General features: G+C 57.4%; 94 protein-coding genes, 7 tRNA genes and 2 other RNA genes (1 of these 103 running past the window's edge). 44 read left to right on the forward strand and 59 right to left on the reverse strand.

Annotation, left to right across the window (positions count from 1 at the left end; translation table 11 throughout):
* The 17 genes from FKM52_RS22210 to FKM52_RS09185 all read right to left on the reverse strand — a co-directional run.
* The coding region (locus FKM52_RS22210; protein WP_425462650.1) for a DUF6708 domain-containing protein at window positions 1–246 on the reverse strand (246 nt) is incomplete at its 3' end.
* 514 nt (window positions 247–760) lie between these two features.
* Window positions 761–3,382, reverse strand: coding sequence for a T6SS effector BTH_I2691 family protein (locus tag FKM52_RS09115; protein WP_141175904.1), 2,622 nt, complete (start codon window positions 3,380–3,382; stop codon window positions 761–763).
* Between the two features lie 13 nt (window positions 3,383–3,395).
* Entirely contained in the window at window positions 3,396–4,247 is an 852-nt protein-coding gene (locus FKM52_RS09120) for a DUF4123 domain-containing protein (protein WP_141175905.1), read from the reverse strand.
* Window positions 4,248–4,257: 10 nt separating this feature from the next.
* Window positions 4,258–6,633: a type VI secretion system Vgr family protein gene (locus FKM52_RS09125; RefSeq protein WP_141175906.1), complete on the reverse strand. Its 2,376-nt coding sequence runs from the start codon at window positions 6,631–6,633 to the stop codon at window positions 4,258–4,260.
* Window positions 6,634–6,777: 144 nt separating this feature from the next.
* Window positions 6,778–8,445, reverse strand: a complete 1,668-nt coding sequence (locus FKM52_RS09130) for an OmpA family protein (RefSeq protein WP_141175907.1) — start codon at window positions 8,443–8,445, stop codon at window positions 6,778–6,780.
* A complete protein-coding gene (gene tssL, locus FKM52_RS09135) occupies window positions 8,442–9,131 on the reverse strand; it encodes a type VI secretion system protein TssL, short form (RefSeq protein ID WP_141175908.1) in 690 nt (229 codons plus the stop codon). The genes FKM52_RS09130 and tssL overlap by 4 nt, the downstream gene beginning before the upstream one ends.
* Window positions 9,128–10,468 (reverse strand): type VI secretion system baseplate subunit TssK, encoded by a 1,341-nt coding sequence (gene tssK / locus FKM52_RS09140; protein WP_141175909.1) that lies wholly within the window; start codon window positions 10,466–10,468, stop codon window positions 9,128–9,130. The genes tssL and tssK overlap by 4 nt, the downstream gene beginning before the upstream one ends.
* On the reverse strand, window positions 10,465–10,593 hold the full coding sequence (locus tag FKM52_RS22100) for a hypothetical protein (protein ID WP_281284982.1): 129 nt from the start codon (window positions 10,591–10,593) through the stop codon (window positions 10,465–10,467). The genes tssK and FKM52_RS22100 overlap by 4 nt, the downstream gene beginning before the upstream one ends.
* Window positions 10,594–10,640: 47 nt before the next feature.
* Entirely contained in the window at window positions 10,641–10,928 is a 288-nt protein-coding gene (locus FKM52_RS09145; protein WP_141175910.1) for a hypothetical protein, read from the reverse strand.
* 564 nt (window positions 10,929–11,492) lie between these two features.
* Window positions 11,493–12,836 carry a VasL domain-containing protein gene (locus tag FKM52_RS09150; RefSeq protein WP_281284983.1) on the reverse strand — a complete coding sequence of 448 codons (1,344 nt, stop codon included), beginning with the start codon at window positions 12,834–12,836 and terminating at the stop codon, window positions 11,493–11,495.
* A 31-nt stretch (window positions 12,837–12,867) separates the two neighbouring features.
* Window positions 12,868–13,323: a type VI secretion system baseplate subunit TssE gene (tssE, locus tag FKM52_RS09155; protein WP_141175911.1), complete on the reverse strand. Its 456-nt coding sequence runs from the start codon at window positions 13,321–13,323 to the stop codon at window positions 12,868–12,870.
* 196 nt (window positions 13,324–13,519) lie between these two features.
* Window positions 13,520–15,118, reverse strand: coding sequence for a type VI secretion system protein TssA (gene tssA / locus FKM52_RS09160; RefSeq protein ID WP_141176197.1), 1,599 nt, complete (start codon window positions 15,116–15,118; stop codon window positions 13,520–13,522).
* 223 nt (window positions 15,119–15,341) lie between these two features.
* Window positions 15,342–17,990: a type VI secretion system ATPase TssH gene (gene tssH / locus FKM52_RS09165; protein ID WP_141175912.1), complete on the reverse strand. Its 2,649-nt coding sequence runs from the start codon at window positions 17,988–17,990 to the stop codon at window positions 15,342–15,344.
* 157 nt (window positions 17,991–18,147) lie between these two features.
* Entirely contained in the window at window positions 18,148–18,639 is a 492-nt protein-coding gene (hcp, locus tag FKM52_RS09170; RefSeq protein WP_141175913.1) for a type VI secretion system effector Hcp, read from the reverse strand.
* 183 nt (window positions 18,640–18,822) lie between these two features.
* The gene (tssC, locus tag FKM52_RS09175; RefSeq protein WP_141175914.1) at window positions 18,823–20,370 is read right to left on the reverse strand and encodes a type VI secretion system contractile sheath large subunit; all 1,548 of its coding nucleotides are present in this window, start codon (window positions 20,368–20,370) and stop codon (window positions 18,823–18,825) included.
* Between the two features lie 32 nt (window positions 20,371–20,402).
* On the reverse strand, window positions 20,403–20,900 hold the full coding sequence (gene tssB / locus FKM52_RS09180; RefSeq protein WP_141175915.1) for a type VI secretion system contractile sheath small subunit: 498 nt from the start codon (window positions 20,898–20,900) through the stop codon (window positions 20,403–20,405).
* 870 nt (window positions 20,901–21,770) lie between these two features.
* Window positions 21,771–22,028, reverse strand: coding sequence for a hypothetical protein (locus FKM52_RS09185; protein WP_141175916.1), 258 nt, complete (start codon window positions 22,026–22,028; stop codon window positions 21,771–21,773).
* A 468-nt stretch (window positions 22,029–22,496) separates the two neighbouring features.
* On the opposite strand from FKM52_RS09185, the gene FKM52_RS09190 reads away from it, so the two are divergent.
* Complete coding sequence (locus tag FKM52_RS09190; RefSeq protein WP_377092869.1) at window positions 22,497–23,723, forward strand: L-lactate MFS transporter; 1,227 nt, start codon at window positions 22,497–22,499, stop codon at window positions 23,721–23,723.
* Between the two features lie 45 nt (window positions 23,724–23,768).
* On the opposite strand, the gene FKM52_RS09195 is transcribed toward FKM52_RS09190, so the two are convergent.
* The 4 genes from FKM52_RS09195 to licT all read right to left on the reverse strand — a co-directional run bounded on the left by FKM52_RS09195 (window position 23,769) and on the right by licT (window position 29,117).
* Complete coding sequence (locus FKM52_RS09195; protein ID WP_141175918.1) at window positions 23,769–24,641, reverse strand: SMP-30/gluconolactonase/LRE family protein; 873 nt, start codon at window positions 24,639–24,641, stop codon at window positions 23,769–23,771.
* A gap of 89 nt (window positions 24,642–24,730) precedes the next feature.
* On the reverse strand, window positions 24,731–26,125 hold the full coding sequence (locus FKM52_RS09200) for a glycoside hydrolase family 1 protein (RefSeq protein WP_141175919.1): 1,395 nt from the start codon (window positions 26,123–26,125) through the stop codon (window positions 24,731–24,733).
* Window positions 26,126–26,127: 2 nt separating this feature from the next.
* Entirely contained in the window at window positions 26,128–28,140 is a 2,013-nt protein-coding gene (bglF, locus tag FKM52_RS09205) for a PTS beta-glucoside transporter subunit IIABC (RefSeq protein WP_141175920.1), read from the reverse strand.
* Window positions 28,141–28,283: 143 nt separating this feature from the next.
* Window positions 28,284–29,117, reverse strand: coding sequence for a BglG family transcription antiterminator LicT (licT, locus tag FKM52_RS09210; RefSeq protein ID WP_141175921.1), 834 nt, complete (start codon window positions 29,115–29,117; stop codon window positions 28,284–28,286).
* A 618-nt stretch (window positions 29,118–29,735) separates the two neighbouring features.
* On the opposite strand from licT, the gene FKM52_RS21680 reads away from it, so the two are divergent.
* On the forward strand, window positions 29,736–29,882 hold the full coding sequence (locus FKM52_RS21680; protein WP_181407916.1) for a hypothetical protein: 147 nt from the start codon (window positions 29,736–29,738) through the stop codon (window positions 29,880–29,882).
* Between the two features lie 149 nt (window positions 29,883–30,031).
* Here FKM52_RS21680 and FKM52_RS09215 read toward each other — a convergent pair whose 3' ends face one another.
* The 3 genes from FKM52_RS09215 to FKM52_RS22140 form a co-directional block, all read right to left on the reverse strand.
* The gene (locus tag FKM52_RS09215; protein ID WP_141175922.1) at window positions 30,032–30,313 is read right to left on the reverse strand and encodes a putative periplasmic lipoprotein; all 282 of its coding nucleotides are present in this window, start codon (window positions 30,311–30,313) and stop codon (window positions 30,032–30,034) included.
* 326 nt (window positions 30,314–30,639) lie between these two features.
* Window positions 30,640–31,092 carry a universal stress protein gene (locus FKM52_RS09220; protein WP_141175923.1) on the reverse strand — a complete coding sequence of 151 codons (453 nt, stop codon included), beginning with the start codon at window positions 31,090–31,092 and terminating at the stop codon, window positions 30,640–30,642.
* 64 nt (window positions 31,093–31,156) lie between these two features.
* The gene (locus FKM52_RS22140) at window positions 31,157–31,378 is read right to left on the reverse strand and encodes a hypothetical protein (RefSeq protein WP_181407917.1); all 222 of its coding nucleotides are present in this window, start codon (window positions 31,376–31,378) and stop codon (window positions 31,157–31,159) included.
* A gap of 229 nt (window positions 31,379–31,607) precedes the next feature.
* Between FKM52_RS22140 and ypdK the strand changes: the two genes are divergently transcribed.
* On the forward strand, window positions 31,608–31,679 hold the full coding sequence (ypdK, locus tag FKM52_RS09230; RefSeq protein ID WP_128178783.1) for a membrane protein YpdK: 72 nt from the start codon (window positions 31,608–31,610) through the stop codon (window positions 31,677–31,679).
* A gap of 43 nt (window positions 31,680–31,722) precedes the next feature.
* Here ypdK and alaC read toward each other — a convergent pair whose 3' ends face one another.
* On the reverse strand, window positions 31,723–32,961 hold the full coding sequence (gene alaC, locus FKM52_RS09235) for an alanine transaminase (RefSeq protein ID WP_141175924.1): 1,239 nt from the start codon (window positions 32,959–32,961) through the stop codon (window positions 31,723–31,725).
* A 224-nt stretch (window positions 32,962–33,185) separates the two neighbouring features.
* Between alaC and FKM52_RS09240 the strand changes: the two genes are divergently transcribed.
* Complete coding sequence (locus FKM52_RS09240) at window positions 33,186–34,892, forward strand: sensor histidine kinase (RefSeq protein WP_280115550.1); 1,707 nt, start codon at window positions 33,186–33,188, stop codon at window positions 34,890–34,892.
* Window positions 34,893–34,905: 13 nt separating this feature from the next.
* A complete protein-coding gene (locus FKM52_RS09245; RefSeq protein WP_141175925.1) occupies window positions 34,906–35,643 on the forward strand; it encodes a LytR/AlgR family response regulator transcription factor in 738 nt (245 codons plus the stop codon).
* A gap of 29 nt (window positions 35,644–35,672) precedes the next feature.
* Here the strand turns inward: FKM52_RS09245 and glk are convergent, their stop codons facing one another.
* Together glk and FKM52_RS09255 are read right to left on the reverse strand one after the other, a co-directional pair.
* Window positions 35,673–36,638, reverse strand: coding sequence for a glucokinase (gene glk / locus FKM52_RS09250; protein ID WP_141175926.1), 966 nt, complete (start codon window positions 36,636–36,638; stop codon window positions 35,673–35,675).
* A 160-nt stretch (window positions 36,639–36,798) separates the two neighbouring features.
* Window positions 36,799–38,451, reverse strand: coding sequence for an alpha-keto acid decarboxylase family protein (locus FKM52_RS09255; RefSeq protein WP_141175927.1), 1,653 nt, complete (start codon window positions 38,449–38,451; stop codon window positions 36,799–36,801).
* A 215-nt stretch (window positions 38,452–38,666) separates the two neighbouring features.
* On the opposite strand from FKM52_RS09255, the gene FKM52_RS09260 reads away from it, so the two are divergent.
* Together FKM52_RS09260 and FKM52_RS09265 are read left to right on the forward strand one after the other, a co-directional pair.
* Complete coding sequence (locus FKM52_RS09260; protein WP_141175928.1) at window positions 38,667–39,656, forward strand: aldo/keto reductase; 990 nt, start codon at window positions 38,667–38,669, stop codon at window positions 39,654–39,656.
* Window positions 39,657–39,803: 147 nt separating this feature from the next.
* Window positions 39,804–40,157, forward strand: coding sequence for a DUF2502 domain-containing protein (locus FKM52_RS09265; protein ID WP_141175929.1), 354 nt, complete (start codon window positions 39,804–39,806; stop codon window positions 40,155–40,157).
* A gap of 29 nt (window positions 40,158–40,186) precedes the next feature.
* Here the strand turns inward: FKM52_RS09265 and FKM52_RS09270 are convergent, their stop codons facing one another.
* On the reverse strand, window positions 40,187–41,431 hold the full coding sequence (locus FKM52_RS09270) for an Nramp family divalent metal transporter (protein WP_141175930.1): 1,245 nt from the start codon (window positions 41,429–41,431) through the stop codon (window positions 40,187–40,189).
* Window positions 41,432–41,791: 360 nt separating this feature from the next.
* On the opposite strand from FKM52_RS09270, the gene FKM52_RS09275 reads away from it, so the two are divergent.
* The gene (locus tag FKM52_RS09275; RefSeq protein ID WP_141175931.1) at window positions 41,792–42,979 is read left to right on the forward strand and encodes a NupC/NupG family nucleoside CNT transporter; all 1,188 of its coding nucleotides are present in this window, start codon (window positions 41,792–41,794) and stop codon (window positions 42,977–42,979) included.
* Window positions 42,980–43,193: 214 nt separating this feature from the next.
* On the opposite strand, the gene FKM52_RS09280 is transcribed toward FKM52_RS09275, so the two are convergent.
* The 3 genes from FKM52_RS09280 to FKM52_RS09290 all read right to left on the reverse strand — a co-directional run bounded on the left by FKM52_RS09280 (window position 43,194) and on the right by FKM52_RS09290 (window position 43,517).
* Window positions 43,194–43,269: transfer RNA gene (locus FKM52_RS09280), tRNA-Ala, on the reverse strand.
* Window positions 43,270–43,317: 48 nt separating this feature from the next.
* Window positions 43,318–43,393, reverse strand: a tRNA-Ala gene (locus FKM52_RS09285).
* Window positions 43,394–43,441: 48 nt separating this feature from the next.
* Window positions 43,442–43,517: transfer RNA gene (locus FKM52_RS09290), tRNA-Ala, on the reverse strand.
* 419 nt (window positions 43,518–43,936) lie between these two features.
* Here FKM52_RS09290 and FKM52_RS09295 point away from each other — a divergent pair.
* Together FKM52_RS09295 and FKM52_RS09300 are read left to right on the forward strand one after the other, a co-directional pair.
* A complete protein-coding gene (locus FKM52_RS09295) occupies window positions 43,937–44,725 on the forward strand; it encodes a formate/nitrite transporter family protein (protein ID WP_141175932.1) in 789 nt (262 codons plus the stop codon).
* Window positions 44,726–44,850: 125 nt separating this feature from the next.
* Window positions 44,851–45,204 (forward strand): YfeC-like transcriptional regulator, encoded by a 354-nt coding sequence (locus tag FKM52_RS09300; protein ID WP_141175933.1) that lies wholly within the window; start codon window positions 44,851–44,853, stop codon window positions 45,202–45,204.
* A gap of 51 nt (window positions 45,205–45,255) precedes the next feature.
* On the opposite strand, the gene gltX is transcribed toward FKM52_RS09300, so the two are convergent.
* Window positions 45,256–46,671: a glutamate--tRNA ligase gene (gene gltX, locus FKM52_RS09305; RefSeq protein WP_141175934.1), complete on the reverse strand. Its 1,416-nt coding sequence runs from the start codon at window positions 46,669–46,671 to the stop codon at window positions 45,256–45,258.
* Window positions 46,672–46,942: 271 nt separating this feature from the next.
* On the opposite strand from gltX, the gene FKM52_RS09310 reads away from it, so the two are divergent.
* The 8 genes from FKM52_RS09310 (at window position 46,943) to FKM52_RS09345 (ending at window position 49,812) form a co-directional block, all read left to right on the forward strand.
* A tRNA-Val gene (locus tag FKM52_RS09310) sits at window positions 46,943–47,018 on the forward strand.
* Between the two features lie 38 nt (window positions 47,019–47,056).
* A tRNA-Val gene (locus tag FKM52_RS09315) sits at window positions 47,057–47,132 on the forward strand.
* Between the two features lie 22 nt (window positions 47,133–47,154).
* Window positions 47,155–47,230: transfer RNA gene (locus tag FKM52_RS09320), tRNA-Val, on the forward strand.
* Window positions 47,231–47,232: 2 nt separating this feature from the next.
* Window positions 47,233–47,308 (forward strand) — tRNA-Lys (locus FKM52_RS09325).
* Window positions 47,309–47,337: 29 nt separating this feature from the next.
* A non-coding RNA gene (locus tag FKM52_RS09330) (RtT sRNA) lies at window positions 47,338–47,463 on the forward strand.
* A 29-nt stretch (window positions 47,464–47,492) separates the two neighbouring features.
* Window positions 47,493–47,618, forward strand: a non-coding RNA gene (locus FKM52_RS09335) — RtT sRNA.
* A 235-nt stretch (window positions 47,619–47,853) separates the two neighbouring features.
* Window positions 47,854–49,263 (forward strand): sodium:solute symporter family protein, encoded by a 1,410-nt coding sequence (locus FKM52_RS09340; RefSeq protein ID WP_181407918.1) that lies wholly within the window; start codon window positions 47,854–47,856, stop codon window positions 49,261–49,263.
* Between the two features lie 225 nt (window positions 49,264–49,488).
* Window positions 49,489–49,812, forward strand: a complete 324-nt coding sequence (locus tag FKM52_RS09345) for a FlxA-like family protein (protein WP_141175935.1) — start codon at window positions 49,489–49,491, stop codon at window positions 49,810–49,812.
* Here the strand turns inward: FKM52_RS09345 and FKM52_RS09350 are convergent.
* Window positions 49,809–50,729: a LysR family transcriptional regulator gene (locus tag FKM52_RS09350; RefSeq protein WP_141175936.1), complete on the reverse strand. Its 921-nt coding sequence runs from the start codon at window positions 50,727–50,729 to the stop codon at window positions 49,809–49,811. The genes FKM52_RS09345 and FKM52_RS09350 overlap by 4 nt on opposite strands.
* 94 nt (window positions 50,730–50,823) lie before the next feature.
* Between FKM52_RS09350 and FKM52_RS09355 the strand changes: the two genes are divergently transcribed.
* Window positions 50,824–51,819, forward strand: a complete 996-nt coding sequence (locus FKM52_RS09355; RefSeq protein WP_141175937.1) for a bile acid:sodium symporter family protein — start codon at window positions 50,824–50,826, stop codon at window positions 51,817–51,819.
* Window positions 51,820–51,869: 50 nt separating this feature from the next.
* On the opposite strand, the gene FKM52_RS09360 is transcribed toward FKM52_RS09355, so the two are convergent.
* The 3 genes from FKM52_RS09360 to zipA all read right to left on the reverse strand — a co-directional run bounded on the left by FKM52_RS09360 (window position 51,870) and on the right by zipA (window position 55,183).
* A complete protein-coding gene (locus FKM52_RS09360) occupies window positions 51,870–52,082 on the reverse strand; it encodes a DUF3820 family protein (RefSeq protein ID WP_167519764.1) in 213 nt (70 codons plus the stop codon).
* On the reverse strand, window positions 52,075–54,102 hold the full coding sequence (gene ligA / locus FKM52_RS09365; protein WP_141175939.1) for an NAD-dependent DNA ligase LigA: 2,028 nt from the start codon (window positions 54,100–54,102) through the stop codon (window positions 52,075–52,077). The genes FKM52_RS09360 and ligA overlap by 8 nt, the downstream gene beginning before the upstream one ends.
* Before the next feature lie 67 nt (window positions 54,103–54,169).
* A complete protein-coding gene (zipA, locus tag FKM52_RS09370) occupies window positions 54,170–55,183 on the reverse strand; it encodes a cell division protein ZipA (protein WP_141175940.1) in 1,014 nt (337 codons plus the stop codon).
* A 218-nt stretch (window positions 55,184–55,401) separates the two neighbouring features.
* Between zipA and cysZ the strand changes: the two genes are divergently transcribed.
* The 5 genes from cysZ to crr all read left to right on the forward strand — a co-directional run bounded on the left by cysZ (window position 55,402) and on the right by crr (window position 60,435).
* Window positions 55,402–56,184 (forward strand): sulfate transporter CysZ, encoded by a 783-nt coding sequence (cysZ, locus tag FKM52_RS09375; RefSeq protein ID WP_141175941.1) that lies wholly within the window; start codon window positions 55,402–55,404, stop codon window positions 56,182–56,184.
* Between the two features lie 198 nt (window positions 56,185–56,382).
* Window positions 56,383–57,351, forward strand: coding sequence for a cysteine synthase A (gene cysK / locus FKM52_RS09385; protein WP_141175943.1), 969 nt, complete (start codon window positions 56,383–56,385; stop codon window positions 57,349–57,351).
* A gap of 395 nt (window positions 57,352–57,746) precedes the next feature.
* Window positions 57,747–58,004, forward strand: a complete 258-nt coding sequence (ptsH, locus tag FKM52_RS09390; RefSeq protein WP_038624898.1) for a phosphocarrier protein Hpr — start codon at window positions 57,747–57,749, stop codon at window positions 58,002–58,004.
* Window positions 58,005–58,160: 156 nt separating this feature from the next.
* The gene (ptsI, locus tag FKM52_RS09395; protein ID WP_141175944.1) at window positions 58,161–59,888 is read left to right on the forward strand and encodes a phosphoenolpyruvate-protein phosphotransferase PtsI; all 1,728 of its coding nucleotides are present in this window, start codon (window positions 58,161–58,163) and stop codon (window positions 59,886–59,888) included.
* Between the two features lie 43 nt (window positions 59,889–59,931).
* The gene (gene crr / locus FKM52_RS09400; RefSeq protein ID WP_141175945.1) at window positions 59,932–60,435 is read left to right on the forward strand and encodes a PTS glucose transporter subunit IIA; all 504 of its coding nucleotides are present in this window, start codon (window positions 59,932–59,934) and stop codon (window positions 60,433–60,435) included.
* Between the two features lie 73 nt (window positions 60,436–60,508).
* On the opposite strand, the gene FKM52_RS09405 is transcribed toward crr, so the two are convergent.
* Window positions 60,509–61,861 carry an ATP-binding protein gene (locus tag FKM52_RS09405; RefSeq protein ID WP_141175946.1) on the reverse strand — a complete coding sequence of 451 codons (1,353 nt, stop codon included), beginning with the start codon at window positions 61,859–61,861 and terminating at the stop codon, window positions 60,509–60,511.
* Entirely contained in the window at window positions 61,858–62,538 is a 681-nt protein-coding gene (locus tag FKM52_RS09410; protein ID WP_141175947.1) for a response regulator transcription factor, read from the reverse strand. The genes FKM52_RS09405 and FKM52_RS09410 overlap by 4 nt, the downstream gene beginning before the upstream one ends.
* A gap of 170 nt (window positions 62,539–62,708) precedes the next feature.
* Here FKM52_RS09410 and FKM52_RS09415 point away from each other — a divergent pair, with 170 nt between their 5' ends.
* Together FKM52_RS09415 and FKM52_RS09420 are read left to right on the forward strand one after the other, a co-directional pair.
* Entirely contained in the window at window positions 62,709–63,905 is a 1,197-nt protein-coding gene (locus FKM52_RS09415; RefSeq protein ID WP_141175948.1) for an efflux RND transporter periplasmic adaptor subunit, read from the forward strand.
* The gene (locus FKM52_RS09420) at window positions 63,905–65,845 is read left to right on the forward strand and encodes a MacB family efflux pump subunit (RefSeq protein ID WP_141175949.1); all 1,941 of its coding nucleotides are present in this window, start codon (window positions 63,905–63,907) and stop codon (window positions 65,843–65,845) included. The genes FKM52_RS09415 and FKM52_RS09420 overlap by 1 nt, the downstream gene beginning before the upstream one ends.
* Before the next feature lie 23 nt (window positions 65,846–65,868).
* On the opposite strand, the gene cysM is transcribed toward FKM52_RS09420, so the two are convergent.
* The 9 genes from cysM to FKM52_RS09465 form a co-directional block, all read right to left on the reverse strand.
* Window positions 65,869–66,750, reverse strand: coding sequence for a cysteine synthase CysM (cysM, locus tag FKM52_RS09425; RefSeq protein WP_141175950.1), 882 nt, complete (start codon window positions 66,748–66,750; stop codon window positions 65,869–65,871).
* Between the two features lie 71 nt (window positions 66,751–66,821).
* Entirely contained in the window at window positions 66,822–67,910 is a 1,089-nt protein-coding gene (gene cysA, locus FKM52_RS09430) for a sulfate/thiosulfate ABC transporter ATP-binding protein CysA (protein WP_141175951.1), read from the reverse strand.
* On the reverse strand, window positions 67,900–68,775 hold the full coding sequence (gene cysW / locus FKM52_RS09435) for a sulfate/thiosulfate ABC transporter permease CysW (protein WP_141175952.1): 876 nt from the start codon (window positions 68,773–68,775) through the stop codon (window positions 67,900–67,902). The genes cysA and cysW overlap by 11 nt, the downstream gene beginning before the upstream one ends.
* Entirely contained in the window at window positions 68,775–69,608 is an 834-nt protein-coding gene (gene cysT, locus FKM52_RS09440) for a sulfate/thiosulfate ABC transporter permease CysT (protein ID WP_141175953.1), read from the reverse strand. Before cysT ends, cysW begins: the two co-directional genes overlap by 1 nt.
* Entirely contained in the window at window positions 69,608–70,618 is a 1,011-nt protein-coding gene (locus FKM52_RS09445; protein WP_141175954.1) for a sulfate ABC transporter substrate-binding protein, read from the reverse strand. Before FKM52_RS09445 ends, cysT begins: the two co-directional genes overlap by 1 nt.
* A gap of 223 nt (window positions 70,619–70,841) precedes the next feature.
* Complete coding sequence (locus tag FKM52_RS09450) at window positions 70,842–71,738, reverse strand: Dyp-type peroxidase (RefSeq protein WP_141175955.1); 897 nt, start codon at window positions 71,736–71,738, stop codon at window positions 70,842–70,844.
* Between the two features lie 87 nt (window positions 71,739–71,825).
* Complete coding sequence (locus FKM52_RS09455) at window positions 71,826–72,428, reverse strand: RpoE-regulated lipoprotein (protein ID WP_141175956.1); 603 nt, start codon at window positions 72,426–72,428, stop codon at window positions 71,826–71,828.
* A gap of 65 nt (window positions 72,429–72,493) precedes the next feature.
* Window positions 72,494–72,949, reverse strand: coding sequence for a DUF2919 domain-containing protein (locus FKM52_RS09460; protein ID WP_141175957.1), 456 nt, complete (start codon window positions 72,947–72,949; stop codon window positions 72,494–72,496).
* A gap of 38 nt (window positions 72,950–72,987) precedes the next feature.
* Window positions 72,988–73,413, reverse strand: coding sequence for a GNAT family acetyltransferase (locus tag FKM52_RS09465; protein WP_141175958.1), 426 nt, complete (start codon window positions 73,411–73,413; stop codon window positions 72,988–72,990).
* Window positions 73,414–73,698: 285 nt separating this feature from the next.
* On the opposite strand from FKM52_RS09465, the gene hemF reads away from it, so the two are divergent.
* Complete coding sequence (gene hemF / locus FKM52_RS09470; protein WP_141176200.1) at window positions 73,699–74,619, forward strand: oxygen-dependent coproporphyrinogen oxidase; 921 nt, start codon at window positions 73,699–73,701, stop codon at window positions 74,617–74,619.
* 193 nt (window positions 74,620–74,812) lie between these two features.
* Here the strand turns inward: hemF and maeB are convergent, their stop codons facing one another.
* A complete protein-coding gene (gene maeB, locus FKM52_RS09475) occupies window positions 74,813–77,092 on the reverse strand; it encodes an NADP-dependent oxaloacetate-decarboxylating malate dehydrogenase (RefSeq protein WP_141175959.1) in 2,280 nt (759 codons plus the stop codon).
* A gap of 534 nt (window positions 77,093–77,626) precedes the next feature.
* Here maeB and tal point away from each other — a divergent pair.
* Window positions 77,627–78,577, forward strand: a complete 951-nt coding sequence (gene tal, locus FKM52_RS09480) for a transaldolase (RefSeq protein WP_141175960.1) — start codon at window positions 77,627–77,629, stop codon at window positions 78,575–78,577.
* Window positions 78,578–78,657: 80 nt separating this feature from the next.
* Window positions 78,658–80,658, forward strand: a complete 2,001-nt coding sequence (gene tkt, locus FKM52_RS09485) for a transketolase (protein WP_141175961.1) — start codon at window positions 78,658–78,660, stop codon at window positions 80,656–80,658.
* Window positions 80,659–81,089: 431 nt separating this feature from the next.
* Here the strand turns inward: tkt and FKM52_RS09490 are convergent, their stop codons facing one another.
* Window positions 81,090–81,401, reverse strand: coding sequence for a hypothetical protein (locus FKM52_RS09490; RefSeq protein WP_141175962.1), 312 nt, complete (start codon window positions 81,399–81,401; stop codon window positions 81,090–81,092).
* Between the two features lie 354 nt (window positions 81,402–81,755).
* Here FKM52_RS09490 and ampH point away from each other — a divergent pair, with 354 nt between their 5' ends.
* Window positions 81,756–82,922: a D-alanyl-D-alanine-carboxypeptidase/endopeptidase AmpH gene (gene ampH, locus FKM52_RS09495; protein ID WP_181407925.1), complete on the forward strand. Its 1,167-nt coding sequence runs from the start codon at window positions 81,756–81,758 to the stop codon at window positions 82,920–82,922.
* Window positions 82,923–82,975: 53 nt separating this feature from the next.
* On the opposite strand, the gene FKM52_RS09500 is transcribed toward ampH, so the two are convergent.
* From FKM52_RS09500 to FKM52_RS09525, 6 genes are all read right to left on the reverse strand, one after another.
* A complete protein-coding gene (locus FKM52_RS09500; protein ID WP_141175964.1) occupies window positions 82,976–84,037 on the reverse strand; it encodes a DUF1176 domain-containing protein in 1,062 nt (353 codons plus the stop codon).
* A gap of 693 nt (window positions 84,038–84,730) precedes the next feature.
* Window positions 84,731–85,309 (reverse strand): GDP-mannose pyrophosphatase NudK, encoded by a 579-nt coding sequence (gene nudK, locus FKM52_RS09505; protein ID WP_141175965.1) that lies wholly within the window; start codon window positions 85,307–85,309, stop codon window positions 84,731–84,733.
* A 260-nt stretch (window positions 85,310–85,569) separates the two neighbouring features.
* Window positions 85,570–86,247, reverse strand: coding sequence for a respiratory nitrate reductase subunit gamma (narI, locus tag FKM52_RS09510; protein WP_141175966.1), 678 nt, complete (start codon window positions 86,245–86,247; stop codon window positions 85,570–85,572).
* 2 nt (window positions 86,248–86,249) lie between these two features.
* Entirely contained in the window at window positions 86,250–86,972 is a 723-nt protein-coding gene (narJ, locus tag FKM52_RS09515) for a nitrate reductase molybdenum cofactor assembly chaperone (protein ID WP_141175967.1), read from the reverse strand.
* Window positions 86,969–88,513, reverse strand: a complete 1,545-nt coding sequence (gene narH / locus FKM52_RS09520; protein WP_141175968.1) for a nitrate reductase subunit beta — start codon at window positions 88,511–88,513, stop codon at window positions 86,969–86,971. The genes narJ and narH overlap by 4 nt, the downstream gene beginning before the upstream one ends.
* Entirely contained in the window at window positions 88,510–92,271 is a 3,762-nt protein-coding gene (locus FKM52_RS09525) for a nitrate reductase subunit alpha (protein WP_141175969.1), read from the reverse strand. The genes narH and FKM52_RS09525 overlap by 4 nt, the downstream gene beginning before the upstream one ends.
* 168 nt (window positions 92,272–92,439) lie before the next feature.
* On the opposite strand from FKM52_RS09525, the gene FKM52_RS21690 reads away from it, so the two are divergent.
* The gene (locus tag FKM52_RS21690; protein WP_181407919.1) at window positions 92,440–92,604 is read left to right on the forward strand and encodes a hypothetical protein; all 165 of its coding nucleotides are present in this window, start codon (window positions 92,440–92,442) and stop codon (window positions 92,602–92,604) included.
* Here FKM52_RS21690 and FKM52_RS09530 read toward each other — a convergent pair.
* Entirely contained in the window at window positions 92,601–93,995 is a 1,395-nt protein-coding gene (locus FKM52_RS09530; RefSeq protein ID WP_141175970.1) for a NarK family nitrate/nitrite MFS transporter, read from the reverse strand. The genes FKM52_RS21690 and FKM52_RS09530 overlap by 4 nt on opposite strands.
* A gap of 354 nt (window positions 93,996–94,349) precedes the next feature.
* Between FKM52_RS09530 and narL the strand changes: the two genes are divergently transcribed.
* The gene (narL, locus tag FKM52_RS09535) at window positions 94,350–95,003 is read left to right on the forward strand and encodes a two-component system response regulator NarL (protein WP_141175971.1); all 654 of its coding nucleotides are present in this window, start codon (window positions 94,350–94,352) and stop codon (window positions 95,001–95,003) included.
* 37 nt (window positions 95,004–95,040) lie between these two features.
* Here the strand turns inward: narL and ansP are convergent, their stop codons facing one another.
* Window positions 95,041–96,543 (reverse strand): L-asparagine permease, encoded by a 1,503-nt coding sequence (ansP, locus tag FKM52_RS09540; protein WP_141175972.1) that lies wholly within the window; start codon window positions 96,541–96,543, stop codon window positions 95,041–95,043.
* A 951-nt stretch (window positions 96,544–97,494) separates the two neighbouring features.
* Here ansP and FKM52_RS09545 point away from each other — a divergent pair.
* The 9 genes from FKM52_RS09545 to acrD all read left to right on the forward strand — a co-directional run bounded on the left by FKM52_RS09545 (window position 97,495) and on the right by acrD (window position 112,474).
* Complete coding sequence (locus FKM52_RS09545) at window positions 97,495–98,700, forward strand: glycosyltransferase family protein (protein WP_208852789.1); 1,206 nt, start codon at window positions 97,495–97,497, stop codon at window positions 98,698–98,700.
* Complete coding sequence (locus FKM52_RS09550; protein ID WP_141175973.1) at window positions 98,700–99,947, forward strand: glycosyltransferase family 4 protein; 1,248 nt, start codon at window positions 98,700–98,702, stop codon at window positions 99,945–99,947. Before FKM52_RS09545 ends, FKM52_RS09550 begins: the two co-directional genes overlap by 1 nt.
* A gap of 6 nt (window positions 99,948–99,953) precedes the next feature.
* Window positions 99,954–101,102, forward strand: coding sequence for a glycosyltransferase family 4 protein (locus tag FKM52_RS09555; protein ID WP_141175974.1), 1,149 nt, complete (start codon window positions 99,954–99,956; stop codon window positions 101,100–101,102).
* 11 nt (window positions 101,103–101,113) lie between these two features.
* Window positions 101,114–102,967 (forward strand): ABC transporter ATP-binding protein, encoded by a 1,854-nt coding sequence (locus FKM52_RS09560; protein ID WP_141175975.1) that lies wholly within the window; start codon window positions 101,114–101,116, stop codon window positions 102,965–102,967.
* Window positions 102,954–105,257, forward strand: a complete 2,304-nt coding sequence (locus tag FKM52_RS09565) for a phosphotransferase (protein WP_160249844.1) — start codon at window positions 102,954–102,956, stop codon at window positions 105,255–105,257. The genes FKM52_RS09560 and FKM52_RS09565 overlap by 14 nt, the downstream gene beginning before the upstream one ends.
* 17 nt (window positions 105,258–105,274) lie before the next feature.
* On the forward strand, window positions 105,275–106,612 hold the full coding sequence (locus FKM52_RS09570; RefSeq protein ID WP_141175977.1) for an alginate export family protein: 1,338 nt from the start codon (window positions 105,275–105,277) through the stop codon (window positions 106,610–106,612).
* A 138-nt stretch (window positions 106,613–106,750) separates the two neighbouring features.
* Window positions 106,751–108,442, forward strand: a complete 1,692-nt coding sequence (gene narQ, locus FKM52_RS09575; protein WP_141175978.1) for a nitrate/nitrite two-component system sensor histidine kinase NarQ — start codon at window positions 106,751–106,753, stop codon at window positions 108,440–108,442.
* A gap of 62 nt (window positions 108,443–108,504) precedes the next feature.
* Window positions 108,505–109,137, forward strand: coding sequence for a response regulator (locus FKM52_RS09580; RefSeq protein WP_141175979.1), 633 nt, complete (start codon window positions 108,505–108,507; stop codon window positions 109,135–109,137).
* Window positions 109,138–109,354: 217 nt separating this feature from the next.
* Window positions 109,355–112,474: a multidrug efflux RND transporter permease AcrD gene (gene acrD / locus FKM52_RS09585; RefSeq protein ID WP_141175980.1), complete on the forward strand. Its 3,120-nt coding sequence runs from the start codon at window positions 109,355–109,357 to the stop codon at window positions 112,472–112,474.
* A 132-nt stretch (window positions 112,475–112,606) separates the two neighbouring features.
* Here the strand turns inward: acrD and ypfM are convergent, their stop codons facing one another.
* The gene (ypfM, locus tag FKM52_RS09590) at window positions 112,607–112,666 is read right to left on the reverse strand and encodes a protein YpfM (RefSeq protein ID WP_141176202.1); all 60 of its coding nucleotides are present in this window, start codon (window positions 112,664–112,666) and stop codon (window positions 112,607–112,609) included.
* Between the two features lie 288 nt (window positions 112,667–112,954).
* Between ypfM and FKM52_RS09595 the strand changes: the two genes are divergently transcribed.
* The 3 genes from FKM52_RS09595 to FKM52_RS09605 are packed head-to-tail and all read left to right on the forward strand — an operon-like array spanning window position 112,955 to window position 114,675.
* A complete protein-coding gene (locus FKM52_RS09595) occupies window positions 112,955–113,335 on the forward strand; it encodes an ArsC family reductase (protein WP_141175981.1) in 381 nt (126 codons plus the stop codon).
* Between the two features lies 1 nt (window position 113,336).
* On the forward strand, window positions 113,337–114,464 hold the full coding sequence (gene dapE / locus FKM52_RS09600) for a succinyl-diaminopimelate desuccinylase (protein WP_141175982.1): 1,128 nt from the start codon (window positions 113,337–113,339) through the stop codon (window positions 114,462–114,464).
* 22 nt (window positions 114,465–114,486) lie between these two features.
* Window positions 114,487–114,675, forward strand: a complete 189-nt coding sequence (locus tag FKM52_RS09605; protein WP_141175983.1) for a YpfN family protein — start codon at window positions 114,487–114,489, stop codon at window positions 114,673–114,675.
* 39 nt (window positions 114,676–114,714) lie between these two features.
* Here the strand turns inward: FKM52_RS09605 and ypfH are convergent, their stop codons facing one another.
* Window positions 114,715–115,343, reverse strand: partial view of an esterase gene (gene ypfH / locus FKM52_RS09610; RefSeq protein ID WP_141175984.1) — the 3' portion only. The gene runs 67 nt beyond the window's last position; the window shows 629 of its 696 coding nt (coding positions 68–696); its start codon lies off the right edge, out of view — the gene reads right to left on this strand; its stop codon occupies window positions 114,715–114,717.

The raw sequence follows: 115,343 nt of genomic DNA on the forward strand, positions 1-115,343 counted from the left end.
CGAGGCGGAGACCGGGAGCGTGAAGGTTCTCAGCACCGTTTTACGGTCTTCCGCCAGCACGTGACCGCGGATATCATAATGTTTACGTTTAAATCTTGTTTTTGTATAACAGCCGGTGGTGAAGAAAATCTCATCCCACGGGGCGCTGTAGATATCTCCGTCTGTGCTGAAAACGTGCACCCGCCTGTTTTTACGATCAAAGCGGACGGGATAATGGGTCCAGCGAAAACATTCGACTCTGAGCATGAGTGAGAAAAGCCAGGCCAGTAAAAAGGAAATGATGACGACGCCCGTACCAAACCCCCAGAAAAAGAATTCCCGCTGATGACCAAGCAGGTANAAAGCGAACGGGATAATGGGTCCAGCGAAAACATTCGACTCTGAGCATGAGTGAGAAAAGCCAGGCCAGTAAAAAGGAAATGATGACGACGCCCGTACCAAACCCCCAGAAAAAGAATTCCCGCTGATGACCAAGCAGGTATTCGCGTATCATCGTCGATGAAAAGTCAGTCACACTCCAGCAGCAAAGTACAAAAGCACTAAGAGCGGGACCAGTTAGAAAGCCTTTAACTGAATACCACTTATCCACTATTTCCATATAGCCTGAACTGAAATGGATTACGGCCGTATCATCCATAACGTTTCGATCGCCCAGATCGATCTTTTCACTCTGAATTAAGCGGTGATTTATTTCATCTTCTTTTAATACGGGTGAAGCCCGGTATTTATACTTAATTAGCAATCCATCATAATCCATAAATTACTCCACCTGCATAATATCTTTTAGACTCTGCATTTCTATCTGCATCGTTGGGTGTTTTTCAGGAGAAATACCTTCCGGCGTAATTCCCCACATAGTTTTTTCCAGCCATTTTTGCAAATCATTAGTTTGTTTCCATGAAATATAAAATGCCGCAATTACTAATATACCAGCTGAAATCCAACTCAAAGCAAGGCCAATAGCTGGAGCACAAATTCCAAATCTCACAAGGAATTGTATACCTAAAGCTCTTCCGATATTAATCAGTGCATCACTTATCCACATCCAGTTAATAAATGGTGCAACTGATAAATACAATCCCGATAATGCAGATGCACCATATGCAAAAGCCAGCCCCTTTCGATTATGGTTCCATTCTTCACTTATATGGGCATAATCATAATACGCCGTCACAGCTCCCCCTGCAGCTCCAAGCCAACGTCCCGCTGTAGCAAACCATCCGGCAATTTTTTCTGCAGCAGAACCAGAAAAAGCAGCGCCTAGTTTATTAAAGCGTATAATAGCCGTTTCTATTGTTCCAGCCGTTGTCCCCGTTAATGATAATGTACCTGCCCAGAAGCGATTTCTGGCCTCCTGCTGGCTTGCGGTAAGAGGTTTATGACTAAAATCCATACTTACCCATAGCGCCGCCGTTTGTAAAGCCATGGAAACAACACCAAGCGCCAGCGGCACACTCTGCCTTATCGAGCTAAAGCTGGCGTTAACATGATTTTGCCAGCGAGCGAACAGCAGCCTGTCAACCTCGGCCTCGGTACGCAAAGACTCTTGCAGGCGATAATTACGTTGGCTTTCAGGCAATGCAGCCAGTTTATCAAAAGCTTCCAAATCAATAGCGCCAATATAATTCCGCTCGCCGTTCCCGCTAAGAGGCAGACCATCAATTTTCAGACGACGTACTTCCCAGCGAACATACATACGTAAAACGTCTTCCGTTTTATCACCTGCAATGCCAGCGTTTCGGCCCATTACCCTGACAATATCCTCAACAAATTCAGCTTCTGTCGCCACCCGGGGTATAGGTATAAAGGCGCGCCGAACGCTGGCCGCCATTATACCAAACAAACGATAGCTTAAACGGCTTTTGGCTGCCGTTTGCAAAAGATAAGAAACGCTACCGGTCAGATTACCCAAAAACGCGCCAAGGTAGCCTGCTCCTGCCTCATGCATTTGGCCCAGTGTATCCTTGAACGCATCGGCAAAAGAGCTCCATGGCTTATCCCATAAACTGCTTTTATCCTGAAAATAGGCTTCAAAGCGTTCTGAAAATTTATCCTGATTAAACACCAGCGCACGCATTAGAATATTATCATCATCGTCCGTTCTCTTTTTCAGCTGCTCGGTGAAATAGCGAAACGTCAACGCTTTGTCCTGCATACCAGTAATGCAATAATTAACCGTTTGAATATAGTCGAATCCGCTCTCGATATCTGTTTTATCAAAGTTATATTTAAAGTAACCCGTAGTCAGTTCACTTTTGAACCATGCCAGATACATTTCAGTCGCGGGTATGACAACCGAGTCATCATAGCGCTTTGTTTCCTCGTTAAATTCTTTAACAAACTGCTCAAGCTGTTTTTCATCGTAGTGCGCCGCGTAAGTTTGCCACTTTTCATGCACTATCCTTTGCAGGTTGCTATCCAGATAAGCATTACTTTGTTCTGCAAGTTCTGGTGATGGCAAGAGAGGTATGGCTCCACGTGTGTTAACTCCAAACTTATCCCTCATCGCCCTAAATTCAGTTTCTGAAATGACATCGCGAGCACACTGACGAGTCATTGCCTCCTTCATGCCCGTTATCGTAGAGGCAAGCACATATTTCCACAGGAATTTTTCATTGGCGTAAAGATCACGCACTACCTGATAGGACAGCAATGATGAAATTTCCTGTAAGACAGCAACCGGGTCCTGAAGAACTATTATAGCGCCACCGCCGGGCATTAACTGTTCAGCAGCCTGTAATAAATTGGCGCTGGCAGCAGGAAGCGGCTGAAAAGATGATGCCGAATAAGCTGTCATTTCAGCATAAACGGATAGGGTATTATGTTCAGCGACGACATCGCTTAACCGGGAAATACCGATCAGATTTTCTCCCTGTCTGTTGTTAAGCCAGGCGTCCATATCAAACTTTTGCATCGTTTTCTGACGAACACCAAGATCTTCATGTTTTTTCCTGACCGCTGGCGTCCATTTATTTTCCGACCAGCCAAACCAGAATACACCGTTCTTCATGGGAGGGGGCATTATCGGCAAAGTCACCAGAGAAGCGCGAGCCAGCTCTTCTGGTTTGGTTATGCAGGGCTTCATTTCACCGCTTAACAAGCCTGGTGGTATATAACCAGAGCCAGGTAAAGGATAATAATAGCCCTGTTTCGTTACATAATAATCCTGCCAGCGGTCGATCATCTCATCATAGACATGGAGATAGCCCTCCCTCAGTAAACGCCCCGTATAGGATGTCTTTCCACCAGGAACAATAGACGGATAAACATCTTCCGGCAAGTGAGGGAGTTTATCGTCCTTATCTGCAATGCCGGGACGTATTGGTAAAACAGGTAAACCATAGCGACTGCAAAAACCACAACCCTGATTACTTTTTTCCATCGTCACATTCCTTTCAACGTCCTGACTGAATAACGATCTCCTGCCATTGAATATCACTCAGGTTTCTTACTGTTCGGAAAAATATGCCCGGCTTATTATTTGCATATTTTAGCAAATTCTGGATTACAGGAGCGCGCCAAAAATCAGGCGAACGAGTTAAGGCACTACAGGCGAAAATAATTAAATCATCGTCGTGCTCAAGTCCCAAACCTCTGCCCTGATTTAATAATTTTTCGATCTCCCGACTGCATCGCTGGCGCTCCTGAATATTACTGACAATTTTCATTTCAGTTAATACGCTGTTTATCAAGCCAATATTTTGCAACCGGGAAAATGGCGGAGTATTGCCGCTTTCTGCGTCAGCAGAACCGCTTTGCGAGGAGCGATACTCTAAGCTATGCCATTGTCCTTCAATCCACAGAGTCCAGTGTGTGATTTGATTAACAGGAAGGAAAGCCATTAACTCTTTCCATGTAAACATCCAGAAAAAGTGAATTAATACGCGCGGATCATAGTAACGAATGATATGATTTTGATGTTTTTCATTAGTAAAAAGCATGGCTTTAATCAGCGAACTGCGAATCTCTTGCGCAGAGCAGTCGCTTCGAAATACTAACTTACATAGCGGAGGTACGTCTGAAGACGTCGCCTGTCCCAGCTGCTGCATCAGCGTTTGCCAACCATCCGCCTTCATCTCTTTTAGCGGCAGCAACCACGGATAGAGCGGAGCCTGAGGTTGCAGCATGGGTGAAACCATTTCCAGCACCGGCCACGATTTATCAATATCCGGATGCTGCATTCTGTCAATAATGGCAAAATCATGCTGGCCTAATGGCAGCGGATTTTTCAGGTAGTGTGGTTGCATCTTTGCGTCCTCACTTCAGCGGTACGGTAGCACTGCCCTGAATAAGCGCTTCAGACGCTGCATTTTCACAGGCGGTAAATTTAGGGAACGGAGCCTGCTGCATTGCAGGACCAGCATAATTAAAGTCAGCGCTCTTCACGTTAAACTCACCACCGGTGCCGTTCTCTATTTTTGTCGGGTCAATTGTCAGAAAAGAGCCACCGCATCGCAGCGTAATTTTCTTCTTAGCTGAAATGATAATTTCATCATCGGTACTGGCAACAGAAAGCGCTTTGGCAGCAATGATATCCATACCATCACTCTGTGCCTGAATTTCAACCTTTCCTTTAGCTGCTACCAGTTTCATGCCTAATTCATGCACAAATGCAACAAAGCCTTTTTTAGCTGCCAGAACCATGCGTTTGAGCGCACTGACCTCTGTATTACCACCAGCAGTAAATACTTGGTTATGGTTTGCGCTCAGCTGAATATGCTGAGGCGTGGACAGCGCTATACCTCCGGGCGCTCCGGCAACAATAACCGGCTCTTGAAACTGATCTACGCTTTGCTGCAAAAACTGTTGTTGGCTGTTCTCATCCAATCCATCAATTTTTGCCGTTATCAGTACATCAGACAGGGATTGCACCAACGCTAATGCATCAGCGAGCTGACGCTTAATTTCATCCATACTCAGTTGCTGCGCCATCGCCTTCGGTTGCGCCTGCGTAGTTAGCAGTAACCCTTTGCCGCCGCGAACAGCGATCCAGTCATCAGTTCGGAGTTCGGCCCCCTCGCCCCGCTGCTGCCGCTCGCTGTCCACCAGGTGGCCGAGGTTCAGTTGGCTTTTGCCGCCATATTCTGTGGAGACTTTGATATGTTCCTGGCCGCGGCTGTCGTCCAGACGTATTTTGTTATTACTCGGCGTGCGCAGTACGTTGCGCTTGTAGTTACGGATAGTGACGTGATCCGGGTGGGCCGAATCATGCAGCACGCCGGCAATATAGGGACGATCCGGGTTGCCATCCTCAAAGCCTATCGCTACCTCGGTGCCCGCCAGCAGCGGCAAATGCAGGCCGTAAGTGTCGCCAGCATAGGGGCGCGCCTGGCGCACCCACAGGCTTTCGAAGCCGGTTTCCCAGCTGTCGCGATCGAACAGCATATTGACGCGATAGCGCCCGTCTTTATCGATATGGCCGTAGGTATCATTTTCAGTGGTGCTGGTAACGCGTGCCGGAAGCGTACCCGCCATTAGCGGACGCTCGCCCGGCGCGGGGCGGAAGCCGTAATCGGTGCTGTCCGGGATGGCGTCGAAATGGATTTCGAAACTTCTGTCACGTCGCGCATGGCTGTGCATATGGGTAATCACCACGCCCCTGGCGAAAACTTCCGTAACCTCCTGTCCGCCGCTGACCTGCAATATCTGGCCCGGCGCCAGGGTGGCGCAGCTGGTTATCCCCTTAAGCCGCGTTTGATCGTTCAGGTAGCGCTCATGGCGCAGTCGGGCGTAAAATGCGCCCGTTTCCGGCTGCGGGTAGCGCTCAGCGGCATTGCCCGCCGTCAGATAATTATCGGCGTAGTGATAGGCTTCGCCATAGGTGGTGGCATCGCTGCGGGAGACATCAGCCTGCGCATTCATCTCCGCCGTCGCCTGACGATAGTTATAGTCGCGGGTGCTGACCTGCTTCTCTACCACGCGGTGACGGCTCTCCATGCCCCATACCGATTCCACCCCCTCGTCGTGCTGCCCGGAAGGCGGCACCGAAGGCAGAGTTATCGCCGCTTCGTAACCCTGCCGACTGTCGCTGAACTCCACAACGTCGATGTTGAGGCGCGTATCGGTAGTGAAACGAAACCAGATACCCACCTCGCCCAGCAGGCGAGTAATAAAGTGCAAATCGTCCTCGCCGTACTGCATCACCTGCTCACGACGCGGGTACGTCTGACTCAGCGAAAAGAGAAAATCCTGGCCGCGCAGGCCGTGACGCTCGCGCAGGATTTTTTCCACAATCTGCGGTACTGACATATCCTGATAAATTGCGTTCTGATGCGAGCGATCGAGCAACGCCAGGCGCGGCTGCAGCGTCAGCGCGTAGCGGGTTTCATCCCTTGAGGTGCTGAGGCGCTCAAATCCGGTAACCACGCCCTGCATGACGCGCACCGGCTGCTGGATTTTAAGACCGAAACCCTGCGCTACCGGCGCCTGCAGCGTCAGGGAGGCGGGCTTCATCAGCATCGCCTCCCGGCTAATGGCGTGATCGGAGCTGGTAAATTCAATGCGATAACGAAACGGCTGGCTTAGCCGCTCTTCTCCCTCGAAGGCCAGCACGTCCAGTAGGGCGTGGCAGTCCCGCACCGCCAGCAGATGATGGCTGTGACTGAACCTTATGAAGGTAGGATTAGTATTCATGCGTTGTCTCCTTCCGTTGATGCTTCTCCGCCTGCAGGCAACCTGTGTCCTCTTCCCCTGCGGAGACAATCCTGGATTTTAGCTACGCTACCGCCCATCGCTGTTACCCAAGCGCATCAGGTCTGGTTGCCAATTGTGGCATCGTTATTCAGCGTCCGGCTCCTGACAGGCGTTCGCCTGCGGCACCAGACTGATTTCCACGCGCCGGTTCTTCGCCCTTCCTTCCGGCGTGTCATTGTCGGCAACCGGGCGGCTTTCGCCGTAGCCCTGCACCGCAAAGCAGCTTTCCGGCACGTCCCCGCTGTCGCGCATCCAGTCGCGCACCGCTTCGGCACGTTTCAGGGAGAGCGCCTGGTTTTTCTGCGTATTACCGGTGTTGTCGGTATGGCCCGCCACGACGATCAGCCAGCCGGGTTTCGCCTTAATGCCCAGCAGCGAATTTACCAGCAGCCGTGTTGAACCAGGCTTCAGCGCCGACTTACCGGAATCAAACAGCGACATGCTGTCGAGGCGTATGATAGACGGCGGCGCTTCCGGTTCAGGCTCCGGCGGTGGAGGAGGCGGCGGCGGAAGATAAGAGCGAATGGCCTCCAGCAGCGGCAATCGCAGGCGGCCGCCCTGATAGAGTCCCAACCCCAGCCGCAGCGGTTCGCCGTTGCGCGCCCAGTTATCCAGCTGCGCCGCATCCGCGCGCAACACCTTTACCGCCTCAGCTTTAGGCGCATAATCATCCATTGCGATATGGTTATAGTGCTGAATATCGAAGCTAAGACGGCGCAGCAGCTGACGGTTGTTCCAGCCACTGCTGCACAGGGCGACGATGGCGGCAAGCGTGAAAATAACCAACCCGTAACGCCATGCCCGCTGACGCGGCGTCAGCCCCTGCCCGCTGGGGAGCAGAGGAAAAATAAAGTCAGGCAGCGGCGACGATAAGGCGGCTGTCGTATCAACCGGCTGCCAGCCAGCCACATTTTGTAGCGCGGTATGTTGCTGTAGCCAGACGGTCCAGAGCGATGCGCCTGAGGGCGCGGATAGCATCGGCCCCATTCCCCAGACGACGGCGGCGGGAAGCAGCGGTGGGATATCCGGGTTCTCATCAACAAATACGCTGGAAACATGCTGCTGAAACCAGCTCATCAGAGAATTCATCAACGCCTGCTGCCGCATGGCGCTGGCGCCGCCGCCGGCGACCCAGGATGCTACCGGGCAAGGCGCGGCGCCGGCGCGCCAGAGCGCCGGATCCTCGCCTGATACCGCCGACTGCCAGAGCATCTCACTGATAATGGCGCTGCCCGCCAGGCCGCTCAGCACCAGCGGGACAGCCTGCCCGCTATCCCGACGCAGCTGGCTAATCTGCCAGCGCAGCGCCAGCAGGCGGCTGGTCAGGGTTTCCGTATCGCTGTGCCGCTGGGGAGATACCATCACCATTACCGCCAGCTGGCGTCCCCAGCCGGGGCGCAGCCACAGCAGCTGGCGCGCAACCGGTTCGATATCCAGATAGTTTTCTACTCTGATCCAGCAGCCCTGGGTTACCGTCAGCACCGGCGTCTCATTCGGCCAGCTTTGCGGAACGTCGCCGCAGACCAGCACTATCGGCTGGCGATAGGCGGCGTCCGGCAAATTATCCAGGTTAACGGCGGGTTGATAGCTCTGACGGCGGCTGGCGACATAAGCAATTACCGCGATTAACGCCCAGATCGCCAGCGTCAGCAGCAGAGCGTTTAAGCGCGATAACGGCAGAAAGACCAGACAGACCACGGCTGACAGAAACGCGGCCCACAGCGCCAGCATATGCCGCTGCAGGGGACTCATTTCACCACCTCAGGCAGCAGCGTTAGCAGCATCCGATCGAGCCAGAGATCCAGCCCCCACCACAGCGCCGCCAGTACCAGCACGCTGAGGCCAATACGCGCTGGCCAGGAGGCGAAGCAGCCGCCCATGCCGCGTCCGGCCTGCGCCTGCGCCAGAACAGGCTGCTCCTGGGAATAGCTAAACGGCGGAACCTGCTCGCTAAGCGCCCTTACCAGCTTTTCACGTTCAGGCGCGTGCAGCGATCGATAGCCGCCAAGAAAGCCCAGCAGCATAACCCGGTGGAAACAGGTGACTACCGCCGTTTCCGGCGCCGGCTCGCGCAGCACATCGCGCATACGATCGCACAGCGTGTCTCCAGCCTCGATGGTGCCGAGAAAGTGCCCCTGCAGCGGCAGGTTATACCACTGCACGCAGGCGTCATCCTGTACGCCGCGGCTTTTTACCGCCTCATCCAGCAGCGCGCATTGGGCGATAAGAATATGCTGACAGCCTGCCTCATCCAGCCCGGCTTGCCGCAGCGCTTTCTGTACGCGCTCCACATCGTCAACGCAGCGCTCCCACAGGATGCGGCCTTCGCCATCCTTAAACTCCGGCCCGTGACGCAGGCTGATAACCTGCAGCCAGGTATCCTGCAGCAGCGCATCGATATCTATAGACGCGGCGGTTCCGCGTTTGCTGTCACTCATGTTCTCAGTACCGCATAAAGTTCAAGTTCAGGCTCTCCCAGCGTGCCCGGCGTGTAGAACATGCAGCTGCCGCTTTCCAGCATTTCCTGCGCGGCGGGGTGGGAAAGATCGAGGGAGAAATACTGGTTTTCCAGGCGCAGCGGAATCGCCGCCGGTACATGCCGCAGCGGCCTGAGCGGTATCCCCTGGCGGGAGGCGTTAACCAGGCTGGTAACGTAGTCAGGACTGCCGACTTTACACTGGCGCGGGAACTGCTCCTGCAGCTGCGCCACCGGCAGCGGCGAACGCACCGAGAGATAGTAGTCGGCGCCTTCACGCAGACGCGGATCCTGCAAACGGGCCAGCCACTGACGCATCCGCTTGTCGTGCGTCAGCTCAATCGCCACCACCCGTGACGGCAGGCTGGCCTCCAGCAGATCATTTAACAGCTCAAACAGCGGCGGAAAGACGTCGTTGAGCTGCTGATGCTGATAGACCGGAATCGCGTTAACCTGATGCTCCAGCGAGAAGGTCAGCAGGCTGCCCGCCAGGCGCGCCAGCTCAGGATAGAGCCGCTCCGCCGCGCTCTGTGGAAAATGCTGAAACTGACCAAGCACCGGCTCGGCGCTGTTAAGCGCATTCAGCAGCCAGAACAGCGAAACGTCCGCTACCGCGAAATCCGCCATCCGCTCATTGCTTTCGCGGCGCATCGCCATCAGACGATTCAGACGCGCGCGCAGTTGGGTCATCAGCAGTTCCAGCTGGGTCATCAGCCAGCGGCTGCCGCTCAGGGTAAGCAGCGGCGGCAGAAAGGTTTCATCCAGCGTCCAGCCGCCCTGCGAATCCTGCTGCAGGCGCGCCAGCGGGCAGGTGAGATAATCGCTGTTGTTCTGATGGGCAAAACGCAGCGTCAGCTCCGGCTGTATAACGGCAATCTGCCGATCGTCATCGCCAAACTGATTGCGGACATCATGCCAGCGCTGGCGATAGCGCACCGGACGCTCCGCCCTCTCCTCCGGCTTCAGGCAGTTGCCGCCGTTGGCGCGCAGCAGCGGCAACGCCAGCACCACGATCGCCTGCTGCTGCTCGCGGTCAAGCGCCAGCGCGGGCGGCAGAGGATCGGCGTTATCGGTATCGATCAGCGTACCGTCCTGAAAACGCAGGTGCAGCCGGCGCGCCTGCAGGCGCCCCAGCTTCAGCATATCCGGCTCAAAGCTGGCTTCAATAACCCCCCACGGATGGTTAAGTCCCATTTGCGCGATACATTCTGCGGTCCAGGCGGTCCAGGCGGCCTGCTGTTGGAAATGCTGGGGCGCGATCATTATGCCGCGGCCCCATAAAGGTTGTTCCGTCTTCACCGTTCACCTGCCTTATGCGGCTGCAGGTTGATATTTTTCGACGACGAGACGTACAGGCGCCCCAATCCCGGACGTTCCAGCACCTGGCTCACGCCGTCCGCAGCGTTTTTATGTTGTACAGACATCAGCATCTTCTCTTGTTAATCCGTTAATCCGGTTGCCGTTACGCCTGCTATGACGCCAGCGCAGACGGCTCGCTGTGCGGCCCAACGCCCAGCGTCGGGCTGCGCCATAGCTTTTCCAGAGGGGCGCAGCCAGCAAAAACGCTGTGAGCTTTATTTTTATTAATATTAATTTTTTGACCTTCGGAGGTGGGCGACATGGTTCGGCCATAGCGGTCATCGCCGGCGGGCGGCAAACTCAGGCGCAGGCGCGCTTTTTTCCGGGCCGGGCCGGCAGACAGAGCAAAATTCAGGTGGATACGCGCCTGCGGTAATTTCCGCCGAAAGCGGTCATTCATGAATAATTCCTTTTAGCGCTGCGTGATATTTTCTGCATCACATTTCCCTGCGTGCAATAATAAATTATTAAGCACGAAAGAAGCAATTATTCCTCCCGTTGGCTTAATTGATAAAATTAATAAGATTTTTCCATTAATAATTAGCAAATCTTTCGTATTAAGTTGAGAAAAACCTGCTGTTTTAAAGAACTTTAAAACAGCAGAGGTTTGTTAGCGCGGCCAGCGCCAGAGCCTGACTCAACGACAGGATCTGGACTGTTAACAATCAGGATATCCCTCCGTTTTTTAGCGCAGCTACATTGCGGAAATTAAGCGCGGGCGTAAGTTAATGTGTCGCCTGCACGGCTCCCCGTTAAGGTTTATTGTCACAAGCGCCGGCAGACACAATTAACGCGCCGCCTGCACGGATCTCCGCGAAGGATTATCATCAGCGAGCACGGATATCGGCGCAATTAACGCGCTCGCCATTTCGCCACCTCAAAATAATTAGCCGGCAAGCCGATTATTATTGCGCTCATCAGCAATAATTACGCGTTGCGTGAATAAGCGCGTCCGGGACGCGCGTTAATCGTCGTTGTTTAACGTCTCTTTCTGTCCAATAAGAAAATAACGGTTTTGCAGCAGGTCCAGCGCGGTGGCTGCCTGCCGCTGTTCCGCTCCCGTTTCAGCGCGCTGTTCCTGCGCAGCGACATATCTTCGCAGCCGCTCTTCCGCAGGCACTGCGCGGTTAAACGCTTTCTGGGCTGCATATACCGCCGTTTTCAGCTCGCTGACCGTCATATACTTACCGCGCTTTTCATCCAGCGCGTTCAGGCGATCCGCCAGCTGCTGCAGCTGCTGCATACCCTCATGCCAGCCGCCCAGCGCCTCAACAGGCAGCGCATTAGCTTCGATACTTTGCCGCCAGCGGCGAACCACCTCTTCCGTTTGCGGATTATCCGGCCACAGCGCCTGCGCCTGCAGCGCCAGCTGCTGTCCGTAACGTTGGCGCCAGTCGGGCGACAGCGTCATCATGCGCTCCAGCTGAGCGTAGGTCTGCTCCGCCCACTCTTCGCTTCGCTGCATAATGCTGGTTGAATGCTGCAGCTGCTGTAGCTGCGCATCGGTTAAAAATAGCGGCAGCGGCGTCATCGTCGCGGCCAGCAGTTTTTCCTCATCAACCGGCTGCTGCAGGGTTGTCCAGCCCCACAGCAGCGCCGCGCCAGCCAGCAAAGCGGCGCCGACGCCGGCGATAAAATATCTGAAGCCGCCTTTTCCCGCGGGCCTGGCTATCTCGCTGCCGGGCGCAGGCCGCAGTGAAATAACATTATCCGCAGCGGGCTGCCGTTCCGGCGGCGCCAGCGCCTCAGCAGGCAGCGCCACCGCGGGCGACGCCTCCCCGACGCCGGCCAGATTCTCCAGCCGGACGATCGCCTGCTTAACCTGTCGCAGCAGAATATCCGTTCCGCTCGCCTGCCTCACTTTATGGCGCGCCAGCGTTTCGCCCAGATCGCTTAACCGTTTTTCAGCCTGATACAGCAGCGGCAAATCGTCAGCATCGTTCAGCGCCAGCGTGCGAAACACTTTTTGCAGCCGCTGGCTGAGGCCAGAGATAATTTCTATCCGTCCATGGGTGCTGGCCGGCCACATCACCGCCCAGTGGCGCGCCGTCAGCGTGTCCGTCAGCGCCAGGCCTTCATTTAAGCCGCGCAGACCGTCAATATGCGTGCGGGCAAGGCTGTACCAGGCCGCGGTTTGCAAATCTACGCCGTTCTGCCCGAACAGCGCCAGACTGAGGCTTTCAACGTGCCGCCAGTCAACGTCCGGTCTGGCCGGGTGGGATAACTTGCTGAGTTCATTGCGCAGAGCGGCATAATCCGGCAGCATGCGCGGATCGCCGCCGGTTTTGATATCGTTAGCATTTTTCACACGATTTATTCCGGGAAATCAAACAAGAAAATTAATAAACGGAGCCGTTGTGGATAAACTGCTGCTGTTTCAGATGGCGCAGCAGCACGCGCCCTTCCGGCATAAACTCGGTGCCGTAGCGCACCAGCCCTATCCCCTTCAGCTCGGCGTCAATGGCGTAACGCAGCTCGCCCGGCTGCGTTTGTTCCAGCATCACAACCGCAATTTTTTTCAGCCTGGGCTCATATTTCAACAGCACGCCGGAAAGGGTGGTCATCAGCTGATGGGCGGTGCCGGGCATACCCTGCAGGATCTTCGTCATATCCGGCAGGCCGTAATCGGGCAGGTGCGCCAGCGTACCGGCGCGGGCGTTGAGAATGCGCTGCATATTATCCAGCACCGACAGGATGAGCTGATTCTCCTCGCTGACCTGCTGCAGATCGAGACCGCCGGTAAAGTTGCCGGTCAGCATTTCATAGAGCGAAGGCGAATGATGAATATAGGGCATGGTTACTCCTTAACCGGTAGCAGCAGCCCTGGCCGCTGCAGTTCACTTTAACGCACTTTGTCGGGAGCGGGTTCCGGCGGCGCGCCATCCTTCCGCAATTATTTTTTCACACGTGCGGGCATTGCCATGCGCGCAAACGCCTTACCATCTGAACGGATGAATGCCGACAACCGCGGCGAGCGTTTCGGCGTCGGCATCACGCGCACAGCACCGCCGCCCTTACCGGGTCGAGCTGGATTAAGCCGCTCAGCAGCTTATCCATCTGCGGCTGTAGCCGCTGCCTGTCGCTTTCGCTGCGGCTGGCCTTCAGGCGCAGCAGGCGCAGGGAGCGAGCTTTAACCTCGAACGTCAGATCCGGTTCCCACTGCGCCAGCGTGAGCGCGGCCGCCGCGTCGTCCAGCTCGGTCAGGATATGCGCCGCCAGCTCGTTTTTACCGTACTGCTCGGCGATACGCGCCATCAGCAGGCGCAGCAGCCAGCGATTGCGCGTCCGTTCAGCCTCCGGGCGATGCTGTAGCCAGCCGAGCGCCGCTTCAATACCTTCTTTATCTGCCATCGCCAGCGCTTCCGGCTCCAGCAATAAAATATCATCCTGGACGGGCGCCAGCGCGGCTGCAGTTTCGCCGCTCCAGCCGTCCAGAGTGTCCAGCACCTGCTGGTTTATCCAGTTAAGCGTCGCTTCATCGGCAAAGGGGCTGCCGTCATTCCAGGCCAGGCTTTCCACGCCCGGCAGGCGGCTCAGCAGGCCCTGTAGATCCTGCCGCACGATTTCGGCCCAGGCCTCATATGCGCCGCCTAGCCGACTTAGCGCCTGATGCAGATACCACTGCAGATCGAGCCAGAGATGATTTACCCCCTCGGCAAACATGCGATCGCCCTGTTCCATCAGCTCCAGCCAGCTTTGCTGTAAATAGAGCCGCTTGAGCTGAGCGCGATATTCCGCCTTTGGCGGAGCCAGGCGCGTACGCCCCTGCGCATCCAGCGCCGGCAGCTGATGCAGCGTATCCCAGCGAACGCTTTTCATCAGGCGATGAGCGGAGAGCCATCCCTCCGGCTGGTCGCGCAGATAATTCGCCAGCTGCCTGGCCTGCTCCATCAGCTCGCGTCCGGAAGCGATAGCGGCAGTCTGGGCGTTAAATACCGTCCCGCTGGCTTTTAACTGCTCGTCGCTGCTGCTGTTTTGCGGCACCAGCGTAGTCATGCCGCCAGACTGCGCCATGCGGTTTTCCAGCGCGCGATAGAGTGCGCCCAGCTCAGGCTGCGCCGCGCTGTCCCAGCTTTCCGTTGCCTGCGCAATCAACGCCAGCGCGCCAACTTCCTGAGTAAATTCATCCTTGCTGACCTCCGGGTGCAGCGCCAGCGTATCAAGCATTCGGCTGCTCGCCAGCCAGTCAAGCGCCGCTTTACGCTGCCTTTCTCGTACCGGATAAAGGCTGTGCTGATAACGTTTCAGCAGTGCGGCAAGCAGGCTAAGCCCCTGAATAAAACCCGCTTCGCCATCCAGCTGCAGGCGCGCCCAGACGTAAAAGGCGGCCACACGGATATCTTTACTGCTTTGCACCAGCAGCTTTTCCGCCAGCGCAGCGATCTGTTCGCTGTTGATGCCGGAGAGTTTATTAACCTCTTCGCGGATAAGCAGGAAATCATCGTCGTAGCTGATATCTTCGCCCGCTGGCTGCTGTTCAGAAATAGGCGCCAGCCAGCGCTCCCACCGTTCAAGCGCATCCTGCATCTGCTGCATCAGCGCCTGCGGCTCAGCTCCGCAGAGGTTCAAAAGGGTGTTCAGTGTGGTCATAAAGCGTTCCGCTGCATGTTCAGTCATTCCTGCGCCATTACCTGCGGCAAGGAATTAAATAAGTTGAAACGGCTGGCTTATCAATGCGTCGTCGCTACGTTGCGCGCTTTCCAGCAAGGAAGCGCCGGACCAGCCTGCCGGCGCTTACCGGCGAGCGCAGTTAATAACCAGCAAAGCCAATAGCCTGCACGCGCCATTGCACGGCTGAGGTGACCAGCGATATTTACTTCGACGCGCCGGCCTCAAACGTCAGCTCAATCCCTTCGTCTTCGCTCCAGCCCAGTGAGAGCGCCTGCGGTTTCTGCTTCGCCGCCATATGCATCAGCAGCTGCTGGCTCAGCACCGGCAAAATCTGCTGGTTAAGCAGGCTGTCGACGTTGCGCGCGCCGGTATCCGGCAGCAGACAGGCGGCGGTCAGCGCATCGTACAGATTTTCTGCAATGTGCGTGGCCAGCCCGTAATGACGCTGCAAACGCCTGCTGACCTGCTCCAGCTTCATCTGCACGATAGTACGCATCGCCGCGGCCGCCAGCGGGCGATAGATAACCGTCTGAAAACGGGCCAGCAGCGCGGGCTGGAAATGATCGCGCAGCAGCGGACGCAGCAGCTCATGCAGATCGCCTTCGGTCGCCTCCGGCCGCTCATCCAGCAGCTGCATCAAATGGTCGCTGCCCAGGTTAGAGGTCATCAGAATGACGGTATTGCGGAAATCAATTTCACGCCCTTCGCCGTCGCGCATAAAGCCGCGATCGAATACCTGGTAAAACAGGTTCATTACGTCACGGTGCGCCTTCTCCACCTCATCCAGCAGTACCACGCTGTAAGGGCGCTTGCGCACCGCCTCGGTAAGAATGCCGCCCTGACCATAGCCCACATAGCCCGGCGGCGAGCCTTTAAGCTGAGAAACCGTTTGCGGTTCCTGATATTCGGAGAGGTTAATGGTAATCAACGATTTTTCCCCGCCGTACAGGCAGTCTGCCAGCGCCAGCGCGGTTTCAGTCTTTCCCACGCCGCTTGGCCCTACCAGCAGGAAAACGCCCTGCGGCCCGTTTTCCGATGTCAGACCGGTTTTGGCGGCACGCAGGCGGCGGGCGATCGCCGCCAGCGCCGCATCCTGGCCGACAACGCGTTTGCCGATTTCATCTTCCAGCGTCAGCAGCTCGCTCTGCTCATCCTTCATCAGCGAAGAGAGCGGTACGCCGGTCCAGTCGGCGACTACATTAGCCACGGTGCGGCTGTCGACATCGATCTGCAGCAGCGCGTTATCCTGCTGAATTTGCGCCAGTTCATCCTGCAGCGCATGGATTTCCGCCTGGCGACTGATATCCTGACGGCAGCTCATCAGCTGCTGCGCCAGCGCCTTCTGACGGGCAAAGTGCTCCTCTCCCTGGCTCAGCTCGTGCGCCAGCTCATGGCGCAGCGCTTCAATCGCGGCCAGACGACCGTCATCATGCCTGCCGCCAACGGCAATATCCTCCAGCAGCGCCTGCTGTTCCAGCTCCAGCGCGCCGATTTGCGCTCTGAGGCGGGTAAGAGGTTCCGGAATAGTATCAAGGCTCATGCGAATGCGCGCCGCTGCGGTATCCAGCAGATCGACGGCTTTATCCGGCAGCTGACGCCCGGTGAGGTAGCGGCGGGAGAGCGTGACCGCGGCGCGCACCGCCGCGTCGGTGATATGTACGCCGTGATGCGCGGCGTAGCGCGGCTTCAGCCCGCGCAGCATCAGGCAGGCGGTATCATCATCCGGCTCATCCACCTTGACCATCTGGAAGCGCCGCTCCAGCGCCGCATCGCGCTCAAAATATTGCTTATATTCGCTCCAGGTGGTGGCGGCGATAGTACGCAATTCGCCGCGCGCCAGCGCCGGCTTTAGCAGATTCGCCGCATCCGCGCCGCCCGCCTGGTTACCGGCGCCAATGATGGTATGCGCTTCATCAATAAACAGCAGCACCGGCGTCGGCGACTGCTGCACGGCGTCAATCACGTTTTTCAGCCGTTGCTCGAACTCGCCTTTTACGCCCGCGCCCGCCTGCAGCAGGCCGAGATCCAGCGTACGCAGCGCCACGGACTGCAGGCTTTCCGGCACGTTGCCTTCGGCGATACGCAGCGCCAGCCCTTCAACCAGCGCCGTTTTACCGACGCCCGGCTCGCCGACCAGGATAGGATTGTTTTTGCGGCGGCGAGAAAGGATATCCACCATCTGACGAATTTCATTGTCGCGGCCAAATACCGGATCGATGCTGCCCTCTTTTGCTTTGGCGGTAATATCCAGCGTGAACTTATCCAGCGCATTTTGTAGCGCCGGCGTCAGCTCGCCGCCTTTGAGGGTCGCCGCGTCCGGCGTCGCGGCCAGCCCGACGTCACCGCCGTAGCGCTGCGCCAGCTCAGCTTCCTGCTGGACTTCCGGGCGCTCGTCCGACTGCGCATCCAACAACGGACGCAGGCGCTCAAGCTGGCTCTGCGCCAGGGTCAGCAGCGGCCACAGCGCATCGCAGCGTATCAGACCGGGCTTATCCACCAGCGCCATCATCAAATGAACGCTGCGGATCTGTTCCTCATCGGCCAGCGAAGCGCGCAGCCACGCCTCCTGCATCAACGCCTGAATATTATCCGACAACTGCGGACGTTCACGTACGGAACGCGGCAGCGTATCCAGCCAGCTCAGCAGCTGCTGCCAGAGGGTATCCATATCCCATTCATAGCGGCGCGCCAGCACCATCAAATCGCCTTCGCCCTGCTCCAGCAGTTTCAGCAGCCAGTGCTCCGGCAGAATTTCCGCATGGGCGCGGGTCTGGCACAGGGAAGCCGCCCCTTCGAGCGCGCGCGCGCAATAAGGATTGAGACGACGTAACAAAACGGCTGGATTTTCCATAATTTTCTCTCTTTATCTGGTCCCTGACACGCTACCGCCCTTCGCTGTTTACCCAAGCGCATAAGGTCAGAGTGGTGGAGCGATCGCTTTTTTGCTGAAAATCCGCCCGGCAGACGCTCAGCAAAAAAAGCGGACGGGTTTCCCCGCCCGCGTCGGCTCAGGCGGTTGCCCGCTCGTTCCATGAATCGGAATGGATGATGTTGCCGTCTTTGTAAGTCCAGGTGATTTTTTCGTAGCGCAGCTCTATCTGCTCAAGATGGTTGTGTTTCTCAAATGCCGGATTCTTGATGTCGTGCATTACCGGGTTCACTTTCACCACCTTGACGTTTTCCAGTTTGGTGTTGAAGTACTCCACTTCCTGGCCCGCGTCGCTGATTTTGTACCACCTGAACTCTGCTTCCTTCAGCGTCTGCCCCGTGGTCACCGCTTTGTACAGATACGGACTGGAGGCATCGATTTCTTTGGTGAACAGAAACGGCGTGTGGATGCGCGTTCCCGTTAGCTTGCCGGTGTTGTTATCCGTCGGGATATACAGGTTGTGCTCCTGCGCCACCACCTCGATGCTCCCCTCGCGGTCCTGCACGTCCACCGAACCTTTGATGTCCGCGCCGCCGTCATCCTTCAGCCAGAGATATACGGGTATTGCCATGTGATTTTCTCCATTTATACGCCTTATCCTTCCCGCCGCCGCGTTAACAGCCGCCCGCAGGATTTGACGTATCTGCTTTAAAAGGCGCCGCCCTCCTTCGGCGACGCCGGGGTTTTGCCCGGCCCCGGACAGGCATCCGCCTGCCGCGCCGGACTGATTTCCACGCGCCGGTTTCCGCCAGCCTTATGCTTTGGCCTTCGGCATCTGCGACACCAGCGACAGGTTCACGTCCATTCCCTCAACCTGGAAGTGCGGCACCGCATACAGCTTCACGCGGAAGAACCCAGGGTTGTCTTCGATATCTTCCACCACTACCTTCGCATCGCGCAGCGGGTGCGACGCCTGCAGCTCGTCGCCAGGATCCGTCATTTCCGTCACCAGACCGCGCACCCAGGTATTCAGCTCCAGCTCCAGCAGCCGCCGGTCCTTGGTGGTTCCGATATTTTCCCGTTGAATAAGTTTCAGGTAGTGCGCGATGCGCGACAGCAGGAAAATATAGGGCAGACGCGCGTTAATGCGGCTGTTCGCCGTGGCGTCCGCCGTGTCGTACAGCGCCGGCTTCTGCGTTGAGTTCGCCGAGAAGAAGCACGCGTAGTCGCGGTTCTTGTAGTAGGAGAGCGGAATAAAGCCCAGACTGGCAAACTCAAATTCGCGCGTCTCCGGGATCATTACTTCCGAAGGAATTTTTACCTGATTGCCCGTACCCAGGTCATAGAGGTGTATCGGCAGATCGCGTACCGCGCCGCCCGCCTGCGGGCCGCGAATCTGCACGCACCAGCCGTTGTTGATAAAGCTGCGCACCATGTTCGCCGCAAACGCGAACGAGGCGTTGGTCCACAGATAACGCCCGTGATCCGGCCCTTTTACCTCTTCCACGTAGTTGAAGCTGCGCACCGGCACCGTGTCCGGCCCGTACGGCAGGCGCCCCAGCACCCGCGGCATTACCAGGCCGATGTAGCGCGCGTCGTCCGTCTCACGGAACGATTTCCACTTGATATATTCCGCGCGGTCGAAGTAGTTGCCGATGTCTTTGATGGCCGCAACCTCTTCCATCGTCTCCTTCAGGAAGAACTTCGGCCCCGCCGAGCCGATAAACGGCATGTGCGCCGCCGCCGAGACTTTCGAAATGTTGCGCAGCAGCGCCACGTCCTGCGCCGAGGCGTCAAACTCGTAGGCCGATATCAGCGCGCCTATCGGCTCGCCGCCCGGCGTGTCATACTCCGCGACGTAGGTCTGCAGATAGAGCCCGCTCTGCACGATCTCCGGCGCATCTTCAAAATCCTGACGCAGATCTTCCTTCGACAGATCGAGCAGCTCCAGCTTGACGTTCTGCCGGAAATCCGTCCGGTCCACCAGCGATTTCACGCCGCGCCACAGCGACTCTACCGCCTGAAACTCAGGATGATGCAGCACCGCATCCAGCTGCCGGCTTATCTGCTGGTCCAGCTCGGCGATGTGGTGATCTATCAGCGTTTTGTCCAGCTTCTCTACCCGCGTGCCCGCGCGGCTTAGCCGCTCCAGGAACACCTGCATCGCCGCCGTCAGCCGCTCGTCCGCCGTCGCGTCCGACATCGCCTGCGCGTCCTGCCATACGTCCGGCGCGCTCAGCCGCGTTACCGGGTTCAGGTTGATTTTTTTAAACAGCGAAGCGTACACGCTCCCCGACTCCGGACGTTCCAGCACCTGGCTTTCGCCGCCCGCGGCGTTTTCATTTTGTACAGACATCAGCATCTTCTCTCGTTAATCCGTTAATCCCGTTGCCGTCACGCCTGCTCCGGCACCAGCGCAGACAGTTCGCTGCGCAGCCCGTCGCTCAGCGTCGGGTCCTGCAGTATTTTCTCCAGTTCCCGGCGGAACGCCTGATTGTCCAGCAGGTTCGCCTTCAGATCGCGCAGCAGGCTGCGCATGGCGAGCATCGCCTTCAGCTGCGGTATCTGGCGCGCCACCTGCTCAGGAGTGAAGTCATTCATATCGCGGAAGGAGAGGCGAACATTCTCTTCGCTGCCGTCGCCGGCCAGGGTGTTTTCGACGGTCAGATTGACGTCGGGAGCGTAGTCTGCAAGGACACTGTTGAAATTATTCTTATTAATATTAATTTTATTTCTTTCTGACAGCGGTAACTCTGCTTTCCCGTTACTAAAATCACCTACTGCCAGGAGTTTTAACGGTAGCTCGACTTTTTTCTGCGCTCCGCCAGTGTGGAGATCGAGCCGGATATTTACGCGTGCTTTTGGCACCTCATTCTGAAAGGTATCAGCCATAAAATTCCCTTTATTAAAAATACGATGAACATTCAGTAAGGCAACTTTCGGGTTAATCCTAGAGCAAAATGACAATCCAGATCAACTTAAGGCATCAAAGATCTGATATGGAGTTAATAGTCAGAGTTTTCTTTCAGGCATAAGTTATAAAAGATTGTGTTCTGCGCGCTGGTGCGTAGCGTAAATACTGATTTTAGCGCGTTGAGCAGGGGTTTATGCTGGAGCGAATTTAAATAAAAAAACAAACATCCAGTTAAGATAAACAGTTGATTTTAGTCAACCTATTTTTACAACAAGCAGAAATAAAACATTAAACCGCGCCTCATTCATAAAAACTCGTTTCTGAATAATATTTTTTCTATTGCAATTATCTTTTAGCTGTAAAAATAATAAATCAGAAAAAAATCTGGATAATTCAACCAGAATTAATTATATCTGGCATTATATTGGCCGTTGCAAAATCGACGGCAATAACAGCGAATGGATAAGCAGAGCAGGGAAAATTGCCATACGCAACTGGCGCATCTGCAGACAATAGCTAAGATAAAAAGCATTTTTGTTTCCGACAGAGCATAAATACTGCTCGCGTTTATCGGCGCCCAAACCTTCTTACTCCGCCTTATTTGTGATGGCGATTACAGTTTTGCCATATAGGGCATAAAATCATTTTCCAGCGCTGAGAGAGCGAAAGGCGAGTGCGCTGTTATCTGGTGAAACCAGTCGCTGTTTGCCGGCTCTTTACCGCTGCCCGACGCCGTACCGCATAGTTCAGGCTACGGCAAGGGAATAATAGCAGCGCGGGACGGAGCATTTTCGCACATAAGAGGCGGCGGCGCGGCCGTTTCGGCAGGCTTCCCTGCCCGTTTGCGGTTAGCGCATCAGCGGTCGGCGGGATGTGCCGGAATGAAGGTGAGCGGGTTGATTTATAGCGCGTCTTGCCAGCCAGTAAAGGAGCACTCTGTCGTCGTCCCCTTCATGATCGGCCATCGACAGCAGCTTCAGTGAAAGCGTGGATTTATTGACCGGTTGACTGGCTTCGCTCAGTGCCACAACGGCTCGCCCGATCAGGCAGCAGACCTCATTTTCTTTCTCTGCGGTACCAGTGGATTCATATGTCTGGTCTTTCATATTTCCTCCCGTTGTCTAAATAATTATTCTGGCACAGCAGGTGGTTTCATGCTGTAACCATCTTGCCGGAGAAATATATTGCAACGCTTCCTGAGGTTTGCTTGCGATTTGCCGCCTTTGTTATCGTTGCCTTACGTAGCGGCCAGCCTTTGCCTGCTAACGTAGCCGACGCCCTTTCTTAACGTTGTGCCAGGCGCAGCAGGGCGCCGTCGGTTGCATAGCGCAGTTAATCGCATTAGAATCGCTTACCGTTGCCATACAAAACCCTCTTTTATTTAACCCCTCACCAACAAAAATCAACATCATCTCTAATCTCAATCATAGCGTCGGTCGCCGCGCAATGCCGTTCATACCTGCTCAGCGGCATTTCATTCCCGGTTAGCGGCGCTTCGTGACCTTTTTCCCTGCGTTTACCGGCAGCGCCCTATTATCAGCTTAATTCAGGCATTCCCGTACGGGAGAGAGATGATGAGCAAAACACCGCAAACGCACCCAAAAAAACTTGTTCGCTGGCTGACGCTGGCCGGCACCATCATTACCCAGTTTGCACTGGGATCGGTCTACACCTGGAGCCTGTTCAACGGCCAGCTATCGCAAAAGCTTGACGCGCCGGTCAGCCAGGTCGCCTTCTCATTCGGCCTGTTGAGCCTTGGACTGGCGCTCTCCTCTTCCGTCGCCGGTAACCTGCAGGAACGCTTCGGCGTGCGCAACGTCACTATTGGCGCCGGCATATTAATGGCGCTGGGTTTTTATCTTACCTCGCAGGCCAGCTCGCTGCTGGTACTGTGGCTGAGCGCCGGCGTACTGGTAGGGCTGGCGGATGGCGCAGGCTATCTGATGACCTTATCCAACTGCGTAAAATGGTTCCCGGAGCGTAAAGGGGTGATTTCGGCCTGTGCTATCGGCGCCTATGGCCTGGGCAGCCTCGGCTTTAAGTTTATTTGCAGCAGCCTGCTGCTTCACTTCAGCCTGGAGACCACCTTTCTGATCTGGGGCCTGCTGGCAATGAGCCTGGTAATCCCTGGCGCGCTGCTGATGAAGGATGCGCCGCGTCAGACGCTCGCTTCGCCGCAGGGCCAGCCCGCCGCACGCGATTACAGCCTGGCGGAATCGATGCGTATGCCGCAGTACTGGATGCTGGCGCTGATGTTCCTTACCGCCTGCATGAGCGGCCTGTATGTGATTGGCGTAGCTAAAGATATCGGTGAAGGCATGGTTAACCTCAGCGCGCAAACCGCGGCCAGCGCGGTCACCGTTATCGCCATCGCCAACCTGAGCGGGCGTCTGGTGCTCGGCGTGTTATCCGATAAAATGGCGCGCATTCGGGTTATTACCCTGGCGCAGATCGTTTCCCTGGCGGGGATGGGCATTTTGCTGTTCACCCATATGAATGAAATGACTTTCTTTATCTCCGTCGCCTGCGTTGCCTTTAGCTTTGGCGGCACCATTACCGTTTACCCTTCGCTGGTTAGCGATTTCTTTGGGCTGAATAATCTGACCAGGAACTACGGCGTGATCTATCTCGGCTTCGGTATCGGCAGCGTGCTGGGCTCGCTTATCGCTTCGCTGTTCGGCGGTTTCACTATCACTTTCAGCCTGATTATGACGCTGCTGGTGATTTCGCTGGTGATGTCGGTGATTATTCGCATGCCGCAACGGCAACACAGCCTGTCGCCGCTTTGGCAGCGTAGCTAAATGCCTTAGCGTTGCGGGCGAGTCGCTGACTCGCCCGTTTTCTTATTAACCAAACAGCGGTTCCGCCTGACCGGCGACCGGCATACGCACCGCCAACAGGCTGCCCGACCAGGGATAGCGCGCCAGCTCTTCTGCGCTACGGTTTTCCCGCGAGCTGGTAATATAGAGCGTTTTCAGATCTTCGCCGCCGAAGGCCGCCATCGTTGGCCAGCGCACCGGCAACGGAATCTCATCAACAATCTCAGCGGAGTGCGGATCGATACGCACAATGCGCCCGCCGTCGAACATCGCCGACCAGTAAAACCCTTCCGCATCTACCGCCGCGCCGTCAGGCTGTAGCCCGTCGCCAAAGCGGCGGAACAGTTCACGCCTGCCGATTTGCCCGCTGACCGGATCGAGCGGATAACGCCAGATTACATGGTTAGAGGTATCGCTGTGCCAGGCCCAGCGACCATCGGGCGAAAACGCCAGCCCGTTAGATATTTGCAGATCATCTTCAATAATATGCAGCTGAAGATCGCTATCAAGACGGCACAGCAGCGCGCCGTTGCGATCCTGCGGCTCCCATAAAGTGCCGCACCAGAAGCGGCCGAAGGGATCGACGCGCCCGTCATTGAAGCGGCTTTTACCCGCCTCGCCAGGATGATCCGCCACCTTACGCTGCGGCCTGCCCTGCTCATCCAGAAACCAGATGCCGCTGCGCATCGCCGCCACCAGCCCGCCTTCACGGCGCAGGCCGATACAGCCGATTTCCTCATGCTGCGGGAAAACCTGATGCTCGCCGCTTGCCGGATCGAAGCGGTGCAGCGCCGGAGCCAGGATATCCACAAACCACAGCGCCTGCTCCGCGGTTGACCATAGCGGACATTCGCCCAGCTCCGTTGCAATGGGTAAAACACGCTCCACTTGCCAGTTCATTCCTGCTCCTTTTATCAGCGGATTACTACTGAACTGTAGCGGAAATCGGCGTGGAGCGGTTTATCCGTGCGGTAAAATCGACAAACGCCTTAAGGCTTCAGGTTGGCGCCGCCGGTAGCGATAACCTGCTGATACCACCAGAAGCTCTGCTTGCGGTAGCGCGCCAGCGTGCCTTCGCCCTGCTCGTTACGATCGACATAGATAAAACCGTAGCGTTTTGCGATCTCCGCTTTCGATGCGCTGATCAAATCGATCGGGCCCCAGCTGGTGTAGCCCATCACTTTTACGCCATCCTCCAGCGCCTCGGCAACCTGCAGCAGATGATCGTTCATATAGTCAATGCGATAGCTGTCCTGAATGGTGCCGTCAGCTTCCAGCTTATCTTTCGCGCCCAGCCCGTTTTCAACGATAAACAGCGGTTTCTGATAGCGATCCCACAGCATGTTCAACAGCGTGCGCAGCCCAATCGGATCGATCTGCCAGCCCCATTCAGAACAGGTAAGATGAGGGTTCTGCACCATACTGAGGATATTGCCGCGCGCCTTCTGGTTCAGCTCTTCATCGGTGGTCACGCAGCCGCTCATATAGTAGCTGAACGAGACAAAGTCGACGGTTTCGCGCAGCGCGAGGCGATCTTCTTCGGTAATCTCCAGCTCGATCTGCTGCTCGTGCAGGAAGCGCAGCATATAGCCGGGCCAGGCGCCGCGGCACTGCACATCGCCAAAGAACAGCCAGCTGCGGTTCTCCTGCAGGGTGGCGAACACATCTTCAGGCTTGCAGCTGAGCGGATACATCAGGCCGCCAAGCAGCATGTTGCCGATTTTCGCGTCGGGAATAATTTCATGACAGGCCTTCACCGCCAGCGCGCTGGCGACCAGCTGATGATGGATCGCCTGATAAATCGCCCCTTTACTGCTGTCGCCGGGCAGCCCGACGCCGGTAAAGGGCGCATGCAGCGACATATTGATTTCGTTAAAGGTAAGCCACAGCTTTACCTTATGCTGATAGCGCTGGAAAACGGTGCGCGCGTAGCGCTGGAAGAAGTCGATCAGCTGACGGTTTCCCCAGCCGCCATACTTTTTCACCAGCCCCATCGGCATTTCATAGTGGGAGAGGGTCACCATCGGCTGAATATTATAGCGCGCCAGTTCATCAAACAGCCGATCGTAATAGGCCAGCCCCGCCTCGTTCGGCTGCGCCTCATCGCCCTGCGGGAAAATACGCGTCCAGGCGATAGAGATGCGCAGGCAGCGGAATCCCATTTCCGCAAACAGCGCAACGTCTTCAGGATAACGATGATAGAAATCGATAGCGATATCCTTCAGCGAGCGATCGCCCGGCACGCGTTCCACAACCGGTCCAAAAATACCCTGCGGCTGCACATCCGAGGTGGATAAGCCTTTACCATCCTCCTGCCATGCTCCTTCAACCTGATTGGCGGCAATCGCCCCGCCCCATAAGAAATTGTCCGGAAAGCGTTTCATATTCACTCCTTGTTATCGTGGCGCACGCCAAGAAAAGGCGCGCCTGCATGGATGGCGCTGCTGTCGGCCAGCGTAACCACCTCGGTAAAGTCTTCACTGTTGCTGATGACGATCGGCGTGGTGAGATCGAATCCGGCGTCCAGGATCGCCTGGCGATTGAACTCCAGCAGCAGATCGCCCGGCTGCACGGCATCGCCCGGCTTCACATGGGCGGTAAAATGCTCGCCGTTGAGCTTAACGGTATCAATGCCGATATGAATCAGCAGTTCGATGCCGCTATCGCTAAGCAGGCCAATGGCGTGACGCGTGGAAAACAGGGAGGCGACTTCGCCATAGAAAGGCGAGACGACTACCCCATCCTGCGGCACGATGGCCGCGCCGCTGCCCAGCAGCCCGCTGGCGAAAGTGGCATCGGCAACCTGGTCCAGCGCGACCACGGCGCCGCTTAGCGGCGCCAGCAGCGTCGCGCCGTCAGCCTGGCCGGCGGTAAATAAGGCGCGGCGGGCGGCGGAAGGCGCGGAGGCGGAAGGCGCGGAGGCGGAAGGCGCGGAGGCGGAAGGTGCGGCGGCGGAGGCGGCAGGAGGTGCGGCAGCGGAGGCGGCAGGAGGTGCGGCAGCGGCAGTAGCGGCGCCCGCAGCCGCGGCGGGCATGCCGGCAATCAGCGTCAGTACGGCACTTACCAGCAGCGCCAGCAGGGCTCCGCCAGCCGCGCCCCAGACGCTGGCGTCAATGCCGCCAGCCGGGATAAGCTGCGCCAGAGTGAAGACGCTGACCAGGCCAAACGAATAGGTGTGGCTTGCGCTCAGCGCTACCACCGCGCCGCCCAGCGCGCCGCCGATACAGCCGAAAATAAATGGCCGACGACGCGGCAGCGTCACGCCATAAACTGCCGGTTCGGTAATGCCGAAAATCGCCGCGGTCGTTCCCGATCCCGCCAGCATTTTCAGCTGCGCATCGCGGGTACGCAGCATTACGCCAAGGCTGGCGCCAGCCTGCCCCATCACCGCCGGCAGCACCAGCGGCACCAGCGTATCCTGCCCCAGTACCGCCAGATTATTCATCATCAGCGGAATGAATCCCCAGTGCAGACCGAAGATAACGCAAACCTGCCAGAGTCCGCCCACCACGCAGCCCGCAAGCCAGGGAGCAAAGGCATAAATCGTCTGATAGCCTTCCGCCAGCGCGTGGCTGAGCCAGGTCGCCAGCGGCCCGATCAATAAAAAGGTCAGCGGAACCGTTACCATCAGACAGATCAGCGGCGTAAACAGATTTTTTATTACGCCAGGCAGCGCCTTCGCGCACTGCTTCTCCAGCCAGCAGCTGAGCCAGGCGGCGAAGATGATCGGAATCACCGATCCGCTGTAGTTGAGAAAGGTGACGGGAATGCCCAGAAACAGCTGGGCGGGCGCGCCCGCCTGAGCGCCGGTCTCAAACGCCTCAATCATTAACGGATGCGTTAACGCGCCGCCGATAACCATGGTAAGAAACGGGCTACCGCCGAATTTTTTCCCGGCGGTATAGCCCAGCACCAACGGCAGAAAATAAAACAGCGCATCGCTGGCGACATACCAGATCTTATAAGTGCCGCTTTCAGGCGTCATCCAGTCGCAGGCTACGCACAGCGCCAGCACGCCTTTCAGGATGCCGGCGCCGGCAAGTACGCCGAGAAAAGGGGTAAAAATACCGGAAATGGTATCGATCAGGCGGTCAAACAGCTTCTCCTTGCGTTCCTTTTCCGCGTTTTCCGCAGCGGCAGGCTTCTCCTCGCTGTAGCCCAGCTGCTGGCAGATAGCCTGCCAGACCTCGTGTACGTGATTGCCGATTACCACCTGAAACTGCCCGCCGCTGATCACTACCATGATCACGCCGGGATGCGCCTTTAGCCCCTCGCTGTCAGCCAGCGCCATATCCTTTAATTTAAAGCGTAGTCGGGTAGCGCAATGTATTACGCTGGCAATATTATCGCTTCCGCCTACTCCGCTAATAATATCCCTGGCTATCTGTTGATTCGGCATATTTAATCCTTTTATAACGGCCGCCCGCGGGCAGCATAGAGCTAATAAAAAAAAACCTGACGGCAGAACTTGTTAATAAGTCCGCCTTCAGGTTTTGCCTGCCGAAGCAGTAACAATCCAGAATGTGTTTACCGAGTAAAACGCTAGCTGGTTTCTTTACGCACCCTCTCGATATGGATAGCAAGAAACATTTTTTCTTCGTTGCTTAGCGCGCACTGATATTGCTGGCGTAGATGCTGATCTATCTTGCCGGCGCAGCGCCACGCGCTGGCATATCTTTCCTTAATCGGCAGATAAAGCATGGCGTCATCATCCGCCACCGTGTTTCGTCTCAGCATACGCTGGGCAAAAAATTTCAGATGGGTGACCAGACGCTGATAGCTGAGCGATTGCTGATCGTACTCCAGCCGCAGATGGTATTTGATGATGTGCAGTATCTCCTGCATCACGCGGGTAATGTGCATTACCTCCGGCATTTCACTGTTCAGCTGGGCGTTAACCAGATGCAGCGCGATAAAGCCGGCCTCATCTTCCGGCAGCGTCACGCTAAGCCGCTGCTGCAGAATCTCCAGCGCTTCCAGACCAATGCTGAACTCGCGCGGATAAAGCTGCTTAATTTCCCACAGCAGCGCGTTAGGCAAGAGGATATTGTCGTTATGCCGCACGATAGCGAAATAGCAGTGATCGGCCAGCGCGATACAGAGGTTATCCTGCAGCTTACCCAGCCGCTGACGCGCCAGTTCGGTAATACGATCGCAGGCCGTCAGCACCTCTGGCGGGATCTGGCTCAGCAGCTCCGTTAAGCGCGCCACCAGCGCATCGTTCTGACGGGCAAACACTTTCTCAATTTTGCCGCTGTCAATGGTATCGCCGATTCGTTTCTGGAAACCTAAACCGCGTCCCATGATCACCTGTTCGCACTGGTGCTCATCCAGAACAACCACGACGTTATTATTAAGCACTTTGGTGATCTTCATGCTTCCCTCAAAAACAAAAAACCCGACTCCTGGCACAGGCCAGAAAATCGGGTTTTGCCTGCAGATGCAGTAACAATCCAGCTTCTTTACTCTACCAGCTTTAAGGGCGCGCTCAATATGCCATTGATAAAAACGTGAAGCCGATCGGCAGCGCAACGGCGCCCCGCAGCCGGACAGGGTAAGAGCGGGCGATCCACGGCGGCCGCGTTTGAATAATCAGCGGAACCGGCTGCTTTTCATCGCTTTAGCTGGTTTTCCTGATTCAGCTTATCAGACTACCGGTACGCTTAATTTGTAGCGTCGGGCGTAAAAGAGATCGGGCCAGCAGAACGGATAACAAATCGCCGCAGCCGCTATTTCTCTTCCGCCTTTTTAGCGCCAGAATAACCTGGACGGCAAATGAGAATGAGAATATAAATTTAATCTTATTTAAGAAAATTCCTGCTATACTTCTCCTGCATTCAGCTCATTCCTATATTTTTCGCCGGCCCTTTTCCTCTATTCTGAGCTGAGTGAAACATTTATAAATATTTAACTAATTAACTCTACAATGGAGCCGTTATTCCTTCACTTTTAGCTAGTAAAGTAACCATCATTAAGGCAATGAAGGAATGCAAGATGCGAATAATGATAAAAACCGTTTCTGTTCTGGCGATTGTCAGTATGCTCAGCGGCTGTATAATTGCGCACGACCGCGGCCCAGGGGCGGGATGGCACCACGATCGCGGCAACCATCACGGCTGGCATCATCATCGCGGCAGATAGAATTCTAAACGGGCGCGCCACGGTAGCGCGCCCTGCGGCAAAGCCTGCATACAGCAATATTATAAATATAAAGTAAGAAATAATTGGGCGAGAATATTCTCGCCCATTTCTTTATTACGTTTTGATCAGATAGTTACACCAATAAGGGATTACTTTTTTATTGCGTAATTACACTGATACCAGGCGGTTTGCAACCCCGGAATATAGCTTTCCTGCGGCGGCAGCGGCGCAACCAGATCGAAGCCCTGCGCGCTGCAATAATGCGCCACATCAAGCTCCATGGCCGTTTTATCCACTTTCTGCGGATGAAAACGATACTGAACCGTATGCGAAACGGTATCTTCATCCACGCGTTCAAACGCCCCTGGCTTACTGGTGGTGCAGCCTGCTAATAAAAACAGCGCCAGTGCGCCGTAAATTTTACTTTTCATCTTTGTTCCTTAATGCTGGTGCGGCATCTTAACAGGCGGCAGCGCAGGCGCAATCAGAATGCCCCGCAATACGCAACGCATCATCAACGTTTTTACCGATTGAATTAATTCAGGTTAACGGTTAGCGCTGCTGTCGCTAAGGTGCGATTATCAACCCGGACGCCATGATGTCTGCGCCATACACCAGGTTATATAACGATAAAAAAAACGTACTGACTCTTTAATGCCCGCTGCGAGCGGGCTTTTTTTATGGCTGGCCGGCGTCGGGCATAATACGCAAAATAGCGGCGGGTTATTTGGGAGGAAGTGCGGGCAGCGTCGGCGAATTACTGCGCGCGTACATCAATCAGCACCGGACAGTGCGCTCGTTCAATTACTGCCGCGCTTACCGAGCCCTTCAGCAGGCGGTTAAACGGCGACAGATGGCGTCGCCCCATAATAATCATCTCTGCGTTCAGCGCGCTGGCCTGCGCCACAATGGTTTCCGCCGCTTCGCCCGCCACGACACGTCCGCGCGCTTCAATACCGGCGCCCAGCAGCTGCGCCAGCGCGTGACGAATCACCAGCTCGGCGGTGTTTTGTTCATCCAGCGTTGCGCCAAAATCGGCCGGATCTTCCGCGGCGGTGATATCCAGCGGTTCGCCGCAGGTGGCTCTGGCGGGATCGATACAGCACAGCACCATTACCTGCGCTTTTAGCGCGCGCGCCTGTTCCGCCGCCAGCGCAACGACTTTGCGCGACACATCCGAATTATCTATCGCCACCAGTAGCATTGTCATGTTGTCAGTCCTTAATCGTGCGCCAGATGTTTACCGATCTTACGCATCATCGCTGCTTTACATTTTAGTATTTCATGACGCGCGCCTTATGGTTGTCAAAGCGCGCCGCCGGCGCCCGCCCGCCGGAGCTATGGCCGGCCAGTGTTTTTATGGCCGGGGCGAAAACATCGCGCCCGGCGCGACCTGCTCCGCCGATAACGCCACGGGTAACTTTACTAAAGTAGCGCAGCGTCTGCCGGTAAAAATCACGCTCGACGCGCAGCAGCCAAATCTGGCGCGTCGGCATCGCGGCGGTGCCGGAGATTACGACAGAGTAACCGGTTTTCTTCTCAGGATTGCGCCTGTTTATTTTGTTTATAAATGCGCGTAAATTAGCGCGCGATCCTGTTCTGAGTTACTCAGAACGACCCGGAAACAACGATGCCGCACGTCAGAAAGCGCATCCTGTTGCCATTCTGTTCGCGTTGCGCTGGCCTGGGATCGCCACCGTCGTAACCGCTCAGAGGAGTATTAAGGTGAAATACGCGTTAATGGGAATCTCTTTTTTCCTGTTGATCTGGGTTGGCACTTTCGTGCTGATGCTGTAAACGAGCAAAATGGGGGCGACGCCGGGCGTCGCCCGATTTTACTTCACTCTGCCTGCGGCTCGCTGCTTCTTACTGTCCCCGGCAGAATACCGTCGGCGCGGAACATCGCCTTAATTCCCCGCACCGCCTGACGAATACGATCGCGGTTCTCAATCAGCGCGAAACGCACGTGGGTATCGCCATAGTCGCCGAAGCCGACGCCGGGCGAAACGCATACCTTCGCCTCTTGCAACAGCCGTTTGGCGAACTCCAGCGAGCCGAGATGCGCATAGTGCTCAGGAATTTTCGCCCAGACATACATTGAGGCTTTCGGTATTTCCACCATCCAGCCCGCCTCATGCAGCCCTTTTACCAGCACGTCGCGCCGCCGCTTATACTGTTCGGCGATCTCGCGCACGCACTGCTGATCGCCCTCCAGCGCGGCGATAGCCGCCACCTGCAGCGGCGTAAAGGTACCGTAATCGTGATAGCTTTTGATGCGCGCCAGCGCCGCCACCAGCTCCTTGTTGCCCACCATAAAACCGATGCGCCAGCCCGCCATATTGTAGCTTTTCGACAGGGTAAAGAACTCCACCGCCACGTCGCGCGCGCCCGGCACCTGCATGATCGACGGCGCCTTCCAGCCGTCATAGACGATATCGGCATAGGCGAAATCGTGCACTACCAGTACGTTGTACTGCTTCGCCAGCGCAATCACGCGCTCAAAGAAATCCAGCTCAACGCACTGCGAAGTGGGATTCGAGGGAAAACCGAGGATCATCATTTTCGGCTTGGGATAGCTTTCGCGAATCGCCCTTTCCAGCTCGTTAAAGAAATCGACGCCCGCCACCAGCGGCACCGAGCGCACCTGCGCGCCGGCGATCACCGCGCCGTAAATATGGATCGGGTAGCTGGGATTCGGCACCAGCACGGTATCGCCATGATCGAGCGTCGCCAGCATCAGATGCGCCAGCCCCTCTTTCGAGCCGATGGTCACGATCGCCTCCGATTCGGGATCGATCTCAACCTGATAGCGATCGGCATACCAGCGGGAGATCGCCCGACGCAGGCGGGGAATGCCGCGCGAGGCGGAGTAGCCGTGCGTATCTTCGCGCTGCGCCACCTGGCAGAGCTTTTCCACGATATGCGGCGGCGTCGCGCCATCGGGATTGCCCATGCTGAAATCGATAATATCTTCGCCGCGCCGACGCGCAGCCATTTTCAGCTCAGCGGTGATGTTAAACACATAGGGAGGAAGACGTTCAATACGGGAAAAACGGCGAGACGAGCTGTTATCAGCCATAGCAACCTCTGTGAGTACGTAAGCGCCCGGACCGTCCGAGCGACGCTGACCGCCGATGCGGTCGAAGATTGACCATAGCCTGGCGGCGGTCAGTTTGTCGACAGGGCGATGAAAATAAATTGTTGCCGCCGCCGACTGCCCGACAGCTGGCAAGAAAAGGCGGAAGATCGTGGCGTACGGCGATGACTTTTCTTATTATTACGCCTTATGAATTAAGCCATGAGATGCCCGTGCAATCCATATTCGATATGCTGCTGGCGGTGTTTGACCGCGCCGCCCTGATGCTGATTTGCCTGTTTTTTCTGACGCGCACGCGCCATTTTCGTCAGCTGCTGCAAAAAGATGAACACTCGCGCCAGGAGCTGATGGCGGTAACGGCCATCTTTTCGCTGTTTGCGCTGTTCAGCACCTGGTCGGCGGTCAACGTCGACGGCTCGCTGCTCAACGTGCGTATTATCGCCGTGATGTCCGGCGGCATTCTGTTCGGCCCCTGGGTCGGCATCGCCACCGGCGTCATCGCCGGTCTGCATCGCTTTTTAATCGATATCCACGGCGTTTCTTCCGTTCCCTGTCTGATTACCAGCATTCTTGCCGGCATCGTATCGGGCTGGATCAATCTGAAGGTAGCCAAAGAGCAGCGCTGGCGGCTGGGGATCCTCGGCGGCATGCTGTGCGAATCGCTGACCATGCTGCTGATTATTCTCTGGGCGCGCCCCGCCGCGCTGGGCATTGAAATCGTCTCGGAAATCGCGATTCCGATGATCCTCGGCGCGGTCAGCATCGGCCTGATTGTGCTGCTGGTGCAGAGCGTCGAGGGTGAAAAAGAGGCGATCGCCGCGCGTCACGCCAAGCTGGCGCTGGATATCGCTAATAAAACCCTGCCGCTGTTCCGCCAGGTTAACAGCGATTCGCTGCGCCAGGTGTGCGAGATCATTCGTCACGATATCAACGCCGATGCGGTGGCGATCACCAATAAGCATCAGATCCTCGCCTACGTCGGCTACGGCGAACAGCACTATCATGACGGCGACGATAGCCTCAGCCCTACCACCCGACAGGCGATCGACTACGGCAAAATCATTATTAAAAATAACGATGAGGCGTGGCGCACGCGCGATATCCATTCAATGATCGTCATTCCGCTGTGGGAAAAGAGCGAAGTAACCGGCACGCTGAAAATTTACTATCGACATGCGCACCGCATTACCTGGTCGCTGAAGGAGATGGCGGTGGGCCTGTCGCAGATTATCTCTACCCAGCTGGAGGTGTCGCGCACCGAGCAGCTGCGCGAGATGGCGAACAAGGCGGAGCTGCGCGCCCTGCAAAGCAAGATCAACCCTCATTTTTTATTTAACGCGCTGAACGCCATCTCCTCCTCGATCCGCCTGAATCCCGATACCGCCCGCCAGCTGATCATCAATCTGTCGCGCTATCTGCGCTACAACCTGGAGCTGAACGACGACGAGCCGATCGATATTAAAAAAGAGCTGTATCAGGTGAAGGATTATATCGCCATTGAGCAGGCGCGCTTCGGCGATAAGCTGACGATGATTTACCATATTGATGAAGAGGTAAACTGCACGCTGCCCAGCCTGTTGATTCAGCCGCTGGTGGAAAACGCCATCGTCCACGGCATTCAACCCTGCCGCGGTAAAGGCGTGGTGACGCTGTCGGTGGAGGATCGCGGCGATCGGGTGCGCATCGCGGTACGCGATACCGGCAACGGCATCAGCGACGAGGTAATGGCGCGGGTAGCGCGCAACGAATTGCCGGGCAATAAAATCGGCCTGCTGAACGTACATCACCGAGTGAAGCTGCTGTACGGCGGCGGACTACAGATTACCCAGCTGCATCCGGGCACGGAAATCGCCTTCGATATCAGTAAAAATGGCGAAAAGCTGCCGGAAAAAACGCGCGCGCTGACGGCCTGAGCAGGAGAAGTAAGTGAAAGCGATTATTGTGGAAGATGAGTTTCTGGCGCAGCAGGAGCTGAGCTGGATCATTAAGCAGCACAGCGCCATTGAGATCGTCGCCTGCTTTGACGACGGTCTCGACGTGCTGAAATTTCTTCAGCACAACGAAGTAGACGTGATTTTTCTCGATATTAATATTCCCTCGCTGGATGGCATGCTGCTGGCGCAAAACATCAGCAAGTTCGCCAGTAAACCGCAGATTGTCTTTATTACCGCGTGGAAGGAACATGCGGTGCAGGCCTTTGAGCTGGAAGCCTTCGACTATATTCTCAAGCCCTGGCACGAATCACGCATCGTCGCCATGCTGCACAAACTGGAAGCGCACTGGCAGCAGCAGCGTCAGCCGCTGCCGTCAGAGACGCCGGCGCCGCGTCCGGCGGTGCAAACCGTTAATCTGATCAAGGATGAGCGGATTATCGTCACCGATATTAACGATATTTACTACGTCGAGGCGCATGAAAAACTGACTTTTGTTTATACGCGACGGGAAGAGTATGTGATGTCGGTGGCGATAAGCGAGTTTTGCAGCCGGCTGCCGGAGCCGCAGTTTTTTCGCTGCCATCGCTCGTTCTGCGTCAATCTGAATAAAATCCGCGAAATCGAACCCTGGTTTAACAACACCTATTTACTGCGGCTGCGCGACCTGGATTTTCAGGTGCCGGTAAGCCGCAGCAAGGTGAAAGCCTTTCGCCAGCTGATGCATCTGTAACTACGACGGGCGGGGCTGCCCGCCCGCGTTTACAGCACGCGCCCCAGCGTCTGGCGCAGGTGCGCCCCGGCGCCCAGCAGCCCCGGCTGATCGTGAGTGATCATATAGACCGGAATATTATGCACATAGTCGCGGAAGCGGCCTTTATCTTCAAAAGCGGCGCGGAAGCCGGAAGCCTTAAAGAATTCCAGAAAGCGCGGCACGATGCCGCCGGCGATATAAACGCCGCCAAAGGTGCCGAGGTTAAGCGCCAGATTGCCGCCGAAGCGTCCCATCAGCACGCAGAACAGCGACAGCGCGCGGCGGCAGTCGGTGCAGCTATCGGCCAGCGCCCGCTCGGTGACATCTTTCGGCTTCAGGTTTTCCGGCACGCGCTTATCCGCTTTGACGATGGCGCGATAGAGATTGACCAGGCCGGAGCCGGAGAGCACGCGTTCAGCGGAGACGTGGCCCAGCTCTTCGCGCAGCACCTGCAAAATCATATCTTCTTCAATGCTGTTCGGCGCCAGATCGACATGGCCGCCCTCGCCCGGCAGGCTGACCCAGCGACGATCGACATGGACCAGATGCGCCACGCCCAGCCCGGTGCCCGCGCCGTACACGGCGATCGGCTTATCTTTTACCGCCGCGCCGCCGCCAAACTGCAGCACGTCGTTTTCCGTCAGCATCGGAATCGCCATCGATACCGCAGTGAAATCGTTGATAATTTCCAGATGCCCGAAGCCGAGACTGGTTTTCAGCGCCTGGGTCGAGAACGCCCAGTCGTGGTTGGTCATCTCTACCCAGTCTTCGGTGATCGGGCAGGCGATAGCGATACAGCCATCCTTTACCTCCTGCGCCCGATCCTGCAAAAACAGGCGGATCACCGCCTCCAGGCTGGCATGCTCCGAGGTAGAATAAGTGGTGACCTGAGAAATCAGACCGGTCTCGACTTCGCACAGCGCCAGACGCGCGTTGGTTCCGCCAACGTCGCCCACCAAAGCGTATTTAGACATTATTCTGCTGCTCCGCTTAAAATAATTCTTTACGGGACACTATAAATTTCCCCTGGTAAAACAACAACGCCCACCGCAAAGAAAGGTGGGCGTTTTGCCGAATCGCCCGCTACCATAACCGTGAACGCCGGCGCTGAACAGCGCCAACTTTCTGAAATCGCTATGCCGAATTGCGCCGGTTCAGCGCTGCGGAAACCTGTTGCAGCAGCGGCGGCAGATCGAGCTGCGGCAGCAACACTTCCACCAGCGACAGACGCGGCGCGTCAGCGATCAGTTTCATGACTTCCGTAAGCTGTACCGGCTCCGCCACGCGCCAGCTCTGCGCCGGGCAGTGTTCGCTCAGCGCCTGCGGGATTTGCGTCCAGTTCCAGGCGGCAATATCGTTATAGCGCTGCCCGGCGCCGTTGATGGCGCGCTCCACGGTATAACCCTCATTGTTCAACAGGAAAATCAGCGGCTTCAGATTATCACGCATCATCGAGCCCAGCTCCTGCACCGTCAGCTGCGCCGAACCGTCGCCAATCAGCAGAATGACCCGCCGCTCAGGCTGCGCCGTCTGCGCGCCGAAGGCCGCCGGCAAAGTATAGCCGATAGATCCCCATAGCGGCTGCGTCAGCAGCTGCGCGCCGGCGGGCAGACGCAGCGCCGCCGCGCCAAAGGCGGCGGTGCCCTGCTCCGCCAGGATCAGATCGCCTGGCCGCAGAAAAGTCTGCATCGCCTGCCAGAAAGCGTTTTGCGTCATGCCGGGGCGATCTGCCGGCGCCAGCGGCGCGGGCGAGCCGACGGGCTGCGGCCAGCGGGCGGCGTAGCGTTCACACAGCCGGCGCAGTTCTGTTACCGCCGCGCTCATCGGCAGCGGAGAGAAATGCTCGCCCGCTACCGTCGCGCTAAAGGGCTGGACATCAATATTGCTGGCGGGCGCAATGCGCTGGGTAAAGCCAACGGTGATGGTATCGGTAAAGCGCACTCCGACGGTGATAATCGCCTGCGCCTGCTCGATCGCCCGACGGGTAGCTTCCGCGCTGCCTTCGCCGGCATAGGTGCCGACAAAGCCCGGCCGCTGCTCGTTCAGCACGCCTTTGCCCATCAGCAGCGTGGCATGCGGCAGCGGAACCGCTTCCAGCCAGTGCGCCAGCTGCTGCCGCACGCCAAAGCGATCGGCGAGAAAATCCGCCAGCAGCGAAACGCTGTTCGCCTGCGCCAGTAATTTATCCGCCGCGGCGCGAAAGGCTGCCAGCACCTGCGGATCGGCGACGTTACGCGGCGCCAGCGGCCGCACGGGCGCGCTGACGGCGGCGCCCACCACATCCGCCGGCAGCAGCAGATAGCCGGGGCGCCGCTGGGTTAGCGCTTCGCTAATCACCCGATCGATTTCGGCGCCGGCGTTTTCCGCAGTGAGCACCGCCTGCGCCACGCTTACCTCACGCTGCATACGCAAAAAGTGGCGGAAATCGCCGTCGCCCAGCGAGTGGTGAATAAGATCGCCGCGCCGCTGCGCCGCCAGCGAGGGCGCGCCGACGAGGTGAATAACCGGCAGATATTCCGCATAGCTGCCCGCCGTGCCGTTGATGGCGCTCAGTTCGCCCACGCCAAAGGTAGTCAGCAGCGCCGCCGCGCCGCTGCTGCGGGCGTAACCGTCCGCCGCATAGGCGGCATTCAGTTCGTTGGCGCAGCCTACCCAGGCCAGCCGCGGATGAGCGATCACCCGATCAAGAAAGGCCAGGTTAAAGTCGCCCGGCACGCCAAACAGATGATTGATACCGATTTCATGCAGGCGCTGCAGCAGATAATCACTTACGGTAAAGGCAGACATAGCAGACTCCTTGCGTAATAAGATCGTTTCAGTATCGAATATTCTGTCGTCGCGTCGACATACGATATTGTTATCCGTCTTAGCGCCGTGGCAAGCGGACGTTACGCTAAAAGAAATTTCTGTAATTGCGAGCTATCGCGCGCTTTTTACCGCGTGTAAACGTATACACTACTAAGCTGCTTAATCCTTTTCTCCACGTCTTTCAGGGAACCGCCATGCATTATCAACCGGATACCGCCCGCTATCAGCAGATGGAGTATCGTCGTTCAGGCCGCAGCGGCCTTAAACTGCCCGCCGTTTCGCTTGGCCTGTGGCATAACTTTGGCGACAGCACGCGCGTCGATAACAGCCGCGAGCTGCTGCGTCACGCCTTCGATCGCGGCATTACCCACTTCGATCTGGCCAACAACTATGGTCCGCCGCCGGGATCGGCCGAGGAGAATTTCGGCCGCATTCTGCGCGAAGATTTTCGTCCCTACCGCGATGAGCTGATTATCTCCAGCAAGGCGGGCTATACCATGTGGGATGGCCCCTACGGCGACTGGGGATCGCGTAAATATCTTATCTCCAGCCTCGATCAGAGCCTGAAGCGTATGGGGCTGGAGTACGTGGATATTTTCTATCACCATCGCCCGGACCCGGAAACGCCGCTGGAAGAAACCATGATGGCGCTCGATCAGGTGGTGCGTCAGGGGAAAGCGCTGTATGCCGCTATTTCCAACTATCCCGCGGAGCTTGCGACGCAGGCGATTGAGATTCTGCGCCAGCTGGGCACGCCCTGCCTGATTCACCAGCCGAAGTATTCGCTGTTTGAGCGCCAGCCGGAAGAAGGGCTACTGGAAGTATTGCAGCGTGAAGGCGTCGGCTGTATCGCCTTCTCTCCGCTGGCCGGCGGCGTACTGACCGACCGCTATCTGCACGGCGTGCCGGAGGATTCACGCGCCGCCAGCGGCAGCCGCTTCCTGAACGTCGATCAGCTGACGCCGGAAAAAATGGCGAAGGTGCAGCAGCTGAACGCCATCGCCCAGCGCCGCGGCCAGAAGCTGGCGCAGATGGCGCTGGCCTGGGTGCTGCGTCAGCCGGCAATGACCAGCGTGCTGATCGGCGCCAGCAAAACCAGCCAGATTGACGATGCGGTAGAGATGCTGCAGCAAAGCCCGCTCAGCGCCCAGGAGCTACAGGAGATCGACGCGCTGCTGAGCTAACGCCTCTTTCTGGCTGCCGGCGCGCAGCCAGAAAAATCCCAATTCAGACCGGCCTTATCTTTTTCAGATAGCGATAGCTGCTATTTACGCGCGTTATTTATATGCTGGCGCTACGGTGCCGCTGTTTGCGCACTGATAAGGAGAAATATGAGACGCGCCATTATTATTGCCGCTTTGCTGGCATGTTTATCCCCTTTCACAATACACACAGCACGTGCCGACGGCGCCACGCTTACCCTGCTGCCTGGCGTCACCCTCCAGCTGGGCGATCGCGATCGTCACGGACAATATTGGGATGGCGATCGCTGGCGCGACGGGCGCTGGTGGCGTAACCGCTATGAGTGGCAGCAGGGACGCTGGTGGCGTCATGAGGAGTGGCGACGCCAGCGGGAGTGGCAGCGTCGCGAATGGCGGCGGGAGCGGGAGTGGCGACACTATGAGCGCGCCCGCGAGCGCGAGCACCGCCAGTGGGAGAAACATCACCGCCATCATCACGATTAACCCGGCGCCGCCCGCGCGGCGCCGCTTTCTCAGCCGAGGCCCAGCGCCTCGCCTGCCAGCAGACAGATATTCAACGCAACTACCAATACTACAATAAGCCAGCCTGCGCCCTGCATGATACGCGAGTTAGTCATATCGCCCATCAGCTCCCGCTTGCCGGTAAATACCAGCAGCGGGATCAGCGCCAGCGCAATGCCAAAGCTGAGCAGTACCTGGCTCATGACCAGAATGCGCGTTGGATCCCATCCCGCCATAATCACAATAAAAGAAGGGAGCATGGTGATGGCGCGACGCAGCCAGAGCGGAATATGAAAGTGAATAAAGCCCTGCATCACCACCTGCCCCGCCAGCGTGCCGACGACCGTCGAGGAAAGACCCGCCGCCACCAGGCTCAACCCAAAGACCAGCGCGGCGGCGTCGCTTAACAGCGGCTTCAGCGTCAGATAAGCCTGATCGAGATCCGCCACCCCGGCGTGTCCGTTAAAGTGGAAAGCCGCCGCCGCCGTCGCCATCATCGCCAGGTTCACGAATCCGGCGATAGTCATGGCGATCGCCACGTCCAGCTTGGTGGAAGAGTAGCGCTCGCTACGCGAGCTGTCGCCCCCGCCGTTTTGCGTCAGCGAGGAGTGCAGGTAGATCACGTGCGGCATAATGGTGGCGCCCAGCACGCCCGCCGCCAGAAAGACCGCATCCGCCGTCGGCAGCGACGGCAGCGCCATCCCCTGCACCAGCTCGCTCATTTTCGGCTGTGAGAAGAACAGCTCGACAATATAGGCGGCGGCGACAAACAGCAGCAGTCCGCCGATCACCAGCTCCAGCGGCTTCTGCCCGCGATTTTGCAGCATCAGAATCAGAAAAGTGGCGACGCCGGTCAGTACCGCGCCCTGTAGCAGCGAGATGCCAAGCAGCATTTTGAAACCGAGCGCGGCGCCAATGAACTCCGCCAGGTCGGTAGCCATAGCGATAATTTCCGCCTGCACCCAGTAGAACCACACCGCCGGGCGCGGAAAGCGATCGCGTATATGTTCAGCCAGGTTTTTTCCGGTAGCGATGCCCAGCTTGGCGGACATCAGCTGGATCACCATCGCCATAACATTGGCCCACACTACCACCCACAGCAGCTTGTAGCCGTAGGAGGCGCCGGCCTGGATGTTGGTGGCGAAGTTGCCCGGATCGATATAGCCAATTGCCGCAATAAAAGCCGGCCCCAACAGCGCCAGCTTGATTTTACGGGCTCCGCGTGCTGCTCGTTCCGCGGTGCGGCCTTCTAACATAGTGTTTATCCTGTCTGAGAGTGGTGTCGCCTTTACAGCGTAAAGGGACTTGAACCAGGGTAAAATTCGGTTATCGTTATCGTTGTGATAGCTAACGCTATAAAGTATAGCAACGGCTATACTTTTATTCACAATAGCTGACCGTTTAAAATTCAGCAACACTTTAACTCTATGTCATGCCCGGAATGTTAACAATAAATATGTGGGTTTTTTAATCAGTGTTACAGTTGTGATCGGTAAGACTTTTCTGGTGAGTATGGCGACAAGTAATTGTTATATTGTGGACTTGATCTCGTTTTTACGCTCGCTGTTACATAGAATACGCAGCGAAATATAATCTGCCTCAAAATCGGAGCATACATGTCCCACATTTTGCACTTTGTTCTGGCGCTGGTTGTGGTTGCCGTGCTGGCTTTGCTGGTGAGCCGCGATCGCAAAAGCATCCGCGTCCGTTTTATTGTACAGCTGTTAGTGATTGAGGTGCTGCTTGCGTGGTTTTTCCTCAACTCTGAAGCTGGCCTGGGATTCGTAAAAGGCTTTGCCGGCCTGTTTGACTACCTGCTGAAATACGCGGCTGAAGGGACCAACTTCGTATTCGGCGGTATGAATGACAAAGGAATGGCGTTCTTCTTCCTCAATGTTCTTTGTCCTATCGTGTTTATCTCCGCCCTGATTGGTATTTTGCAGCATCTGCGCATCCTGCCGATCGTTATTCGCGCTATCGGTACGGTGCTGTCGAAAATTAACGGCATGGGCAAACTGGAATCCTTTAACGCGGTCAGTTCACTGATTCTGGGACAGTCAGAAAACTTCATCGCCTATAAAGATATCCTTGGACAGATGTCGCAGCGCCGCATGTACACCATGGCCGCTACCGCAATGTCCACCGTTTCCATGTCGATCGTCGGCGCCTATATGACCATGCTGCAGCCGAAATATGTGGTTGCCGCGCTGGTGCTGAATATGTTCAGTACCTTTATCGTGCTGTCGCTGATCAACCCCTACCGCGTAGAGAAAGAAGAGGATCTGCAGCTTAACGATCTGCATAAGGGCCAGAGCTTCTTTGAAATGCTGGGCGAATATATCCTTGCCGGTTTCCGCGTGGCGATTATCGTTGCGGCGATGCTGATCGGCTTTATCGCCCTGATTAGCTGCATCAACGCGCTGTTTGACGCCATTTTCGGCATCAGCTTCCAGGGCGTGCTGGGCTATATCTTCTTCCCGTTCGCCTGGATCATGGGCGTACCGGCCAATGAAGCGTTGCAGGTAGGCGGCATTATGGCTACCAAGCTGGTTTCCAACGAGTTTGTCGCGATGATGGAACTGCAAAAAATCGCCGCCAACCTTTCGCCGCGCGGCGAAGGCATCCTTTCCGTGTTCCTGGTCTCCTTTGCTAACTTCTCATCGATCGGCATCGTGGCCGGGGCGATTAAAGGTCTGCATGAGGAGCAGGGCAACGTGGTTTCGCGCTTCGGCCTGAAGCTGCTGTACGGCTCTACGCTGGTAAGCGTGCTGTCCGCCTCTATCGCCGGCCTGGTGCTGGGCTGACGGCTTGCCGTTGCTGACAGGAAAAACCGGGCCTCGCCCGGTTTTTTTACGCCCCGCTTTCGGACGGCGTTACGCAGCGACAGAGGCGTGCAGCAAAACCGGCTTAGCGATGCGCAGGCGCAGCAAAAAACGACTGAATGCCGGATCGCAGAGATCAAAACGGGAGCATCAGGACAGGTAACAACAGCAGGATAAACAGGAATAACTGAAATAATGGTGGAGATAAGCGGGATCGAACCGCTGACCTCTTGCATGCCATGCAAGCGCTCTCCCAGCTGAGCTATACCCCCACATCAGAGATAGTGATTAACCGTCGCCAAACCCCTTGGGATAAGATTTGGTGGAGCTAAGCGGGATCGAACCGCTGACCTCTTGCATGCCATGCAAGCGCTCTCCCAGCTGAGCTATACCCCCACATCAGAGATAGTGATTAACCGTCGCCAAACCCCTTGGGATAAGATTTGGTGGAGCTAAGCGGGATCGAACCGCTGACCTCCTGCGTGCAAAGCAGGCGCTCTCCCAGCTGAGCTATAGCCCCGAACCGGATAATCGTGTCGTGTTGACGGAGCGCATGATATGAAACCGCCTTCGGGGTGTCAACGGCAAATTTAAAATCTGTGTCCGATCGCTGAAAAAGGCGTCAAACGGCGGCCTGACGTCGGCAGCAAACAACAAATTTAGTGCCGGACAATCCTCCTGTAGCGCGGGTTTCAGGGCGGGTTGATGATGCAAATTGGCGTTGTGGAAAGATTTCCCGCTGGCAGCGCGCCCGGCGGGTTTTGCTTGTTAATTCATGGTTAATTTAATTATAAAAGCCGCTTGTTATTGTTAATGCGCTATGCAAAACTTCGCGCGCTAATTAATTGAATGGTTAATCGCATCCCTTACCAGCCGCGCCCTGCCGCCGGTGAGCGGCGAAAACCAACCTGATCTTTTGACTAACACACCAGAGCTATTATGTCCTTGCATTCACCTAAAGAAATCGCCGCCATCGCTATTCAGTCGGGGGTAGCGAAAAGCCGCCTGCCGGTTTCCTCTCTGTTAATTCTTGGCTTTATGGCCGGCGCCTTTATCGCCGTCGGCTTTCTGCTCGATCTGCACGTAATTAACAAGCTGCCGGCCGACTGGGGCTCTTTCGGCGGCTTTCTCGGCGCCGCCGTTTTTCCGGTTGGCCTGATTCTGACCATCCTCGCCGGCGGCGAGCTGCTGACCGGTAATATGCTGACGTTGCCCATCGCCTGGTTTGCCCGTCAGGTGAGCGGCTTCAGCGTGCTGCGCAACTGGTTCTGGATCACCGTCGCCAACTTTATCGGCAGCGTGGCGGTAGCCTGGTTCTTCGGCCATATCCTGGGCATGACCGAAGGAGATTACCTGAATAAAACCGTCGCCATCGCCAGCGCCAAGGTAAACGCCGATTTTACCCACGCGTTTATTTCCGGTATCGGCTGTAACTGGCTGGTATGCCTTGCCGTCTGGCTGGCGTTCGCCAGTAAAGATATGGTTGGCAAGATCTTTGGCGCCTGGTTTCCGGTTATGGCCTTTGTCGCTATCGGCTTTCAGCACGTGGTGGCGAATATGTTTATCGTCCCGGCGGCGATTTTTGCCGGCCAGCTGAGCTGGGCGGACTATCTGCCGAACTTTGTCGGCGTCTACCTGGGCAACGCCGTTGGCGGCGCCGTGTTCGTTGGCCTTGCCTACTTCCTCGCATATCGTCCGGCGCCGGAAGCCGCTCCCGCCTCGCGTTAATCTTTTCTGTCCTTCGCCTGTCGGTGGAGGACAGCAGCTTTTCTGTTAGTGATCCACGTTAGTTAATACCATCACGTTTTCATGTAATATATTTGCCTGTGGTTTAAGTTTACAGGGAGGGAAACGTGAAAGAGGAATGGTTAACTCCGGATGAGCTTGCCCAACGGACAGGCTATACGCGCCAGACAATCAATAAATGGATTAAGCGCGAAGGTTGGATCACCAGGCCCAAACCGGGCGTCCAGGGCGGCAAAGCGCGCATCGTAAAGATCGATGAGCGGGTCAACAACTATCTGAACGCCGTACGTCACGCCGCCGAACCTGCGGGCACCTATCTGGCGAAGCAGGGAACCCTGCCCACGCTGCTGATCTCCTGCGTTCAGCAGATGACGCCGCTGGAACAGGAGACGTTGCAAAAGCTCTTGCTGCGCGAGGGCGTGAAAGGGTTGCTGCAGCGACTGAATATTGAGGATAAATAAAAAACCGGAAGCTTGCTTCCGGTTTTGTCGTTAAACGGGCGGGGTTAAACCTCAGCCCTGCGCTTCGCGCTCGCTGATAAACGCCAGCGCCTGTTCGATGCGCGCAACGGTACGGGCTTTGCCGATCGCCTGTACGGTCACGTCCAGCGCGGGCGACTGCCCTGCTCCCGTTACCGCAACACGCAGCGGCATACCAACTTTGCCCATTCCGACTTCCAGCTCGTCCGCCGCCGCCTGAATCGCCTGATGGACATTCTCCGCCGTCCAGTCGCTAATTGCGGCCAGTTTGTCGCGCACTCGCTCCAGCGGCTGGCGCGCTACCGGACGCAGATGTTTTTTCGCGGCATCCGCATCAAAGGCGTCAAAGTCTTCGTAGAAATAGCGGCAGGAGGCTGCTATCTCTTTCAGGGTCTTGCAGCGTTCGCCCAGCAGTTTCACCAGCTGCGCCAGCTCAGGGCCGGTACGGGTATCAATCTGCGCCTGCTCAATATGCCACTGCAGATGGGTGGCGACATATTCCGGCGGCAGCGTGTTGATATAGTGGTGGTTCAACCACAGCAGCTTTTCGGTATTAAAGGCGCTGGCGGATTTGCTTACCGCATCCAGCGAGAAGAACTGTTTCATCTCGTCGATTGAGAAGATCTCCTGATCGCCGTGCGACCAGCCCAGGCGTACCAGATAGTTGAGCAGCGCTTCCGGCAGATAACCATCGTCGCGATACTGCATGACCCCTACCGCGCCGTGACGCTTGGAGAGTTTTTTACCGTCGTCGCCCAGAATCATCGAGACGTGAGCATACACCGGCACCTGCGCGCCGATCGCCTTCAGGATATTGATCTGGCGCGGCGTATTGTTGATGTGGTCCTCGCCGCGGATTACATGGGTGATTTCCATATCCCAGTCATCGATCACCACGCAGAAGTTGTAAGTCGGCGAGCCGTCGGTACGACGGATGATCAGATCGTCCAGCTCCTGATTGCTGAACTCAATCGGACCTCGAATTTGATCGTCAAACACCACTGAGCCTTCCTGCGGGTTGCGGAACCGCACCACATGCGGCTCATCAGCGGCATGATGCTCATGGCTGTCGCGGCAGCGGCCGTCATAGCGCGGCTTCTCGCCGTTCGCCATTTGCGTTTCGCGCAGCTGCTCTAAACGCTCTTTTGAGCAGTAGCATTTATAGGCCGTTCCCGCCTCCAGCATCTCGTCGATCACCGCGTTGTAGCGATCGAAGCGTTTGGTCTGATAGTAAGGGCCTTCATCCCAGTCGAGGTTGAGCCAGTTCATGCCATCCATAATCGCATCGATGGCCTGCTGCGTGGAGCGCTCCAGATCGGTATCCTCAATGCGCAGGACAAATTCGCCTTCGTGGTTACGCGCAAACAGCCAGGAATAAAGTGCGGTGCGGGCGCCGCCGACATGCAGGTAACCGGTCGGACTCGGCGCGAAACGGGTTTTGATTTTCATTGAGCTTGCCTTAGTGCGCAGTTTTTCTGCGGAATGACAGAAAAGGTATTTTTCATGCATGGATTCAGTGCGCATATTCTATCACCTGCCTTTGATTCCTCAACGGCAAACCCGGCGATGATGCGTCAGGTCACTGAATTTTCATCCGCTGCGGCGGCAGTTTCGGCTAAAAGCGCGACAGGATGCCTAATTTTAAGTCGAACAAACATTTTCAATTTAAAAAGCGTTGACTCATTGCCAACTCTCCCTATAATGCGACTCCACACAGCGGGGGTGATTAGCTCAGTTGGTAGAGCATCTCCCTTACAAGGAGGGGGTCGGCGGTTCGAGCCCGTCATCACCCACCATCTTCAGATGGCCCGCAGTGTAAGACAGCTTCAAAGATGGGTGATTAGCTCAGTTGGTAGAGCATCTCCCTTACAAGGAGGGGGTCGGCGGTTCGAGCCCGTCATCACCCACCATCTTTGACTGTCGCACCGAAACGGGTGATTAGCTCAGTTGGTAGAGCACCTCCCTTACAAGGAGGGGGTCGGCGGTTCGAGCCCGTCATCACCCACCATCGGGTCGTTAGCTCAGTTGGTAGAGCAGTTGACTTTTAATCAATTGGTCGCAGGTTCGAATCCTGCACGACCCACCAGTGTAGAAAGGCGCCCTAAAGGCGCCTTTTTGCTATGCCGAATCGGCAGGATGAGAACCTGCAGCAGGTTCGGGTCGAGCGCAGGCGAGACAACGTTGCCTCTGGCAACGGCCCGCAGGGCGAGGCAAAGCCGAGTCATCCTGCACCACCCACCAGTGTAAAAAGGCGCCCTAACGGCGCCTTTTTGCTATGCCGAAGCGGCAGGATGAGAACCTGCAGCAGCTTCGGGGCGAACGCAGGCGAGACAACGTTGCCTCTGGCAACGGCCCGCAGGGCGAGGCAAAGCCGAGTCATCCTGCCGCCCGGTTATTCATCTGATAATTTGCTCTCATTTTGAGATTTTTATCACGCCCGGTCGCATCGCCATTCATGCGAAGTTATCAATTAGCAGGTTAATAAATTCATCAATTAATAATTTACCTATTATCATTTTTTGTCGCCTTCAGCGCCCTCCCTGGCCGCCAGAATCGCTGATCCCCTCGCCTGCCGGCCGCTGGTCTGCTTCTTGCTAAGAAGCTGTCAGGTTAAATCAGGGGGGCCACAGCGTGAGTAACCATTCCATTATTACCGTCATCGTTATTCTGTATATCATTATCATGATTGGCGTATCTCTCTATGCCAGAACGCGAATCAACAACTCGGACGATTATCATCTTGCCGGGCGACGCTTAGGTACGGTTATGCTGGCGGGCACGCTGGCGGCCACGGAAATCGGCGGCGGCAGCACTATTGGCGTAACGGCCAAAGCCTATGGCGAGTGGGGAATCTCCGCCGCCTGGTACGTTATCGCTACCGGCATCGGTATTTTTTTGGTGGCGTTTATTGCGCCCTATATGCGCCGGGCGATGGCGACAACGGTGCCGGAAATTATCGGCAGGCGTTATGGCAAAAGCAGCCATTTAATTACCAGCATCCTGTCGGTTATTTCTTTAATCTCCCTGGCGGCGGCGCAAATTACCGCCTGCGCGACCGTGGTCAGCGTAATGCTGAATATTAACTTCTCGGTAGCGTTGCTGGTCGCCGGTTGCCTGCTGGTTTTTTATACGTGGGTCGGCGGCATGTGGAGCCTGTCGCTTACCGACTTCATCCAGTTTTTTATTATCGTTTTCGGCTTTTCCATTGCAGTGATCTATATTCTGGCCAGCGATCCCGCAGGCTGGACGCACGTTTTCCACGCCCTGCCGCAGGAAAAATTATCCACCACCCGGCTGGGGTGGGGTTCGATTATCGGCCTGATCGTTATGTACTTCATGACGTTTTGTACCGGCCAGGAAGCGGTTCAGCGTTTTTACTCGGCGAAAAATGAAAAAATAGCGATACGCGGCGCCCTGCTGTGCGGCCTGACGATCGCGGCCTATGCGCTGGTGCCGGCCATTTTCGGTCTTATCGCCTCCGTCTATTATCCCGATATCGCCGCCAACGATGCGCTGGCGATCACCGCGGCGGATAAGCTGCCGCCGCTGTTTGCCGGAGTAATACTCTCCGCCGTGCTGTTCGCGACCATGTCGAGCGGCTCTGGCGATTTGCTGGGCGCCTCCAGCATTATGGTCAAGGATATCTATTACGGGTTTATTGATAAAAAGGCGCATACCTCGGCAAGCGAGCTGAAAAACAGCAAAAGAATTGTGATCATTACCGGCGTTATCGCTATTGTTATCGCCTTCTTCAGCCAGCAGATTATTGAGCTGTTGATTTTTGCCTTTACTATTCGCGCCACCGGCCCGTTTGCCGCTTATCTGTACGGCCTGCTGGCGGATTACGTTACGCCGCGCGCCGGCTTACTGTCGATTATTGTCGGCACCCTGGCCGGGATAGTCTGGCAACTTCTTGGTCAGCCCTACGGCATTTACGCCATTATCATCGGCGCGTTAATGAGCTTAATCAGCTTCCTGATTACGCGTCAAATTGATAAGTTCCTCGGCGTAAAAGGCTCGCCATCGTTATACAGCGAATAATTGCTGCCAGGCAGCCCGGCGAACCTATCCCTCTTTTGCCGGAGCTTACGCTGCGGCGGCGGGCATATTCTGTCCGACGCCCGCTTTTTCACGTTGCTTATTACCATTTTATGCAGCCTTTTCGCTTTCTTTTCGTTTTCCTGGCGCAAGATTTACGTTTAGCTGCCTCAAGCCCTGCCCGACGCTGACCGATAGGTATAGCGATCCACCACCAGGGAGACGATCATGATAGCTATCACTACTCCAGGCAGCGCCGGCGCAGCGCAAAGCAGCAGCGACAGCGCGGCCGCAGCTGCACGCCTCACCAGCCGGATTGCTAAGCTACAGCAGCAGCTGAAAGAGGCGAGTAACTCAGATGCCGACAGCGAGGTAAAACAGCAGCAGCTACAGACGCAGATTAAACTGCTACAGGCGCAGCTGGTTCAGCTACAGCGCCAACAGGCGGAGGAAGCGAATCAACAGCAGCAGACGCGCGCAAGCGGCAGCGTCAATATTGCCGATGGCGTTAATCGTCCAACGGAGGAGCACCTGCTCAACGTTTATATCTAAAAAGCGGGCATCCGTTGCCGCTGTTGCGTCAGCAGCATCGCCTGCTGGCGCACCACCTGCCAGATCGCCTCTGCCGCAGGCGACAGCGAGCGGTTTTTACGATGAATCAGCGTTAAGGTTCGATTAATTTCCGGCTGTAGCCGACGCACCGTCAACGGACGTCCCGCCGGTAGCGGCAACGCCAGCGCCGGCAGAATACTGATGCCGATTCCCGCCTCAACCATCGGATAGAGCGTGGTGGGATGCCCGATTTCCTGCACGATTTCCGCCGTCACCTGCTGCTGCTTCAGCGCCTCATCAATCAGCACCCGGCTGCCGGACGCATAATCCTGCAACACCATGGTGCGCCCGTTCAGCAGCGACCAGCAGACCGTTTCCGCCTGCGCCAGCGCGTCATCCTGTCGACAGAGCAGCAGGAAAGGCTCGGCCAGTATCGGCTGGGATGCAAACTCGCCTGCCGCCAGCGGGCCGACAACGATACCAAAATCCACCTCCGCATCGCGCACGCTCTGCACTACCCACTGCTGGGGGCGATCGCGCAGCGTCACCTTAATGTCGGGATAGCGCCGCTGGCTGGCGGCCAGGCACTGCGGCATCAGGTGGGCTGATATTGTCTGGCTGGCCGCAACCCTGACCGTGCCGCTGCGCTGCTGCCCAAAGCTGCGCGTGTCAAGCAGCGTGGTATGCAGCTCTTCCAGCAGATGCTCCAGCCGCGTAGCCAGCTGCTGACCGGCGCTGGTTAGTATGACTTCGCGCGTAGTGCGATCCAGCAGGCGAATACCGATCGCCGCCTCCAGCTCTTTAATGCTGTGGCTGACGGCGGACTGGCTCAGGCCGATCGCCTGTCCCGCCTGGCTGAAACTGCCCTGCTGCGCCACGGCCACAAACACCCGCAGCTGTCGTAAAGAGTAATTCATCGACTATATTCATGAATGGATGCAATAAATCAATTTTATTTCTAAACACCGCTGACGCACAATACGCCTATCCATTTCTAACCAGGTTTTAACAATGGCAATTCTTCGCCTCGATCCGATGATGGTCAAGCTGTTGATTGTGGTGCTGCTGGCTACCTTTTTACCCGCGCAGGGCCTGTTCGTCCCGCTGTTCGACTGGCTGACTACCGCCGCTATCGCCCTACTGTTTTTTATGCACGGCGCCAAGCTGTCGCGTGAAAAAATCATCGCCGGCAGCAGTCACTGGCGGCTGCACCTGTGGATCCTGTTCAGCACCTTTGTGCTGTTTCCGATTTTGGGACTGCTGCTGGTCTGGTGGCATCCGGTTAACCTCAGCGATGATATCTACACCGGCTTTGTCTACCTCTGCATTCTGCCTGCCACGGTGCAGTCCGCCATTGCCTTTACCTCGATGGCGGGCGGCAACGTCGCCGCCGCGGTATGCAGCGCATCCGCTTCCAGCCTGCTTGGCGTGTTTATCTCTCCGCTGCTGGTCAACCTGGTGATGAACATTCACAGCGCAATGCCGGGCAACGGACTGGAGCAGGTAGGCCGCATTATGCTGCAGCTGCTGGTGCCTTTTGTGCTGGGACATCTGGCGCGCCGCTGGATCGGCGGCTGGGTGGAGCGCCATCGCGGCCTGATCGGCAAGACGGATCAGTCGTCGATTTTACTGGTGGTCTACTCCGCCTTTAGCGAAGCGGTAGTGAACGGCATCTGGCACCGCGTCGGCGTGATGACGCTGGTTTGGATCCTCGCAGGCAGCATAGCGCTGTTGGTAATTGTGCTGTTAATTAACCTGCTGGCGGCGCGTCTGTTTGGCTTTAACCGCGCCGATGAGATCACCATTCTGTTTTGCGGCTCAAAGAAAAGCCTGGCGAACGGCGTGCCGATGGCCAATATCCTGTTTCCCGCCGCCTCGGTGGGCATTATCGTGCTGCCGCTGATGATCTTTCATCAGGTCCAGCTGATGGTCTGTTCGTTTATCGCCCAGCGCTACCACAAGGCACAGCAGGCGGCGCAGGCGCCCGCGGCGGAAGTTAGGAAATAGCTACCCCGGAAATAGCTCACGGGCGTCGTTGCCGGCGGCGCCCGTGAGTTTTAGCGTTTCAGCGGCTGCACCAGGCTTTCCAGCCCGTCGATTTTAATCGCCAGCGTCAGCTGCATCAGCTCTCCCAGCTTACCTGGCGGAAATTCGCCCTTGCGGGCGAACCACAGCAGATAAGGCTCCGGCAGATCGATCAGCCGCCGCCCCTGATATTTGCCGAACGGCATCAGGGTATTGGCGATCGCCACCAGCTGCTGCTTATCCATGCGCGGCATCCAACAGGCGAATCATCTCCGCTTCATCAATTACCGCGATCCCCAGCTCCTGCGCTTTCGCCAGCTTGGAGCCGGCGGCCTCGCCGGCGATCACCAGATCGGTTTTCTTCGATACGCTGCCGCTAACCTTCGCCCCCAGCGCGCTAAGACGCTCTTTCGCCTCGTCGCGCGACATAATGCTCAGCGAACCGGTCAGCACCACGGTTTTTCCAGCGAATGGGCTATCCAGCTCTTCGACATTAACCGGGATAATCTCCGGCCAGTGGATGCCGATATCCTCAACCAGCTGGCGGATTACCTCGCGGTTGCTCTCTTCTTCCATAAAGTTACGCAGATGCGCCGCCACAACCTTGCCAACGTCCTGCACGGCAATCAGCGCCTCCAGATCGGCATCCATGATCTTTTCCAGCGAGCCGAAATGGTTCGCCAGATTGACTGCCGTCGCTTCGCCAACTTCACGGATGCCCAGCGCATAAAGGAAGCGCGGCAGCGTGGTGGCCTTCGCCTTCTCCAGCGCGTCCACTACGTTCTGCGCCGATTTAGGCCCCATGCGCTCCAGCCCAATCAGCGTCACGGCGCTGAGGCGGAACAGATCGGCGGGCGTTTTCACATACTCTTTCTCTACCAGCTGGTCGATAATTTTATCGCCCATGCCTTCGACATCCAGCGCGCGCCGTGAAACGAAATGCTTTAACGCCTCTTTACGCTGGGCGCCGCAGATCAGCCCGCCGGTACAACGCGTGACTGCCTCTCCCTCGACGCGCTCTACGTCCGAACCGCATACCGGGCAGCGGCTGGGGAACACCACTTCACGCGTATCGCTGTCGCGCTCTGATTCCACCACGTTGACTACCTGCGGGATGACGTCGCCCGCACGGCGGATTACCACGCGGTCGCCGATGCGCAGCCCCAGACGGGCAATTTCATCCGCGTTGTGCAGCGTCGCGTTGCTGACCATAACGCCCGCCACCTGCACCGGCTCCAGCCGCGCTACCGGCGTAATGGCGCCGGTACGTCCCACCTGAAACTCAACGTCGCGCACCGTGGTGAGCTGCTCCTGCGCCGGAAACTTAAAGGCGACGGCCCAGCGCGGCGCGCGCGCCACGAAGCCCAGCCGATCCTGCAGCTCCTGCGAATCCACCTTGATCACCACGCCATCGATATCAAATCCCAGCGCCGGGCGATCCTTTTCTACCTGATGGTAAAAAGCCAGCACCTCTTCCGCGCTGTGGCTGAGGCGAATGCGATCGCTGACCGGAATTCCCCAGGCTTTAAACTGTTGCAACCGCTCCCAGTGGCTGTGCGGCAGTTCGCCGCCCTCAACCAGCCCGAAGCCGTAACAGAAAAAGGTAAGCGGACGCTTCGCCGTAATGCGCGGATCGAGCTGGCGCAGCGATCCCGCCGCTGCGTTACGCGGGTTGGCGAACACCTTGCCGCCGGTGCGGCGCGCTTCTTCATTCAGCTTTTCGAAGCCGCTTTGGTTCATAAATACTTCGCCGCGCACTTCCAGCCGGGCCGGGATATTGTCGCCATGCAGGCGCAGCGGAATGGCGCGGATGGTACGCACGTTGGCGGTAATATTTTCGCCGGTAGTGCCGTCGCCGCGCGTGGCGGCGCGCACCAGCAGGCCATCCTCATACAGCAGGCTGACCGCCAGCCCATCCAGCTTCAGTTCGCAGCAGAAAGTGATTTCATCGCTGCTTTTCAGGCGATCCTGCACGCGCTTGTTAAACGCCAGGTAGCCCGCCTCATCGAATACGTTGTCAAGCGACAGCATCGGCACTTCATGGCGCACCTGCTCAAACGCCGTCAGCGGCGCGGCGCCGACGCGCTGGGTTGGCGAATCCGCCGTGATCAGATCGGGATGCTGCTCTTCCAGCGCGCGCAGTTCACGCATCAGGCGATCGTACTCCGCATCGGGGATTTCCGGCGCGTCCAGCACGTGATAAAGATATTCATGATGACGAAGCGTGGTTCGCAGCTCGGTAATTTTGTCTTGTACGGATTCCATAACGCACCATCAGAGAAAGAAAACCCCCGCAAGCGGGGGTTCAGGAAAGGGAAAGTAAACCGGTCGCTCAGGCGTTAGCGTCGATAACGTCGCGGATACGCGCCTTATAGGTTTCCAGTTTTTGCGGCGTCATCATGCGACGCTCATCGTCCAGCACCACGCCGCCGACATCATCAGCGATGCGCTGCGCCGACTGCAGCATAAGCTTAAAGTTCTGGTTCGGATCGCCATAGGAGGGCACCATCATAAAGATCGAGACGCCGGGCGTGGTGAAATCGCTCATCGCATCCGGGTTAAACGAACCCGGCTTCACCATATTCGCCAGGCTGAACAGCACCGGCCCGCTTCCCGCCGGGCTGAGATGGCGATGGAAAATATTCATTTCACCAAACTGGAAGCCCGCCTGCAGAATGCCCTGCAACAGGCTTTCGCCGTTCAGCGTACCGCCGGCGTGGGCCGCTACGTGCAGCACCAGCACCGTTTCTTTACGCCGCGCGTCTTCACGCGGCGCGGCGGCAGCCGGCGCGGCGGGTTCAGCTGCGGGCGCAGCGACCGTCGGCTCTGCCTGCTCATCCTGCCGCTGCGGCACATCCGCTTCATCCGGCAGCGTTATCGTTGGCTCTTCAGGCTGGCGCGGCGCCGCTGGCTGCGGCGCGACGGCGGGCTGACGCTCGCTCTGCGGCTGGATGGCCGGCGCTGCGTCATCAGCCTGTGCGGCCGGCTCATCGTCAAACAGCGGATCGCGCTGCGGGCGCGCGGCGACCGGAACGCCGTCGCGTACCGGATGCGGCTTGCGCTCTGGCGAACGTGGCGCGGACTCTTCGTCATCTGCAGCAAAACCATCAAAAGAGGGTTCGTTATGGGAAGGCTTCGCGGGCGCGCGACGCACGCGCACCTCGCCCACGCCGGAATCATCGTCCCCGGTCAGGTTCTCTTCATCATCCTGCTTTAAACGCTTGTGCGGGCGATCGCGAAAAACGGATGAGCGCTCCTTACGGCTGGTCCACAGGCCGTGAAGAAGTAGCGCTATTATGGCAATCGCGCCAACAACGATTAATATCAGACGCAAATCCTGCATCATTGTATTCTCTGTTGTTCCAATACCTTGCCACCACGGCAAACTTTATCCTCTAACTGTATTTGTCCCGCTAAGCAAGTGCAAGTCTGCGCCGTATTTTATGACAAATAAGATAGAAACAGTTCGATTTTTTGCTGCTTTTTCAGCCAATGGACATCTGTTATGCGAAAAAAGTCAGGGTATGATAGCCTCGCCTGACTAATCGAGGAGAAAAACTGTCGATGACTACGCGTCCTCCCGCTGCCGGTAACGGCATCCACTATTTTGCGCAGGGCTGGAAACTGATCCGTCTGCCGGGCATCCGCCGTTTCGTTATTATTCCGCTGCTGGTGAATATTATCCTGCTCGGCGGCGCCTTTGCCTGGCTGTTTCACCGTCTGGGGCGCTGGATACCGCAGCTTATGTCGCACGTGCCGGACTGGCTGCAGTGGCTGAGCTATCTGCTCTGGCCGCTGACCGTGCTTTCCATCGTGCTGGTGTTTAGCTATTTTTTTTCGACTATCGCCAACTGGATCGCCGCGCCATTTTGCGGCCTGCTGGCGGAGCAGCTGGAAGGACGTCTGACGGGCCAGCCGTTGCCCGACAGCGGCTGGCTGGCGATGCTGAAAGATGTGCCGCGCATTATGAAGCGGGAGTGGCAGAAGCTCGCCTGGTATCTGCCGCGCGCGCTGGGTCTGCTGCTGCTCTACTTTATTCCCGGCTTCGGCCAGACGGTCGCGCCGGTGCTGTGGTTTCTGTTCAGCGCCTGGACGCTCGCTATTCAATATTGCGATTATCCTTTCGATAACCATAAGGTGAGTTTTCCGCAGATGCGCAGCGCGCTGCGCCGGCACAAAACCGACAATATGCAGTTCGGCGCGCTGGTCAGCCTGTTCACCATGATTCCCCTGCTGAACCTGGCGATTATGCCGGTTGCAGTCTGCGGCGCGACGGCGATGTGGGTCGATCGCTATCGCCATCAGGCGGGACAGGATGCGCCGCGGCTCAGCCCCGACGCGCGCTGAGCCGCCTGTTGCCGCGTCGCGGCTGGCGGCGCCACCATCACCGGTTTAGCGCCCTCAGCCGCAGCGTTGCGGCTTATGCATTTTCAGCCCGGCTTATTTCGACTAAACATATCCATATACTATTTCCTTCCTTCCTTGCGAAACTGGAAAAGGTATGCTCTCAGGGTTTCCCAAAATTCATACAGTTAAGGACGGGCTATGAGCAAGATTTATGAAGACAACTCTTTGACAATCGGTCATACGCCGCTGGTTCGTCTGAACCGCATCGGCAATGGGCGTATTCTGGCGAAGGTTGAGTCCCGTAATCCCAGCTTCAGCGTCAAATGCCGTATCGGTGCCAATATGATATGGGACGCGGAAAAACGCGGCATCCTGAAACCGGGCATCGAGCTGGTGGAGCCAACCAGCGGCAATACCGGTATCGCGCTGGCCTACGTTGCCGCGGCGCGCGGCTATAAACTGACGCTGACGATGCCGGAAACCATGTCCGTTGAACGACGCAAGCTGCTGAAAGCGCTGGGCGCCAGCCTGGTGCTGACCGAAGGCGCGAAAGGCATGAAAGGCGCCATCGCCAAAGCGGAAGAGATTGTCGCCGGCGATCCTGACAAGTTCCTGATGCTGCAACAGTTCAGCAATCCGGCGAACCCGGAAATCCACGAAAAAACCACTGGCCCGGAGATCTGGGAAGATACCGACGGCGAAGTAGACGTATTTATTTCCGGCGTCGGCACCGGCGGCACTCTGACAGGCGTGACGCGCTATATTAAGAATACCAAAGGGAAGAAAGCGTTAATCAGCGTTGCGGTAGAGCCGACCGACTCGCCGGTGATCGCCCAAACATTGGCCGGCCAGGAAGTGAAGCCCGGCCCGCATAAAATTCAGGGCATCGGCGCTGGCTTTATTCCAGGCAACCTTGATCTAAGCCTGGTGGATCGCGTGGTTGCCGTAACTAATGAAGAAGCGATCGCCACCGCCCGTCGCTTGATGGACGAAGAAGGCATTCTGGCCGGCATCTCTTCCGGCGCCGCCGTGGCTGCCGCGCTCAGGCTGCAGGAAGAAGAATCCTTCGCCAACAAGAATATTGTCGTTATCCTGCCCTCTTCCGGCGAACGCTATTTAAGCACCGCGCTGTTTGCTGACCTGTTCAGCGAAAAAGAGCTGCAATAATAATGCCAGGATATTAAAAATGTAGCAAAAAGCGCCCAAAGGGGCGCTTTTTTGTGGCATACATCAAACTTTACCCCTCATAAGCGTTGATTCAGGGGGGTAGCTCTGGTATTTAAGCATGCAATTATTTCGAAGCACAAAATTAATCGCCGCTTGAACTGGATCAAGCTGAATCGATTTACTGATTTGGCGGAATAGCGTAACAGGCGGCATAATGAGGAGTGGAGCAGCGAAGCGAAAATCCCTGTTTTCGCCCCGCCGGCTCGCATGCCTTAACTGCGCATCTTTTGGTGAGTCCTGTACTCGAACCAGCGCGACCTTCACAGGCTAAAGTTTCGCCGCCAGGCTAGACTTTAGAGACAAAACACCAAACCTAATTAAGTTGGGGAAATATAATGTTCCAGCAAGAAGTTACCATCACCGCACCTAATGGCCTGCATACTCGTCCGGCTGCTCAGTTCGTTAAAGAAGCAAAAGCGTTTGCCTCTGAAATCACCGTGACTTCCAACGGCAAATCCGCCAGTGCGAAAAGCCTGTTCAAACTGCAAACGCTGGGTCTGACTCAGGGTACCGTGGTGACGCTGTCTGCTGAAGGTGAAGATGAGCAGCAGGCCGTTGAGCATCTGGTTAAACTGATGGCTGAACTCGAGTAATCGACCAGTCGCCGAAAAACCGTTTCATCAGGCAACTGAGTGCAAATATATCTATCGCGGACATTAAGTCCGCGTTGTTGCCTCGGTACAATACGGTTCCGCAGGATCCTGGCACCTCGTTTAGCCTGGTAGGCATCGTTATAAAAAGGTAAGGTTATGATTTCAGGCATTTTAGCATCACCGGGTATCGCTTTCGGCAAGGCACTTCTGCTGAAAGAAGATGAAATCGTCATCAACCGGAAGAAAATTTCTGCCGATCAGGTTGATCAAGAAGTTGCGCGTTTTATCGAAGGTCGTCGTAAAGCGGCCGCGCAGCTGGAAGCCATCAAAATTAAAGCAGGCGAAACCTTCGGCGAAGAGAAAGAAGCCATCTTCGAAGGTCATATCATGCTGCTGGAAGATGAAGAGCTTGAGCAGGAAATCATCAGCCTGATTAAAGATGAGCTGGCTTCCGCCGATGCCGCCACCCACAGCGTGATCGAAGGCCAGGCGAAGGCGCTGGAAGAACTCGACGACGAATACCTGAAAGAACGTGCCGCCGACGTACGTGATATCGGTAAGCGCCTGCTGCAAAACATTCTTGGTCTGCATATTGTCGATCTGAGCGCTATCAAAGATGAAGTGGTGCTGGTGGCCAGAGATCTGACGCCGTCCGAAACCGCGCAGCTGAATCTGAAAAAAGTGCTGGGCTTTATCACCGATCTGGGCGGCCGCACTTCGCACACCTCTATTATGGCCCGTTCGCTTGAGCTGCCTGCTATTGTCGGCACCGGTGACGTCACCAGTCGCGTTAAGAACGATGATTATCTGATTCTGGATGGCGTTAACAACAAGGTTTACGTTAACCCGACTGCTGAAGTCATCGAAGAGCTGAAAGCGGTACAGCATCAGTATCTGAGCGAAAAAAATGAGCTGGCCAAGCTGAAAGATCTGCCGGCGATTACGCTGGACGGCCATCAGGTGGAAGTCGGCGCCAACATCGGCACCGTGCGCGATATCCCAGGCGCCGAGCGCAACGGCGCAGAGTGCGTCGGCCTCTATCGTACCGAGTTCCTGTTTATGGATCGCGACGCGCTGCCGACCGAAGAAGAGCAGTTCCAGGCCTATAAAGCCGTAGCGGAAGCGATGGGCTCACAGGCGGTGATCGTCCGCACCATGGATATCGGCGGCGATAAAGACCTGCCCTATATGAACCTGCCGAAAGAAGATAACCCGTTCCTCGGCTGGCGCGCGATCCGTATCGCCATGGATCGCAAAGAAATTCTGCATGCGCAGCTGCGCGCGATCCTGCGTGCTTCCGCGTTCGGCAAACTGCGTATCATGTTCCCGATGATCATCTCGGTGGAAGAAGTTCGCTTCCTGAAAGCAGAGCTGGAGATGCTGAAGGCGCAGCTGCGTGAAGAGGGCAAAGCATTCGACGAAGCCATTGAAGTGGGCATTATGGTTGAAACGCCGGCTTCAGCGGTCATTGCCCGTCATCTTGCAAAAGAAGTTGACTTCTTTAGTATTGGGACAAACGACCTAACGCAGTATACTCTGGCGGTGGATCGTGGTAACGATCTGATTTCCCATCTTTATAACCCAATGACGCCGTCGGTGCTTGGTTTGATTAAGCAGGTGATTGATGCTTCTCATGCCGAAGGTAAGTGGACCGGCATGTGTGGTGAGCTGGCAGGTGATGAACGTGCTACACTACTGTTATTGGGAATGGGGCTGGACGAATTCAGCATGAGTGCCATTTCTATCCCGCGCATCAAGAAGATCATTCGTAATACGAACTTCGAAGATGCTAAGGCATTAGCAGAGCAGGCTCTGGCTCAACCGACGGCGGAAGAGTTGATGAACCTGGTCAACAAGTTCATTAAAGAAAAAACACTCTGCTGATTCCGCGATACGCTGGCCCAACATTACTGCTTAGGAGAAGATCATGGGTTTTTTTTCCAAACTGTTTGGTGATAAAACAGAAAGCGCATCTGGCACTATTGAGATCGTCGCCCCGCTCTCTGGTGAAATCGTAAATATCGAAGACGTGCCGGACGTAGTATTTGCGGAGAAAATTGTCGGCGACGGCATCGCAATTAAACCGGCGGGCAATAAAATGGTTGCCCCGGTTGATGGCACCATCGGCAAAATCTTCGAAACCAACCATGCATTCTCTATCGAATCTGAGAGCGGCATTGAGCTGTTTGTTCACTTTGGTATCGATACCGTAGAGCTGAAAGGCGAAGGCTTCAAACGCATCGCGGAAGAAGGCCAGAAAGTGAAAAAAGGCGATGTTGTTATTGAGTTCGATCTGCCCCTGCTGGAAGAGAAAGCCAAATCTACGCTGACGCCGGTTGTGATCTCCAATATGGATGAAATTAAAGAGCTGACCAAGCTCACCGGTCAGGTCACCGTAGGTGAAACGCCGGTTATCCGTATTAAAAAATAACCGGTAAGGTAATAAAACGAACGGCGCCTGCGGGCGCCGTTTGTTATTTGCTTCAATAGTTAATGCGCGCCGCTTAATTACCCTGCCAGCGCGGCAAACGAATTGTCATTTCCAGCCCGCCGTTGCGCCCGTTCGCCGCCTGTACTTCACCGTGATGCGCCAGCACCACCTTGCGCACGATAGATAATCCCAGCCCGTAGCCCTTGCCCTGCAGCGGCGAATTCACCCGCACGAAAGGATCGAAGATGCTGGAAAGCTTATCGGCGTCCACCCCTGGGCCGCTGTCGCTAACGCAGACGCAGAGCCAGCCGCCGTCAGGCCGTAAGGCAATCACCACCTGCTGGCCCGGTAGCGAATAGCGCAGCGCGTTGCGCACTACATTCTCCAGCGCGCGCCGCACCAGCTCCGCATTGCCCTTCAGGGTATAGTCTGCGCCCTGTTCCGCCTCCAGCGCTATTTCCACGCCGGGCAGCTGCGCCTCATAGCGGGCATCGTTGACTACCGTTTCCAGCAGGCCGTAAAGATCGAAATATTGCTCATCGGGCATATTCTCATGCTCCGCGCGCGACAGCGCCAGCAGCTCGCCAATCATCTTATCAAGCCGCCGCGCCTCTTCATCGATACGATCGAGCGAGGCGTGCGCCGTCTCCGGCGTCTGGCGGGCCAGCCCGGTCGCCAGCTGCAGACGCGCCAGCGGCGAGCGCAGCTCATGTGAGATATCGTGCAGCAGCTCTTCACGCGCTCTGACCAGCACCGCCAGGCGCTCCACCATCGCGTCGAAGTCGCGCGCCACCGCCGACAGCTCGTCATGGCGGCGGCGCATTTGCGGCCAGAGGCGTACAGAGAGATCGCCGTTTGATACGCGCGCGAAGCCCAGCCGCAGCTGACGCATCGGGCGCGTCAGATTCCAGGCCAGCAGCGAACTGAACAACAGCCCCATCAGCCCGGCAAACCAGAAAACCGGCTCCGGAATATTAAGGATCTTCGGCGGCGGGCCGCCCATCTCGCTATCTTCACGCAGCCCTTTTACATCGTAGCGCAGCTGATACTGTTGCCCATCGGCGCCGGTCACCCACTCCACCACCTGGTCGGGATAGCCTTTCCCCTGCAGCGCAACGTTAAGCTGCCGGCGCGGCGTCTCCTGCGGCGGAAAAGGCATCGGCGTCACCGCAAAGAAGCGCCGGTCGCCCGGCGCCCAGTCCGACATCATATTATCCAGCGCCGGCAGGCCGCCATGCTGCAAAACCGACGCCGCCGACGCCATCTGCAAATTGACGATGCGCCGCGTGGCGATATGCTCCGGCGGCTCCCGATGCTTGCCGTAAAGCGTAAAACCCAGCCACAGCAGCTGACTAATCAGAAAAAAGACCAGCCAGAAGCCGAACAGAATTTTCCAGAACAGGCACCCGCGAAAACGAGACCTCATCGAATGCGGTAGCCGATGCTGCGCACGGTTTCGATATTGATCGCATCACCGGTCAGTCCCGCCAGCTTCTGGCGAATATTGCTGATATGCACATCGACGCTGCGATCGTAGGCCTCACGCGGGCGCCCCAGCCCTTGTTCCGACAGCTCATCTTTCGTCACCACGCGATCGGGCGAGCGCAGCAGCAGATCGAGTAAGTTGAATTCTGACGCGGTTAAATCAAACGGCTTGTTTTTCCATTCGCTGATGCGCGTGGCCGGGTTTAACGTCAGATCGCGCCAGCGCGCCACCTCTTTTTTCTCCGGCTGCGCCGGCTGTTCATCAATGCGGCGCAGCACCGCCCGCAGGCGCGCCACCAGCTCGCGGGGATAGCAGGGTTTAGGCACATAGTCGTCAGCGCCCATCTCCAGGCCGATAACCCGATCGATATTATCGCCCTTCGCCGTCAGCATAATAACGGGAATGCGGCTGCCCTGCCGTACCTGACGCAGCACGTCAATGCCGCTCATATCGGGCAACATAATATCCAGGATCACCGCCTGGAATTTCCCCGACAGCGCGCCGTCGATGCCCGCCTGCCCGGTAAGCACCAGCGAGGCTTCAAAGCCTTCGCCCTGCAAATAGTCGCTGAGCATGGCGCCCAGCTCAAGATCGTCGTCGACTAACAGAATTTTCATACGTCTACTCTCAATCACGGTTGGCGCTATTTTGACCTTAAGCCCGGCGTTGCGCAGCAGGTTTTACTGAATCCTTACAGAGAACTTCTCCTGATTGAACGGTCGTTTCGCTTTATTGTGGCAGGCTTTTACGTTATACCAGTGCTTTCTTCGCTTCAGGGATTGTCGACATGGCATTAGGCCGCACCTTATTTAAACGTAAACGGTTATTACTGCTGCTGTTTTTACTGATTGCCGCCGTTATCGCCTGGCTGCTGCTGCGTCCGCAACAGGCGCCGGCGCAATTTTTGACTGCTACCGTTGAACAGCGTCCGCTACAGCAAGAAGTGCTGGCCGACGGCACGCTTTCCGCCAGCAAGCTGGTCAGCGTCGGCGCGCAGGCTTCCGGCCAGATCAAAAGTTTGCTGGTCGATCTGGGCGATCAGGTTAAACAGGGGCAGCTGGTGGCGGAAATCGACAGCATGACGCAGCAAAATGCGCTGCAAAACGCACAGGCGGCGCTAAAAAACATTGAGGCGCAGCGGGCGGCTAAGCTGGCGCAGCTAACCAACTTCCGCGCCGCCTTTGCGCGCCAGAAGGCGATGCTGGCGAAAAACCTGACGCCGAAAGCGGACTATGACAGCGCGCTGGCGACGCTGAGCGCTACCGAAGCGGAAATTCGCGCGCTGGAAGCGCAGATTGCCCAGGCGCAAATCGAGGTAAATACCGCGCAGGTCAATTTGGGCTACACCCGTATCGTATCGCCGATTGACGGCACCGTAGTCTCCGTACCGGTAGAGGCCGGACAGACGGTTAACGCCGTGCAGAGCGCGCCGACGCTGATGAAGGTTGCCAACCTCGACACCATGACGGTAAAAGCGCAAATTTCCGAAGCGGACGTGATTAAAGTCGAACCAGGCATGAAAGTCTGGTTTTCTATCCTCGGCGAGCCGAATAAGCGTTATGAAGCCCGCCTGCGCGCCATTGAGCCCGCGCCGGATTCCATTAACGAAGAGAGCAGCAGCCTGACCGGCTCCTCCAGCAGCTCAAGCGATAAAAAAGCCATCTACTATTACGGCCTGTTTGACGTGCCTAATCCAGAGCATCGCCTGCGTATCTCGATGTCGGCAGAGGTGCATATCGTGCTGGGCGAGCGGCCAAACGCGCTGGTGATCCCCGCCACCGCAATTGATAACGCCGATGGCAAAACCACGGTGCAGGTGGTAGATGCTAACCAGCAGGTAACGCGCCGCGCCGTGCAGGTGGGGCTGAATGATAATATCGAAGCCGAAATTATCTCCGGCCTGCAGGTGGGCGAGAAAGTGGTGCTGGGGCAACGTAACGAGGCGGCGGCCAAAGACGCGCCTCCCGGAGCGGAACCACGCTAATGGCGCTGCTGGAACTTAACAATATCAGCCGTTCCTTCCAGAACGGCGAGCAGCAGGTACAGGTGCTGCACAATATTCATCTTGCTATCGAAGCCGGAGAGTTTGTCGCTATCGTAGGGCAGTCGGGTTCTGGCAAATCAACGCTGATGAATATTCTCGGCTGTCTTGATAAGGCCAGCGCCGGTGACTACCTCGTTGCCGGACGCGCCGTCTCCGCGCTGGACGATGATGCGCTGGCGGCGCTGCGCCGCGAGCACTTCGGCTTTATCTTCCAGCGCTATCATCTGCTGAGCGAGCTGACGGCGCTGGGCAACGCCGAAATGCCCGCTATCTATGCCGGGAAAGCGCCGCAGGCGCGCCGGGAACGCGCCACCGCCCTGTTAACCCGCCTCGGCCTGGGCGAACGCCTGCATTACCGGCCAGGCCAGCTTTCCGGCGGCCAGCAGCAGCGCGTCAGTATTGCGCGCGCGCTAATGAACGGCGGCGAAGTGATCCTGGCCGATGAGCCGACCGGCGCGCTCGACAGCCGCAGCGGCGAAGAGGTAATGCGTATCCTGCACGATCTGCATCAGCAGGGGCACACTATCGTAATCGTTACTCACGATATGAATATTGCGCAGCACGCCCAGCGCATTATTGAAATTCGCGACGGCGAAATCCTCAGCGATACCCGGCGTGACGAGGCGAGCGCCGCGCCGCCGCCGCGCCTGACCACTCGTGACAAAGGCAACGCCTGGCGTGCCGCGCGCGATCGTCTCACCGAAGCCTTTCGCATGGCGCTGGTTTCCATGCTGTCGCAGCGGCTGCGCACCTTCCTCACCATGCTCGGCATTATTATCGGCATCGCCTCGGTGGTGGCGGTGGTGGCGCTCGGCAAAGGCTCACAGCAAAAAATTCTTAATGAAATCAGCTCAATGGGCACCAGCACGCTGGAGATCTATCCGGGGAAAGATTTCGGCGATATGCACGCCTCCTCAATTCAGACGCTGCGCGCCAGCGATGCGGAGGCGCTGGCGCATCAGCCCTATGTTCACAGCGTTACGCCGCTGCTTTCCACCAGCACCACGCTGAAATATCGCAATCAGGCGCTGTCGGTATCGATTAACGGCGTCGGCGAACAGTTTTTTGCCGTGCGCGGCTATCAGATCGCGCAGGGGAAAGCCTTTGACCGCCATAGCGTTGATACGCTGGCGCAGGAGGCGGTGATTGATAAAAATACCCGTAACCGGCTGTTCGCCAACGGTGAAAACCCGCTGGGGCAGGTGCTGATGCTGGGGAATATGCCGGTACGCATCGTTGGCGTCGCGACTCATCAGAGCAGCTTCGTTAACGACAGTAACCTGGATATCTGGGTGCCCTATACCACGGTGATGAAGCGTATGGTGGGGCAAACCTGGCTCAGCGGCATTACCGTGCGGGTGAAGGATAATGTCGATCTGGCGCTGGCGGAACAGGGCGTTACGCGCCTGATGACGCAGCGCCACACCGATAAAGACTTTTTCATCTTTAATGCCGACAGCATTCGTCAGACCATCGAAAACACCACCAATACCATGACTCTGCTGGTGGCGATGATCGCCCTGATTTCGTTGCTGGTGGGCGGTATCGGCGTGATGAATATCATGCTGGTATCGGTAACCGAGCGCACGCGCGAGATTGGCGTACGCATGGCGGTAGGCGCGCGCGCCAGCGATATTATGCAGCAGTTCCTGATTGAGGCGGTGCTGGTCTGCCTGACCGGCGGCATTATCGGCGTGCTGCTGTCGCTGGTGCCGGGCATGATACTCGCCCAGGTAACCAACAGCTTCAGCATGATCTATTCGCCCTTCTCTATCGTGGCGGCCTTTGTCTGCTCCAGCCTGATTGGCGTGATTTTCGGCTTCTTCCCGGCGCGGCGCGCCGCCCGTCTCGATCCGATCCACGCCCTGGAGCGCGAATAAGCGTGGCCCCGGTCGGGGCCGCGTTACTGATAGACGCCGGTAGAGAGATAACGATCGCCGCGATCGCAAATAATCGCCACCACTACGCTGCCGGGATTTTCTGCGGCGATGCGCAGCGCGCCGGCTACCGCGCCGCCGGAGCTGACGCCGCAGAACACGCCCTCGCGCGTCGCCAGCTGACGCATGGTTTCTTCCGCCTCGCTCTGTCCCATATCCACAATACGATCGACCAGATCCGGCCGCCAGATCCCCGGCATCCAGGCGGCGGGCCAGCGGCGAATGCCGGGAATGCTGCTGCCCTCCAGCGGCTGTAAGCCGATAACCTGCACCTGCGGGTTCTGCTCTTTCAGATAGCGCCCTACCCCGGTGATGGTGCCGGTGGTGCCCATGCTGGAAACAAAATGGGTAATGCGCTCGGCGCTCTGCCGCCAGATTTCCGGCCCGGTGGTAGCGTAATGTCCCAGCGGGTTATCGGGGTTGTTAAACTGATCCAGCACCTTGCCTTCACCGCGCGCCGCCATCGCCTGCGCCAGATCGCGCGCGCCCTCCATGCCCAACTCGCGGCTTATCAGCACCAGCTCGGCGCCGTAGGCGCGCATCGCCGCCTGCCGTTCGGCGCTCATATTGTCAGGCATCAACAGCCTCAGCGCATAACCTTTAATCGCTGCGATCATCGCCAGCGCGATGCCGGTATTGCCGCTGGTCGCTTCAATCAGCCGATCGCCGGGGCTGATTTCGCCGCGCCGCTCGGCGCCCTGAATCATTGACAGCGCGGCGCGATCTTTAACCGATCCGGCGGGATTATTGCCCTCAAGCTTCAGCCATATTTCACTGCCGTTGGCAGGCGTCAGGCGCTGCAGTTTAATCAACGGCGTATTGCCGATGGTGCTTTCCAGCGTGGTCACAATATTTATCCCGGCAGGCAAGAGATGGCGGGCAGCAGTCCCGCCCGACATATGAAAGAAGTGAGAAAATATCAGGCGCTTTCGGCAAAGGCAACCGTGCGCAGCGGGGTATTTCCCTGATAGAGGCGCGCCTGTTGCAGGCCGACATAGAGGCGTTCACCGCGCAGCGGCGCGCTATGCCCGCCATCAAACACCAGGCTGAACGGTTCGGCCTGCCAGCCTGCGGGCTGAACCAGCAGCTGCCAGAAGTGGCCGCGCGGGCTGACCTCCAGCACCTGCACCGGCAGCGGCGTCTCCAGGCTGCTATAGCGGTTAACCTCGATCTCCCATGGGCGTAAAAAGAGCTCAACCGCGCCCTGCTGCGCCGGCGTAAAGCCCAGCGGCCAGTGATGCGCGCCAACGTGGAACTGCGAACCGTGAACTTCAGCATCGAAGCGATTAACCTCGCCGAGGAACTCCAGCACGAAACGGCTGGCGGGATCGCGCCAGACATCATCCGGCGTGCCGACCTGCTCGATATTCCCCTGGCTCATTACTACCACCCGATCGGCCACTTCCATCGCCTCTTCCTGATCGTGGGTAACAAAGACGCTGGTAAATTTCAGCTCTTCATGCAGCTGACGCAGCCAGCGACGCAGCTCTTTGCGCACCTGGGCGTCCAGCGCGCCAAACGGCTCATCCAGCAGCAGGATCTGCGGCTCTACCGCCAGCGCGCGCGCCAGCGCCACACGCTGTTTTTGTCCGCCGGAAAGCTGGGCCGGATAACGATTAGCCAGATGCGCCAGCTGTACCATCTCCAGCAGCTGCGTTACCTTTTGCTTAATCGCCTGCGCCGACGGGCGCTCGCGCTTAGGCAATACCGTCAGGCCGAAGGCGATATTGTCAAATACCGTCATATGGCGAAACAGCGCGTAGTGCTGGAAGACAAAACCCACCTGGCGATCGCGCGCGTGCAGGCGGCTGACATCCTTGCCATGAAAGCGAATCTGCCCGCTGTTCTGGTGCTCCAGCCCGGCAATAATGCGCAGCAGCGTAGTTTTACCGGAACCCGATGGGCCAAGCAGCGCCACCATCTGACCAGAAAGAATATCCAGCGAGATGTCGTTCAGCACGCGCGTCCGGCCAAAGGATTTGTTGATCTGGCTAATCTCAATGCTCATGATTTCCCTCCTGCTGTAAGCGCTTCTGCTGGTTCTCTAATCGCCATTGCAGCGCGCTTTTCAGAAATAGCGTCACTATCGCCATCAGGGTCAGCAGCGCGGCGGCGGTAAAGGCGCCGACGCTGTTATAATCCTGATGCAGTAATTCAACCTGTAGCGGCAGCGTATAGGTTTCGCCGCGAATCGATCCCGATACCACCGAGACCGCGCCAAACTCGCCGATGGCGCGCGCGTTGGTCAGCACCACGCCGTACAGCAGCGCCCAGCGAATATTCGGCAGGGTTACGCGGCGGAACATCTGCCAGCCGGAGGCGCCCAGCAGCACCGCCGCCTCGTCCTCATGGCTGCCCTGGCTGAGCATGACCGGCACCAGCTCGCGTACCACGAACGGACAGGTAACGAAAATGGTCGCCATTACAATGCCGGGCCAGGAGAACATCAGCTGAATGCTGTGCGCATCCAGCCAGCCGCCTGCCGGGCCATTAACGCCCCAGAACAGCAGATAAATCAGGCCGGCAACCACCGGCGACACCGCAAAGGGGATATCGAACAGCGTCAGCAGCAGCTGGCGGCCCGGAAAAGTAAAACGCGTCACCAGCCAGGCGAGCAGCGTACCGAACACCAGGTTAACCGGGACGGTAATCAGCGCCACCAGCACCGTCAGCCAGATGGCATGCAGCATATCGGCATCGGCGAGATTGCTCAGCGCCGCAACAGCGCCCTGCGCCAGCGCCTCGGTAAAGATCGCGATCAGCGGCACCACCAGCAGCAGAAATGAAACCAGCGCGCCGACAGCAATCAGCAACCACTTACTCCAGTTAACGGGCTGGCGTTGTACGCCGTTCAGCTGAGTAATATCGGCCATCAGTGACCTCCCAGACGGCGCCCGAAGCGGCTTTGTAAAGTATTAATGGCGAACAGCAACAGCAGCGAGGCGGCAAGGATCACCGAAGCGATAGCGCTGGCGGCCGGATAATCGAACTCCTGCAGACGGATAAAAATCATCAGCGAGGTAACCTCCGTCTTCCAGGCGATGTTACCGGCGATAAAGATTACCGCGCCGAACTCACCCAGGCTGCGGGTAAACGAAAGCGCAGTGCCCGCCAGCAGCGCCGGCGCCACCTCCGGCAGCACCACGCGGCGAAAGCTCTGCCACGGCGTGGCGCCCAGAGTTTGCGCCGCCTCTTCATATTCCGGCCCCAGCTCTTCCAGCACCGGCTGAACGGTGCGCACCACAAAAGGAATGCTGGTAAAGGCCATCGCTACCGCGATGCCGAGCCAGGTATAGGAAACCTTAATATCAAACTGCGCCAGCCACTGACCGTACCAGCCGTTAACCGAAAACAGGCCCGCCAGCGTCAAACCAGCCACCGCCGTCGGCAGCGCAAAAGGCAAATCTATCAGCCCGTCCAGCAGGCTGCGTCCGGGAAAGCGATAGCGCGTCAGGATCCAGGCCATCAGCATGCCGAACACGGCGTTGAAAACAGAGGCGACGCCCGCAGCCAGCAGCGTCACCTTATAGGCCGCCATCACCTGAGGATTAGTAATGACTTGCCAGTATTGCGCCAGCGACATCTGCGCCAGCTGCATCAACAGGGCGCTCAGCGGCAGCAGCAAAATCAGGCAGGTAAAAAACAGGCTGCTGCCGAGGCTGATGCCGAATCCCGGCAGTACGCGCTTACTACTTGCAGCAAACATTAACCGCGCCCCGCCGCCAGCAGCTTATCCAGCTCGCCGCCGCTGGCGAAATGGGTTTTCATCACCTGCTGCCAGCTGCCGAAGCGATCCTCAACGCGAAACAGCTCGGTTTGCGGAAACTTCGCCTGCGCCATCAGCTGCGGATTGTTTACCCGATAATAAAATTGCGTCATGATTTTTTGCGCCGTCGGCGTATAGAGATAGTTGAGATAGGCTTTCGCCGCCGCTTCGCTATGATTGTGCTGCACGTTTTTATCCAGCCACGCCACCGGGAACTCAGCCAGAATATCGACTTCCGGCACTACGACTTCATAGCCCTGGCTGGCGTACTGCTGGCGAATGTTGTTCACTTCCGATTCGAAGCTGATCAGCACATCGCCCAGCCCGCGCTCGACAAAGGTAGTGGTGGCGCCGCGCCCGCCGGTATCGAAAACCTCAACGTTCTTCACAAACTGCTGCATAAACTGCCGGGTTTTGGCGCCATCGCCGTGGTTCGCCTGCTCCGCCGCGCCCCATGCCGCCAGCCAGGTATAACGCCCGTTGCCAGAGGTTTTGGGATTCGGGAATATCAGCTTCACGTCGCTGCGCACCAGATCGTTCCAGCTATGAATCTGCTTTGGATTACCTTTGCGCACCAGGAAAGCCATGGTGGAGTAAAAAGGCGAGCTGTGATTCGGCAGGCGCGTCTGCCAGTTCGCCGGCAGCAATCTGCCGCGCTCGTGCAGGATCTGGACATCGGTAACCTGGTTATAGGTCACCACGTCAGCCTTCAGGCCCTGAAGGATCGCTAATGCCTGCTTTGACGAACCGGCATGAGACTGACGCAGGGTGAGCTTATCGCCGGGATGCGTTTCATCCCACTGTTTAATAAAGGGAGCATTCAGCGCGGTAAAGAGTTCACGCGAGACGTCATAAGAGCTGTTAAGCAGCTCGGTCGCCTGCGCGCTGACGGCTAACAGCAAACTGAGCGCTGTAGCGCTGAAAAACTTTTTCGTCACGGAAAATGTCATTTCACACCCTGAGTCATATGCCGGCCTGTGCACCGTATGCTCAGTGTATTTATAACTCAGCGCAAAGCTGTAACGGTTTTATATATCGTTTGCTGATTTTAAAGTCGAAAAAGGCATAAGAAGGCGGCAAAGGTTAGCGAAAAAACGGCAAAGGGCGCGGCGGGAGTAGCGGCGCCGGGCGGGCGGGAATAGTGACGCCTGCCACGCGGCGCCGCCTGAAGCTTTACAGCGCTAACAGCGTTGCAACGGAAGGCGCGAACCACCACGCGCCGCTAACCGGCTTGGTAAAGCGCAGCATCGCGTCATATTTACCGTCGCGTTCGCCAAACATGCTCAGCAGCTGCTGTTCGATGTTATGCAGCGTCGCGCAGTAGGCGATAAAGTAGAGGCCGTTGGTGCCGCTGGCGGTGCCGTAAGGCAGGCTGTGACGCAAAATTTTCAGCCCCTGGCCGTTCTCTTTCAGATCGACCCGGCTCAGATGCGAGGTATCAGGACGCGCATCGCCCGGCAGCTCTTCGTTGCTCTGCCTGGTACGCCCGATCATCTGCTCCTGCTGCGACAGCGGCAGGCGATTCAGCTGCGACAGATTATGCTCCCAGCGCTGGGTGAATATATAGCTGCCGCCGGCGTCCACGCCGTTGGCGATAACCGCCACCTGCTGACGCATCTCGCCCTGCGGGTTCTCGGTGCCGTCTACGAAACCGGAGAGATCGCGATCTTCCGTCCAGCGGAAGCCGTGCGTCTCCTCTTCAACACGCAGCGCCGCGCCAAAGGCGGCCAGCGCAGCCTGCGCCAGCGAGAAGTTAACGTCATGGCGCTGCGATTGTATATGAATCAACAGATCGCGCTGGGTAGCCGGCGCGATATTATTCCCCAGCGGCTGAAAATCCTTCAGTTCCGGCGCGCTGCCCGTCGGCGCCAGATCGCGCCACAGCGCGTTGCCAAAAGCGACCACCGCGCCCAGACCGGCGTCAGGATAGCGCTGCTGCAGCGTGGTTAACTGTTGATAAAATTCGTTGACGCCCTGGCGCACCTGTTGCAGATCGCCGTGGACGGCGGCTTCCAGCCAGATGGCGAAGCGGCTGTGTTCGGTCAGGATGCCGCTCTGATGCTGAGACATTCGGCATTACTCCAGAAATGAAATAAAACAGGGCCATATCATAACGGAAAGCGGCGGCGAAAAGTGAGGCGCCGCCGCGATTACCGCTTAACGCTGCCAGATAATTTTACTGACGCGCCAGCTCTGCAAGATATCGTCAGGTGGAATCAGCCCCAGCGGACCGGCCCATTGCCCCTGATAGAGATAGCTGATGTGCTGGCTGTTGGGCGCCTGACACAGCACTGACGCCTCGTTAGCAACGGGCTGACAGTGCCCGAAGGCTTTCTGATAGCGTTTGCTGAACGCATCGCCGATATGGGTGCCGTCGGCGCTGGCGATCTCCACATCGCTGACCTCAATGCGGCTGACGCTCTCCTTGCCGCTCAGGGTCAGACTGACCTCATCATCCTTCAGCGCCTGCCAGAAGTTGACCACGCCGCCCTGCTCGCTGCGCATCCCCTGGCGCAGCCGATAATCGCCGTTCAGCGCCTCGTTGATGGCGTTTGCCTGCAGCGGCGTGCTGCCGTTAACCGCGCCAACGCCCTGCTCGGTAACGGTCAGCGCGGAACCGAACCAGTTGCCGGGCCACAGGGTGGACCAGGACCAGTCAAGCGGATTCCACCAGCTGGTTTCGCTGCGGTGCGAGCCGCTGCTGGCGCAGCTTACCAACAATAAGGCCGCGACAATGAATGCCGATCGTACTGATTTCATTTCAACTCCTGAGATGGTGATGCGACTTTTGCCGTGAGGTTGGAGTCGCATAAGCGCAAAAAGTTTTATTCCGGACGGTTCAGCTCCGCCGCGAAGCAGGCTTTCAGCCGCTGGCTAAGCAGCAGCCAGCAGAGCGCCAGCAGATCGAAGCAGGCGGGCAGCCAGAGCGCCGGCGTAGCGAGATCGCCCTCCTGCCAGCTTTGCCATACCGTCAGCGCCAGGCTCAACAGCAAACCGGCGCACAGCACCCAACGCCAGCTTTGCCAGAGGCGCGGCAGGCGCTGGCGATAGCCGGTCAACAGCAGCCCAAGCGCCGCCGGTACGCCGCACCCCAGCCCCAGCCAGAAGGCGCCGCTGTCGGGATAGAAGAGCGCCAGCAGCGCGCTGCCCTGCTGACGCGAGGCGCCGGCCATAATAAACAGCACCCAGGTGCGCGCCTGCAGCAGCAGAATCGCCCAAAAGGCCGGCGGTAAACGCAGCTGGCCTTTACCGTCATAATCATCCGGGGAGAAAGGTAACATAAAGAAAGGGTTAGCCGCGCTGCCGCGGCCGGACAAGATTAATATTCACGATCTTCAATTATACGTTTGCCAAGACAGACCACATCCTGCATATCGTAATCCAGCTTCTCATAAAATCCGATAACCGCATCGTTCTCTTCACGCACGATCAGGTTGATTTTCGGGCAGCCGCGCGCGATCAGCTTTTTCTCCAGACGATTGAGCAGCGCGTTGGCAAAGCCGCGTCCACGATAGTCGGGATGGACGCCCAGATAGTAGACCGAGCCGCGATGGCCGTCGTAGCCGCCCATCAGGGTGCCGACGATTTCGCCGCCGACGACCGCTACCAGAAACAGATCGGGATCGTGATTTAGCTTACGCTCGATATCCATTTCCGGGTCGTTCCACGGGCGTAACAGATCGCAGCGTTCCCAAAGCGTAATAACCTCTTCAAAGTCTTCCTGGCGGAATGCGCGGATTTCCATGAAATTTTCCCAGACGTTACCCACAATTCATTGATTATCACGCATTCTTTCGGCGGCGCAACCCTCGCGGCGCGCCTGCCGGGAAAAAAATTTATGCCGGCTGTTTATTTTGCTGAAATAAGTAGCAAAAGTCTGCGCCGCCTTGCCTGCCGCCGCCCGACCAGCCGCTACGTTATAACCAACTTTTTAGTTACGCACGCCGCAATCAGCGTCCGGCTTAGGTATACTCCGGAGCCTGCTACCAGGGAGCGAACTATGCCCCTTGTTTATTCAACGGTGAAGAATATGAATGCTCCCAATATTGAACAGGTAAAAGCCTTTCTGCTGGCGCTACAGGATGAAATATGTCAGCAGCTGACGCTGGCGGACGGCGGCGGGCAGTTTCAGGAAGATAGCTGGACACGGCCTGCGGGCGGCGGCGGGCGCAGCCGGGTGCTGCGTCAGGGCGCGATCTTTGAGCAGGCCGGGGTCAATTTTTCTCACGTCCACGGCGATCGGATGCCGGCATCCGCCACCGCGCACCGGCCTGAGCTGGCGGGACGCAGCTTCGAAGCCATGGGCGTTTCGCTGGTTATTCATCCGGAGAATCCCTATATCCCTACCAGCCACGCCAACGTGCGTTTCTTTATCGCGGAAAAGCCGGGCGCCGATCCGGTCTGGTGGTTCGGCGGCGGTTTCGATCTCACTCCCTATTACGGTTTTGAGGAGGATGCGGTGCACTGGCACCAGACCGCCTTCGATCTCTGCCAGCCGTTCGGCGCCGATCGCTATCCACGCTACAAGAAGTGGTGCGATGACTACTTCTTTCTGAAACACCGCAACGAACAGCGCGGCATCGGCGGCCTGTTTTTCGACGATCTGAACACGCCCGATTTCGCCACCTGTTTTGCCTTTACGCGCGCGGTTGGCGCCGGTTTTCTCAAAGGCTATCTGCCGATCGTCGCGCGCCGCAAAGATATGCCGTGGGGCGATCGCCAGCGTCAGTTCCAGCTCTATCGCCGCGGGCGCTACGTGGAGTTTAATCTGGTGTGGGATCGCGGCACGCTGTTTGGTCTGCAAACCGGCGGCCGTACCGAATCTATCCTGATGTCAATGCCGCCGCTGGTGCGCTGGGAATATGATTATCAGCCGCAGCCTGATTCGCCGGAGGCGGCGCTCTACCGCGATTTCCTGCCGGTTAAAGAGTGGCTGGGCAATAAAGCCTGACCAGAGCGGATAAGGCGCCCTGGATCAAAGCCGCTATGCCGCTACGTACAGCGCCCCGCGCCGCAAAGCGCGCGGGAGCGGCGGCCGGATGCGGGCTAAAGGCTGCGCGGCGCGAACGGCGCGCGACTCCGGCTGACGCCGCCGCCTGATGTTCGGCCAGCTGCGCCCCGACGTCCGCCTTCGGGCCGCTGAACTACAGCGGCTGGGTCTGCGCCTCCACCACCGCCAGCGCCACCATATTCACGATGCGGCGCACCGACGAAATCGGCGTCAGCACGTGCGCCGGTCTGGCGATCCCCATCAGCACCGGGCCAACGGTTACCCCTTCCGAACTGGAGACGCGCAGCAGGTTGTAGCTGATGCGCGCCGCTTCAACGTTCGGCATTATCAGCACGTTCGCGGCGCCCTTAAGCGGGCTGTCGGGCATCAGATCCCGGCGCACGTTTTCGTCCAGCGCGGCATCGCCGTGCATTTCGCCATCGATCTCCAGCTCCGGCGCCAGCGCCTGCACCCGCGCCAGCGCTTCACGCATCTTGCGCGCCGCCGGCGCATCCGAAGAGCCGAAGCTGGAGTGAGAGAGCAGCGCCACCTTCGGTTCGATACCGAAGCGCCGCACCGTCTCCGCCGCCATCAGCGTCAGCTCCGCCAGCTGCTCCGGCGTCGGATCTTCATTGACGTAGGTATCGGCAATAAAGGTGTTGCCGCTCGGCAGCAGCAGCGCGTTCATTGCGCCCGCCACGTTAATACCCTGGCGGAAGCCAAGCACCCGCTCGATAACCTCGTAGTGCTCCTTATAATTGCCGATAGTGCCGCAAATCATCGCGTCCGCCTCGCCGCGATGCACCATAATAGCGGCGATAAGCGTCGGGTTGCCGATCATCGCGCGCTGCGCCTGCTCCGGCGACACGCCGCGCCGTTTCATAATCTGGTAATATTCGTTCCAGTAGGCCTTAAAGCGCGGATCGGATTCATTATTCACCACCTCAAAATCTTTTCCGGCCTCGATTTTCAGCCCCAGCTTCTGTAAGCGCATGGCGATCACATTAGGGCGCCCGATAAGTATCGGCTGCGCCAGCCCCAGCGTGACCAGTTCCTGGGTAGCGTGCAGCACCCGCGCCTCTTCCCCTTCGGCCAGCACCACCCGCTTCGGCGCTTTGCGCGCCTGGGCGAACACCGGTTTCATAAAGAGGTTGGTTTTATAAACAAATTCGGTCAGCTTCTCGCGATAGGCGTCAAAATCCGCGATGGGCCGGGTCGCCACGCCCGATTCCATCGCCGCTTTCGCTACCGCAGGCGCGATTTTCACGATCAGACGCGGATCGAACGGCCGAGGAATCAGATAGTCGGGACCAAAGGAGAGCTCTTCATCGCCATAGGCCGACGCCACTACCTCGCTTTGCTCCGCCAGCGCCAGCTCTGCAATAGCATGCACCGCCGCCAGCTTCATCTGTTCGTTAATCGCCGTCGCGCCGACATCCAGCGCGCCGCGGAAAATAAACGGAAAGCAGAGTACATTGTTGACCTGGTTGGGGTAGTCGGAGCGGCCGGTGCAGATAATCGCATCGGGACGCACCGCTTTCGCCAGCGGCGGCAGGATTTCCGGCTCCGGATTCGCCAGCGCCAGGATCAGCGGATCGGGCGCCATGCGTTTTACCATCTCCGGCGTCAGTACTCTCGGTCCGGAGCAGCCGAGGAAAATATCCGCGCCGGCAATCGCCTCCTCCAGCCGACGCATGCCGTTATCCTCAATGGCATAGGCGGCTTTGGTTTCCGCCATCGGCGTTTCGCGTCCCTGGAAGATCACCCCTTTTGAATCGCAGACGATGATGTTATGGCGCTGCATCCCCAGCTCAACCAGCAGATTCATGCAGGCGATAGCGGACGCCCCGGCGCCGGAAACCACCAGCCGCACGTCGGAGATATTTTTCTTCACGATACGCAGCCCGTTGATCACCGCCGCCGTACAGATAATCGCGGTGCCGTGCTGATCGTCATGGAACACCGGGATTTTCATGCGCTCGCGCAGCGCTTTTTCAATATAAAAGCATTCCGGCGCCTTAATATCCTCCAGGTTGATGCCGCCGAAGGTCGGCTCCAGCGCGGCAATAACGTTAATCAACCGATCCGGATCCAGCTCATCAATTTCAATATCGAAAACATCAATGCCGGCAAACTTTTTGAACAGCACGCCTTTACCTTCCATCACCGGTTTTCCGGCCAGCGCGCCGATATTGCCCAGCCCCAGCACCGCCGTCCCGTTAGAGATCACCGCGACCAGATTGCCGCGCGCGGTATATTTATGCGCGGCAAGCGGATCCTCTGCTATCTCCAGACAGGGCGCTGCCACGCCCGGCGAGTAGGCCAGCGCCAGATCGCGCTGCGTCGCCAGCGGCTTGGTGGGAGAGACCTGAATTTTCCCCGGCTGGGGAAACTGGTGAAAATCTAACGCGCTCTGCTTGAGTTGATCGTCCATCAGCGGTTCCCTGATTGATAACGTGGATTAAAGTTTCAACTTCGCAGTATAGGAGCGCGACGCGGCAGAAAACTTGAAGCGGACCAAAGAATTGTCTATCCCGCTGTGACGATTCACGCATCACTCAGGCGGCGGATACGCTATTTTGCACATCTGCTATGCTTCTTAATGGTCCGATCGTGACGCAGCGATCGCCCCTGCCGGGCAGAGGCTATGGCGGTTATTTTTCTGGCAGCGGGAAAGTGCGCGCGCTGGCGTAAGAGGCACTGCTCATCAAGTCTGTGTGCTGTTCACGTGGCATCCTGCCTGAAATCGTCGCGGCATCCGCATCAGGTTCAGCTTCGTCAGGCCGCGCCCTGGCGGCGAACGTGCCGCTATTGAAACAGCCCATAGCAACAATCAGAGAAAACGTATTCCCCCTGTCAGGCAGCTGGTGCAATGTGGATCGCCTGTCACCAGCAACAGCGTTCCCCTGGCGCCGTCGGGAACCACGTTTACTTTCGCATTACCCTTTGGGTACCAAGGAGATAACAGATGAATCAGCTAGAGGCATTGAAACAGTTTACTACCGTAGTGGCGGACAGCGGAGATATTGAATCCATTCGCAACTACCATCCTGAAGACGCCACCACCAACCCGTCTCTGATCCTGAAAGCCGCCGGTCTTGAATCCTATAAGCACTTGATTGACGACGCGATCGATTACGCGAAAAAACAGGGCGGCAGCAAAGAAACGCAAATTATCAACGCCAGCGATAAAGTAGCGGTGAACCTCGGCATGGAAATCCTGAAAAGCGTGCCGGGGCGTGTTTCGACCGAAGTGGATGCGCGCCTCTCCTTCGATCGCGGCATGTGCGTGACCAAAGCGGAAAAGCTGGTACGGATGTATGAAGAGCACGGCATCGATCGTTCACGTATTCTGATTAAGCTCGCTTCCACCTGGGAAGGCATCCGCGCAGCGGAAGAGCTGGAGAAAAACGGCATCAACTGTAACCTGACGCTGCTGTTCTCCTTTGCCCAGGCGCGCGCCTGCGCCGAAGCGGGCGTCTTCCTGATCTCGCCGTTTGTCGGCCGCATCTACGACTGGTACAACAGCCGCAAACCGCTCGATCCGTACATCGTCGATGAAGATCCGGGCGTGAAATCGGTGCGCAACATTTACGACTACTACAAATCACACCGTTACAAAACCATCATTATGGGCGCCAGCTTCCGTAAAACCGAGCAGATCCTCGCGCTGGCGGGCTGCGATCGCCTGACCATCTCCCCTAACCTGCTGCAGGAGCTGCAATCCAGCGATGCGCCGGTAGAACGTAAACTGACGCCGTCTACGGAAGGGTTCCACGAACCGGCTTCGCTCTCCGAAGCGGAATTCCGCTGGGAACACAACCAGGATCCGATGGCGGTAGAGAAACTCGCTGAAGGTATCCGCCAGTTCGCCGCTGACCAGATAAAACTGGAAGAGACGCTGGCCGCCCGGCTGTAACGGTCGCTAACCACATTGATTCAGGGGCGGCTTTTCGCCCCGTTTTCATTCCCCTCTTATTTCCTTCAAGGGAGAAAAACATGTCCTCACGTAGAGAACTGGCGAATGCGATTCGTGCGCTGAGCATGGACGCGGTGCAAAAAGCAAAATCAGGCCATCCGGGCGCGCCGATGGGCATGGCGGATATCGCCGAAGTGCTGTGGCGCGATTTTTTGAAACATAACCCGGCCAACCCGGCCTGGGCCGACCGCGACCGGTTTATTCTCTCTAACGGCCACGGCTCTATGCTGCTCTACAGCCTGCTGCATCTGACCGGTTACGATCTGCCGATTGACGAGCTGAAAAACTTCCGTCAGCTGCACTCAAAAACGCCGGGCCACCCGGAAATCGGCTACACCCCAGGGGTGGAAACCACTACCGGCCCGCTGGGCCAGGGGCTGGCGAACGCCGTTGGCCTGGCTATCGCCGAACGCACGCTGGGCGCGCAGTTTAACCGTCCGGACCATAACATCATCGACCATAACACCTGGGTGTTTATGGGCGACGGCTGTCTGATGGAAGGCATTTCTCATGAGGTTTGTTCGCTGGCGGGTACGCTGGGCCTCGGTAAACTGATTGGCTTCTACGATCACAACGGCATCTCCATCGACGGCGAAACCGAAGGCTGGTTTACCGACGACACGGCAAAACGATTTGAAGCCTATAACTGGCATGTGGTCGGTGAAATCGACGGTCACGATGCAGAAGCGATCGCCGCCGCGATTAAAGAAGCGCAGAGCGTAACCGATAAGCCTTCACTGATTATCTGCCGCACCATTATCGGCTTTGGTTCGCCGAACAAGGCGGGTAAAGAGGAGTCGCACGGCGCGCCGCTGGGCGATGACGAAATCGCGCTGACGCGCAAACAGCTGGGCTGGAACCACGCGCCGTTTGAGATCCCGCAGGATATCTATCAGCAGTGGGATGCCAGGCAGGCGGGCGCCGAGCGCGAGAAAGCGTGGAACGAAAAGTTCGCCGCTTATCAAGCCGCCTGGCCGGAGCTGGCGGCGGAATATACGCGCCGCATGACCGGCGGCATGCCGGAAAACTGGCAGCAGGAGACGCAGAAGTTTATTGAACAGCTGCAGGGCAACACCAATAAAATCGCCAGCCGTAAAGCCTCGCAGAATGCGCTGGAAGCTTATGGCAAGCTGCTGCCGGAATTACTGGGCGGCTCGGCTGACCTGGCGCCGAGCAACCTCACCATCTGGTCCGGCTCTAAATCCATTAAGGACGATGCGGCCGGTAACTATATCCACTACGGCGTGCGTGAGTTCGGCATGACCGCTATCGCCAACGGCATCGCTCACCACGGCGGCTTCGTACCCTATACCGCTACCTTCCTGATGTTTGTGGAGTATGCGCGTAACGCCGCACGCATGGCGGCGCTGATGAAGGCGCGGCAGATTATGGTCTATACCCATGACTCCATCGGCCTGGGCGAAGATGGCCCGACGCATCAGCCGGTGGAACAGCTGGCCAGCCTGCGCCTGACGCCGAATATGAGTACCTGGCGCCCCTGCGACCAGGTAGAAACGGCGGTAGCCTGGAAACATGCCATCGAACGTCATAACGGCCCAACCGCGCTGATTCTGTCGCGTCAGAATCTGCTGCAGCCCGATCGTACGCCGCAGCAGCTGGCCGATATTTCCCGCGGCGGCTATATCCTGCGTGACAGCGCGGGCACGCCGGAAGTTATCCTGATCGCCACCGGTTCCGAAGTGGAAATCACCCTCGGCGCCGCGGATAAACTTTCCCGCGCCGGGCACAAAGTGCGTGTGGTTTCTATGCCGTCAACCGATCTGTTTGATAAGCAGGACGCGGCCTATCGTGAATCGGTGCTGCCCTCAACCGTGACCGCGCGCGTGGCGGTGGAAGCGGGCATTGCCGACTACTGGTATAAATATGTCGGCCTGAACGGCGCCATTGTCGGTATGACCACTTTCGGTGAATCCGCCCCGGCAGACAAGCTGTTTGCTGAATTCGGTTTTACGGTAGAAAACATTGTCAGCCATGCCGAAGCGTTGTTAAAACCGCACTGACAGGTAAATCATACCACGCCGCCTCTTCAGGAGGCGGTGCACTCCTTACTATGTCTGCGCCCAGCGGGCTTCAGCGCAGAACAGCCTTAACTGCTGGCGCCGCTCTGTTGAGCGTTTGCGCACGGCAGATACTTATCTACGACGCGGTTTTAGTGGGTTTTTGACCCTGCACAGGCTGCGGGCCGGAGATGAAAAAAGAGGGGAAAATATCAGCGCTGCGCCAGCCGCGGCTGAAAGGCGAAATAAATAATCGGGGCGACATTTAACGCCCCGACCTAAATAACCATTTAACGATAAAGTCAATGTCAGTTTTTTTATCATTATTTTAATCTGACGCCGCTCAAAATATATTGCAGGCGTTAAAGCGGCAAAATGGCAGCTTCCCTGTTTACAGGGGACTAATCAGTAGTTATATAATGTTTTTATAACTATTAGCCAGCGTTGTTAATATTATCCCAAACTTCGTTCAGACGCATAATTGATTCATCCAGGCCAACCGCCGCGCCGCCAATCAGACCAAATACAGCGCCCCAGATGCCATTAATAACGCTACCAATAACGCCCTGAACCGGAGCCAGGATACCGGCCAGCATAGGTGCTTTCGCAGTAATGTTATAAGCGGCCCATACACCGCCCATCGCGCCAGCTGCCGCGCCAACAACAGCCCCAAACAGGCTATCCATCAGACCTTCGCTGGTGCCGCCAGAAACGACATTGATTTGTTCCATTGTTAATTCTTTCATTTTTTCTCCTGAATATGAAATTTAAATATTAATGCTACTATGTGTTAGCGAGATGAAATCTAACATAGCCTCCTGGTCGGAAGTATAGTAATTCATCCAAACATAAAACGTCAGGTGAATATATTTATAACTACTGCTGCAACACTACAAAATATACCTTTAGCAAACAAGACAATACTTGCTTAACAATAAATAACCGCCGGCAAGTAATTATTTCCCGCTGGCTTCAGGTTAAACATAATGTGCTATTACCTCGAACAGATGATGAAAACGCGCTTAACTATGTCTTTATTCTTAAGGAAAAACATTTATTATTATCAGTTATTAACCTGACAGGACGCCATACCGTTGAAAATGCGCTTTTATCTTCTGGCCGCGATCGTTGCTGCGCTGCCGCTATGTAGCCAGGCTCAGCCTCTCTCCTCCCCCGATCCGCTGCTGGCCTCGCAGATCGTCGATCGCTATGCCGAACATATTTTTTACGGCAGCGCCGCCGCCGGGATGGCGCTGGTGGCGATAGATGGCAATCAGCGCGTTTTCGCCAGCTTTGGCGAGACGCGCCCCGGCAACGCCACCCGCCCGCAAAAAGATTCGCTAATCCGCATTGCCTCGCTGAGCAAGCTGATGACCAGCGAAATTATGGTAAAAATGGCGGAGCAGGGAAAAATTCGTCTTGACGATCCGCTGGCTAACTACGCGCCGCCCGGCATGCGCGTACCCAGCTATGGCGGTCAGCCGATTCAGCTGATTCACCTCTCCACCCACACCAGCGGTTTGCCGCGCGAACAGCCCGGCGGGAAGGCGGGACGGCCGGTATTTGTCTGGCCGACCAAAGCGGAACGCTGGCGCTGGCTGCAGCGGGCGCCGCTGACCACCCCGCCGGGCGTACGCGCCGCCTACTCTAATCTTGCCTATGATTTACTGGCCGATGCGCTGGCGCGCGCGGCGGGCAAGCCCTGGCCTGAGCTGTTTCGCCAGTTTATCGCTCGTCCGCTGGGCATGAAGGACACCACCTTTACCCCATCCGCGGATCAGTGCAAACGGCTGATGGTGCCAGAGCGCGGCGCCAGCCCCTGCACCTCCACGCTGGCCGCCATCGGCAGCGGCGGCGTCTATTCCACGCCTGACGATATGGGGCGCTGGATGCAGCAGTTCCTTAATTCCGATGTTAACGTGCGCACGCCGCAAACCGATCGCCTGCAAACGTTAATCTATCAGCGCAGCCAGCTCAGTAAAATCGAAGGAATGGATGTGCCAGGCAAAGCGGAGGCGCTGGGAATGGGCTGGGTCTATATCGCGCCGGCCGACGGACATCCGGGCATTATTCAGAAAACCGGCGGCGGCGGCGGATTTATCACCTATATGGCAATGGTGCCGCAGCATAACGTCGGCGTGTTTGTGGTGGTGACCCGTACCAATCTAACGCGTTTTCGCGCCATGAGCGACGGCGTGCATGATTTGCTGGCCGCGTTGGTGGCGAATAAAACCGGAGCGCCGCTGCTGGCGCAGGCTATGCAGTAATAGTCATCGGCGTGGGGGCGGCGCTTTATTATTGCGTCGCCCGCCCGACACGCTTAAGGCAACGCCGGACGCTGGCTGATCCAGAGCGTCGGCCAGTCATCGCTGCCGTGCCAAGCGTCGCAGGTGCTCTCCTCGGCGTATTCCGCCAGCGCAAACTCCTGGCCGTTAAACTGCCAGCGGCTGGCATTGCCGCAATCGCCCAGCCCGCGCCCTTTGGCAAAGGTATAGAGCTGTCCGGTCGCCGCATCATACTCGGCGTTAATAATTTCTAACTGTTTTTCACTACGCTGCGGCGGTATGAAAGGCAGCGTCAGCGTCAGACCACGCGCCACCCACGGCTGCGAACGGGTAACCTCAAAAGCCAAATCGATCACGTTATACGCTCCCATTTCACAGCTAACCAGCAGCAGCGCGCGCGTATCGGTTAGCGGCGCAACCCTGACCTCGCGGCGCATCGGATCCAGCGAGCACTCATCGGCATTTACGCGCCAGGTGCCAAAATCGATCAGTCCGCTGGTCTCTTCGCGCGTCAGGGGAGCCGGCGGACGATCGGCGCGGCGCAGCGGCGGCGGCGCTGGTTCCGGCGGTACTTCCCAGGCTTTGCGGCTGCCGCGCTTAATCCAGGCGCCAAGGCTGCCGACGCGCCCCTGCATATCATCCATCAACAGCAGCGCCGCTTTTAAGCCATGCAGCGAAATCATCGCCTGCGGGCGCGCGGTAAACTGGATATTATCGGCATTGATTATCTGCGCCAGGAATTCATCAATAGCGATAGGATGGATCGTCACAAGATGGTGCGGCTCTACCGTCCAGTGCTTGAAATCGGGCCGGAGACGCTGCTGATCGAGCAGTAAATTATCCGGCAGCGCCGCCCCTTTTAACTCGCCGGTATAGCGGTTGCCGTAATCGATGCGCAACAGCGGCCGATCGTTAGCTCCGGCATGGCGCGCAATCGTCATCACCAGCCCTTTATCGCCGGGAATATTACGCGCCACACAGTAATTAAGGTTATTACAGGTGATTTGCCAGTCAGTAAATGTTTTTTGCAACGGCGCCGCCTGTACGCTGACGTTGAAAAAGAAAAGCAGCAACGGCGTTTTCATCCAGTAAGGCATTTAATGACCCAATCCCTAAATTAATTCATTGATGATAGCGCAACGACGGCAGTTCACCATGCTTTCCCCAACCGGCAACCAGGCAGCAGGTAAGCTGCGTGAGCGGCCCCGCTGCTGGCGTAACGGTATATTTCATCATCCTTTGCCTCTCACTCTACCTCAATAAGATTTCTCGCACTCTACAAAGATGTCATCAAAGGTTCAAATTCAGGGTAACAAAAAGGCGGCGCCAGAAAATTTTTCATTATTCATACCAGGGAAAACCGCCCGGCCAGGGCGGACTGAATAGCGTGACGTTTTAAAAAAAAAGCAGATTAAAATGCAGCGGCGGCCTGGCGTTATCCCCCTACCTTTTTCGCTATATTTTATGAAATGCTATTTATCCTTAACGAAAAAATCAGCGGTCAGGGCATTTTATCTTATTAAGATAAAACTGAGCGGCCGGTTATTGGCCGCCGACGAGGTGGTGAAAAGGAAACATTATCGCGCGCCCGGCAGAAAAAAGGGGGTTAAAAGGTTCGCGGCAAATAGCAGGCAGGACAGCCAGCGGGACAGATTTTAACGCTGTTCAACTCAGTCTAATGGCTGGAGCAGGAACCGGGATAATCTTAAAAAAGCGCTGATTAAGCTTCTTTTGCCTCGGCTCATAAAACGGCGTAGCGGGCGGCCGCACATAACGCTGCCGCCTGCTTGTCAGGGATGCAGCCAGCCGTTGAGCTGCGCATACTGCAACAGCATAATAGTTTTGCCATCGCGAATTTCACCGCTGTTAATCATCGCCAGCGCCTGCGGAAAAGAGAGTTCCAGCACCTCAATCGACTCATCCTCCACCCCGCCTCCGGCATTGTCGCGCAGCGATTCATCATATTCGGCGGCAAAGAAATGCAGCAGCTCCGTCACGCCGCCGGGCGACATATAGGCTTCAAACAGCTTTTCAACCTTGCCGACGGCATAGCCGGTCTCTTCAATCGCCTCTTTGCGAATGCAGTCTTCCGGCGTGTCATCATCCAGCAGCCCGGCGCAGGTCTCAATCAGCATGCCGCTCGCATTGCCGTTTACCCAGGTCGCCATACGAAACTGTCGGATCAGCACCACGCTATTCTTTTCACGGTTATAAAGCAGAATGGTGGCGCCGTTGCCGCGATCGTAGACTTCACGTTTGTGCTGCACCTTTTCACCGCTGCCGGTGGTGAGCTCATAGGTATAGTTGCGCAGCACAAACCAGTTTTGCGACAGCAGCTTCTCTTTGAGCAGTTTGATAGGGGCTGACATAGCGACTCCTGAAATTAAACCGAAGTCAGAGATGATAAAACCGCCGCTGCGGGAAAACTATCCGAATTGCATTGCCGTACGGCGGGCTTTCATCCCTGCGCGAAGAAAAACGCGGACGACAAACAGGCAGCCAGAGTAAAAGCCGGGGAACAAACAGAGCAACAAGACAGCGATTTGACCGCAGCGGAAAGCAGGCAGGTGAAGGAAAGCAGGAGAAAGGGAAAACTGCCGCAGGCCAGCACGGCCTGCGGCAAACGCTGTCAGTTGCGGTTACGCACCAGCTGATAGCGACGGGTAAGATATTCTACCGGGGCGCTCCAGATATGCACCAGACGGCAGAACGGGAAGAGCAGGAACAGCGTCATGCCCAACACCATGTGGATCTTATAAACCAGCGCCACGCCTTCCAGGTGCGCTGCCGCGCCGGACTGGAAGGTGACAATAGCCTGCGCCCAGCCAACCAGCTTCATCATTTCAATGCCGTCCATATGTTGGGCGGAGAAAACGATGGTCAGCAGGCCCAGCGCCGCCTGAATCACCAGCAGCGTGATAATCATGATATCACCGGCGCTGCTGGTAGCGCGTACGCGCGGGTTGGTCAGACGACGTTTCAGCAGCAGGCCGCCGCCAATCAGAGTCAGCGCGCCGCAGATGCCGCCGGCAACCATCGCCAGCTGCTGCTTCACGGCGATCGGCAGGAAGGACTCATACATCCAGTGCGGCGTCAGCAGCCCGACCAGGTGGCCGAAGAAGATGCCGATAATGCCGATATGGAACAGGTTAGACGCCAGACGCATCCCCTTTTTATCCAGCATCTGGCTGGAGCCGGCTCGCCAGCTGTACTGCCCATAGTCATAACGCAACCAGCTGCCGACCAGAAATACCGTACCGGCAAGGTAAGGGTAAATATTAAAGAAAAACAGATTCAAGAAGTGCATGATCAGCGTCCTGTCATTCCCATCGTGGCTTGCGCCACATCCAGATACTGTGGCGCAACGGCTCCGGCAAAGCGGCGCTGGTGCGCTTCCTGTTGCGCCGAGGCGCAGCCCTGCTCGCCCAGGAAGCGGATCTGTTCCTCTTCCCAGACCGCGTCAAGCGCCTGCGGCGTATCGTCGCGCGCTTCCTGCGCAACCTGCGTTTGCAGGGCCTGAGCCGCAACGCCGCTTTCGGAAAGCGCTAACAGCAGATCGAGCAGCTCGGCCCAGCGGCTGTTACGCTGATGCAGGCGCGCGCTCAGCAGCGCCAGAATCGGAGCGATATCAACCAGACCTTCGCGGGCGGCCTCAGGGCTGCGGCTGCTCAGATATTCCAGATAGAGCGGCAGAAAATCGGGCAGCTCGCGGCTGTCAAGCTCCAGGCCAGCCGCACGATACTGCTCCAGCAGATCGACCATCGCCTGACCGCGATCGCGCGATTCGCCGTGTACGTGTTCAAACAGCAGCAGCGAAGTAGCGCGTCCGCGATCGAACAGCTCGCAGTAATCCGCCTGCAGATCGAGCAGCGGGCGCGCGCTGAAGTCGCGCAGCAGCGCGAGCAAACGCTCGCGCTGCGCCTGCTGGAGTTCGCTGGCTGACGCCAGCGCCTCTTCCAGATCCTGCTGGTGATCGAACAGCGCGCGATCGGGGTAATCCAGCAGGCGGGCGATAATCCGTAGCGCGATCATGAGGCATCCTCCTGACGTTCGCTCTGGCGCGTGATGTCAATAGCATCGATACGGCGCGTATTGAACAGGTTGAATTTACTATCGCTGCCGTGACAGCCGTCGCCGAAGCTAAAGCCGCAGCCTTTGCTTTCCGGGAACGCCTCACGCGCCAGCTCACGATGGCTGGACGGAATAACGAAGCGATCTTCGTAGTTGGCGATAGCCAGGTAGCGATACATCTCCTGCGCCTGCGCAGCGGTCAGACCAACCTGCTCCAGCGCGCTGGTATCCACCACGCCATCCACGCTTTCCGCGCGTTTGAAGTGGCGCATCGCCAGCATACGCTTCAGCGCCAGCAGCACCGGGGCGGTATCGCCTGCGGTCAGCAGGTTCGCCAGATACTGTACCGGGATACGCAGGCTTTCCACGTCCGGCAGCACGCCTTTTTGCTCCAGCACGCCCGCGTCAGCGGCGGACTGGATCGGCGACAGCGGCGGAACGTACCAAACCATCGGCAGCGTACGGTATTCAGGATGCAGCGGCAGCGCCAGCTTCCAGTCCATCGCCATTTTGTATACCGGCGATTTCTGCGCCGCGTCGATCACGCTTTGCGGAATGCCGTCTTTCAGCGCCTGCTCGATCACTGCCGGATCGTGCGGATCGAGGAAGATATCCAGCTGGCTCTGGTAGAGATCTTTCTCATTCTCCGCCGAGGCCGCCTGTTCGATCCGGTCGGCGTCATACAGCAGCACGCCCAGATAACGGATACGGCCCACGCAGGTTTCAGAGCAGACGGTTGGCTGCCCGGACTCGATACGCGGATAGCAGAAAATACATTTTTCTGATTTGCCGCTCTTCCAGTTGAAGTAGATTTTTTTGTACGGGCAGCCGGTCAGGCACATACGCCAGCCGCGGCATTTATCCTGATCGATCAGCACGATGCCGTCTTCCGCGCGCTTATAGATCGCGCCGCTCGGACAGGTCGCCACGCACGCCGGGTTGAGGCAGTGCTCGCACAGGCGCGGCAGATACATCATGAAGGTGTTTTCGAACTGGCCGTACATCTCCTTCTGGATGTTATCGAAGTTTTTATCCTTCGAACGTTTCTCAAACTCGCCGCCGAGAATTTCTTCCCAGTTCGGGCCGTTTTCGATTTTTTTCATCCGCTGACCGGTAATCAGCGAGCGCGGGCGGGCGATCGGCTGATGTTTGCCTTCCGGCGCCTTTTGCAGATTTTGATAATCAAAATCAAAAGGCTCGTAGTAGTCATCCAGCGCCGGCACATCCGGGTTAGCGAAGATTTTTGACAGCAGGCCGACGCGGCTGCCCATGCGCGGCTGCAGCTGACCGTTGATTTTACGGATCCAGCCGCCCTTCCATTTCTCCTGATCTTCCCAGGCATGGGGATAGCCGAGACCCGGCTTGCTTTCTACGTTGTTAAACCAGGCATATTCCATGCCTTCGCGGCTGGTCCAGACGTTTTTACAGGTGACCGAGCAGGTGTGGCAGCCGATGCACTTGTCGAGGTTTAACACCATGCCGACTTGCGAACGAATTTTCATTGCTGAGCCTCCTGACGGGTACCCTGGCACTCATCGTTGCCTTCACCATCCAACCAATTGACATTGTTCATTTTTCTGACCACTACAAACTCATCACGATTCGAACCTACGGTGCCGTAATAGTTAAAGCCGTAGGAGAGCTGCGCGTAACCGCCGATCATATGGGTCGGTTTCGGATAAACGCGCGTCACTGAGTTATGGATACCGCCGCGCTGGCCGGTGATTTCCGCGCCGGGAATGTTCACGATACGTTCCTGGGCGTGGTACATCATGGTCATTCCCGCCGGTACGCGCTGGCTGACTACGGCACGCGCCGTCAGGGAGCCGTTGGCGTTAAAGGCTTCGATCCAGTCGTTATCTTCAATGCCCAGCTCTTTCGCATCGTCTTCGCTCATCCAGACGATCGGCCCGCCGCGCGACAGCGTCAGCATCAGCAGGTTGTCGCTGTAGGTGGAGTGGATCCCCCACTTCTGGTGCGGCGTGATGAAGTTCAGCGCTTTCTCCGGGTTGCCGTTCGGCTTCTTATTCAGCAGCGGCTGCACGGCGCGCGTATCCACCGGCGGACGGTAAACCAGCAGGCTCTCGCCAAAGGCGCGCATCCACTCGTGATCCTGATAGAGCTGTTGACGGCCGCTTAAGGTACGGAACGGAATCAGCTCATGGATGTTGGTGTAGCAGGCGTTATAGGAGACATGCTCATCTTCCAGACCAGACCAGGTCGGGCTGGAGATAATCTTACGCGGCTGCGCCTGAATATCGCGGAAGCGGATTTTTTCCTCTTCTTTATTCAGCGCCAGATGCGTATGGTCGCGTCCGGTAATTTTGCTCAGCGCGCCCCAGGCTTTTACCGCCACATGGCCGTTGGTTTCCGGCGCCAGGGTAAGAATGACCTCAGCCGCATCGATCGCGCTGTCAATGTTCGGACGCCCGGCAGCCGGACCATCCTGTTTGACGTAGTTAAGTTTTTTCAGCAGCTCGATTTCGCTGTCGGTATTCCAGCTGATGCCTTTACCGCCGTTGCCGAGCGTATTCATCAGCGGACCTACGGAGGTGAAGCGATCCCAGGTAGCCGGATAGTCACGCTCAACGGTGATGATATGCGGCGCCGTTTTGCCCGGAATCAGATCGCATTCGCCTTTTTTCCACTGTTTCACGCCGAACGGCTGCGCCAGCTCAGCGGCGGAGTCGTGCTGTATCGGCAGCGTAACCACGTCGGTTTCTTTGCCCAGGTGACCCTGGCACACTTCAGAGAAGCGTTTCGCGATGCCTTTATAGATCTCCCAGTCGCTTTTCGCTTCCCAGGCAGGATCGACAGCGGCGGAAAGCGGATGAATAAACGGATGCATATCCGAAGTATTCATGTCGTCTTTTTCATACCAGGTCGCCGTCGGCAGTACGATATCGGAGTAGAGGCAGGTACTGGACATACGGAAGTCAAGGGTGACCACCAGATCCAGTTTGCCGACGCCGGCATTATCCTGCCATTCCACTTCCTGCGGCTTCACGCTACCCTGCTCGCCCAGGTCTTTGCCCTGAATGCCGTTTTCGGTGCCCAGCAGGTACTTGAGCATATACTCATGCCCTTTACCGGAGGAGCCCAGCAGGTTAGAACGCCAGACAAACAGGTTGCGCGGGAAGTTCTGCGGATTATCCGGCTGTTCAGCGGCAAAGCGCAGCGCGCCGCTTTTCAGATTCTCCACGGTGTAGTCGAGCGGCGTCTGACCGGCAGCCTGCGCCTTCGCGGCGATATGCAGCGGGTTCATTGACAGCTGCGGCGCGGACGGCAGCCAGCCCATACGCTCAGCGCGCACGTTGAAATCGATCAGGCTGCCCTGGAAGCGCGATTTATCCGCCAGCGGCGATAACAGCGTCTCGGTTTCTACCGTCTCATGGCGCCACTGGCTGGAGTGGTTATAGAAGAAAGAGGTGCCGTTCATATGACGCGGCGGACGCTGCCAGTCGAGACCGAACGCCAGCGGCGTCCAGCCGGTCTGCGGACGCAGTTTTTCCTGACCGACATAGTGAGCCCAGCCGCCGCCGCTCTGGCCGACGCAGCCGCAGAACACCAGCATGTTGATCAGGCCGCGGTAGTTCATATCCATATGGAACCAGTGGTTCATACCGGCGCCCACGATGATCATTGAACGACCGTGGGTTTTCTCTGCGTTTTCCGCAAACTCGCGCGCGATGCGGATAATCTGCTGACGGGATACGCCAGTAATCTTCTCTGCCCATGCCGGGCTGTAAGCTTTGATTTCGTCGTAGCTGGCGGCGCAGTTGGCATCGCCCAGACCGCGATCGAGACCATAGTTAGCCAGCGTCAGATCGTAAACGCTGGTAACCAGCGCTTCGCTGCCGTCGGCCAGCTGCAGGCGCTTAACCGGCAGCTTGTGCAGCAGGATTTCATCCAGCGTCACGCTCTTGAAGTGTTCGCTTTCGATACCGCCGAAGTACGGGAAGCCCACTTCGGCAATCTCGTCATGGTTGCCCAGCAGGCTCAGCTGCAGTTCGACGTCGCGCTTGTCCTGGCCCGCACGCGCTTCAAGGTTCCATTTACCCTCTTCGCCCCAGCGATAGCCGATGGAGCCCAGCGGAGCGACCAGTTCGCCGCTCAGGCCGTCGATAGCGATGGTTTTCCATTCCGGATTATTTTCTTCGCCGAGGTTATTCACCAAATCGCTGGCGCGCAGCATACGTCCGGCAGCGTAGTAGCCGCCTTCGCGCGGTTCCAGCATCACCAGCATCGGCATATCGGTATAGCGGCGTACGTAGTCGCGGAAATAGCTCACCTCGCGATCGAGATGGAACTCTTTCAGCATAACGTGGCCCATCGCCAGCGCCATGGCGCTGTCGGTGCCCTGCTTCGGATTCAGCCACAGGTCGCACAGCTTGGCGACTTCGGCATAGTCCGGCGTTACCGCTACGGTTTTGGTCCCTTTGTAGCGAACTTCGGTAAAGAAGTGCGCGTCCGGGGTACGCGTCTGCGGCACGTTAGAGCCCCATGCGATAATATAAGAGGAGTTATACCAGTCGGCAGATTCAGGGACGTCGGTCTGCTCGCCCCAGGTTTGCGGAGATGCCGGCGGCAGGTCGCAATACCAGTCATAGAAGCTTAAGCAGGTGCCGCCGATCAGCGAGAGATAGCGCGCGCCTGACGCATAGGAAACCATTGACATCGCCGGGATCGGCGAAAAGCCGATAATGCGGTCCGGCCCGAAAGTTTTCGCCGTATAGACGTTGGCCGCCGCGATGATTTCATTAACTTCCTGCCAGCTGGAGCGCACGAATCCGCCGCGTCCACGGGCCACTTTATAACTTTTCGCTTTTTCCGCGTCGTTAACGATCGAGCCCCAGGCGTCTACCGGATCGCTGTGCTGCGCTTTAGCCTCACGCCACAGTTTTACCAGGCGTTTGCGCATCAGTGGATATTTCAGACGATTGGCGCTATATAAATACCAGGAGTAGCTGGCGCCGCGCGGGCAGCCGCGTGGCTCATGGTTAGGCAGATCGGGGCGGGTACGCGGATAATCGGTCTGCTGGGTTTCCCAGGTGACGAGACCATTTTTTACGTAGATTTTCCAGCTACATGAACCGGTACAGTTGACGCCGTGCGTGGAGCGCACGATTTTGTCATGCTGCCAGCGGCTGCGGTAACCATCTTCCCAGTCTCGGTTAGTATTAAGTGTCTGGCCATGCTGACCAGCAAAAGGTTCTGCTAACTGTTTAAAGTAGCGAAACCGATCCAGAAATTTGCTCATCTGGAATTCTCCTGAAGGCTCGGTGTTGTTTTTGAATGGCTAAACGACATTGCTTATGATGTGGGCAACAGCCTACTTAGCTGACGAGGCTGGCCGCTTGATTGCGATCAAGTCAGCACGGTTACCGTACAACCCTCTCGCGCCGGGCTACCACTTAAGTAGCATGCATTGCTACTGCGTAACCATTTGAAAAAACTGGTGAAACCTCCAAAAAGCCGCACAAGCTTCTGCTCTGAAAACAGCACCGGCTTTTTAGGAGTAGCCACACCAAAAATGGTGATTAATAAAAAAACCGGCTTCGTCCCGAAGGAGGAAGCCGGCTTTGGCGTTTAACGCGCCGCTTTACGCCCGTAAACCAGCCAGGTGATCAATACGCATATGATGTAGAACACCAGGAAGATTTTCATCGCGCCGGCCGGCGAGCCGGTCATCGCCAGCGAAATGCCGAAGGTCTGCGGAATAAAGAAGCCGCCCGCCGCGCCAATCGCGGAGATAAAGCCGAGCGCCGCCGCCGTATCGGTCACCGCTTCCTGCTGCGCTTCTTTATCGCTGCCGCCGCGTGCTTTAACGCGATCCCAGGTAATCTTGCGGAAAATCACCGCAATCATCTGATAGGTTGAGCCGCTGCCCAGGCCGGCGGTTAAAAACAGCACCATAAAGATACCGAAGAACAGCGCGAAAGAGCCCGACTGACCGGCTTCCGGCAGCGCCAGGAACAGCAGCGCGGTAAATATCGCCATGGCGATAAAGTTGATCAGCGTAACGCGCACGCCGCCGAAGCGATCGGAGATCACGCCGCCGGCGGAACGCGCCAGCGCGCCCAGCAGCGGACCAAAAAAGGCGTACTTCATGATCACTACGTCCGGGAACTGCGTTTTGGAGAGCATGGCGAAGCCGGCGGAGAAACCGATAAAAGAGCCGAAGGTGGCAAGGTAAAGCAGGCTCAGACCCCAAAGATGGGCGCGTTTCAGTACCGGCAGCTGCTGGCGCAGAGAAGCTTTCGACGCGGCCAGATCGTTCATGCCGAACCAGGCGGCAACGGTAGCGATCAACAGCAGCGGCACCCAAATCCAGGCGGCATTTTCCAGCCACATCTGGCTGCCGTCGGTGGTTACCTGCCCATGGCCGCCGAAGAAACCGAAAATAGCGAAGGAGATCGCTACCGGCGCCAGCAGCTGCATCACGCTCACGCCCAGGTTGCCCAGGCCGCCGTTGATGCCCAGCGCGCCGCCCTGCTGCGCTTTCGGGAAGAAGAAGCTGATATTGCCCATGCTTGACGCAAAGTTAGCGCCGGCGAAGCCGCACAGCAGCGAGATCAGCACAAACACGAAGAACGGCGTTTCCGGATTCTGCACGGCAAAGCCAAGCCACAGACAGGGCAGCAGCAGGAAACCTGTGCTGAATGCGGTCCAGCGACGGCCGCCGACGATGGGAATGACAAACGAATAAGGGACGCGCAAAATAGCGCCGGAGACGGAAGGCAGCGCCGTCAGCAGAAAGAGCTGATCGGTGGTAAAGTTGAAACCAACCTTATTGAGGTTGACCGCAACGGTGCTGAACAGCATCCAGACGCAGAATGCCAGCAGCAGACAAAATACGGAAATCCATAAGTTACGGTTAGCAATACGCTTACCGCTTTGCTGCCAGAACTGTGCATCTTCTGGCCGCCAATCTTGTATTACGCCGCCTGACGTTTTTTCTGTTGGCGTGGCTAAATTTGACATAATAACCCCGGTAAAGGAATGGAAATTGAGCACATCCTGCCGGGTCGCTTAGGGGCCAGAGTTGACTTAAATCAACGTGGTCACAGTTAATTTCAGGCCGCAATTGTACCTGGTACTCTAAATGAGTAGTGTTTTTCGCCAACTCAATATGAGGAAAAACAGCGTATTAAAATGATACACTCACCGCTTCGGGGCGTTAATTTTTACCATGAATTCATTCGAGCTACCCCTTTTGAGGTATAAATAGCATAACAAGCATAATGAAAAACAGCGGACAACCCTTTTCTCCCGCTGAGGAGACGGTTTTCGTCGCGCGTATCCCTGTTGCCAACACCCTGTTTAACCGGAGCCAGAATGAGCACCCAAGACGCCGCCACTATTTTGTTGATTGACGATCACCCCATGTTACGCAACGGCGTTAAGCAACTGATACATCTCGATCCTCAGCTGCAGGTTATCGCCGAAGCAGGCAACGGCGAACAGGGCATTGCGCTGGCCGAACAGCACGATCCCGATTTAGTCTTGCTCGACCTGAACATGCCGGGCATTAACGGGCTGGAAACGCTCGATCGCCTGCGTCGTATCGATCTCTCAGGCCGGATTGTGGTATTTACCGTTTCAAACGATGAAGAAGATGTGGTCAGCGCGCTGAAGCGCGGCGCGGACGGCTACCTGCTAAAAGATATGGAGCCGGAGGAGCTGCTCAGCGCGCTGCATCAGGCCGCTGCGGGGCAAATGGTATTAAGCGATACCCTCACTTCGGTGCTGATCAGCAGCCTGCGAGAAACGCCGCCCGCCGCGCAGCGGGATATTCAGCAGCTAACGCGGCGCGAGCATGACATTCTGCGCCAGATTGCGCGCGGCCTGCCCAATAAAACCATCGCCCGCAAGCTTAACATTACGGAAAGTACGGTTAAAGTTCACGTAAAACATCTGTTGAAGAAGCTGCAGCTGAAGTCGCGCGTCGAAGCGGCGGTATGGTATTTACAGAATAAGAACGGCGCTTAAGCGCCGGACGACTTTGCTGCCGTCCGGCAGGAAGAGATTATTTAGAGGGTGATTCGTTCAGCGGCGTATGCTCTTCCGATGCCGCCGTTTCATGATGCTCATGCTCCGTCATGGCGATAGAGTGAACGCGGTTACGCACGCCATACCAGCCAAGAACCAGCAGAACGGCAATCAGCGGCAGCGATGCGACGGTAAAGGTGCCGTTAGGGTAATCAAAGGCCATCAGCACCAGCACGCTGAGCAGGAACAGCAGCGTCAGCCATGAGGTTACCGGCGCGCCGGGCAGCTTAAAGCTCACGTCATCCGCCTTGCCCTCTTTAATCGCCTTACGCAAACGCATCTGGCAGACGATAATGAACGCCCAGGTCGACAAAATTCCCAGCGAGGCGATGTTCAGTACGATCTCAAACACCTGCGACGGCACATAATAGTTCAGCACCACCCCAACCACATATACGGCGATAGTCACCAGAATCCCGGCATAGGGAACCTGCTGGCTGCTCATTTTCGACAGCGCCTGCGGCGCCGAGCCGCCCATCGCCATCGAACGCAAAATACGCCCGGTAGAGTAAAGGCCGGAGTTAAGGCTGGAGAGCGCGGCGCTCAGCACCACGATATTCATGATGCTGCCGATATAGGGCACGCCCAGTTTGGAGAAGAAGGTGACAAAAGGACTCTGCCCCGCCTGATAGGCGTTCCACGGCAGCAACAGCACCAGCAGCGCGACCGAGCCGACATAGAACAGGCCGATACGCCAGATAACGCTATTGATCGCCTTCGGCAGCACCTTTTTCGGCTCTTTACATTCACCCGCGGCGATCCCCACCAGCTCAATAGAGGCGAAGGCGAACACCACGCCCTGCACCAGCACCAGCGCCGGCAGCAGGCCGTGCGGGAACATACCGCCGTTGTCGGAAATTAAATGGAAGCCGGTGGCGTTGCCGTCCAGCGGCTTGCCGCTGCCGAGGAAAACCACGCCGACGATAAGGAAAATCACAATCGCCAGCACCTTGATCAGCGCAAACCAGAACTCCATCTCAGCAAACCACTTCACGCCAATCAGGTTCATGGTGCCGACAATCGCCAGCGCGCCCAGCGCAAACACCCACTGCGGCACATCGCCAAAGGCGCCCCAGTAATGCATATAGAGCGCGACGGCGGTGATATCGACAATGCCGGTCATCGCCCAGTTGACGAAATACATCCAGCCCGCCACATAGGAGGCCTTTTCACCGAGAAACTCACGCGCATAAGAAACAAAGCTGCCGCTGGAAGGCCGGTGCAAAACCAGTTCGCCCAGCGCGCGTAATATAAAGAAGGAAAAAATACCGCAGACGAGATAAACCAGCGCCAGCGCCGGGCCGGCAGCCTGCAAACGCGCGCCCGCGCCGAGAAACAGCCCGGTCCCGATAGCGCCGCCGATAGCAATCATCTGCACCTGACGATTACCCATTGCCTTGTGGTAGCCAGCATCATGTGAATTCAGCCAGCGTCTTCTGGCAGCGCGCTGTTCCGCTGCCGTTTTCTTGGTTGCTTTCATTGCCTTTCCTGTTGTCCTGTCCGATAGGGGCACCTTTCCGCCCAGCTGGCCAACGTCAGATAAACAAACGTTTGCGCTGAGGGATAAATTCGCTGAAGGTCTGGGTATTGTAGTGTGGCGACACAGCGAATTTACGGCAATGAATCCTAACCGTTCTCCTGGATGGAAGCAAAACCCCGGCGGCGAATTTTTTGCGCTTTCGTCATCTTTTCGCTCCAGTGAAACGCAGCCGAAGCGACTGCCGGCGGGCAACGTGAAAAAGCGGCGAGCTTTAGCCGTCAATACAGGACTTTTAATTTAAGCTGAACAGCATAAGGCGGCGACGGACCGACGACGACGGCGGAAAAGTATCAGTCAGACGGCGCTAATATTTATTTATCTGCGGATAAAACCAGGGTTATTCACCGCACCCGCCCCGGCGGAAAATTAACTGGAAAAAACGCCCAATAATAAAAAAATATAAGATTTCTCTAAAAAAACGCCGGCTTTTTTGCTTTACTCTACGGCCAGAGAGTAAATCAAGTTATATTTAACCAACCAACCCCATTTAAAAAAGAAAATTACAGTTTAACGTAAACGTAGGTTCGCTATATTGTGTTTACCATTGCCGCGCTGCATAATCAATTACGCCGCCATGTAACACCGTGTCGATAACGTTTTTTTAACGTATTAAAATGAACGCCAATAAAGGTAAATTATTACCACCACGCCGCCGCATTAAACGGTGGTTTTATTGCGTTGCCGTTGATTAATTTATGGTTAATTAAATAAATTTTATATATTTCCCCTGATTGCAGGGTAAATATAACTTTATCGTTTCACCTTTAAACTTTCTGCACAGCAAATAAAGTGGCGTAACAGGCTTTACGTCAACAGCAGCAGGCGATCCTCTCCTTTTTAAACTTCGCCTGCCTTAACTTAGCGGATAGTTAAAAGAAGGAACGCTCTGATATGCAAAAAAAACGCTCACCTCGCCTGGTGTTTTATTCGCATGACACCATGGGATTAGGACATATCCGAAGAAATTTACTTTTAGCGGATGCGGTAATAAAAGCGATACCTGATGCAGAAATTCTGCTTATCAACGGCGTGCGTGAAGCCGGACGTTTCTTTTTACCCGCCGGTGCAGATGTCGTCACGCTGCCCTCATATTTTAAAGATGCCGCCGGCAACTATTCTCCACGTTCGCTGGGTTGCGATATAAAACGCCTGACGACGCTGCGCAGCAACATTATTTATGCCGCGCTGGAAGCCTTTGAACCAGATATTTTCGTTATTGATAACGTGCCCGGCGGAGCGCAGTCTGAACTGGAACCGGCGTTGCCGATGCTGGCGCAAAAAGGCGTCAAGGTAGTATTGGGGCTGCGCGATATTCTCGATACGCCGAATACCGTGAAGCGCCAGTGGAAGAAGCTGAACAACTACGCCAATATCCGCGACTACATTTCCGCCATCTGGGTGTATGGCGACGCCAGGCTTTACGATCTGGTTGACGCCTACGATTTCAGCGACGACATCCGGCAAAAGCTGACCTTTCTCGGCTACCTGAACGCCCAGCTGCGCTCCAGAAAAAGCCTTCCGGCGCAGGAGATCGTGCCGGCTATCGATCGCCCCTACGCGCTGTGCGTTGCCGGCGGCGGTCAGGATGGCTTCCAGCTGGCCTCCGCTTTCGCCAGCGCGACCTTTCCCGCCGGCACTATGGGAGTGCTGATCGCCGGCGCGATGATGCCGCAGGCGGAGTATGACGCGCTGGCGCTGCATGCCCGCCGCCGTACCGATCTGGCGCTGGTGCGTTTCGTCTCGGAACCGCTGGAACTTTTGCGCCAGGCGCGATCGGTGGTGGCGATGGGCGGCTATAACACCGTGACGGAGATCCTCTCTTTCCGCAAGCGCGCGCTGATTGTTCCCCGCGTCACGCCCCGCCAGGAGCAGTGGATACGCGCCACCCAGTTAGCGAAACAGCAGCTGGTGACCTGCATTCATCCGGAACGCTTCAGCGTGCTGCGCCTGAATCAGTGGCTGGCCGAAACCCTGCCGCCGCCCGATCCCCTTACCCTGCTGAATTTTAACGGGCTGGGCAACTTCGTAAACAATATCCGCCGGCTGTTAAAGCAGCAGACTGTCCCCCTCGATTTACCCAGCAAGGAGCTGATTTAATGCATCAGGAGAGAGCGCAAAACCAGGGTTATATCGGCTACGTTCTTAAGCGCTATCCACGTTTTTCCGAAACCTTTGTAGTAAATGAAATCCTGGCCCATGAGCGAAGCGGTCTGAAAATCGATATCTTCGCCCTCGGCCCGGTGGAAGAAGCTTATTTTCAGGATGGCATCGCGCGCGTGCGCGCGCCGGTAACGCGCCTGGCGGATAAGCAGCGCAGCAGCGAAGCATACTGGACGCTGTGGCAGCAGGCCTGTCAGCAACTGCCTGACTTTACTACGCGCATGTCGGTACTTTACAGCTATAGCGTGCATGAGGTCGCCCAGGCCATTATGCTGGCGCTGGCCGTGCAGGAGCGCGGCATTCAGCATTTGCACGCTCACTTCGCCACGCGCGCTACCACAGTCGCCCGGCTGGCGGCGAAACTAAGCGGAATAAGCTACTCCTTTACCGCCCACGCGAAAGATATCTATTTCCCCTATGAAAAGCCGACGCAGATCGAGCTAAAGCTGCGCGATGCGCTGCGGGCGATCACCGTTTCCGATTACAACCTGGACTATTTGCACAGCCAGTCGCCAGTGGCGGCGGATAAGGTGGTGCGAATCTATAACGGCCTCGATCTGGCGCAGTTTAGCTATCTGGCGCCCGTGCAGCGTCCGCGGCAGATCCTGGCAATTGGACGGCTGGTGGCGAAAAAAGGCTTTCATGTTCTGATCGACGCGCTGGATATATTACGGGCGCGCAATGAAGAATTTTCCTGCACGCTGATCGGCGACGGGCCGCTCTGTCCGACGCTGGCCGCGCAGATTCAGCGGCTCGGCCTTGGCGATCGCGTGACGTTATCCGGCTCGCGCCCGCAGCCGGAAGTCAAGGCGGCTGTGCAACAGGCGGCGATGGTGGTAGCGCCTTCGGTAATCAGCGAAGAAGGCGATCGGGATGGGCTGCCGACGGTGCTGCTGGAAGCGATGGCGCTGGGGACGCCGGTTATCTCAACCGAGGTGGCCGGCATTCCGGAGCTGGTCAGCGATGAGATTACCGGGCTTTGCGTGACGCCCGACGATCCGCTGGCGCTGGCCGATGCGATGCAGCGTTTATTAAACGATCCGGCGCTGCAGCTTACGCTTGCGCAGCAGGCGCGTCATTGCATTGAGCAGAGCTTCGATATCGATCGCAACAGCGCCAGGATGCGTGAAATTTTTGCCTGCGCCGGCGTGAAATACGCCGCCACTCCCTCACTTCTGGCGTAAACAGCAATGAACGTAGCTTATATCTGCGCCGATCCCGGCATCCCCGTTTTCGGCAATAAAGGGGCCTCCATCCATATTCAGGAGGTGCTGCGCGCCCTGCTGAAAAAGAATGCGCATCTGACGCTGATAGCCCAACGTCTGGGCGGCGACGTGCCGCCGGAGTTTCAGCGCATCAAAATTTTAACCCTGCCCGCTCTGCCCTCTGCCGCCGACGCCGAGGCGCGCGCGCGCGCCGCGCTCAAGGCCAACGCGCAGATCGTCGCCCTGCTGCAAGAAAACGCGCCCTTCGATCTGGTGTATGAACGTTACTCCCTCTGGAGCCACGGCGGCATCAGCTACGCGCGCATAGCGAACTGCAAAAGCGTGCTGGAGGTCAACGCGCCGTTAATTGAGGAACAGCGCACCTGGCGCGTGCTTCCCTGTGAAGAAGAGGCGCAGAGGGTGCTGCAACGGCTGCTGCGCGACGCCGCTACCATCGTCGCCGTTTCGCCGGGCGTAAAGCGCTGGCTGGATAATTTCGCCCCCGCCTGCGCCAGCCGCACGCATGTGGTGGCCAACGGCGTTAATCCACAGCGCTTCAGCGAATCAGCGCGGCCGCCGAACAGCCTGCCGACGCTCGGCTTTCTCGGCACGCTGAAGCCCTGGCACGGCCTGCAAACGCTGATTGACGCCTTCGCCCTGCTGCACCAGCGCGGGCGCCGGGTGCGGCTGTCGGTGGTCGGCGATGGCCCGGAATATCCGGCTATTCGTCAGCAGCTGCAGCAGCTGGGGCTGCTGGAATATACGCACTTTTCCGGCGCCGTGCCTCCGGCCTCGGTGCCTGCGCTGCTGGCCGCGATGGATATTGGCGTGGCGCCCTATCCGCAGCTGGAGGGCTTCTATTTTTCCCCGCTGAAAATCTATGAATATATGGCGGCCGGCCTGCCGGTGATCACTACGCGCACCGGTCATCTGGCCGAAATTGTCAGCGAAGGACAAACCGGGCTTTTGGTCGAGCCGGATAATCCCGCCCAGCTATGCGCCGCGGCGGAGCGACTGCTGGACGATAGCGCCCTGCGCCTGCGCCTGGGAGCCGCCGGTAAGCGCCAGGCCGCAGAGGAACATAGCTGGGATCGAGTGGTAACGCGGATTTTGCAGCTGGCTGGATTAACCTGAGATAAAACGACATGCAAGAAAAAAGTCCTGACGACAAACTCAGCCTGTTACGCATTTTTCTGCCCTATCTGCGCCAGCAGCGGGGGCGGCTCTGCGGCGCGTTTTTAGCGCTGTTGCTCAGCGCGCTGATCCGCCTGCTGGAACCCTGGCCGCTATCCTTTGCTATCGATCTGATAATGGAGGCGCTATCGGGCGACAAGATTCACAGCCGGATAGCCGCGATTGCGCAATGGGACGTTAGCGCCTGGCTCTGGTTCTGCGGCGCCAGCGTGCTGGTTATCGCGGCGCTAAAGGCGGCGATCGGCTACTGGAGCACCATAGGGCTGGCGGTGGCCGGCAGCCATGTGCTTAGCGCGGTCCGGCGCGATCTCTTCGCGCATCTGCTGCGCCTGCCCCTCTCTTTCCACCGGCGCTACAAAACCGGCGATCTCACTATCCGCCTGAGCAACGATATCGGCATGCTGCGCGAGGTGGCGGTGACCGCCCTGATGCCGCTGCTTTCCAGCATTATCGTGCTGATCGGCATGTTCAGCGTGATGCTGTTTCTTGACTGGAAGCTGACGCTGATCGCTCTGCTGCCGATGCCGCTCTTACTCTGGAGCAGCCGCCGCTCCGGCAAAAAGATCCGTGACGTCAGCCGGGTGCAGCGCAAGCGCGAAGGTCAGCTGGCGGCTAAAGTCGCTGAATATATGAGCGGCATCGCCACGGTGCAGGCGCTGTCGCTGGAGGAGCTTACCCAGCGCAGCTTTAACGGCAATGACGGACAAAGCCTGCAACATAACGTACAGGCCAAGCGCCTCTCCGCCGGGCTGGAGCGCAAAACCGAATTGCTGATTGCGTTCGCTACGGCGATCGTTCTGCTGAACGGGGCGCACGATGTGCTGTTTAACCGCATGTCGCCAGGCGAGCTGCTGATTTTCCTTTCCTATCTTAAAAATGCTTTTCGCCCGATCCGCGAATACGCCAAATATACCGGGCGCCTGGCGAAGGCGCTTACCGCCGCCGAACGCATTACCGAACTGCTGCGCCAGCCGCCTGAGATTATCGATCGCCCTGACGCGCTGACGCTGCCGGCGACGCCCGTTACCATCCGCTGGGAAAACGTCTGGTTCTCCTATCGGGAGTCAGCGCCGGAACAGGCGGTGTTACGCGGCATCAGCTTTACCATTCCGGCGGGCAAATCCGTTGCCGTGGTTGGCCCTTCCGGCGCGGGCAAATCCACGCTGAGCCGTCTGCTGCTGCGCCTTTGCACCCCCGATTCCGGCAGCATCACCTTTGACGGCCGCGATATCAGTCAGTTTAGCGTCAGCAGCATTCGCCAGCAGACCGGCTACGTACCTCAGGAAAACCTGCTGTTCGGCCTCTCGGTGCGGGAGAACATCGTGCTGGCGGCGCATCAGCCGGTTAGCGACGAGGAGCTGATCGCCGCGGCGCGCCTGGTTAACGCGCACGATTTTATTATGCAGCTGCCGCACGGTTACGACACCGTGCTAAGCGAGTTCGGCGCCACGCTGTCGGGCGGACAGCGGCAGCGTATCGGGCTGGCGCGCGCCGCGCTGCGCCAGACGCCGTTCCTGATCCTTGACGAACCCAGCGCCGGGCTGGACAGCAAAAATGAGCATGAAGTCAATCAGGCGCTGCTGCAGCTGATGCGGCAGCGCACTACGTTAACCATTACCCATAACCTCGCGCTGGCCGCCAAAGCATGGCGTATCCTGCTGATCCATGAAGGTAAAATTGCCGAGCAGGGTACGCATGAAGAGCTGCTGCAACAGCACGGGCGCTATGCGGAAATGTGGCAGCTACAGCAACAGCCCGCCCCGGACGCGGCGAAAAAAGCGAGAAACGAACATGAATATGCATGATGCCGCGCTGATAGCTAACGACAGCGCGCTGCCCGGCCTGGCGCTGCTGCTGGAGCCGCATCGCCTGTTGAGCAGGCTGCGCGCCTGTTCGGCCACAGGCGCGACGCGCGATCTCACCATCAACTATCTGCGTTATAAACCGGGCACCAGCTGCATTGTCGGCCTGACGCTGACGCTGGCCGACGGCCGGCAGCAGCTCTGCTATGCCAAGGCGCTGACGCCGGAGCGTTTTCATCAGTCCTGGCAGCACCCGCGCCGCCAGAGGTTAATCGCCGCCGCTCATCCCCACGCTCCGCTGGCGCTGCGCGACGAGGCTATCCTGTTGCAGTACCCGGAGTTCGATTTCGCGATTCGCTATCTAAACGACCTGATCGACGTAAAAAAACGACCGGATTTTCTGCAGCAGCTGCTGCCCGGCAGCGCTGAAGCCTCCGCCTTTACCCCGCGCTTTCTGCGCTACAAGCCGGAGCGGCGCGCGGTGATCGCGCTCTCCCGGCATGGTCAGCCGCAGGCGGTGGTGCGCATCGCCAACGCCAGAGAGTTCGAACGCATTTTACAGGGCTGTTCGCTGGGCGCAGCCCTCGGCCATCTCTCTCTCGCCGGTTTCGATCGCAGCCGGCGCGCGCTGGCTACGCACTGGCTGGCCGGAGAAAGCCTGGCGCCGGAGACGGGCGCCAGACTGGAAAGATCAACGCTTCACGCCGTCGGCGGCGAGCTGGCGCGGCTGCATCAGACGCCGTTTCTGCCGCCGGTCGCGCGGCACGGCGCAGAAGAGGCGCAGACGCTGCAGGACGTTTTCAATACCTTTCGCGCGATCTATCCGCCGGGCGCCGATCGCTTTCTGGCGCTGACGCGTCGCATTAGCCGCCACCTGGTCGCCGGCGATAACCATCCGGTGCTGCTGCACGGCGATTTCTCCGCCGATCAGATTGTCAGAACCGCTGACGGCGACCTGCGCTTTATTGACTGGGATCGCAGCTGCAGCGGCAACGCGCTGGCGGATATCGCCAGCTTCCGCGCCCGGCTGGAAATGCAGCTGATAAGCGGTCTGCCCGACGCGCAGCAGGCGGCAGAGGCCATCGACGCCCTGCTGGACGGCTACCTGGCGCGGCGATCGCTGCCCGCCGGCCTTGCCTGGCACAGCGCCTCGGCGCTGCTCTGCCTGGCGACGGAGCCTTTTCGTCTGCGGGCGCCCGACTGGCCGCAGCAAACGGAGGCGCTGCTGGCGCGCGCGGCTCAGCTGGTGGAGAAAGAGACGGAAAAAAGGCTGAGCGGCGGCGAGCCGGTAAAACCGCAGGAGACGCTGGCGCCGCTCGTCGATCCGGGGCGCATCGCTCAACCGCTGTTACAGGCGCTGCGCCTGCCGGCGGGCAGCCGGCTGCAGCAGTGTCTGCTGCTGCGCCATAAGCCCGGACGCCGCGCGCTGATTGAATACCAGCTGACGCTGCCCGACGGGACGTCGCGCCCGGTCATCGGCAAATATCGCGTGAAGGGGCTGGACAGGCACGCGTTTCGCTGCCAGCAGGCGCTGTGGCGACGCGGCTTCGACGCGGCGGCGGCCGTCGCGGTGCCGCAGCCGCTGGCCGCGCTGCCGGAGTGGCGGCTGTGGCTACAGGAAAAAGTGCACGCCACGCCGCTGACGGAGTGGCTCCAGCCCGATCATCCGCAGCTCGCCGTCGTCGGCGCGCAGGTTGGCAAGGCGCTGGCCGTTTTGCAGCAGAGCGAGGCGCTGCTTGAGGCGACGGCGGCCAGCACGTGGAGTCTGGAGGATGAATTAAAGGTTCTGCAAACGGGCCTGCAGCAGATCGCCGCCGACTACCCGCAATGGCAGGCACGGCTCAGCCAGCTGTTTTATGCCTGCCAAACGCTGGCGGCCGCCTTAACTCAGGCGCTGGTGCGCCCGGTACACCGTGATTTTTATCCCGATCAGGTGATGATCGATCGCCGGCAGCCGCAGCAGGTTGTGCTGGTTGATTTCGATCTCTGTAGCCGGAGCTGCGCTGCGCTGGACGCCGGCAATTATCTGGCGCACGTCGCGGAGCTGGCGCTGCGTCGCTACGGCGCGACGACCGCGCTGGATCGCCACGCGCAGGCGTTTACCCGCGCCTATCTGGCGCACAGCGCCGGCGTTTCCGCAGCAGATATTGAACGATTTACCGCGCTGTCGCTGGCGCGTCATATCTTTCTCAGCACCCGCTTCCCCGACCGGGCGCATACCACCCTGCCGCTTCTGGAACATTGTGAACGGCTAACCGGCTGCCAGCCTGGCGCCGCGGAAAATAGTCGCTAATCAGGGAAACGCATCAGATGATATCAGCTAAACAGACGGTTTCAGGCGCGCTGCTGCTTTCCGCCGCCGCCGCTCCGATCGCTCAGGCTCAGGCTCAGGAAGCAACGTTAACGCCCTCTCGCCCGCAAGGCGCCGCAGGCTGCCTTTTCTGGCGCAGCCCGGAACCCTCCGCCGCGCCGCCCTGCGTGGCGCTGCAGTTCGCGGCGGAAATGGAGGCGGTCAATCTGCGCAACAAAGGGTTACGCCTCGGCGATAAAAGAAGCAACAAGCTGGAGCTGGAGCCTCTGCTGCGGCTCAACGCGCAGTTTATGAAAAACTCCCCCGTCGACGGCGGGCTGGAGCTTGAGTGGCAGCGGGTGATTAAGCGTGAATCGGCGAAGCCCGCCCGTAAGCAAACCAGGCTAAACCTTAATCAGGCGTGGGTACGCTTAACCGACCGCGTTATTCCCCATACCGAATGGAAGCTGGGACGCTGGCTCTACCGCGACGAGCGCGAGTGGCTGATCGATGAAAATCTGGATGGCTTAGGTTTACGCTGGAAATATGTTGACTGGTCGGCCGATCTGCTGCTGGCGCGCGTTAATCTGTGGCAGAAAGACTTAATGGATCGCACCAGCCGTAATACGGATCCGGTTAATATCATCGGCGTGCTGCTTCGCCGCCAGCTAACCGATGACTGGCATATCGGCCTCTACGGTTTTAATCAGCACAACGTTAGCAACCATCGCTTTCGCCAGAGCCATTACGGTATTCGCTCTTACAGCGAAGAGGCGAAAAGATTTAACCACTGGCTGGAGGCGGGCTTCGCTAAAGGCCATAACAAAAGCGATCGTATTCAGGGATACGTATTTGATATCGGCGCTACCTACGCCTTTAAAATGTCCGGGATTAAGCCGTATCTTACCCTCGGCTATACCGCCAGCAGTAAAAACTATACCCAGACGGGGCTGCAGGGCAACGAAGCTAAATTTGGCGGCGATACCAAATTTAAAATTTACGGGGAGACGCTCGATCCCCTGTTGCGTAATTTGCAGATCTTCACCCTCGGCATCGGCGCGAATATTGGTAAAAAGGCGTCGCTGGATCTGGTTTATCACGATTACAGCCAGCTAAGACGGGAAAAAATAGCCAATAAGGCTATCGCCTTAAGCCCCAAATACGATCGGCAAACCACCCGCCGCCTCGGCTATGGCATCGATCTTATCTACGGCTGGAAGCCAACCTCATCCGTTAAGCTGGAGACCCGGCTGGGCATTTTCCAGCCCTCGGCGCGCTTCGCCTCAGGATCAAAGGCCAGCAGCCCGCGCAGCCAGCCCGCCAGCTTTGCCGCCGTGGAGCTAAAAATCGCTTTTTAAGGTCGCGCAGCGCCGGATGCTTTCCGCGGCATCAGGCGCGCCCGGTTTTAATAACCTGCCGCTAATTTGACTTAGCACCGCTGCGTCCCCGATAGTTTCAGGCTATTATTGCTCTCTTTTTCGAACCTGTTTTCTCTCATGTTAAAACGTTCAGTGACCAGTTCTATCGCCCGCGCGCTGGCTGGCATCGTTATTTTGTCGGTGCTTTCCACCAGCCTGGCTCTGCTGACGCTTTCCGGCAGCCTGCGCGACGCGGAAATGATCAATCTCGCTGGCTCGTTGCGGATGCAAAGCTATCGGCTGGCCTGGGATTCAGATACCCGCTCTCCCGATCTGGAAGCGCATCTGCGCTATTATCAGCAGTCGCTGGATGCGCCGGTGCTGCAGCATCTGAATCGTTTTTACGTGCCGGAAAACGTGCGTAGCCGCTACCGCCAGCTGAAGCTCTCCTGGCCGATGCTGGAGGCCGATTTAAAAAATAATCAGCCGCAGCGCTATTCACAGCATGTGGCGCACTACGTCGGCGAAATCGATCGCTTCGTTTACGATCTGCAGCGCTACGCCGAGCGGAAAATGCAGCTGGTCGCCATCACCAGCGCCATGGGCTTTATCGCCATCCTCGCCCTCGCCATCTGGACTATTCGCCTGATCCGCCGTCAGGTGGTTAAGCCGCTCAACCAGCTGGTGGCCGCCAGCCGCTATATCGAACAGGGCAATTTTCACTATCCGCCGCTGGATACCTCGCTGGCTAACGAACTGGGCCTGCTGGCGCATACCTTTAACCGTATGTCCGGCGAGCTGGAGCGGCACTACAGCGTGCTGGAAAATACCGTTAAGGCCCGCACGGCGGATTTGATGATCGCCAACCAAACCATGACTATTTTGTATGAGGCCTCGCAGGCGCTGGCGGTCAGCAGCCTGAGCCGGCCGATCATTACTGAAGTGATGGAAATTGTATTTACCCGCGCCCGGCTGACCGCGCTGGCGCTGGATGCGGGCGAAGGCTGGCAGGTTTCGCTGGGCATGCCGCAGCAGGATAAAAGCTGGCAGCGGCTGGCGCTGCAGCAGGAGAATCAGACCGGCGGCGAGCTGCGCTGGCAGGAGGGCGAGCAGCAAACGCCCGCGCCGCTGATGCAGAGCGTAAGCAACCTGCTGTCGCGCGCTATCTGGATCCACCAGGCGCAGAAGCAGCAGCAGCAGCTGTTGCTGATGGAGGAACGCGCCACTATCGCGCGTGAACTGCATGACTCGCTGGCGCAGGCGCTGTCGTTTTTGCGTATTCAGCTGACGCTGCTGAAGCGCACCATTACCGCCGATCGGCAGCCGGCGCAGCAGATTATCAGCGATTTCGATCAGGCGCTGGCGGAAGCCTATCGCCAGCTGCGCGAACTGCTGAACACCTTCCGGCTGTCGGTGGATGAAGCCTGTCTGCCCGCGGCGTTACAGGCGATGCTGACGCCGTTGCAGCAGCAGACCTCAGCGGAGATCGCCCTGCACTGCGCCTCCGGCTTTGATACGCTGACGGCGCAGCAGCAGGTGCATATTCTGCAAATTGTGCGCGAAGCAGTGCTGAATGCGATCCGCCATGCGGATGCGCGCCATATCAAGGTAAACTGCGCCACGCTGGAAAATGGCGAGCACCAGATTACCATCAGCGACGACGGCTGCGGTCTTGCTACCGTAGAAGAGCCTGCCGGCCACTATGGCCTGACGATCATGCATGAACGGGCGCAGCGGCTGGGCGGCACCCTACAGTTAGATACCACGCCCAATGAGGGAACACAGCTGCGGCTGCGCTTTCCCGACGCGGCCGAAACGGTGACGGATTAATTCCGCCTACTAATCTTTTTACCCAAGCCAGCTGCGGCTGGCGCTCTACTCCAGGGAGTAACATGGACAATCGACACTTTACCGTGATGCTGGTCGACGATCATCCGCTTATGCGCCGGGGGATTCGTCAGCTGCTGGAGCTGAATAACCGTTTTGACGTAGTAGCCGAAGCTAACAACGGCACCGAAGCGCTGGCGGAAGCCAGTCGGCTGTCGCCGGATGTTATTCTGCTCGATCTGCATATGAAAGGGATGTCGGGGCTGGATACGCTAAAAGCGTTACGCAATGAAGGCGTGGCGGCGCGGATTCTGGTACTGACCGTTTCCGATACGCGCAGCGATATTTACGCCATGCTGGACGCCGGCGCGGATGGCTATCTGCTGAAGGATAGCGAGCCTGAGCTGCTGCTACAGCAGATTATCGACGGCGCGCAGGGCGCTAACGTCTACAGCAGCGTGGTGCGCGATTACCTCGTCACTCGCGGCAACAGCGCTAACCCCTTCCAGACGCTAACCGAACGCGAGCTTGATGTTTTACAGGAGGTGGCGCGCGGCCTGTCGAATAAAGAAATCGCGGCGGCGCTGCATATCTCGGAAGAGACGGTGAAGGTGCACATTCGTAACTTTTTACGTAAGCTGGACGTGCGCTCACGCGTGGCCGCTACCGTGCTGTGGCTGGAAAATAAACACCGCTGACGCTGGCGCAGAAGGATATATCGGGTTTCGCCACGATAATTTACATTTTCTCCTCTTTTTCTCCACGATTCTGCTTTCGCGGGCGCGTAAAGTTAGGCATAGCCGATCGGACTGAATCGATTTAAATACCGCCCAACCTGACTTTGCCTGTCGCGATGCCCGCGCGGCCGGCAGGTTTGCCGCGGTTTATTACATCACGCTGAGGAGTGCCGTTTGCATGGCGAATTTTTTTATTGACCGCCCGATTTTTGCCTGGGTGCTGGCAATAATGCTGTGCCTGACCGGCATACTGGCGATCAAAACGTTGCCGGTGGAGCAGTATCCCGATCTGGCGCCGCCTAACGTGCGCATTACCGCGAACTATCCCGGCGCCTCGGCGCAAACGCTGGAAAATACCGTTACGCAGATTATCGAGCAGAGCATGACCGGCATCGATAACCTGATGTATATGTCGTCGCAGAGCAGCAGTACCGGCCAGGCGAGCATCACCCTCACCTTCTCTGCCGGAACCAATCCCGATGAGGCGCGTCAGCAGGTGCAGAATCAGCTCCAGTCGGCGCTGCGCAAGCTGCCGCAGGACGTGCAGCAGCAGGGGGTGACGGTTAATAAAACCGGCGAAAGCAATATCCTGATGATCGCCTTCGTCTCTACCGACGGCAGTATGGATAAGCAGGATATCGCTGACTATGTCGCCAGCAATATTCAGGAGCCGCTCAGCCGCATCAGCGGCGTCGGCCAGGTGGACGCCTACGGCTCGCAGTACGCCATGCGCATCTGGCTCGATCCCAACAAACTGATTAACTATGCGCTGACCACCGGGGATGTGGTAAACGCCATCAAATCGCAGAACAGCCAGGTCGCCGTCGGCCAGGTCGGCGGCACGCCCTCGGTGGATAACCAGGCGCTGAACGCCACGGTCAATTCGCAATCGCTGCTGCAAACGCCGGAGCAGTTCAGGGCGATCGCGCTGCGCACCAACCGCGACGGCTCGCTGGTGACGTTAGGCGACGTCGCGGAAGTGGCGCTGGGATCGGAAAAGTATGACTATCTCAGCCGCTACAACGGCATGGCGGCGTCGGGCCTGGGCGTTAAGCTCGCCTCCGGCGCCAATGAGCTGGAAACCGATCGGCTGGTACGCGCCCGCATTCAGGAGCTGTCGCGCTACTTTCCGCACGGCCTCGAAGCCAAAGTAGCCTATGAAACCACGCCCTTTGTCACCGCCTCGATCCGCGATGTGGTAAAAACTCTGCTGGAAGCGGTGCTGCTGGTATTTTTGGTGATGTACCTGTTTATGCAGAATTTCCGCGCCACGCTGATCCCCACCATCGCCGTGCCGGTAGTGCTGCTCGGCACCTTTTCGATCCTTTACGCCTGCGGTTTCACCATTAATACCCTGACGATGTTCGCTATGGTGCTGGCGATCGGGCTGCTGGTAGATGATGCGATAGTGGTGGTGGAAAACGTCGAGCGCCTGATGAGCGAAGAGGGCCTGTCGCCGCGCGAGGCGACGCGTAAATCGATGGGGCAAATTCAGGGCGCGCTGGTGGGGATCACGCTGGTGCTTTCCGCCGTTTTTGTGCCGATGGCCTTTTTTGGCGGCACCGTCGGCGCTATTTACCGCCAGTTCTCCATTACCGTGGTATCGGCGATGATTCTTTCGGTGCTGGTGGCGATGATTCTGACGCCGGCGCTCTGCGCGTCGCTGCTCAAACCGCTTCCGGCGGGACATCAGCAGCGGCGCGGCTTTTTTGGCTGGTTTAACCGCATCTTTGCGCGCGGCACCCAGAGTTACGAACGGGGCGTGGCGAAGATCCTGCGCCAGACGGGACGCTGGCTGCTGCTCTACCTGGCGATTATCGGCGCGATGGCCTGGTTCTTTTTCCATCTGCCCACCTCCTTTCTGCCGCTGGAAGATCGCGGCATTTTCACCACCCAGGTGCAGCTGCCGCCCGGCTCCACGCAGCAGCAGACGCTGAAGGTGGTGGAAAAGGTAGAAAACTACTATCTGACCCAGGAAAAGGAAAATATTGAATCCGTCTTCGCCACCGTCGGCTCCGGCCCCGGCGGCAACGGGCAGAATGTGGCGCGTCTGTTTGTGCGCCTGAAAAGCTGGGCAGAGCGTGCCGATGCCGAGCGCACCTCTTTCGCCATTATCGAGCGCGCAACGAAAGCCTTCAGCCAGATTAAGGAAGCGCGCGTTATCGCCAGCAGCCCGCCGGCGATTACCGGCATGGGCAGCTCTGCCGGTTTCGATATGCAGCTGCAGGATCACGCCGGTATCGGTCATACGCAGCTGATGCAAATGCGCGACAGGCTGCTGGCAATGGCGTCCCAGGATGCACGGCTGGCGCGCGTGCGCCATAACGGGCTGGATGACAGCCCGCAGCTGCGTATCGATATCGATCAGCGCAAAGCGCAGGCGCTCGGCGTTTCCATTGACGATATCAATAACACGCTGAAAACCGGCTGGGGTTCTACCTATGTCAATGACTTCATCGATCGCGGGCGCGTAAAGAAAGTCTACGTGCAGGCGGCGGCGAAATATCGCATGTTGCCGGACGATATCAGCAAATGGTACGTGCGCAACAGCAGCGGCGGCATGGTGCCGTTCAGCGCCTTCGCCACCACCGCCTGGGAAACCGGCTCGCCGCGGCTGGAGCGCTATAACGGCTATGCGTCGCTGGAGATCGTCGGCGAGGCGGCGCCAGGCGTAAGCACCGGTACGGCGATGACGGCGATGGAACAGCTGGTCAGCCAGCTGCCGCTCGGCGTTGGGCTACAGTGGACCGGCGCCTCGCTGCAGGAGCGGCTTTCCGGCTCGCAGGCGCCAATGCTCTATACCCTTTCCCTGCTGGTGGTTTTTCTCTGCCTGGCGGCGCTGTATGAGAGCTGGTCGATCCCGTTCGCCGTTATGCTGGTGGTGCCGCTGGGCGTGGTGGGCGCGCTGATCGCCACCTGGGCGCGCGGGCTGGAAAACGATGTCTATTTCCAGGTGGGGCTGCTGACGGTTATTGGCCTGTCGGCGAAGAATGCGATTTTGATTGTCGAGTTCGCCAATGATATCAACAGCCGCGGCGGCGAACTGCTGGCCGCGACGCTGGAAGCGTGCCGCCAGCGCCTGCGCCCGATTCTGATGACCTCGCTGGCCTTTATCTTTGGCGTACTGCCGATGACCATCGGCAGCGGCGCCGGTTCCGGCAGCCAGCATGCGGTCGGCACCGGGGTAATGGGCGGCATGCTCTCCGCCACCTTACTGGCGATATTTTTTGTTCCGCTGTTTTTTGTATTAATCAGGCGACGCTTTCCGCTGAAAAACACGGCGCGGGAAAATAATTAACGCATTGCGTATGCACGTTTAATGCATAAATAACAAAGGCAGCCGCTATTCCGGCTGCCTTATTTATTATTATGGACTGTCAGTTGCAAAGACGATTGCTGTGTTCGTCACGCCACTCTTTATTTAGCATACTTACTTGCGTAACATAGCGTCGATAAAGTCTTTCCAGTTCCCCAATTCTGATTCAATCATACCTACCTCTCTTGTTATTAACGCTTATTTTACGCCGCTTTTTTCTGCAAGTGAATCCTCTGCCCATGTAATTACTATCGGCAGATTAAGGAAAAAGCTTATGCCTTTTTATAATTGCGTAGTGACGCACATTTCAGCAAAACTAATTACTTTCTTCGGCAATTAATAAATCCGTTCTGTAGATTAAAAATAGTTTATTGAAATGGCCGGCGACACAGAGTCATAGCTTCTTGCCGCTAACTGATGCATTATTCATTATCGATTTATTGTTTAATGGACAGCACAGTAATGGAAAACCCAGCTCCTGACGCCTTTATCCTCTACGGCATCAAAAACTGCGACACGATAAAAAAAGCGCGCCGCTTTCTCGACGCACAATCCGCCCCCTATCGTTTTCACGACTACCGCGCCGACGGCCTGACGGCGGAGCGGCTGCAAACCTTTATCGCTACCCTGGGCTGGCAGGCGCTGCTGAATACGCGCGGCACCACCTGGCGTAAGCTGACGGCGGAGGAGAAAGCGGCAATCGATGGCCCGGCGGCGGCGCAAGCGCTGATGCTGGCGCAGCCCGCCCTGATTAAACGCCCATTGCTCGCCGCCGCAGACGGATCTATGCTGCTGGGCTTTAATGAATCCGACTATCAGCAGTTTCTTCAGGAGAAGTCATAATATGTTTTGTCCGGTTATTGAGCTGGCGCAGCAGCTTATTCGTCGCCCTTCCCTTAGCCCCGATGATGCCGGATGCCAGGCGCTGATGATCGAGCGCCTGCAAGCGATTGGCTTTACCATCGAGCCGCTCAATATTGCCGATACGCAAAATTTCTGGGCATGGCGCGGCCAGGGCGAAACGCTGGCCTTTGCCGGACATACCGATGTGGTGCCGCCCGGCGATATCAGCCGCTGGATCAATCCGCCGTTCGAACCTACCATCCGCGACGGTATGCTGTACGGTCGCGGCGCTGCCGATATGAAAGGATCGCTGGCGGCGATGATCGTGGCGGCGGAACGCTTTGTCGCCGCCAACCCGCACCATCGCGGCCGGCTGGCGTTTCTCATCACTTCAGATGAAGAAGCGAACGCCACCCACGGCACGGTAAAAGTGGTTGAACATCTGATGGCGCGCAATGAGCGGCTCGATTACTGCCTGGTCGGCGAGCCTTCCAGTACGGCGCAGGTGGGTGACGTGGTAAAAAACGGACGACGCGGTTCGATCACCGCCAACCTGACGATACATGGCGTACAGGGGCATGTCGCCTATCCGCACCTGGCGGATAACCCGGTGCATCGCGCCCTGCCGCTGTTAAACGAGCTGGTCGCGACAGAATGGGATCGCGGCAACGAATTTTTCCCGCCGACCAGCATGCAGATTGCCAATATCCAGGCCGGCACCGGCAGCAATAACGTGATCCCCGGCGAGCTGTTCGTGCAGTTTAATTTCCGTTTCAGCACCGAGCTGACCGATGGCGCTATCCGCCAGCGCGTCGAGGCGCTGCTGGAGAGCCATCAGCTGCCCTACACTATCGAATGGAAGCTCTCCGGTCAGCCTTTCCTGACGTCGCGCGGGCGGCTGGTAGATGCGGTAACCAACGCCGTTGAGCACTATACTGAAAGCAGGCCTGAACTACAGACCACGGGCGGCACCTCCGACGGACGCTTTATCGCGCGAATGGGCGCCCAGGTTGTGGAACTGGGTCCGGTAAACGCCACCATTCATAAAATTAATGAGTGCGTCAGGGCGTCCGATCTGCAGCTGCTAAGCCGCATGTATCAACGTATTATGGAACAGCTGATCGCCTGAGCGTCTCTCAGAAGGAGCCATTATGGAATGGGTAAAAGAGTACTGGTGGATTATTGTCATCCTGTTGCTGGTTGGCGTAATGGTCAACGTTTATAAAGATCTGAAACGTATCGATCCTAAAAAATATCTGGCCAATAAGCCAGAGCTGCCGCCCCATCGCGACTTTAACGACAAATGGGACGATGAAGACGACTGGCCGAAAAAGAAATAGCGCTTTCGGGGGCAGCCGCTGCCCCTTTCCCTGTTCCTGTTATATCAACGTAATCACATCTTCATCGCGCGGCTTGCCGCTGCTTAGCGCCTCTTCAAAATAGCGGCGCGGCACGGTATAGCGCAGATGATCCAGCGCCAAATCCATGCTGCGCCGATCGATGGCGTGCGGCAAATCCGCCACGATATCCAGCGTCACATCGCCCCCTAACGAGGTCAGACGCGCCGCCGCCTGCTGCGCATGTTCGGCCCGATAGATTTCATCCTCCTCGCCATGAATCAGGTGAATAGTGGTTTTCGCCGTCGCCTGTTCCGGCAGGCTGGCATAGCGCCCGCTAAAAGCGACAATGCGTCCGGCCAGTTCAGGGCGCGCTTTACAGCCCTCCAGTACCATGACGCTGCCCTGCGCGAAGCCGACCAGCGCCGTAGCCTCCGGCGCAACGCCGCTCAGCTGCTGCCACTCGACAACCGAGTGCAAAAACTGCGGCATCGCCCGATCCACGCGCTGTTGCAGGCTTATCTGCGGCCCGGCGTCACTGTACCACTGCTGCCCCGGCGTCCCGGCGCCCGGCTCAGGGCCGCCGACGCTAACCACCAGCGCCTGTGGAAAAGCCTCAGCAAACCAGCGCCCGATCTCTCCCATCGATACCGGATTATCGCCAGCCGCGT

The organism is Mixta tenebrionis, assembly GCF_006517625.1.
GTDB classification, from domain to species: Bacteria; Pseudomonadota; Gammaproteobacteria; order Enterobacterales; family Enterobacteriaceae; genus Mixta; species Mixta tenebrionis.

Excerpts from the sequence above, each read along its gene's own strand:
- FKM52_RS09410 (WP_141175947.1), bottom strand. The coding sequence starts at position 62,538 with ATGAAAATTCTGTTAGTCGACGACGATCTTGAGCTGGGCGCCATGCTC.
- tssC (WP_141175914.1), bottom strand. The coding sequence starts at position 20,370 with ATGCTGATGTCTGTACAAAATGAAAACGCCGCGGGCGGCGAAAGCCAG.
- FKM52_RS22100 (WP_281284982.1), bottom strand. The coding sequence starts at position 10,593 with ATGTCTGTACAACATAAAAACGCTGCGGACGGCGTGAGCCAGGTGCTG.
- ampH (WP_181407925.1), top strand. The coding sequence starts at position 81,756 with ATGCGCTTTTATCTTCTGGCCGCGATCGTTGCTGCGCTGCCGCTATGT.
- FKM52_RS09295 (WP_141175932.1), top strand. The coding sequence starts at position 43,937 with ATGTCCTTGCATTCACCTAAAGAAATCGCCGCCATCGCTATTCAGTCG.
- tssB (WP_141175915.1), bottom strand. The coding sequence starts at position 20,900 with ATGGCTGATACCTTTCAGAATGAGGTGCCAAAAGCACGCGTAAATATC.
- FKM52_RS09265 (WP_141175929.1), top strand. The coding sequence starts at position 39,804 with ATGAGACGCGCCATTATTATTGCCGCTTTGCTGGCATGTTTATCCCCT.
- alaC (WP_141175924.1), bottom strand. The coding sequence starts at position 32,961 with ATGGCTGATAACAGCTCGTCTCGCCGTTTTTCCCGTATTGAACGTCTT.
- cysA (WP_141175951.1), bottom strand. The coding sequence starts at position 67,910 with ATGAGCATTGAGATTAGCCAGATCAACAAATCCTTTGGCCGGACGCGC.
- gltX (WP_141175934.1), bottom strand. The coding sequence starts at position 46,671 with ATGAAAATCAAAACCCGTTTCGCGCCGAGTCCGACCGGTTACCTGCAT.
- FKM52_RS09200 (WP_141175919.1), bottom strand. The coding sequence starts at position 26,125 with ATGAAACGCTTTCCGGACAATTTCTTATGGGGCGGGGCGATTGCCGCC.
- ptsH (WP_038624898.1), top strand. The coding sequence starts at position 57,747 with ATGTTCCAGCAAGAAGTTACCATCACCGCACCTAATGGCCTGCATACT.
- FKM52_RS09115 (WP_141175904.1), bottom strand. The coding sequence starts at position 3,382 with ATGGAAAAAAGTAATCAGGGTTGTGGTTTTTGCAGTCGCTATGGTTTA.
- FKM52_RS09525 (WP_141175969.1), bottom strand. The coding sequence starts at position 92,271 with ATGAGCAAATTTCTGGATCGGTTTCGCTACTTTAAACAGTTAGCAGAA.
- FKM52_RS09530 (WP_141175970.1), bottom strand. The coding sequence starts at position 93,995 with ATGTCAAATTTAGCCACGCCAACAGAAAAAACGTCAGGCGGCGTAATA.
- FKM52_RS22140 (WP_181407917.1), bottom strand. The coding sequence starts at position 31,378 with ATGCCGACGCGCCAGATTTGGCTGCTGCGCGTCGAGCGTGATTTTTAC.
- FKM52_RS09580 (WP_141175979.1), top strand. The coding sequence starts at position 108,505 with ATGGACAATCGACACTTTACCGTGATGCTGGTCGACGATCATCCGCTT.
- tssH (WP_141175912.1), bottom strand. The coding sequence starts at position 17,990 with ATGGAAAATCCAGCCGTTTTGTTACGTCGTCTCAATCCTTATTGCGCG.
- cysT (WP_141175953.1), bottom strand. The coding sequence starts at position 69,608 with ATGTTTGCTGCAAGTAGTAAGCGCGTACTGCCGGGATTCGGCATCAGC.
- FKM52_RS09195 (WP_141175918.1), bottom strand. The coding sequence starts at position 24,641 with ATGAACTGGCAAGTGGAGCGTGTTTTACCCATTGCAACGGAGCTGGGC.
- FKM52_RS09255 (WP_141175927.1), bottom strand. The coding sequence starts at position 38,451 with ATGTCTGCCTTTACCGTAAGTGATTATCTGCTGCAGCGCCTGCATGAA.
- FKM52_RS09415 (WP_141175948.1), top strand. The coding sequence starts at position 62,709 with ATGGCATTAGGCCGCACCTTATTTAAACGTAAACGGTTATTACTGCTG.
- FKM52_RS09445 (WP_141175954.1), bottom strand. The coding sequence starts at position 70,618 with ATGACATTTTCCGTGACGAAAAAGTTTTTCAGCGCTACAGCGCTCAGT.
- FKM52_RS09350 (WP_141175936.1), bottom strand. The coding sequence starts at position 50,729 with ATGAATTACTCTTTACGACAGCTGCGGGTGTTTGTGGCCGTGGCGCAG.
- FKM52_RS09125 (WP_141175906.1), bottom strand. The coding sequence starts at position 6,633 with ATGAATACTAATCCTACCTTCATAAGGTTCAGTCACAGCCATCATCTG.
- bglF (WP_141175920.1), bottom strand. The coding sequence starts at position 28,140 with ATGCCGAATCAACAGATAGCCAGGGATATTATTAGCGGAGTAGGCGGA.
- crr (WP_141175945.1), top strand. The coding sequence starts at position 59,932 with ATGGGTTTTTTTTCCAAACTGTTTGGTGATAAAACAGAAAGCGCATCT.
- licT (WP_141175921.1), bottom strand. The coding sequence starts at position 29,117 with ATGAAGATCACCAAAGTGCTTAATAATAACGTCGTGGTTGTTCTGGAT.
- narL (WP_141175971.1), top strand. The coding sequence starts at position 94,350 with ATGAGCACCCAAGACGCCGCCACTATTTTGTTGATTGACGATCACCCC.
- FKM52_RS09550 (WP_141175973.1), top strand. The coding sequence starts at position 98,700 with ATGCATCAGGAGAGAGCGCAAAACCAGGGTTATATCGGCTACGTTCTT.
- FKM52_RS09260 (WP_141175928.1), top strand. The coding sequence starts at position 38,667 with ATGCATTATCAACCGGATACCGCCCGCTATCAGCAGATGGAGTATCGT.
- FKM52_RS09145 (WP_141175910.1), bottom strand. The coding sequence starts at position 10,928 with ATGAATGACCGCTTTCGGCGGAAATTACCGCAGGCGCGTATCCACCTG.
- FKM52_RS09565 (WP_160249844.1), top strand. The coding sequence starts at position 102,954 with ATGAATATGCATGATGCCGCGCTGATAGCTAACGACAGCGCGCTGCCC.
- FKM52_RS09215 (WP_141175922.1), bottom strand. The coding sequence starts at position 30,313 with ATGAAAAGTAAAATTTACGGCGCACTGGCGCTGTTTTTATTAGCAGGC.
- FKM52_RS09185 (WP_141175916.1), bottom strand. The coding sequence starts at position 22,028 with ATGAAAGACCAGACATATGAATCCACTGGTACCGCAGAGAAAGAAAAT.
- FKM52_RS09570 (WP_141175977.1), top strand. The coding sequence starts at position 105,275 with ATGATATCAGCTAAACAGACGGTTTCAGGCGCGCTGCTGCTTTCCGCC.
- narJ (WP_141175967.1), bottom strand. The coding sequence starts at position 86,972 with ATGATCGCGCTACGGATTATCGCCCGCCTGCTGGATTACCCCGATCGC.
- FKM52_RS09405 (WP_141175946.1), bottom strand. The coding sequence starts at position 61,861 with ATGAGGTCTCGTTTTCGCGGGTGCCTGTTCTGGAAAATTCTGTTCGGC.
- FKM52_RS09545 (WP_208852789.1), top strand. The coding sequence starts at position 97,495 with ATGCAAAAAAAACGCTCACCTCGCCTGGTGTTTTATTCGCATGACACC.
- FKM52_RS09190 (WP_377092869.1), top strand. The coding sequence starts at position 22,497 with ATGAGCAAAACACCGCAAACGCACCCAAAAAAACTTGTTCGCTGGCTG.
- ligA (WP_141175939.1), bottom strand. The coding sequence starts at position 54,102 with ATGGAATCCGTACAAGACAAAATTACCGAGCTGCGAACCACGCTTCGT.
- FKM52_RS09460 (WP_141175957.1), bottom strand. The coding sequence starts at position 72,949 with ATGTTACCTTTCTCCCCGGATGATTATGACGGTAAAGGCCAGCTGCGT.
- narI (WP_141175966.1), bottom strand. The coding sequence starts at position 86,247 with ATGCACTTCTTGAATCTGTTTTTCTTTAATATTTACCCTTACCTTGCC.
- ansP (WP_141175972.1), bottom strand. The coding sequence starts at position 96,543 with ATGAAAGCAACCAAGAAAACGGCAGCGGAACAGCGCGCTGCCAGAAGA.
- FKM52_RS09270 (WP_141175930.1), bottom strand. The coding sequence starts at position 41,431 with ATGTTAGAAGGCCGCACCGCGGAACGAGCAGCACGCGGAGCCCGTAAA.
- hemF (WP_141176200.1), top strand. The coding sequence starts at position 73,699 with ATGAATGCTCCCAATATTGAACAGGTAAAAGCCTTTCTGCTGGCGCTA.
- FKM52_RS09240 (WP_280115550.1), top strand. The coding sequence starts at position 33,186 with ATGCCCGTGCAATCCATATTCGATATGCTGCTGGCGGTGTTTGACCGC.
- FKM52_RS09465 (WP_141175958.1), bottom strand. The coding sequence starts at position 73,413 with ATGGAAATCCGCGCATTCCGCCAGGAAGACTTTGAAGAGGTTATTACG.
- FKM52_RS09355 (WP_141175937.1), top strand. The coding sequence starts at position 50,824 with ATGGCAATTCTTCGCCTCGATCCGATGATGGTCAAGCTGTTGATTGTG.
- FKM52_RS09500 (WP_141175964.1), bottom strand. The coding sequence starts at position 84,037 with ATGCCTTACTGGATGAAAACGCCGTTGCTGCTTTTCTTTTTCAACGTC.
- FKM52_RS09455 (WP_141175956.1), bottom strand. The coding sequence starts at position 72,428 with ATGAAATCAGTACGATCGGCATTCATTGTCGCGGCCTTATTGTTGGTA.
- FKM52_RS09595 (WP_141175981.1), top strand. The coding sequence starts at position 112,955 with ATGGAAAACCCAGCTCCTGACGCCTTTATCCTCTACGGCATCAAAAAC.
- FKM52_RS09130 (WP_141175907.1), bottom strand. The coding sequence starts at position 8,445 with ATGAGTCCCCTGCAGCGGCATATGCTGGCGCTGTGGGCCGCGTTTCTG.
- tssL (WP_141175908.1), bottom strand. The coding sequence starts at position 9,131 with ATGAGTGACAGCAAACGCGGAACCGCCGCGTCTATAGATATCGATGCG.
- FKM52_RS09605 (WP_141175983.1), top strand. The coding sequence starts at position 114,487 with ATGGAATGGGTAAAAGAGTACTGGTGGATTATTGTCATCCTGTTGCTG.
- hcp (WP_141175913.1), bottom strand. The coding sequence starts at position 18,639 with ATGGCAATACCCGTATATCTCTGGCTGAAGGATGACGGCGGCGCGGAC.
- FKM52_RS09420 (WP_141175949.1), top strand. The coding sequence starts at position 63,905 with ATGGCGCTGCTGGAACTTAACAATATCAGCCGTTCCTTCCAGAACGGC.
- FKM52_RS09345 (WP_141175935.1), top strand. The coding sequence starts at position 49,489 with ATGATAGCTATCACTACTCCAGGCAGCGCCGGCGCAGCGCAAAGCAGC.
- FKM52_RS09275 (WP_141175931.1), top strand. The coding sequence starts at position 41,792 with ATGTCCCACATTTTGCACTTTGTTCTGGCGCTGGTTGTGGTTGCCGTG.
- acrD (WP_141175980.1), top strand. The coding sequence starts at position 109,355 with ATGGCGAATTTTTTTATTGACCGCCCGATTTTTGCCTGGGTGCTGGCA.
- FKM52_RS09220 (WP_141175923.1), bottom strand. The coding sequence starts at position 31,092 with ATGACAATGCTACTGGTGGCGATAGATAATTCGGATGTGTCGCGCAAA.
- nudK (WP_141175965.1), bottom strand. The coding sequence starts at position 85,309 with ATGTCAGCCCCTATCAAACTGCTCAAAGAGAAGCTGCTGTCGCAAAAC.
- ptsI (WP_141175944.1), top strand. The coding sequence starts at position 58,161 with ATGATTTCAGGCATTTTAGCATCACCGGGTATCGCTTTCGGCAAGGCA.
- cysW (WP_141175952.1), bottom strand. The coding sequence starts at position 68,775 with ATGGCCGATATTACTCAGCTGAACGGCGTACAACGCCAGCCCGTTAAC.
- dapE (WP_141175982.1), top strand. The coding sequence starts at position 113,337 with ATGTTTTGTCCGGTTATTGAGCTGGCGCAGCAGCTTATTCGTCGCCCT.
- FKM52_RS09450 (WP_141175955.1), bottom strand. The coding sequence starts at position 71,738 with ATGTCTCAGCATCAGAGCGGCATCCTGACCGAACACAGCCGCTTCGCC.
- cysZ (WP_141175941.1), top strand. The coding sequence starts at position 55,402 with ATGACTACGCGTCCTCCCGCTGCCGGTAACGGCATCCACTATTTTGCG.
- tssA (WP_141176197.1), bottom strand. The coding sequence starts at position 15,118 with ATGACCACACTGAACACCCTTTTGAACCTCTGCGGAGCTGAGCCGCAG.
- FKM52_RS09120 (WP_141175905.1), bottom strand. The coding sequence starts at position 4,247 with ATGCAACCACACTACCTGAAAAATCCGCTGCCATTAGGCCAGCATGAT.
- FKM52_RS21680 (WP_181407916.1), top strand. The coding sequence starts at position 29,736 with ATGCGAATAATGATAAAAACCGTTTCTGTTCTGGCGATTGTCAGTATG.
- tssE (WP_141175911.1), bottom strand. The coding sequence starts at position 13,323 with ATGCCCTATATTCATCATTCGCCTTCGCTCTATGAAATGCTGACCGGC.
- narH (WP_141175968.1), bottom strand. The coding sequence starts at position 88,513 with ATGAAAATTCGTTCGCAAGTCGGCATGGTGTTAAACCTCGACAAGTGC.
- zipA (WP_141175940.1), bottom strand. The coding sequence starts at position 55,183 with ATGATGCAGGATTTGCGTCTGATATTAATCGTTGTTGGCGCGATTGCC.
- glk (WP_141175926.1), bottom strand. The coding sequence starts at position 36,638 with ATGTCTAAATACGCTTTGGTGGGCGACGTTGGCGGAACCAACGCGCGT.
- FKM52_RS09360 (WP_167519764.1), bottom strand. The coding sequence starts at position 52,082 with ATGGATAAGCAGCAGCTGGTGGCGATCGCCAATACCCTGATGCCGTTC.
- maeB (WP_141175959.1), bottom strand. The coding sequence starts at position 77,092 with ATGGACGATCAACTCAAGCAGAGCGCGTTAGATTTTCACCAGTTTCCC.
- tal (WP_141175960.1), top strand. The coding sequence starts at position 77,627 with ATGAATCAGCTAGAGGCATTGAAACAGTTTACTACCGTAGTGGCGGAC.
- FKM52_RS09490 (WP_141175962.1), bottom strand. The coding sequence starts at position 81,401 with ATGAAAGAATTAACAATGGAACAAATCAATGTCGTTTCTGGCGGCACC.
- narQ (WP_141175978.1), top strand. The coding sequence starts at position 106,751 with ATGTTAAAACGTTCAGTGACCAGTTCTATCGCCCGCGCGCTGGCTGGC.
- tkt (WP_141175961.1), top strand. The coding sequence starts at position 78,658 with ATGTCCTCACGTAGAGAACTGGCGAATGCGATTCGTGCGCTGAGCATG.
- FKM52_RS09555 (WP_141175974.1), top strand. The coding sequence starts at position 99,954 with ATGAACGTAGCTTATATCTGCGCCGATCCCGGCATCCCCGTTTTCGGC.
- cysK (WP_141175943.1), top strand. The coding sequence starts at position 56,383 with ATGAGCAAGATTTATGAAGACAACTCTTTGACAATCGGTCATACGCCG.
- FKM52_RS09560 (WP_141175975.1), top strand. The coding sequence starts at position 101,114 with ATGCAAGAAAAAAGTCCTGACGACAAACTCAGCCTGTTACGCATTTTT.